Source organism: Selenomonas sp. oral taxon 478 (assembly GCF_001189555.1).
Lineage (GTDB): Bacteria > Bacillota > Negativicutes > Selenomonadales > Selenomonadaceae > Centipeda > Centipeda felix.
The window spans coordinates 288358-402763 of record NZ_CP012071.1; the positions used below are offsets into that span (position 1 = coordinate 288358).

Sequence of the window (114406 nt, forward strand, 5' to 3'; positions counted from 1 at the left end):
CAACAAATCCATATCCATCGGGAACGCATAACAATCAAAAAAACTCGGAGACTCGCCCTCAATCTTAACCGAATTAATATTATCTTTCAGCACAGCGGAAAAATTTCCGGTCGTAATAACAGCAAATCGCTTCGAGGAATGCATCTCAAAAAAACCTTTTTGGAAGTCTACTTCACTCTCTTGATAATACTCTTTCGTTAAAAATTTATCAAATCGAATATACGTCGGCAACGAGGACATCACCAGCTCACGCGCTGCCGCTTTTGCAATAGAAGTATCGGATGGATTTACCATCTTTATGGAAGGAATCATGCGAACCATTGCAAAGTCTTCGAGCGGCATATGTGTGTATCCACATTCTGCCGAGCATGTCCCTGTATTGAGCGCTGCAACAGTAATCGGAATCCTAAGATCGCCCAAGAAATTGCGCAGCTGGTCGTACGCACGCGTCACAGGGAAAGGATTCAGACCAAAAGCAATGACATGCTTCCCACTCAGCGCAAGACCGGTCGCAACCGAGAGGAGGTTCTGCTCTGCAATGCCAACATTGACAAAGCGATGCGGAAATTTACGCCGAAATTCATCCAAACTCGGCGCGCCTAAGTCCGCAGATACAATAACGATGTCTTCTCCCTGCTCCGTCATCCGATAGATTTCAGAAAAGAACGCATCTCTTACACTCGGCAAACTCATCCCCGCCCTTTCAGGAGTGTATGTTCTCCAAATCCGCTGCAACCATCATTTTGACCAGTTCGGCAAATCCAATCTTGCGCTTCCAGCCCAGCTCTCTCTCTGCCTTCGTCGAATCTCCCCAAAGAAGCTCGACCTCTGCCGGACGATAGAACTGCTCTGCCACATCGACAAGAAGCTTTCCCGTTTTGGCATCGTAGCCTTTCTCATTGATGCCCTCACCTTCCCAGCGAATCGAAACGCCCGTCTCAGCAAAAGCTTTCTCAACAAACTCACGCACAGTATGGGTCTCATTCGTGGCAAGTACATAGTCCTCCGGATGCTCCTGCTGAAGTATCCGCCACATCCCCTCTACGTAATCCCCCGCAAAGCCCCAATCGCGCTTCGCCTCAAGATTTCCAAGGGTCAGTTTCTCCTGCAAGCCCTTCGTAATCCGAGCAACTGCAAGCGTAATCTTGCGTGTCACAAACGTCTCCCCGCGACGCGGTGACTCATGGTTGAAAAGGATTCCGTTGCACGCAAACATTCCATAGGACTCGCGGTAGTTCTTTGTAATCCAAAAGGAATAGAGCTTTGCCGCCCCATAAGGACTCTTCGGATAGAATGGAGTTGCCTCGCTCTGAGGCGCCGTCTCGGGCAAGCCCCCAAAAAGTTCTGAAGTCGATGCTTGATAGAAGCGTATCGGCAGCCCGCTCTGGCGTACTGCCTCAAGCAGACGAATCGTACCGACACCTGTTGCCTCTGCCGTATACTCCGGCACCTCAAACGATACTGCCACATGGGACTGCGCCGCAAGATTATAGACTTCATCCGGCCGGATCTCCTGAATCAAGCGGTGTGCATTGCTTGAATCCGTCATATCGCCATAGTGCAGGAAAACGCGATCGGCAAATACCGGATCGCCTAAAATATGATCGATCCGCTCCGTATTCTGACTGCTCTGTCTGCGAATGATACCGTGTACCTCATATCCCTTTTCCAGCAACAGTTCCGTAAGATATGAGCCATCCTGTCCTGTAATTCCTGTAATCAACGCTTTTTTCACTGAGATTTCCTCCCCCGAATTTTACTCATAAGAACTGCCCGTGCTTCGCCTGCGTACACACACATGCTTCGAAACTCCTCACGCCTATGAAACACAAGAATTTGCATTCCAAGCATCAAACCGGCCGCACAGAAACACTTGATCATCAGTCCCATATACGTCGATGAGAAAAAAGGTGCACTTAGTATCTGGTCAATCAACAGAATTTCGAGCAAAACCACGATACTCCACCATGCATGATTCCACCAGTAGGTCTTCATACTTCGTCGAAAGATCACACGAAAGACAAACTGAACGCGACCATATACGATAAACCCTAGCCCTGCAATCGTACCGATCATAACGCCGACAACACCAAGATACTGAGCCAATATCACCGATAGAATCAAATTTGTCACAGCAGACAGAACCATATAGCCGCGATCATTTTCAAAGACACCGTGTGTGCTTCGAAAATTGTATGCATTTTCAAACTGCATACCAAGAAAAACATTTACAGCCAAGGCCATCACATAGGCGTCGTCAAGCAGGAATTCCGTCCCAAAAAACAATGCCACAAAGGGTTGGAGTACAATGAAGTAGATACAGGCAATATACCCCCCCATCAAGAAGTAACCAAAGTCCAACATACGGTAAACACGATAGCTCTTTTCTCGATCATCCGTATAGACCAAATTCGCGACAGAGGGAATAATTCCCTGCAACATCTTATACAAGAGTTTATACACACCATCGCAGAGAAGAACATAGTTCGCTACCAGGCCAGCTGTACGAAGTCCTAGAAAAGACGAAATAATAATGCTGTCCGTGCCGAAATAAACAAGATATGATAGTTTATGGATAAGAAAATTTTTTATATCCACAAAGAATTTTCGCTGCCGTAAATCCTGTATTGTAACCCTCACCGTACGCAAGAATGGATATTCTCGTCCAAGCCGATGTGATATAATCAAGTTCGCCAAAATATTAAACCCAAGCGCGGTGAGGGCATACATCGTATAGCTCTGCCAAACAACAATCGCAGCAAACTTTATAAGATTCGCAGCAAACGAGCAGACGAGGTCAATACGGACACAAATATAGTCCTTCTGATCTGCCGTAAACAGCGTACGCCGATACGCTAGAAAATACGTACTCAGCACAGTACAAATCTGAATCACATAAATGAATTGCACATAGTGCCATTCGACACTGTTATCCCGCACAATCCATGGCAAAAAGAAGAACAGAACAACTCCGATGAGTGCAACCACGGTTCCTATGATGAGATAGATATACCGATAGATACTCATCAGCATATTGACTTCAGCTTCGTTCTTATTGGCAATCTCCCGATAGAGTCCATAGCTGACCACGGTGCTGATCCCTAGCTCCGCAATGGACAAGAGGGCAATTACGTTGGTGAACAGCCCCTCAAGACCAAGAAGTTCGATGGGAAGATTGCGCGTAAACGCCTGCCGGATCAGTATGCCGAGTACAGCCAATACAACATAAAGGAGCATCGCATATATGCTGTTGCGCAATACATTTGCTACTCGCATCGTTTACCTCTCTAAATAGAGTTATTTGTTCAGTACATTAAAATATATCGTTCCCCATAAATAAAAGCAGGCTATTCACTAAACAAGCCAATCCCTAACACTTCCCAAAGAAAACGACATTATTGCGCAGATAATTTATATCATAGTCCACGGTGACACCATCTGCATAGCCTGTTATTACATATATGCGGAACTGCAGATGGATGTTTAAGCCGAAGATACGCATAGTACACAGCCGTAGGAAGAGCCTTAAATATATATTCCAAGCATTTTCCTTTCATAGAAAGAATAGACAATAGTAGGGATAGTGGCATATTATCCTGCATAATTTTTTTTATTCGAGCACACCACCCTTGAGGTGCAGCACCATAATACAGTCTAGGATCCATTTGTAATTTTTCATAAATCGCAGCGGACTCAGTTTCAGTCAAGACTTGATTTGAACTAGCTCCCGACGCTGAAAAAAATGCGGTAAATATGTCGCTGTACTTAATTCTTATCGTTTTATCTAATTGGCACTGCATAGAAAGTTTATAATCACTGATAAATTTTAATTCGCGATCATAGGGATATTTTTCTAGAACATGTCGCCCAATATACGCACCTTCAGTGGGAATGCAAATCAATCCATTTCGTATCCTCTGCGTATTACAAAAAGGATACTGCAACAACGTCTTTTCATCTATATTATATCTATTGCATGACAAAAAATCCGGTTTGTCCTGAAGCTCTCTTACCACAGCATCAATAATACCGGGGTCTAAAAGTGCGTCATCCGAACCGAGTATATTGATATAATCTCCTGTTGCAAGTGCAATTCCTTTTCCCACCGCATCACAAATGCCATTGTCCGGCTCACTAATCCATCGAATTCTATTCCCATATTTTTTTATTATATCAATCGTTCTATCTGTAGATCCTCCATCCACTATAATATACTCAATATTGTGATAGGTCTGATCCAGTATGCTGGATATAGTTTGCTCCAATGTCTTTTCCGAATCAAACGTGGCTGTAATAAACGTAATCTTCGGTTGATACATAGTTTCCCTCACTTTTTTCCATGAATTTCATCTTCCGAATCTATCTTTTCAAGAGAATGTCTCTAAAAGGAATCTTAACGTGCGGAGTGCACAGTCTCAGCGGATCTCAATGACATAAAAAATAAAATAGGAAGAATTATTTTCCCATCAAAGAAAATCCCACCTTGGATACACGAAGCAACAATCCATATCCCGCATACCAAAATCAGCATCACATGGGAGCCTTCTGTATATTTCCATACTGTAAGAATATAGTCTGAAACAAAATTTATAACCACCGCAACAAGCCCAACGATACCAAGCTGATACACGAAAGCTAGAACTTGTAGTTCATATTCCCAGTAGTTAATATCATTCCTGATATTATTCGCTATATATGCTCCCATACCCGCTCCTAAGAAAGGCGTCTCCAAAACTGCATCCATCAGATCATTATATTGTCGTATTCGTTCAAAATTAGATGCATTCGTCCTTTCGTTGATGAATATACTTTGAAAAAAATCAAACAGTTCCTTTTCAAATAAAAGCCCTATAATCACCACAAAAATCATAGTGCATAGCGGGAGTGCAAGGCGCCCCCAATAGCAATCAAGAATACGGTTCATTGTAGTTTTAGCCGCAATCAGCGTAGCTAACACAAAAACTAAAACATCTACTCTCCCATAATCAATCAAAACAAAAACTAACCCCAGGAACCAGACAAAAGGATTCACGCCCTTGTTCTTATATGAATGCAGCAACAAGATAATAAGAGGAACTATATTTAATCCTGTCGACAGCCTTGGCAGCAGTCCCAGAACTCCGTCCGTCCCCTGTAGAATTGCGCCCACTGTATCTATTGACATCCCTCTGTTTTTTACCCATTCGGATAGTGCCGCTATAAGAACACTATCTGGTATAAGACCAAGTACCGCGCCGACTCCTGTGAGTACATAGGCCAAAAACCAAAGTATCATCACGTAATATAAATATTTCTGAATCAACATTACATCCAAGAATTTATTCTTGTACGAAAAAATAACGATTTTCCACGACAGCCACAAGGCAGCAAAAGCAAACATTTCATTAAGTGTATGCTCGTAAAATCCATTATGTATGCCATATAACGTAGAACAAAATAGATATACAAAAAAAACAACGTCATTAACTTTTACTGGAATGAATATCTGCTTTCGAAAGGTAACCAGCACCACCGACAGGAATATAAAAGTCAAATAAAATATGCGGCTGACTATTTTTATATCAGAAGAAAACTGACCTATTGCATACAACAGAAAAAAGATAATCAAACAGGCATTTAGTGTCTTTTTCATGATTTCCCCAATAAAAATGTAAAATCACACGATCACTTCAAACAAAACCATCTAAGCTCAAAACAAATAGTTTAATAGAGCAGCAGAAGATATATCTGGTCTGTTCTCATAGTTCACTTCTTCTTTCCTCCTGACCCACTCCCAATCAATATCTTCAACGTGAGCAAAGGAACGCATATATCGTGCATCATAAAAAGGAATGTTTTTTAAATCCGGATTATTTGACAGCAGCTTTTTATTATAGCAAAGTGCTTCCAAATAGCGGAGCGACTGCGCTTTTTGTCCTTCTGGCAAAATCTCCAAAATACAATTCGTAGCCAGGACATCTGCCAGAACCTTTGCATAGGGTAACGGCTTTCTTAGCATCTCACAGTAATCAACCTTTTTCCAGATACTGTATAGCTTAAAAAGATAATCTACTCCATTATCACTACAGGCTTTATTAATTTCCCTTAGGATTTTTTCGCGTCCTTTTAACGAAGAGATATAGTATAGATCCGATGTTATATGAGAAGGAGCAACATCATCATAGCGAGAGTAATAAGAAAACCCTATATACGTATACCCATATTCAATGCAATCATGGAGATCATACGACATAATCATATCCCATGAGAACTGGTTGATTCTCTTCTTGACTTCCAACATATGTTTTGACTGCCCATGCATCGAGTCGACCATGAGCAGAACAAATTTTACCGTTGGATGATTACGCTTTAATTTTTCCCAAAAAGACAATGTGGGCAGTGACATTGCCATGCTGTTTATAAGTAAATAGCCAACAGAAGGTAACAAGCGCTCAATTTTTTCATAATGAAACCATATATCACGGTAGGGAAGCCATAGATATTCCCCAATTCGCTTATTGGTATGTAATTTATAGACAAAGGATAGGAACGTGTTGTAGGGCGTTGTCATAATATACTTGTTTATTGTCGGTACTTCACATAGATCCTTGAATAGATAATATGCTCCTGAGTCTATGACAAATAAAACCTCTGATGGTTTTGCCATCCAGTCCCGCCCTCCGATCAAAAATCTGTTAGGAATACGATCCCATCATCCGCTCAAACATATCCTGCAAGCCCCAACGCGGCTGCCAGCCGAGCGTTTGAATTTTCTTTGTATCAAGATTCATATAGAGTTCCGGCGGGTAGACGGCTGCACTCTTTTCATCCTCGCGAATAACAACACCTACAGGTGATCCGTATTTTTCCTGAACAATCGGAAGATGCGCTACACATTCTGCCATCTCACGAATCGAGCAGTAGGCGACTTCATTCGCCGCATTATAAGCCTCGCCGTTTTTTCCGCAGAGGAGGACAGAAAGGATAGCGGTGACTGCATCCGCAGTATATAGATACGAGTGCTCCGTACCACCTTTGGTCTTGAGCACAATATCTTCACCGCGTAAGGCAGACCGCATGAACTGTGCAAACACACGATTCTCATTCTGATGCACGCCCGCACCAAACGTCTGTGTAAGCCGTATCACCTTCGCCGGAACACCATACTCCGCAGCATAGGAACAGCAAAGAGACTCGATCATACGCTTTACCTCGGGATAAGAGCTGCGCGGCTGCATTGTATTGACAAAACTCTCGTGCATTTCATCCACTTTTTCTCTGCGGTGAAGCGCACCATAGACCTCCATACTGGACAAAAAAAGAAAGGATTGGATTTGTTTCTCACGCGCCATTTCGAGAAGTGAAACCGCCCCCGTAAGATTTTCACGGATGGTCTCTACCGGATACTCGGCAAAGTAACGGCTTGCTGTCGGGCTTGCTCCATGGATGATATAGTCAACATTTTCCTGAATGGAGGGGATCTTCGTAAGATCTCCATGCAGAAAGAAGAGGGGTGCTCCTGCTTCTAAAAGTTCCTGAAAACGTATTTTGGCACGTTCTTCATCGCGAATCAGGGCTAAAATACGCAGGGGAATCTCTCGATACAGAGCGGCGTAGGAGAGCGCAGAGATGAGATTAAATCCGAGGAGTCCGGTACCACCTGTAATAAGTACAGTCTTCTCCCTCATGTCTTCCCATGGCAAAAAATGGACATTCGCAATATACTCCATATCCTCACGAAATACATCATTTTCTATCCACATAGCAATTCCCTCTCTGGCGAAAAACATTTTTAGAGCCACGGTGATAACTTAGAGTCCGACAATCTGCATATTCTCCTGTGCATCTAAGAGCGCACGGAAGAGATAGAAGTCGGTCGGCGTTGTAATCTTGATATTCTCAACAGGTCCTGTTACCGTGTATAGGCGTGTGCCGTAGTACTGCATCATCATTGCCGAGTCTATAAAATCGTCCCGTCCCTCCGCCTGCGCCTGCAAATGCGCTTGGTAGAGTTCTGTAAGGTAAAAGCACTGTGGCGCGCGCGCCATGGCACAACGGGAACGGTTGAAAATTTGACCGACCATATCCTTCTCATCCTGCACGAAGATCGTTTCAATCGCAGGAGTGGTTGTTACGGCATTTCCATGGAGCGCCACCGATGCCAAACACGAAGTAATCGTTTCCTCATCAATGAGAGGGCGCACGCCATCATGTACTAAAACAATATCTTTTTCACTCTTTGAGATCTCTCGCGCACGACTGAGTCCTTCGAATATCGACTCCTGGCCTGTTGATCCGCCAGGGACTATATCAACGACCTTATTCATGTGATACGCACGAATCAGCTTCTCAGCATAATCAATCCAGGATGTAATACAGACAAGTACGATCGCATCGATCTGAGGGTGATTCTGAAAGTGCTCCAACGTATAGATCAAAACAGGCTTCCCGTGCATTTCTAAAAACTGCTTTGGTAGAGCCCTCGTATTCATGCGCTTGCCCGCACCGCCGGCAAAGATCACTGCAATATTCATAGAAGAAACCTACCTCTACTCCGAGCTATTATTCGTCAAGTAATATATCCCCTTGTATTTTTGATAGGAATTATCCAAGTCAATAAAAACCGTATTATGCTTTGCCACTCTATCTTTCACAGGCGGAAGCTGCATATAATCCCCCCATACTGCACGAAGATAGGGATCATAGCCCTGCATAACCGGCATCATACGATCCTCAAAAGGAACCATTGTCGTATGACTAAACCATTCCTTTGGCAAAACACGCAACATTGATCTTAGCCCCGATGACAATTCAACACAGTAGGCCGATTCAGCATGTTCATACCGTGTCATTTTTTTCTTTGCATAACTCCATATTTTATAACGAAGACTTTTTGATCTACATAGCTTCAGCAAAACAAAGGATAGTCCGCGAAGAATCTTCCCCTGACGATCCGGCAACCTCTGTGCATTAAACAGGGAGTAAAGCATAGCCCAGAATATCTGAATTTTGGATGCAATCCACCCATCCGGTCTTGTATCAATGGGGAGCAAGTCTATTTGGAGTCCATGATGAATATCATCATTCACACTATGGTAGTTGATAAATGTCGTATTATTATCACGAATAGACGCTCCCGTATCGTGATAATTTTCCTTTTCATTTGTCCTACAGTACGAATAGCGTTCTGTATCCGCATATTTATTCCATAGAAAAGGAAGGCGTTCATAATCCTGGCGGAGCATAAAAATATCAACATCATCATCCCACGGAATAAAGCCTTGATGTCTTATCGCTCCGATCAGCGTACCTCCTGCAAGATAAAATTGCAGATTATGTTTATTGCAAAAGTCTTGAAAATAACACAATATTTTATACGATTTTCGTTGAATGCCCCTTATCTCATCTGGAGTTGCTTCTTCCAGTTTTTCGACTTGCATGGACGATATCCCCCACCACACTCTATCACTGCATATATTACAAAACTGCCCGTACAGTCTTCAGCATAAGAAAAAAATCCGTCGCTAAATTAAATTTCTGCAGTGAAAGAAGATTTACTTTCATCTTTTCTGGTAAGACCTTATTGACATATACATCATCTACATTAACCGCACCCTCCAGCAAGCGGCTCTCATCTTTGTAACTGATACTGGCTTCACTCGTAACCCCTGCTGGCATGAGAAGTGTTGCACGCATTTCTTCCGTATACTGCGCAACATACTTTGGAACTTCCGGGCGCGTCCCTACAAAAGTCATATCGCCTTGCAAAATATTGATCAGCTGTGGCAACTCATCAAGCCTCAGATCACGAATTTGCCTTCCGACTTTTGTAATGCGTGCATCATTATCACTTGTAACCTGCGCACCAACACTTTCAGCATTTTGAACCATTGTGCGAAATTTATATATATAAAATTCTTTTCCGTAGCGCGTGATACGCTTCTGCCGAAAAAAAATTTCGCCTGGTGAATCTATTTTGATACAGATAGCCAAAACAAACAATATCGGCAAAAGAAGAATGAGTAAAATCCCCGCAATGATTCGATCCAAAAGGAACTTTAAAAAAAGTTGATATTTCTTCCCATGCAAAACATCATAATATGACCTTATCGAGGGATGTTGCATATCCTGTGGCAGATCACACCAATCTCGCAGAATCATACTCAAAGCTCCGATAAAACTTCACGGAAATTCTGCACAACATAGTCAACATCCTCATCTGTTAACCTGGTATGCAAAGGCAAGGTAATTTCGTTCTGAAACATCTGATAGGCATTGGGATAATTTTCAATGGAGAAGCCCAACTTTTTGTAGGCAGTATGTAAAGGAAGGGGTTTATAGTGGACGTTTGTAGCTATCCCACGTTCTGCCATTCTCACGATACATTGATTGCGCTGTTCTATATCTGCATTCAGAATCCGAACCAAGCAGAGATGTCCGCTGCTTGTGTATTGTGTCCCGTAATGCTCCGCAATCTCTATAGGCTCACCTTTAAGACCTCTGGCATAGGATTCAAGGATCTGTCGACGACGTTTCAGCAAAGCAGGATACCTCTGCATCTGAACCAATCCTATTGCTGCCATAATATCCGTCATATTACACTTATAGTAAGTTCCTTCAATATCGTATTCCCACGCCCCTAGTTGTGTCTTCGCCAATGCATCCTTAGACTGACCATGCAGCGATAGAAGTTGATATTGACGGTAGATTTCCTCATCATCCAGCTGAAGATCTTTCCGCCATACAACAGCACCTCCCTCTGCCGTTGTAAAGTTTTTGACTGCATGGAATGAAAAAGAGGTGAAGTCAGCAATCTCCCCCACCATCTTATTTTGGCGCATTGCACCAAAAGCATGTGCAGCATCTGCAACAACAACAACATGCCCTATTTTTTCTTGAATCGTATTCTTAGGATGAAATATGGGGGTTTTTTCATTAACGATTGAAAAGATGCGTTGATAGTTGCAGGGAATCCCCCCCACATCTACAGGGATAATTGCCTTTGTACGGGATGTAATCGCATCTCTCAGCGCATCATAATCCATCTCATATGAGTCAGATGCCGTATCCACCAGCACTAAACGAGCACCTACATGCTCTACAACACTTGCAGAAGCTGTATAGGTATATGCGGACGTAATTACCTCATCGCCCTCACCAATCCCAAGGACACGCAAGGTGAGCTCCAACGCAGCAGTTGCAGAATTTAAACAAACAGCTTTGGGCGTATGACAAAAATCCGCAATATATCGTTCCAACTGCTTCGTACGCGGTCCCGTCGTAATCCACCCTGAACGCATTGCCTCTGCCACTTCTGCAATCTCTGCTTCCGTAATATCCGGTGGGGAAAAAGATACTGTTCTTTTTTTCATTTCAAATCGCTCTCCTTTGATTTTCGATATCCTCGAGTTGCTTACTTCGGTATGTTGGAATCATCTGCTGTAATGTTTTTATTACAATGATTTGATCTTGTGTATGAGACAAGATCTTTAGGTTTTCCCTAAGAGTCTCTGTGTTCAGAGGTGAGATCCTAGCCTTATAGATTTTTTTATGCTTCGTACTTGTCGTCCCCTCCTCACTCGTGAGGAGCTCCTCATATAATTTTTCTCCGGGTCGCATTCCAGTATAGATGATGTTGACATCCTTGTTTGGTGTCAATCCGTGCAGCCTAATCAGGTCACACGCCATATCATTAATTTTCACAGGTTCTCCCATATCGAACAGGAATACCTCCCCGCCCTCCGCCTGACTGCCCGCCTGCAAGACAAGCTGCACAGCCTCAGGGATGGTCATAAAGAATCGGGTCATCTCCGGATGGGTGACCGTAACAGGCCCGCCCGCTGCAATTTGACGTTCAAAGAGAGGCACGACACTCCCCCGGCTTCCCAGAACATTACCAAATCGGACGGTGACAAATTTCGTCGCACTGTTTTGGTTGATTTCCTGCAAGACAAGCTCTGCTGCACGCTTTGTCGCTCCCATAACACTGGTAGGATTGACTGCCTTATCCGTAGAAATCAGGACAAATATCTCACTGCGGTATGTATCTGCCAGCTCCGCTACGTTTTTTGTGCCAAATACGTTGTTATGAACCGCTTCTTCGGGCTGCATCTCCATCAACGGGACATGCTTATGCGCAGCGGCGTGGAAGACCACTTCAGGATGATATTGCTGAAACACTTCTTCCATGCGGGTTTTCTCCGTGACGTTTGCAATAATTGTGCGATATGACTGCGCCGGAAACTTTACTTTCAGTTCTTGGTAAATTTCATAAATACTATTCTCTCCGCGCCCCAATAAAAGTATTTCTTTTGCACCGACACGGCTGATCTGACGTGCTAATTCCGATCCGATCGAACCACCCGCTCCAGTGATTAAAACAGTCTTTCCCGCTATGTAGTGCGTAATTTTATCAAAATCAAGGTGAATCGGTTCACGCCGCAAGAGATCCTCAAGCCGTATGTCACGAAGCCGCCGCATCCCCGGCTGCATACGCACATTATCCGTCATCTCATACAGTCCCGGCATGATACGCACAGCGCAAGAAGTTCGACGACATATATCGGTGATTCTGCGTATCTTATCCCCACCTGCTGAGGGGATAGCGACGATGAGCATTTCTATATGATGCGTTTGAACAAGTTCAGGAATATCGTCCGTCCCGCCCAGAATGGAAACCCCCGCCAAGCGATTATTTTTTTTCTTTGCATCATCATCAACAAAGCCAATAATTTTAACTGCCGCCGCATCGTTTTGCTCGATTTCCCGCGCAATCATGGCACCTGCGTCACCAGCACCAACAATCAAAAGGTTTTTATACGTCTGCTCTCGTTCTTTTCCTATATTCAGATTTATCTTAAAGGCAAGCCGGCTCAGTCCGACTCCCCCCAACACCAACATCCATGAGATCGGAAAGATGCTTTTGGATATGTTCTCACCTGCATAAAAAAGAAGCAAAAACATACCAGTCTCTGCCAGGGTAACGGCCCCTACAATGGCATAAAGATCGCGCATGCGGGCATAGCGCCACATACGATGATACATGCCGAAAAAATAGAATACGGCAATCCCGAAAGCGATACAGGGAAGCATCCATACACGAAGCACGGTAGCTTCATATGCCGGCAGAACACCATCAAATCGAAGCAAGGATGCAAAAAGGGGCATGACCCCGAGGATAACAGCATCCAATATAATAAGTTTAATTTTATTCCGTATATCCTCTAAAGATGACATGCTCCACCCCGCTATTCTATCTTCCGATAAAGTATCAATCCGTAGCCAAAACTAAGAAGAACACCTATGGCAAAACCAATCGCTGTGATCAGCATCTTACGCGGTGCAGCAGGTCTATCCTCATCCGGCAGATTCGCCGGGTCAATGATCTGGATGTCCATACTCTCCATCGCTGCCTGCAGTCGGTTTTGCTCATACTGCTTGACGAGATTCGCATAGACTTCATTCTTGATTTTTGCTTCACGCGTGAGGCGCATATACTCGGCAACATCGTCGGGGAACGTGCCGAGTTCCTCCTCCCTCTTGCTCCGCTGTGCCTTCAATGCCTGCTCACTCGCCTGTGCCACCGCGAGGTTGACCGATGCGAGGGCGCGCTCCTTGCTCAGTTCGGAGTGTGTCGGATTCAGCGTCGTCGCCCCGGAGTCGACACTCGAGACAACCTCAGCATTGAGGCTCGCACGCAGCTGATCCAGTTCCTTCTGCGCCTTCTGGACGCTCGGATGCAGCTCTGTGTAGTTCTGCTCGAGCCCGGCGAGCTCGACGCGCTTGCTGACAATCTGATCGCGTATTTTCTGTACAGTCGTATTGTCAGAGATGCTGTACGCCTTGCTGCCGCTTTTTTGCTCACCGAGTTTTTCGTTCGCAGCACTGAGCGATGCCTGTGCCGAGGCAGCCTCGACCTCTGCCTTGCCGATCTCCTTGTCATACGCGGCCATCTGCTCGATCACTGCTTTTGCCTGATCAGTAGGGCTGTATACCTTATGCTCACGGCTGAACTGCGCGAGTTTATCCTCAGCTTCTTCCGCCTCCTGCTTCGTTCCGTTGATGCGTTCATCGAGGAACTTCATAAGGAGAGACTGCGTCTGTTGATTCATATCCGTCTGCATGAGGAGGAAGTTGTCGACGACATTCTGCGAGATCTGCTGTGCTTCCTCAGGACTTTTTCCGCGCGCCGTCACCTCGATAAGGTTTGTCCCTTTGGTATTCTTGATATCGAGATGGCTCTTAGCGAAGGACTTTGCGTCGGGCTTTTTCTCTGTACCAAAGTCAATAGAGTCGATAATCGGGTCGAGCACGGTGCGCGACTTCATCAACTCGATATAATTCATCGTTGGAGAGGAGACACTCCCACCTCCCACACCAAGAGCAGTCATAGCAGCGGCAGCACCCGAGATATCCATCTTCGTTGCCGTACGTGTCTGAACGAGGGTCGTAGACTCATACTGCTTGGGCAGGAGAAAGGAGATCACGAGAGCAACCAGCGTACAGACGCCCACGATGCAGAAGATCACAGGCTTGTGGTCGCACATGATCTGAAACAGTCTTGAGAGGTCAATCGAGTCTTCGTTGCGATCCATGCTGTCCTCTTTCTAGTCCGCCAATGCTTTATACATCGTAAATACGTTCAGATACGGCAGGACATCCTCTTGGAACTTGATGCCATTCGAGGTCGGTACGTAGACGATATCTCCGTCCTGCAGTGCCAAATTCTGCGTCAGATCATGCTTCTTGATGTAGTTCTTCAGGTTCACCTGTTTATAGTACATTGTATCGCCGACGACGCGGATCACCTGTACCTGTGTGCTGCGTCCACGATTCGTAAAGCCGCCTGCCGAGGTGATCGCCGCATACGCGTTCAGTGTGTCGGCAGACATCTCCTTGATGCCTGGCTCTCGCACCTCTCCCATGACATAAATGTTCCGTTTTCCGTATGTCTTAACGCCGACGGAGAGCTCCGGAAAGCGCAGGTAGCGGTGCATTCGCTCGGAAATCAAGTCCTGCGCCTCATCAAGTGTAAGTCCTGCCAACCGCAGCGAACCCGCATAGGGGAGCTGGGCGTAGCCATCGGGACCGATCATGACAGAATCAAGAGCCGCTGCCCCATTCCCTAAGGCAGAGTTGAACCCGACGACTTGGACACTGAGCACATCATATTTGCTCAGTCGGTACGTCTCGCCATGGCGATCTCCGATCGTTGTCGCCATCCGGAAGTCTCCTCCTTCGACGACATGATACGGCGCATCCGTGCTTGGTGCAGGCTCGTTTGCCTGTGCTGCCTGCGGCATCCATATAAGCCCTGCGGCAAGTGCCACTGCGCAGACTCCTGCCCGTTTCTTTTTCCACGTCATGGTACAATTCTCCTTTATTTTGATGCAGAATGCTTTAGAACAGCTCCAATGTCTTGAACAAAAATACCCAGCCGAAGATGGTAAAGCAGGAAAGTGCGCTGCTGTAGACGACACTGTTGCCCGCGAGCTCGGCGTCCGCCTGCATCTGCTGTGCCATGGCAAAGCCTGCAACGGCACAGGGCGTGGCAAAGATTGCGGTGAGCGTGACAAGCTCGACGCCGCGAAAGCCGAGTGCAACGGCACAGGCGAGTACGACGGCAGGTACGAGGACAAGGCGCGCAGTGACCGAGAAGATGAGCTGGAGCAGATGCGTGTGATAGCTGCCGCCATGGAATGACGCCCCGAGGATGATGAGTGCGACAGGCGTGGTCGCCGCCGCGATCTGTGCGACGGGCTTCAGGACGGGCGCAGGAATCGGCAGTTCTGCGACGCGGCACAATGCTCCTAGTATCGCGCCGAGAATCATCGGGTTCATAACAACGCCGCGCAGGATATGCGGCAGGTTGAATTGCCTGCCGCGAAATGTCTCAAGAATAAAGACGCTGAGAATGTTGTAGAGGGGAACAATGACGGCGATCATCATGGTCGGGATGGCAATCGCCTCGTCCCCAAAGATGTTGCCGACAAGCGGGACGCCCATGAGGACGTAGTTGCCGCGAAAGCTCGCCTGGATCATCGGGCCGCGCCGTGCATTGTCCTTCTCGATCATGCAGACGATCGCACCGAAGACGAGCGCCGTCAGGATGACGCCGCACGCACCGAAGACCATGAGCATCGGCTGAAACGCCTTCTGCGGGTCAGAGACGTAGATGTTGTAGAACATCATGAAGAAGAAGAACACACGGAACACCATACGGTTCACGTGCTTCAGTTCTTCCTCGGTAAGGAGGCGTACGTGCTTAACGAAAAGCCCGACGGCCATCAAGCAGAATAGCGGGACGACGCCGCCGAGTGCAACAAAAAAATTACTCAACACGACGAATCCCTCCGTCCATTGTCCTATATTATAGCAGGAAAAGAAAAAGAGGGCAATAAATAGCTTCACTCGTCACAAATCTGCATTTTCCGCTCGCGGAAGGTGACGACGGTGAGGTCAAAGGCATGGGCAAGCTCACGCCCACGGTCACAGCGCGCACCGATCGCCTCTGGGACATGGGCATCCGATCCGATGGTGACATAGCGTCCGCCGAGTTCGCGGTAGCGGCGGCAGACGGGCGCCAGTTCCTTGATGCCGCGCGGCGTGCCGAGGCGGCGCGTATTGATCTCGATCACGGTGTCCGTCTCGATGAGCGCACGCAGGACGGCGTCGATGTCGCCTGTGAAGTCGCCATAGCTGATCTCGGGATGAGCGAACGTGGCATTCCTCGCGATGTAGTCGATGTGCGCGAGGGCGTCGATGAAGGGATGCGCGTAGATCTCGTCGCGCATGACGGTAAAGTACTCATGGTACATCTCCGCCTTTTCGCGCCCCGCAAAGGTCTCAGGATAGTAGAGATCCTTGCACTCCAAAAAGTGAATCGAGCCGAGGACAAAGTCAAACGGAACACGCTGCACGAACGCGGCGTTTTTTTTGCGTGCGCTCGCCATCATTCCCATCTCGACACCGAGCGAAAGATTCCCCGCTGCGCGCAGGGGCTCGTACGCCGTCCAATACGCCTCGGGATCAAAGATGAACTGCTCCTTTCCCGCCGACGGGTAGTCATAGTCGAGGTGCTCGGTGAAGACAAGTCCGATTCCCTGCTCCTCTGCACGGGCAAGTGCCTCCTCTGCCCGCATCTCAGAGTCAGCAGAAAATGATGTATGAATATGGCTGTCAAAGAACATGGTCATTCCTCCTCCGGCAAAATCGCGCCCACGGCATCCGACAGGCGGGCGAAGTCCGCGAGGGAGAGCTGCTCGCCGCGCAGCGATTCGGCAATCCCTGCCGCCGCAAGTCCTGCACGGCACAGTTCCTTCGTCAGCCCCGCCCCCGTGAGGGCATTGAGGAGGGTCTTGCGCCGCTGTCCGAAGGCAGCGCGAACGAGACGGAAGAACAGCTTTTCATCCGTTGGACAGACAGAAGGTGTCTCCCGCACACGACAGGCGATCACGGCACTCGTGACCTCAGGGGCAGGCATGAAGGCGCGCGGCGGCACGTCCATCACGATGCGCGCATCCGTATGATACTGCACGGCAACGGAGAGCGCACCGTAGTCCTTCGAGCCGGGGCGCGCGGTCATACGGACGGCGACTTCCTTCTGCACCATGGTCACCATGCGCTCGATAGGCAGATGCTGTTCGAGGAGTGCCATGAGGATCGGGGTGGTGATATAGTAGGGAAGATTCGCAACGACTTTGAACCGCTCTCCCGCACCGAGGTTCAGGATGCGGAGGATGTCCAGCTTCAGGATGTCGCCCGGCACGACGGTCACGTTGTCATAGCCCTTCAGTGTCTCGGCGAGGACGGCAGGAAGTTTTTTGTCCAGTTCGACGGCGACGATGCGCGCACCGCTCTCGGCGAGCCCCTGCGTCAGCGTGCCGATGCCGGGGCCGATCTCGAGGACAGTATCTGAGCGGCTGAGGTCAGCCGCATCCACGATGGCGCGCACCACGCCCGCATCCACGAGGAAGTTCTGCCCGAGCCGCTTGCTCGCGCGCAGGTGAAAGGCGCTCAGGATGTGGCGCGTGACCTTGGGGTCGGCGATCACGGGGATACTTGCGTTCATTCCATGTCCTCCCATGCGGCAGTAAACTCCGCGCGTGTAATGCCATAGGTGTTGAGTCGGCGCAGAAATGTCTTTGCATTCGCAAAGCCGAGCCCAAGACGGCGTCCGAGCTGTGCGCGCCGTTCGGCGGCGTCCCCCGTTCCTGTCAGTCCCGCCTGCATCATATCGCTCATCGAAAACGTCTCCTCCGGTTCTTCCATCGGCGTGCGTACCTTGTCGAGCGCTGCACGGACAGCCGCGGGGGATGCCTGCTCCACGCCGATGTCGCCGTCCCCTGCATTCGTCGCGTCCTCCACAGGGATAAAGGCATGGCGGGCACGCGGAAACATCTCGGTCAGGCGCGCACGGATGCGCTCACCGACTGTATCGGGATCGGTGAGGATGATGATACCGCGCTTTTCATAGGCGGCACGGATATTTTTGATCGCCGCATTGCGCAGGCGAAATCCGTCGGTGATGATGCAGTCCGCATCGACGGCGCGCCGCACCGCCGCAACGTCCATCTTGCCCTCGACGATGATGACTTCTTTGATCACAATCGGCTCTTACACTCCTCATCCTGACACGTCACTGTATTCGCCACTTCCACCGCTCACGCGGTCCCCCTCCCCCGTAAACGGGGGAGGCTTTTTCGTTTACAGGATACTGACTTTCCTATCGTAATACGGAGAGGCTTCATACAGCTTCTTCCAGCGGGTCATTCACCACGGGTGATGCGTAGACCGTAAACGGATCAATATCGATACATTTCGTTTCATCGCGATTGCCGGCGATATCCCATGCAACTGTACCGTTCATCACCGTCAGACGATCCACGAATACCTTACGGTCACGAAGCTGTGCGAGGATGCCCGAGCGCATGACGAGCTCCGACGCATCGTAACGGCGCACCGTGCCATCGTTGAAATACGCATAGACGGTGTAGTTATCCCCTGGGACAACCTGCAGTACTTCGGGGAAAAACCGAGAATCCATCTTCCTCATCTCCTTATCATCGGCGGAATCGGATTAGGCTCTCTGCCAGCCTTGACCAATTCCCAGTCCTGCATGAGTTCATCCTGATAGAGAACACACCATGCCAAGACAAGTTTTAGCTGTCGGTTGGGAAGGTAGCCATTCAAAATACTGGCATTCTGAATATCTATCGTGGCTTTATTCCCTGCATATTCCGCATGGATATGCGGAGGGTTATGGTCGTTGTGGTAAATCGTAATACGGATACCAAAGAATAGGCTAATTTCAGGCATGAGATTCTCTCCCCGTCGTCAAAAACTTCCCCACCTCCGCATACAGCCGTTCATGAATCTCCTCGATGGGGAGCGGTACGCCGTCCGCGCTCGATGGGATGCGCACCCAGCCGCAGCGTGCGGCGAGCAGGACGTAGGCATCGTGGGTACGGCGCAGGTAGTCTGCGTCGCGCTCGTGGATATCGGGCGTCTCTCCCTTCGCCTGCGCACGTGCGGCGATCAGCCGCTCTGCTGCACACGGCTCCATATCGAGGAAGAATACGGCGTCGGGGACGGGCAATCCGAGTTTGTTGAACTCGAAGTCATAAAGCCAGTCGAGAAAGGCATCGCGCTCCGCCGCATCCCCGATCTTCACGGCCTGATGCACCATGTTCGATGTGGTATAGCGGTCGGCGAGGACGATCATCCCCGCCGCATAGTCCTCTCTCCACTTCATCCGATAGGAGGCGTAGCGGTCAACGGCAAAGAAGGTCGAGGCAGCATACGGATTCACTTCGTCCGCCTGCGTGCCGAAGTCACCGCGCAGGTACATCCGCACGGGCATCGACGCATCCGCCGCGTAGTCGGGAAAGGTAACGGCGCGTACGCGATGACCCTCGCGTATGAGCCGCTGCGTGAGAAGGCGCGTCTGCGTTTCCTTGCCCGAGCCGTCGCCCGCTTCGATGATAAAGAGCTTTCCGCGTGCCATACTTATCCTTTCGTAATTACCGTCACCGTATCGAGAGACGCGTCTGCCGCCCCCACGACACGCGCTCCGATCGCGCGCATCGTCTGCAGACAGCGGATGGTCGCCGCATCGATCACGTCGCCGGGTGCGAGGACGGGGATGCCCGGCGGATAGAACACAATCGTCTCTGCCGCTGTACGCCCCACGGCATGCGTCACAGATACGTGCTCCGTGCGCGCAAAATACGCCTCACGCGGCGTGAGTGCTGTCTCCGGCAGCGGGGGCAGCGCGCAGAGCGCCGCCTCCCCCGCTCCGCGCGAGGTGCAGAGCGGCGCACAGGTCTCCGCCATCGTGTGCAGCGCCGCATAGAGCCGCTCCGTCTCCTGTGCGCCATCCGCATAGGAGAGAAGAAAGAGCACGTTGCGCGCATCCGCCAGCTCACAGGCGATCCCTTGCCGCCGCAGCTCCTCCTCTGCCGCAAAGCCCGTCATGCCGAGCCCCATCACCTGCACGGTGAGCTTGGTGCGATCGAGCGCCTCCATCCCGGGCGCCCCCATGTGCTCTGCACCGAAGGCCCACAGTCCCGGAATGTCATTGATGCGCTGCCGCAGATCATCGGCACGGCGAATGAGTGCCCCGAGGTGCTCTGCTCCCTCCTGCTCCATCTGCTCCCGCGCCAGATCGAGGGCCGCGAGAAAGATTTCATTTGGACTGGTCGTCTGGAGTACGCCCGATGCTGCGCGAATCCGCGCGGGCGGCACGCGTCCGCCGCGTGCGAGGAGCATCGAGGTCTGCGTCAGCGAGCCGAGCATCTTGTGCGTGCTCTCCGCCGAGAGATCTGCGCCCGCCGCCATGGCAGACGGCGGCAGCTCCTCCGCAAAGGCAAAATGCGCCCCGTGCGCACTGTCTGTGAGGAGGAGCATCCCGTGCGCGTGAAGGTGCGCGGCAATCGCCGACAGCTCCGAGGTCACTCCGTAGTAGGTCGGATGGATGAGGAGCGCGGCACGCGCCTCGGGATGCTCCCGCACCGCGCGTTCCACCGTCGTATACGATACGCCCATCGCGATCCCGAGCCGTGTGTCAATCTCGGGGGCAAGCCAGACGGGGCGCACGCCCGTGAGGATCATCGCGCCGACGATGGAGCGATGTGCGTTGCGCGGTACGAGGATGGTATCGCCGGGCGCGGCCGCCGCCATCAGCATCGTGTGGACAGCGCCCGTCGTCCCGTTCACCATAAAGTATGCCTCGTCCGCACCGTATGCGCGCGCCGCCAGCTCCTCCGCCGCACGGATGCAGCCCGTCGGCGCATGGAAGTCATCGAGCTCTGCCGAGAGCGAGACATCCGCGCGCAGCCCCTCGTCCGTCAGCAGCCGACGCAGCAGCGGATGTACTCCGCGCCCGCCCTTATGCCCCGGCGTGTGATAGGGGGCAACGCCCAGCCCCGCATAGCGGAGCAAAGCCTCGGCAATCGGTGCGCTCACGCGTCCTCCACCATGCGGTTGCGCACGCGCAGATGCACCTTCGTCCCCTTGCCCGGCTCGGAGAGGATCTGGATCTCGGCGCCGATGAGCTTTGCTCTCTCCTCCATGCCGATCATGCCGAAGTGCCGCCCGCGCCGCCTGCGCTGCGACTCCATATCGAGCGCATCGTCGTCCTCATCGTCTTCTGTTTCATCCACATGGTCAGGAGAGAATCCGATTCCCTCATCCGCGATTAGGAGGGTGAGCGCCTGCGGCGTGTAGTGCATGCGCACGCGCACCTTATCCGTCCGCGCATGCTGAACGACGTTGTTGAGTGCCTCCTGTACGATGCGGAACACAGCGATCTCCACGTGTTTCGGCAGGGCATAGTAGTCGCCCTCCATGCTGAATGTCCCGTGCAGTTTTCCGCGCTCGCCAAAGAGGGCGATCAGCTGCTCCACCGCCTGCGGGAGGCCGAGATCGTCGAGTGCCATCGGCCGCATATCGAAGATGATCTGGCGGACGCTCGTCAGGCATTTGCGAATCTCGCCGCGCAGCTCTTCGAGCGTTTTCTTCGCCTCCGCCATGTCCTGATCCATCAACCGCTCGACAATGGTCGTCGTGAACAGGCTGTTCGCGAGATCCTGCGCGGGGCCGTCGTGGATCTCGCGCGAGATGCGGTAACGCTCCTCCTCGGTCGCCTTGATGATGCGCGCACCGACAAACTTATCCTTCTGTACCGCCTCGATCTGCCAGATCACCCCGCTCACCTGTGTGCTGAGATAGCTGAGTACCGAGCCGATAGAGAGCGCCATCTGCTCCGCACGGGCGACCACATTGCCAAGATAGCGCAGACGTATCTCAAGCTTGTCACGTTCCACACGCATGGACTGCTCTTTCTCGCGCTCAATCGCAAGGTTGATCTGGATGATGGAAACCGCCTCGTACGTCTTGCGGATCTCATCCTCCGTATATTCCGTGAACTTCTCGCTCACCTCGGCGAGACGACGCTTGGCCTGCTGCTCCTCTGCGGTAAGTGCATCTACACGTTCAATGGTCGCAGCGACGTGTTCTTTCAGCTCTAGGAGACGGCGCCGTGCTCCCTCCACTTCCCTGCGCGTATTTTCATAGATGTCAAAGATCTGGGTCTTGTTGTCCTCGATCGTGTTGATCGTATTGGTCAGCAGTTTGCGCAGCTGTCCCTCTTCAACCCCCTCCACGGGCTGATCGTCTGCGGGTGCACTGCTCATCCGCCGTCTGTCTGTTGTGCGCATCATATCCTCCTATCTCTTTGCGCTTTATTGTACCCCATTTATCATGAAAAGTCACGTTCCCTTACTCCTTGCATTTTCTTCTAAAAATCGGTAAAATGTCAAAACGGAGAGAAAAATACAAGAACACGAAACGAAAGCATAGGTGAACCCGATGAGTATTTTTTCACGTTTCCTGCCGAAGCGCAAGCCGCCCGAGCTGAAGAATAACATCCCGAAGGAGAAGGAGAACATCCGCAAGACCTTCGCCGTCTACTGTGCGAAGCATCACAAGCCGAAGAACGGCAAGCTCTGCCCCGCCTGCACGGCGCTGCTCGCGACGGTGTTTACGAAAATGGATCGCTGCCCCTACGGCATCACAAAGCCGATCTGCGACCGCTGCGACCGTCCGTGTTTCGGTGCGAAGGCGACGCAGGATTTTCTCACGATCATGAAGTCCGCACAGCGCGGGATGTTCCTGCGCCACCCCGTCATGGCGATCAAGCACAAGCTCGCGAGCATGGGCGTGGACTACGCAAAGTATCAGCAGGAGAAGAAGACGACGGATAAGGCAAAGGCGAAGGAGAAGGCGGCAAAGGCGCGCGCCAAGGACAAGGAAAAGAAGAAGTAAAGCGATACGCAAAAAGGACGGCAGATGAAGTCACCGCTTCGTCTGCCGTCCTTTTGTATGCACTGCTTATGCGAGGCTCTTGACGTAGTCCCTGAGCTGCTCGGTGGCACGCGTCACCTGCGAGAGGTTTGCCGTAATCTCCTGCGTGGAGGCTGCCTGCTGCTCACTGATGGAGCCCGTCGTCTCGATGGAATGCGAGATGTCCTCGACCGCACGGTTCATCTCCGTCAGCGTCACCTGGATGCGCTCCGTCGCCTCACGCGACTGCTCGGCGAGCTTGCGCACCTCCTCGGCAACGACGGCAAAGCCGCGCCCCTGCTCACCCGCACGCGCCGCCTCGATGGCTGCGTTCAGACCGAGCAGATTCGTCTGTCCCGCGATGTTCGTGATGAAGTCGATGACCTTGATCGTGTCGGCGTTGCGCTCCTGGAGGAATTTCGCCTGCTGGACGGACTCCTGCCCTGCCTTTGCGAGCTCCGTCGCGCTCTTGGCGACCTGCTCGATCGCCTGAAAGACGGTCTGTGTCGACGTCGCGATCTGCTCGATCGACGTCATCAGGCGCTCGTGATCGATCTTCGCGCCTACCGTCTCCGCTGCACCCTTGGTCTCTTTCACTGCTTCTGCCATATCTCTTCCTCCCTGATCCACCCCGAGGATCATGCTCTCTTTCATTGTCACTTATTTATTCCACAGAGATAAAAAAATACCTTCTCATGATAAAGATTTTTTTCCGTTATTCGGGCAGGAGAATGATATTCACGGGCAGATTCGATGCCCCCGGCGGCGAGTAGGCAAAGGTGACGGGATGAACGGCGCTGTACGTCCCAAGATCGGCCAGCTCCGTATACTGCGTGAGGACGAGCAGTCCTTCCGTGCGTGCCTTTGCGATCTGCGGCGGTTCGGGCAGCGTCTGGTCGCCGAAGTACGCCCGTGACGCAGGCGTCTCGATGAGGCGGCTTTGTCCGTCGCTGACAGCCGTCACCGCGCCCGCATAGACGCCGCCGAGCGGGCTGAGGAAGCAGCGCACCTGCCCGCGCCCCATAATGGGCAGTGCAATGTGGTAGAGGATGCCGTAGTTGCCGTAGTTGACAACAGGCGTTCCATCCGTTGCATCCACGCCGCTGCGATAGAGATCGTGAACGTTGTCGCCGATGGGGAAATACGCCGCGCCGTCCCGCATAGGAGCGTAGGCGCGCGGCAGTGTGACGATGCGGTCCATACTCTGAAACGTGCCGCGCAGAGCGACCTCATCGCGCGGCAGGACACGCGCCGTGCGCAGGAAGGAAAACGGATCGACATCCGCCCCGTACATGACAACGGAGACGCGCACGGGGGCATTGGCGTGAAAGTCGTAGACACCGTAGACCAGCTCGCCGGGCGCAAGCACGGTCGTATTCATCACAGGGGAGAGAAGGCGCGGCCGCTCCTTTGCCACGTAGATGCGCTCCTCGTGCTGCACGGGGTCAAAGTAGGCGATCTGCGTTGCCTTGCCGACGCGCAGGTAGTCTGTGCTCGGCGTACTCGTGCCGCCGCGCGTCACGGAGACGATGGCAAGGTCGGCATCCGTCTCGAGAATGACAGCGACCTTCTTCGGCTGTGTCGTGTCGTTCAGATGATAGTAGAGAACGCGTGCATCGCCCTCCACCGTGTCGCGATAGAGGATGCCGCTCTCCTTGACATACTCCGGGCTGTCCGAAAAGAGCAGCGTCCCGCCGATATCCTCCGCCCTCACATCCCAACGTCGCATCATGCGCGAGCTGCCGGAGGCAAATACACGGTTCTGCGGCGGCGTCGTTTCTCCGATGATGCCCGCGACGCGTTCACGGATATTCGTCTTTCCTGCCGTGCGCTCATGGATATTTTGTTCCGCCGCACCGCGCTCGCGTACCACAGTGGTCCCCTCGCTGTGCTGCGGGTCAGCTCCCGCATGCCCCGCGCAAAGAAGGACAGCAGCCATTGCTGCCGCCCATAGTCCCTTGATTCCCTTGTTCATTCCCCTATAGTCCCTTTCCTTATCAATGTCCACGCACCGCGCTGCACAGCTTCTCGATCGGTGCACGCAGTCCCTCGGGCAGCTCTGCCACCCGCACGGCGGCACGCGCCGCGAGGTCTGCCTTCAGCAGCCGCAGGCGGAACTCTGTCAGCCCGAGATGCGGCGCGGGGATGTTGACGCGATGCAGGCGATACGGATTCGTCTCGAACGTATTGAGTCCCGCCTCGCCCGTCACCGCCGTCAGGTAGTTCTCCTCCGCGAGCATGGCCACGACGGTATCGTCATACGCTCCGTTCGGATAGGAAAAGCTGTAGATCGTCTTCATCCCGCGCCACTCGAGGAGCAGCTTGGAGAGCCGCAGCTCGTCGCGCTGCTCTGTCGGCGTGAGCGTTGTGAGCGGGATGTGGTTCGCCGTATGACTGCCGATCTCCATACCGCTGTGCTCGAGATCAAAGAGGTTATCCCACGTCATGTAGCCGGGCTGTCCGATGTCGTTCGTCACGACGTAGAACACCGCCTTCATCCCGCGCTCCTGCAGCATCGGGAACACGACGCGCCAGTTGTCCTCATAGCCATCATCAAAGGAGAGGATCACGGGCTTTGCGGGCAGTTCCTGCTTGCCCTTGCGCGCGCGTGCATAGTCCTGCGGGGTGATGGTCGTATAGCCCTCCTGCGTGAGGTAGTCCAGCTGTGCCGCAAACTCGGCGGGGGGGACGGCGTAGCGCACCTCATCCGGTTTTGCGTCATCCTTCACCATGTGATATTCCAGTATGGGAAAGCCCGACGGCTGTGCCGTCAGCAGCCATGCAGCAGCCGCCAAAATAATGAGCAGCGGCAGCGGCAGTCCATGGGTGAGCCGCCGCGCAATACCTCGAATCAATCTGTTTCCTCCTCTGCCATCATGCGGAGTTTCCGCAGACGATGGCTCATTCCTGATTTGCTGATGTGGCAAAGCTCCGCCAGCTCCGCCATGCTGATCTCCGGATGGGCACGCCGCATCTCTGCTGTTTCGCGCAGCTCCTCCGGCAGGGCAGCAAGCCGCCCCGTCTCCTCCAGTCGCTCAATCGCCGCGAGCTGATCTGCTGCCGCATCCACCGCGCGCTGGAGGTTCGCCGTCTCGACGTTGACGAGGCGGTTCACCTGTGCGCGCACTTCTTTGAGGTTGCGCGCGACCTCGATCTCCTCTGCCGCCTCCTCCGCGCCGATGAGCGAGAGGAAATCCATGACGGCATCGCCCTCCTTGAGATAGACAACGTACATCTCGTGGCGGTCGGTCAGCCCGACAGGGAAGTGCAGGCGACGCAGGAGTGTATGGAGTGCGCGCGCCATCTCCTCGCTCCGCGCCGTGATCTCGAGGTGGCACGCTGCCTCGGGGCGGTTGACGCTGCCGCCGCCGAGAAATGCGCCGCGCAGATAGGCGGCACGACAGCATTTTTTACGAAGCAGGGCGAGATCGCTCGTGCTGCGCAGACTCCCTCCGGCAAAGCCGAGCTGCGCGAGCAGCGGCGTCACCGCTGCGCCGGCGGCAATATTGACGATGTAGGTGCGCCGCCGCAGCTGCGGCATGCGCTCCATCGCAACAGAGGTCTCAATCGCGCCGTCCATCGCGCGCAGCAGACGGATGACGCGGCGCGCCACAGCGGCACTCGCCGCCGTAAAGCGCAGCCCCGCCCCACGCGCACCGTCCGTCTGCACAGAGGCGCCCATGCGCAGGAGTGCCGCGAGCTCTGCCGTCTGGCAGCAGGCACGGTCGACATCCGTGCGCGAGAGCGCATTTTTCACATCCGCAGCAAAGGACGGCATCTCAGTTCACCCGAAAGTCGTAGACCATGCGCATGACGTTGCGGCTGAGCTTGTCGGGATCGTGGCGCACGGCATCCGTCTGACTGATGATGTCCGCCGCGACGAATCCGATGCCGAGGGCGTTGATCGCCTCCTCGTCCACGGCAACGGGGTAGATGTCCTGTGCGGCGTACTGTTTGCGCAGCTCGGCAGAAATCGGCGCGTTATTGACGAGCATGAAGTCGATCGTCCCGCGCCCTGCGTGCTTTAGGATCGCCTCCGCATGCATAGACGCTGTATAGCCGTCAGTCTCACCGGGCTGGGTCATCACGTTGCAGATGTAGATCTTGAGGGCATTGCTTTTGCGCAGTTCCTCGGCGACACCGCTGACGAGGAGGTTCGGCATGATGCTCGTATAGAGACTGCCGGGGCCGAGGATGATCGCATCCGCCGTGCGGATCGCCTCGAGGGCGGAGGGTACGGGCGCGACATTCTGTGGGAACAGGCGCACACGGCGGATGCGTCCCGGCGCCTCGGGGATGCGTGACTCGCCTTCGACGACCGTTCCGTCCTCGAGGATCGCGTCGAGCCGCACGGACTCCTTCGATGCGGGCAGGACACGTCCCTTGACCGCGAGAACCTTCGAGGACTCGCGCAGCGCCGTCTCCATGTCACCCGTGACCTCTGCCATCGCCGCGAGAAAGAGATTGCCGAAGCTGTGTCCCGCGAGGTCGCTTGAGCCCTCAAAGCGGTGCTGAAAGAGTTTTTCCATCAGTGGCTCGGTATCGGCAAGTGCGACAAGACAGTTGCGCAGATCGCCCGGCGGAATGATGCCGAGCTCCTCGCGCAGACGCCCCGAGGAGCCGCCGTCATCCGCCACCGTCACGACGGCGGTCACGTTGCTCGTCAGTTCCTTGATACCGCGCAGGAGCACCGAGAGACCATGTCCGCCGCCAATCACTGTGATGGTTGGGCCGCGGCTGAGCCGCGTTTTTTCATAGACCAGATCAACGAGGCGCGCCGACGTTCCCTCGGGCATCAGAGCCGTGATGACGGAGCGGATGACGTGGCGCGTCGCCACGAGCATGAGTACACTGCCGACAAGAGACGCAAGCACGCCTGCCACAACTGTGAAACCGTAGTCATAGCTGCCCTGCCACGTATAGACAAAGCGGAAGATTGCCTCCTCGATGGAGTCAATGTACTTGTAGTTAAAGATCAGTGCAGCCCCGAGTCCGACAAGGAGCGTTCCGAGCGCAAAGACAAAGAGCCAGCGCTTGAACCCCATGCCGGGATAGAGCCATTTCATCAAATGCATGGATTCGTCATCCCTCGCTCACGTGTTCCCGCACCTCATTCTTCATGAGGTCGCGATGTTCCAGATGCGCCGCATAGTGCTTCTTGATGCGGTCGTAGAGATGCTTTGCGATAAAGACACTGCGGTGCATCCCGCCCGTACAGCCGACGGCGATCACGAGCTGGCTCTTCCCCTCCTTCACATACTGCGGCAGGAGAAAATCGACGAAGTTGTCGAGATGTTCCTCGAACTTCTGCGTCACATCCCATGACTCGATGTAGGACGCGACCTGCGGAACAGTGCCGCTCTTGCTGCGGAGGGAGTCGATGTAGAACGGGTTCGGCAAAAAGCGCACGTCAAAGACGAGATCGGCATCGAGCGGGATGCCGTACTTAAAGCCAAACGACAGGATGTTCACGCTCATCTGCGCATCCGCGCCCGGCGCATCGTAGTGGCGGCGGATGATGTCGCGCAGCTCCGCCTTGCGCAGCTTCGATGTGTCGACGATCTGCGTCGCACGTTCCCGTATGGGCGCGAGGCGGTTCCGCTCGCGCGTCACGCCCTCGGATATGCGCGCATCCGGGGCGAGCGGATGTGGCCGCCGCGTCTCCTTGTAGCGACGGATGATCACATCGTCCGAGGCCTCGATAAAGAGCAGCTCGTAGGGCACGCCGCCCGCATCCAGCTCACCGAGCACGCGCACGAAGTCGTCGAAGAACTCGCGGCTGCGCGTGTCCACCACGATGGCGGCACGGCTGATCTGCCCGTGCGTCTCACGACAGAGATTAATGAACTTTGGAATGAATACCGGCGGGAGGTTGTCCACGCAAAAGTAGCCGAGATCCTCCATATAACGCGCGGCGAGCGACTTTCCGCCCCCCGACAGCCCCGTCACGATCACGGGACGGAATTTCTCTGCGGGATGTTTTATATCCATCATCGTCACCTCCTACAGTACAAATTTTTCCACAGCGGCGGCAATCCCGTTTTCATCGTTGGATGCCGTGACATAGGATGCGTGCTCCTTCGCCACGGGGAGTCCATTCGCCGGGACGACAGAAAATGCGCCCATCGAGAGCATCTCCACATCGTTGTCCGCATCGCCTGCAACCATGACCTCATCGAGTGTCAGCCCCATCGCGTCCGCAAGCGCCTGCACGCCGACCGCCTTGTTGATGCCGGGTGGGTTGATGTCAACGCTCGTGCCCGTATTCTGCTGCGGCACAAGGCGTCCGCCGAAGTGCGCCCGCACCTCGCTGACGTAGGAGTCAACCCCGCTTTTCATCTCGCGCAGGACGAACTGCGGTACGTTCTCCGTGCAGCCGAGATAGTCGCTTCCCACCTCCGTCACCACGAAATTCGCCGTCGTCCGATAGGCGGTGAAATAGTCCTCCCGGTACGTGGGCGCATAGATCTCCGCCCCGCTGTACCAGTTCACATACCAGTCCCGCGCGTAGCAGAACGTCAGGAACTCCCCGACAAATGCGGGGTCAAAATAGCGGGCAAAGAGCGGCGCATCCGCCCCCGTGCCGACGTATGCCCCGTTGCAGCAGACGACGGGCGCACGCGAGCCGAGCAGCCGCGCGAAGTGGAGCGCGGAGCACAGCATCCGCCCCGTCGCAATGGTGACGGTGACGCCGCGTGCCATGGCGCGTGCAAGGATGTCCTTCGTCCGCACCGTAATCGTCTTGTACGAGGTCAGGAGCGTGCCGTCGAGATCGAGTGCGATGAGTTTGATCGCCATGCCTTTATCCTCTCCGCATTGGTACAGGTGCATCCGCACCCATGCCGAGCACATACGTATAGATTGCCGCCGCAAGGCCATTCTCCGTGCAGGACAGCGTCTCGCAGTCTGCCTCCGCCTTGACCTCGGGGAAGGCGTTCCCCATTGCAACACTCGTGCCTGCTGCCTTCAGCATGGGCAGGTCGTTGTACGCATCGCCGATCGCCATTGTCTCCGCAATGGGGATATCCAGCTTTGCCGCGAGTTCCGTGAGTGCCGATGCCTTCGAGACCCCCTTCACAACGATCTCGACCAGCCGATCTGCCGAACGCGTCACGTCGATGTGTGCGCCAAACGCATCCAGGAGCATCTGTGCACGCGCCTCACTCACGGCGCGCCCCTCCGTCACGAGGAGCAGCTTGCAGTTTCCTGTCACGTACGCAAGCATTCCATCTCTCCCGACAGCCTTGCCGGTGATCTTCTGTGAATCCTCGTAAAAACGCGACTCCTCACAGGTGACGGCATAGCGCAGCACACCACCGCTGTAGCTTTGAATGTACCAGCCCCGTGCCTGTGCAAAGGTGATAATGTCCCGTGCAAGCATCGGGTCGAGAGCATACTCCTCATAGACGTGTCCGCTCGGGCTCTTGATGAGCGCCCCGTTATAGGCGATGATCGGCACATCGACGCCGAGCGCCTCAGCGACGGGCAGTGCCGCCTCGAACATGCGCCCCGTCGCAATCGTCACGGTGATCCCCGCGCGCACGGCACACTGCACAGCCGCGATATTCTCTGCTGAAACGACATTGCCGTTTGGCAGCATCGTACCATCCAGATCCGACACAAATAACTTTACCGCCATGATGGCTTCCCCTCCGTATCCATTTCCCAAGCATTCCCCCCTGCACATCCCACGGGAAACTGCTGACAAAATCATTTCCCCTATGCTATAATCATCTCAATCAAGAAAGGAGCGTTCCTGTGCTCAGCATCTTTCGCCAACTGATCGTCGTCGTCGCCCTGCTCCTCATCCTCGTCGGCATCTTCGGGCTCTCGTACACGTACCGTATCGATCATCGCAGTGCGCGCAGTCTCTCTGCGTACGCGACCATTGATTTTCGCGCATCCTATACCGGAGAGGGCCGGCTTGAGGGCGCGACGCTGTCCCTGCTCGACTATCGCTACGACGGTGCGAAGTTTCTGCCCGACGTCATCCTCTACACCGACGGAGCGGCGTGGGAGATGAAGGCGGCGACAAAGTATACACCGCATCCCGTGGAGGGTGCGGACAGCCCCTACAAGAACGAGAACAAGATGTTCCTCGTGTTCCCGCGCGCCAGCCTGCCCGCCATCCGCAAGGCAGTGAGCGTTCGACTGCGCTTCTATTACGACAACGGGCAGACCGTCGACCTCCCGCTGAACGAGTCCGACCTCGCCTATTGGCAGCGCGAGCTCAGTCAGGGGATTTGAGAAAATTGCTGTTTATGGAAGCACTGATACATGCAGTAATTCCTTATTTATTGTACTGTGATAAAAAACATTCGTCAAGGCAGGACTGACCATGAAGAAAAATGACCTCATACTGATCGCTGCGCTGCTCCTCCTCTGCGGGATCGGCGCAATATTTTTTGCGCTGCGCACGGACGGTGCAGCACGTCACGCGGTCATCACGCAGGACGGCACACAGCTCTATGACATCCCGCTCACGGGACACACGGGGACGGAGGACATACCGATTGCGGACGCACACGGCGAGAACACGATCCGCATTGAGGGGGAGAGTATTGCCGTCGTCCATGCGGACTGCCCCGATCAGGTCTGCGTGCGGACGGGACGCGCGGAGAAAAAGGGCGACGTGATCGCCTGCCTCCCGCACAAACTCCTGATCGAAGTGAAATGATATGAGACCACTTCGTCTTACGGTGCGCATCGCCCTCCTCACTGCGCTCTCCCTCATCCTCTTCCTCCTAGAGGGCTTTCTCCCCCTGCCGTTTCCTGTACCGGGCGCGAAACTTGGGCTGGCCGCCATCGTCACCCTCATCGCGCTCCGCATCCTGCCGCGTACGCGCGACGCTGCCGCCGTCCTGCTCCTGCGCATCTTCCTATCCGCCTTCCTTGGCGGCGGATTCGCCCCACTCCTCTACAGCATGGCGGGCGGACTGGCGAGTTTTGCTGCGATGGCCCTCCTCCTGCGGCGCACACAGCTCTCCCTCGTCGGCATCAGCGCCGTCGGCGGACTCCTCCACAATATGGCGCAGCTGCTCGTCGCCGCCGCTGTCATGGAGAGCAGCGCACTCCTCCTCTACGCTCCGCTTCTCGGCGTTGTCGGCATCCTGACCGGCACGGGCATCGGCATCCTCGCGCAATCTACTATGAAAAAAATTAAATACTAGATAAATGTTCTCAATCGCAATATTTTGTGCTATACTGTTCCTGTCGGAATATTGTGGTTCTAAACTGTCCCTGCAATACGTCTAGTGAAGCAAGCGCACGACCACTTGCGCAACGAGGTGTTTGCGCGGCGTATGCAGACGACACACCGCAATATCTATTCTTTCTTGTGACAGGAGGTTCATATCCATGGAGTATCGCATTGAGCATGATTCCCTCGGCGAGGTCAAAGTCCCCGCAGACAAGTATTGGGCGGCGCAGACAGAGCGCAGCTTCGAGAACTTCCCCATTGGCATCGAGAAGATGCCCGCCGAGATCATCCACGCATTCGGCATCCTGAAAAAGTCTGCCGCTATCGCCAACCACACGCTCGGCAAGCTGGATGAGAAGCGGCTCTCCGCCATCTGCAAGGCATGTGATGAGATCCTCGACGGCAAGCTCGCCGCCCACTTCCCGCTCGCCGTATGGCAGACGGGCAGCGGCACGCAGTCCAATATGAACGTCAACGAGGTCATCGCGAACCGCGGCAACGAGATCGCGGGGGAGAAAATCCTCCATCCGAACGACCATGCGAATATGTCGCAGAGCTCGAACGACACCTTCCCGACCGCCATGCACATCGCCGCCGTCATCGCCATCGAGGACGGGCTGTTCCCCGCGATCGACCTCCTCGCCGCAACCTTCCGCCGCCTCATGGCAGAGAACGACGGCATCGTCAAGACGGGACGCACGCATCTGCAGGACGCCGTCCCCATCTCCTTCATGCAGGAAATCAGCGGCTGGCTTGATATGCTTGAGCAGTCGAAGAAACAGCTGCAGGCATCCCTCCCCTTCCTCCACGAGCTCGCCCTCGGCGGCACCGCCGTCGGCACAGGACTCAACGCACCGAAGGGATTTGATGTCGCCGTCGCACGCGCGGCGAGCGAGCTGACGGGCAAGCCCTTCGTCACTGCAGCGAACAAGTTCCACGCGCTCACGAGCAAGGATGCCGTCGTCTTTGCCCACGGCGCACTCAAGGGACTTGCCGCCAACATGATGAAGATTGCAAACGACGTGCGCTGGCTCGCCTCGGGACCGCGCTGCGGACTCGGCGAGATCACCATCCCCGCGAACGAGCCCGGCAGCTCGATCATGCCGGGCAAAGTCAACCCGACCCAGTGCGAGTCCGTCACAATGGTCGCCGTACAGGTCATGGGCAACGATGCTGCTATCGGCTTTGCCGCCTCACAGGGCAATTTCGAGCTCAACGTCTTCATGCCCGTCATCATCTACAACTTCCTGCAGTCGACACGCCTGCTCACCGACTCCCTCAAGTCGTTCAACGACCGCTGCGCCGTCGGCATCAAGGCGAACCGCGAGAAGATGCACGAGAACCTGCACCGCTCGCTCATGCTCGTCACGGCGCTCAATCCGTATATCGGCTACGAGAACGCCGCCAAGACGGCACACAAGGCGTTCGATGAGAACATCAGCCTGAAAGAGGCATGCGTCGCGCTCGGCTTCCTCACCGCAGAGAAGTTCGACGAGGTATTCCATCCCGAGGAGATGGTGTAAGTCTAAGGAATCGCTGATAAAATGAAGTCCGTCAGATTGGCGTAGATTTTTCGTCCGATTGAGGAGGCAAACCGGACGCATAGCCAAAGCTATGTGGAGGATTTGCCGACAAAAAGCGGGCAAAAAAGATGCGCTAAGATGGCGGTGCTGAATTTATCAGTGCTTCCCTAAGTCATACAGATCTGCTCCAGTACATCGGGGCTGCTGCACGAAGCTGCAAACTTCGTACAGCAGTCCCGTTTTTTTCACAATAATTCTCTTTATGGGCTCAAAAAATGCTATAATAACTGCAGTGATACAAAGTTTAACAGAAACGGAGCACCCTATGCAAAATACAACATATCAAAATCTCATCATCGGCTTTGGCAAGGCAGGCAAGACGCTCGCGGGCTTTCTCGCGAAGAAGGGCGAGCGTGTCGCCCTCGTCGAACGGTCAAAGGAGCGCTACGGCGGTACCTGCATCAACGTCGCCTGCATCCCGTCGAAGTCGCTGGAGTACAGCGCGCGTCTCTCGGCGGCGGCGGGCGGCGACTTTGCGGCAAAGGCAGAGCGCTATCGTGCGGCTATTGCAGAGAAACGCCGCCTCACGAAAATGCTGCGCGAAAAGAACTACGCCAAGGTGACGGGCGCGGGTGCTGTCGTCATTGACGGAGAGGCATCGTTTGTCGATGCACACACTGTGCGCATTGTTGGAGCGGACGGAGCGCAGACCGTCACGGCGGAGCGTATTTTCATCAATACGGGCGCGCTTCCCTTTGTCCCACCGATCAAAGGTGCGGCAGAGAGTACGCACGTCTACACAAGCGAGACGATGATGGAGCTGGACGAGCTGCCCGAGAAGCTCGTCATCATCGGGGGCGGCTACATTGGGCTGGAGTTCGCGTCATACTACGCCAACTTCGGGTCGGACGTCACCGTCGTACAGGACGGCACGGCCTTCATCCCGCGTGAGGATGCAGAAATCGCCGCCCGCGTCCTGCAGCATACAAATGATCGCGGCATCCATATCCTGATGGGGGCAAAGGTGCAGCGCATCGAGGACAGCGCGGAGGCTGCGAACGTCGTCGTGCAGACGGCGGACGGAGAGAAGACGCTTGCGGCGAACGCCATCCTCATTGCCACGGGCCGCCGCCCGAACATCGAAGGGCTGAATCTTGCGGCGGCGGGCGTTGCCGTGGCGGAGCGCGGTGCGGTCGCCGTTGACGAGCATCTGCGCACGAACGTCCCGCATATATGGGCGATGGGCGATGTCACGGGCGGCCTGCAGTTCACCTACATCTCTCTCGACGACTTCCGCATTGTAAAGGATCAGCTTGTGGGCAGCGGAACGCGTACAACGGCAAATCGCGGCGCCGTCCCCTACACCGTCTTCCTCGATCCGCCACTCTCGCGCGTCGGCATGACGGAGGCACAGGCGGAGGCGGCAGGCTTTGACGTGCGCGTTCTCCGCCTAGAGGTCGCTGCCATCCCGAAGGCGCAGGTCTACAAGAAGCCCGCCGGCGTGCTCAAGGCCGTGGTTGACGCAAAGACCGACACCGTCCTCGGCGCACATTTCTTCTGTCCCGAGTCGCAGGAGATGATCAACCTCATGAAAATGGCCATCGACCACGGCATTACCGCCGCTGCGCTTGGCTCTGCCATCTACACCCACCCGACCATGACCGAGGCACTGAATGATTTGTTTATCTAAGGAGGCAACGATGACATTTGCACACAAAGCGGCGCGATTCTGCTGCGCCGCCATATTCGCCCCGCTGCTCCTCCTCGTGGCAGAGGCTGAGGCGGCACCAGAGACAGCCCCCATACCAGCGACAAGAACGGCGCCCGTCGAGAACACTCCTATACAGCAGCTCTCGATGGAGTTTCGCCATCCTGTCGCAGACGGCACGCTCATGCGTATGATCTGCCTGATCGACGTCCCCGCGAAAAATGCGCTCTCCGCTGAGGAGCTCGCGGCACGCGGCATCGACGGCGAGCACTTCATCACCTGCCTCGGCGAGTTCGTTGGCAAGGAGTTCTCAGACGGCCGCTTTCAGGATATCGCCGAGCACTACGTCCCATGGACAGAGGCGCGTGAAGCAGACTTTCGTGCGATGCTCGACGCGCACAATCTCGCTGCCGAGAACGACTACGGTGCACGGGCGGAGGCGGTGCAGAATCCCGCCTACAACATCGTCATCGCCTATCAAAGCGGACGCAGCCTGCACATCACCTCCGCAGGAGCGGCGCTGAACGAGCGCGAAAACGCCGTCGAGGACGCTGTCCTCACATGGGTGGATGACGCGTTTGCGGGGAAAAAATAAGGACACACTAAAACACAGGAGATCACGTCAATGCGCGCCGTGATATCCTGTGTTTTGTTGTTCCTATTCATGCCTCTTTGCGGTCAAACGGAACCTGCCCCAGCTCGAGGTCGGGATTGTTCTCGCGGATCCAGCCGAGTGCCCACTCGTTGTTGACGAGGAGGACGGGATTGCCGTTGCGGTCGTGGACGAACATGCCGCGATCTGCGCCGCGCAGATCGGCGGGCTTTATCTCGCGCCCATCGGGGAACGCGAGCCAGCGCGCCGTCTCGAACGGCTGCATCTGCATCGTGATCTCCGTGTTGTACTCGTTCTTCAGACGGTATTCGAGCACCTCGAACTGCAGCGTGCCGACCGTGCCGACGATATAGCTGTCAAGCCCCGCACCGACCTGCTCAAAGAGCTGGATCGCGCCCTCCTGCGTCAGCTGCTCGATGCCCTTGACGAACTGCTTGCGCTTCATCGTATCCTTTGCCGCGACGCGTGCGAAGCGCTCGGGCGGGAACACGGGGAAGTCCTCGAACTTGAACTTGTGCGCGGGGTCGCAGAGCGTATCGCCGATGCCGAATACGCCGGGGTCAAACAGTCCCACGATGTCGCCTGGGTACGCCGTGTCGATGATCTGGCGATCCTGCGCGAGGAATTGCTGCGGCTGAGCGAGCTTGATAAGTTTTCCGCTCGGCGCGTGCCAGACGCTCATATTGCGGTCGAATTTTCCCGAGGTAATGCGGATAAAAGCGAGTCGGTCGCGGTGCGCGGGGTTCATATTCGCCTGAATCTTAAAGACGAATCCCGAGAACTGCTCATCGTCAGGCGCAATCACACCATCCGAGGAATTGCGCGGTGCGGGGGTCGGCGCGAGACGGATATACTCCTCAAGGAAGTTCTGCACGCCGAAATTCGTCATCGCAGAGCCGAAGAACATCGGCGTCAGCTCACCCGCATCAATCGCCGCGCGGTCAAATGCCTCGCCCGCGTCGCGCAGCAGCTCGATGTCATCCGCAAGAGCGGCAGCGGCCTCCGCGCCGACACGCTCCTTCCACGCGGGATCATCCATCTCAAACACCTCGGAGACACGCGTCTCCTGCCCGTGGCTCGTATCCTCGGCAAAGAGCTCGATGCGATTCTTCTCGCGGTCATAGACGCCGCGATACGTGCCGTCCGTTCCGATCGGCCAGTTCATCGGGTAGGAACGGATGCCGAGTACGTTCTCCAGCTCGTCCATGAGATCGAGCGGCGCCTTGCCGAAGCGGTCGAGCTTGTTGACAAAGGTAAAGATGGGGATGCCGCGCTGACGGCAGACGCGGAACAGCTTGCGCGTCTGTGCCTCAACGCCCTTTGCCGCGTCGATGATCATGACGGCACTGTCCACCGCCATCAGCGTGCGGTACGTGTCCTCACTGAAGTCCTGATGCCCCGGCGTATCGAGGATGTTGATCCGATAGCTGTCATAGTCGAACTGCAGCACGGAGGATGTGACCGAGATGCCGCGCTGTTTTTCGATCTCCATCCAGTCAGAGACGGCATGACGCTGCGTCTTGCGTGACTTGATCGAGCCCGCGAGATGGATTGCCCCGCCGTAAAGCAGCAGCTTCTCGGTGAGCGTCGTCTTGCCCGCGTCCGGATGCGAGATGATGGCAAAGGTGCGTCGCTTCGCGATCTCGCGGTCGAGTTCTTCTTTCAGAGCTCCCATAAATCTCCCTTACTTTAGTGTCAGTGATACGGGGCAGTGATCGCTCCCGAATACATCCGCATGGATCTCCGCCGCCGCGATGCGGTCACGCAGCTCCTCGGAGACGAGGAAGTAGTCGATGCGCCACCCTGCATTCGTCTCGCGCGCATGGCGCAGATACGACCACCACGTATACGCCCCCGTGAGGTCGGGATAGAGCGCGCGGAACGTATCGACAAAGCCCGCATTGAGCAGCTCCGTGAACTTGCCGCGCTCCTCGTCTGTAAAGCCCGCGTTGCGGCGGTTGCTCTTCGGGTTCTTGAGGTCGATCTCCGTATGCGCGACGTTGAGGTCGCCGCAGACGACGACAGGTTTTTTCGCACGCAGATCGAGCAGGAATGCGCGGAACGCATCCTCCCATGTCATGCGATAGTCGAGGCGCTCGAGTGCGCGCTTTGCGTTCGGTGTGTAGACCGTGACGAGATAGACGTCATTGAACTCCATCGTGATGACGCGCCCCTCGTGATCGTGCTCGGGGATGCCGATGCCGTACGCCACGGAGAGCGGCTTCACGCGCGTAAAGATCGCCGTGCCCGAGTAGCCCTTTTTCTCTGCGCTGTAAAAATACTGCTCGTAGCCGGGCAGATCGAGGATCGCTTGCCCCTCCTGCATCTTCGTCTCCTGCAGGCAGAAGGCGTCGGCGTCAAGCTCCTTGAACGCCTCCATAAATCCCTTTTTGAGTGCGGCGCGCAGGCCGTTGACATTCCATGATACAAAGCGCATCGCGTCGTCCTCCGTCAGAGCGTCTTATACGCCGAAATCGGCCAGAATACGAGCATCGCCTTCCCCTTGATGAGATCGTACGGAACGAATCCCACGTCGGCAAAGCGGCTGTCCTCAGAGTTGTTGCGGTTGTCGCCCATGACGAAGATATGTCCCTCGGGCACAGTCGCCTTGGGGTACTCGCTCCGCGTCTTTTCGAGGATATAGTCCTCTGTGAGCAGCTGATCGTTGACGAGCACGCGCCCCTCGCGGATCTCGATCGTATCCCCCGGCACGGCGATCACGCGCTTGATGAAGTCACGGCTCGGATCGCGCGGATACTGAAAGACGAGTACGTCCCCCTTCTCGGGCGGATGGAACCGGTAGATGAACTTGTTGACGACAAGGCGCTGCTCTGACTCGAGCGTCGGGCGCATCGACGGCCCGTCAACGACATAGAGCTCGACGATAAAGGTGCGAATGAACATCGCAAGAGCAACGGCGACGACGATGGAGACAATCCAGTCTTTGATCTCGGACGCCGTTGATGTTTCCTGTTCCATAGAGGCCTCCTTCCAGCCATACGGGAAGCACGGATAAAATCTACCTCTTTATTTTATCCCTGATTCCTAAGAAAAAAGATGAAAGAAACGCGAAAAATAGGGACTGCCGCAGCAGTCCCCATCTTCCATCGATCAGCGTTTTTCCCGAATACGAGCTGCCTTGCCCGTGAGACCGCGCAGATAGTAGAGCTTGGCGCGGCGGACGATGCCGCGGCGCGTCACCTCGATCTTTGCGATGCGTGGAGAGTGCACGGGGAAGAGACGCTCGACGCCGACGCCCGATGCGATGCGGCGCACGGTAAAGGTCTCACGGACACCCGTGCCCTGGCGGGCGATGACAACGCCCTCGAACACCTGGATACGCTCACGCGTGCCCTCGACGATACGGGCATGGACGCGTACTGTGTCACCGGGCGCGAACTGCGGGATATCCGAGCGGAGCTGTTCCTTCTCCAGGACTTCGATGATGTTCATACGTTTTCCTCCTTCGATCGGGCGTTCATACGCGACCCTCTGCCGCCCAGCGGACCACCCATACACATACTCAGTGACTATATCATAAGATGGATTTCTGTGCAAGCGTTTTTTAGCGCCACTGCAAATTCATTATATTGCTCTTTGTATGTTCCCCCTGCTTCTCTTTTACCGGGGCCTGTTCCTGTGGGCTGGGCGGCGGCATGCGGGTCTTCCCATCCTTCGGCTCGCAGCTGATGCGGTTGCGCCCCCCCTCCTTCGATGCATAGAGAGCGGTATCTGCACGCTTGACGAGCGCGGCGGCATCGTCGTCCGGACCATGCCAGACACCGATGCCGCCGCTGCATGTCACCTGCTGCGCCGTCAGCAGCCGTGCCTTGGCGACCCCCTCACGGATCTGATTGGCAAATGCCTGCGCCTTTGCACCGTCATAGTGCAGGCAGAGCAGGATGAATTCCTCACCGCCCCAACGAATGAGTATGTGCCGCCGATCGAGGAAGGAACGGATGGTCTGTGCAAAGCCAAAGAGCACCTCATCGCCGGCATCGTGTCCGTACGTGTCGTTGATCGACTTAAAGTGGTCGATGTCGAACATGACGAGGGAGAGCGGCTCACCTGTATCTCGCGCGATCTTTGTGAAGTCGCGCATCGCGGATGGGAATCTGTTCCGATTGTAAACCCCCGTAAGCGGATCGATCTCCATGCGCTTCTTAACTGCCTGCACCTCTCCCTCGAGGGTGTTGGAGCGCTCCATGAGCCGGCGCTCGGACTCCGCACGGTCGAGGATGAGCTGGATGATAAAGAAAGAGATCGTATAGATACTGAACGGTGTAAATGAGGTCTGTGCCTCATACAGCCGATACTGGAATGCAAGCGCATCGATGATGCCGAGCGGCACGATGATGAGCAGGGCGATCAGGAGAGCTACGGCGTGCTTGTTGCCCGCCTTGCTCGACTTCCAGAGTGCGTATGCGACGTAGCTGCCCCAGACGACGAGTCCCGGCACGTAGGGGAACTGCATCATGTAGAGGCCGAACTGCCCCATCATTTCAGCGGTGATGCCGACCACGAGGAGCACGACGAAGATGTTGTTCAACCGCATGATCCACGAGCGATACTGCCGGTTCACGACCTCGACGAGGAGGATGCTGCCCGCAATAGGCAGCAGGAAGGATGAGATCAGCTCTGTGCGCCACCACAAAACCGGCCAGTCCATCCACATGAAGATGAGGTTCGAGGAGCTGAACATCCAGACAAAGAACGTCGTCAAGAGGAGCATGAGACGCAGATAGATGCCGCGCCGTGCCGCATCGACGACAAAGTACACGCCGATCACCATCATTAAGATGACGATGGCCGTCAGCCCCGCAACATAGGGAAAGTCATAAATAAAAAGCCGCTTGACGAGTTCGGACTCCTTATCGATATGCACGCGGTTGAGCTGTGTGAGTACCCACGGATTGTCCGAGGTCACGCGGATGATGAGCTCCCGTCCTGCCGCCCACGCGGGCAGATTGACGAGATGCCACTTGCGCCCGTACTGCTCCAGCTGCGGATCGCTGCTCCCATAGCGGTAGATGGCCGATCCATCCAGATAGACACGGACGGACTGATCAATGGTCGCGAAGAAGAAGCTCTCATCGCCCCGCATATCCGCCGGGACATGGACACGCAGCCATGCGCTGCGCGTTCCCTCGGGAGCAGAGGCCCCCTCACGCGGGTCGAACGGCACCCACGTCCCATCGCTCGAGGAAAAGGAGGGCGGCGCTTTCATCGCCTTGACATTGGTGTCAACGGTATTCTCCTGCCAGTATTCCCACGTCAGCGTTTCATCCTCTGCCGACGCACTGCTCCCAACGCCCAGAACCAGCACAAACAGTGCAAGGGACAGAAAAGACATCACGCTTCGCTTCATACATCCGTCACCTCCTATCTATTGTTTCGTTTCATTGAATGCTTTTCTTAATAGTGGACGGGGGTAAAAAGTCCTAAAATATTTTCGCGAACGATCTCCTCGGGTACGTCGCTGCGCACACATATCCTGCCGATGTCCTCGGCGAGGACCCAGTGAATCCGCCCATCCACAGTCTTTTTGTCATGAAAGAGATCGTCGTACATCGCATCCGGCGACGCTCCCTCGACAGAGCAGGGCAGCCCCATCGCTTCAATCAGCTGCTCGATGCGCGCACACGTCTCCGCAGGGAGGAGTCCCATCGCCGTACTGATGCGCGCCGCGCCGATCATGCCGATGGCGACTGCCTCGCCGTGGCGGTAGCGCGTGTAACCCGTCTCTTTCTCAATCGCATGGGCGATGGTATGTCCGAAGTTCAGGATGCGGCGCAGGCCACCCTCGCGCTCATCCTGACGGACGACGTCTGCCTTGATTTCACAGGAGCGTGCGATCATGTGAGATGCCGCTGTAGGAGTGAGTGCGAGCACATCGTCACGATGCTCCTCCAGCCATGCGAAGAACGCCGCATCCGCGATAACGCCGTACTTGATGATCTCCCCGAGCCCCGTCGCGATCTCGCGCGCAGGCAGCGTCCGCAGGCGGTCGAGATCCATGATGACGGCGTCGGGCTGGTAGAATGCACCGATGAGGTTCTTGCCGAGTGCATGGTTGACGGCGACCTTGCCGCCGACGCTCGAGTCCACCTGTGCAAGGAGGCTCGTCGGCAGCTGCACAAATGGCACGCCGCGCATGTAGGTTGCGGCGATAAAGCCCGCAAGATCGCCGACGACGCCGCCGCCGAGCGCAAAGATCGGCGATTTGCGGTCGAGCCTCAGCTCAATCACACGCGTATAGAGGTCGTTCGCTATGGTAAGGCTCTTCGAGGACTCTCCGGCAGGGACGGTGACGATCGCAGCATCCACGCCGCCGTGTGCGACCTGCTCTGCCGTATGGGCAGCATAGCGCGGGCCGACGTTCGTATCCGTGACGATCATGCCGCGTGCGGAGTATCCTGCCCCACGGACGAACGCCGTGAGCATTTCATCCATCCCGCTGCCGATCTCGATGGCGTAGCTGCGCGCACCAAGCGCGACCTCTACCGTACGTCTCATATCACTTTCTCCATATCCGCGTCGCCTGTACGATGTACTCTGCCACCTCGAGCGGCGAACGACGGCTCGTATCCACTGTAATGTCCGCCCCCGCATAGAGGGTGCGGCGTTCCTCCAGCAGCTGCACAACAGCAGCACGGCGGTCGCCCGCATCGGCGCCGTCAAGCACGGGACGCGCGCCGCGTGCCGCCGTCCGCTGCAGGATGGTATCGACATCGGCAGTCAGCGCAACAAGGACACCGTTTTTGCGCAGAATCGCAGCGTTCTCCGCATCCTTGACCGTCCCGCCGCCCGTTGCGATGACGAGCCCGCTCCGTGCGGCGGCGGCGCGCACGGCTTCCTTCTCCCGTGCGCGAAAGTACGGCTCGCCGTACTGCGCGAATATCTGCGGAATGGAGATGCCGCACGCTTCCTCAATTTTTCTATCGAGATCGTGAAAGGCGCAGCCGAGCCGTCCCGCTAGGAGGCGCCCGACGCTCGTCTTGCCCGTCCCCATAAAGCCAATCAGTACAATGTTCTTCATGGATTCTGCCACACCTCGGCAAGGCGTGTGCGGTAGGCAGCGAGTGACACCTGAAGATCCGTCATGCTGTCCGCACTGAATTGCGAGCATACCGCATCCGCCAGCACAAATGCCGTCATTGCCTCACCAACTACAGACGCAGCAGGGACGGCGCAGGTGTCGCTGCGCTCCTTGCTCGCCGAGACCGCCTCCCCCGTTGCGAGGTCGATGGTCCGCAGCGGCGCCATCAGGGTCGGGATGGGCTTCATCGCCGCGCGCACGATGAGCGGCTCTCCGTTTGTCATGCCGCCCTCAAGGCCGCCCGCGCGGTTGGTCTTGCGATAGGGACGTCCATCTGCGCCCATATAGAGCTCATCGTGGATCTCACTGCCGGGCAGATGCGCGCACGCAAAGCCCGCGCCAATCTCCACGCCCTTGATCGCCTGAATGGACATGAGTGCGCCCGCCAGACGGCCATCGAGCCGCCGATCCCACTGCGTATGCGTACCAAGTCCCGTGGGCAGGCCACGCACGACGATCTCAAAGATGCCGCCGAGCGTATCTCCTGCCTGCTTCGCCGCGTCGATGCGCGCTCTCATACGCGCCCCCGCTGCCGCGTCACAGCAGTTCAAATCGTCGGAGTTGGTCACTCCGATATCGTCGGCACGGATGGCCGCCGCATCGACGGCCACACCACCGATCTCCGTGACGTGGGAGGCAATATCGATACCGAGCGCCGCGAGAAGCTGGCGGCAAACAGCTCCGACCGCGACGCGCATCGTCGTCTCGCGTGCACTCGAGCGCTCGAGGATGTCACGCGCATCCCTGCGGTCGTACTTCAGCACGCCCGCCAGATCGGCATGTCCGGGGCGTACTGCCGTGATCCGCTCCCCCGTCGGTGTGCCGAAGGGATCCATGCGATTCGTCCAGTTCACAAAGTCGCGGTTCACGACCTGCAGGGTAAGCGGTGCGCCGATGGTCTCGCCAAAGCGCAGTCCCGAGAGCACGAGCACGCGATCCGTCTCGATCTTCATGCGCCCGCCGCGTCCATAGCCGCGCTGGCGGCGCGCAAGCTGGGCATCGAGCTCCGCACGCGAGAGCTGCAGCCCCGCCGGCAGACCATCGATGATTGCCGTCAGTGCCGCGCCATGCGATTCTCCCCCCGTGATAAACCGCAGCTGTCCCATGTGAATCCCCCTCTAATCGTCCCACTTCGTTTTTTGTATATATATGTATATATTTGTAATAATTTCGATATATTAAGTACTTTTCCTGCCAACGAACAATTAAAAGTTCATGTACCCCTCTACTCGTGCGCCGCCAGTGCCGCTGTCTCAAGTGTAATCACTGCATGGAGCATCGTGCCGTCCGCTGTCAGACTTAGCGCCTTGAACACGGCTGTGCGTTCCCCGCTTTCCACCTCGCGCAGAAAGGAGATCAGCGCAAAATAATCGCCGCTCACGTGAACCTCAGCACACTGCCGCACGATCTCCCCATCCGAAACGGCGGGTTGCGGAACCATGCGGACAAGCGTCACCCCCGCATGGCGGGCACTGCGCTCCACGGACGAAAAGAAAGCCCCCTGTGCATGTTCCTCAGGCAGAGCCGCCGCAAGGCGTGTCTCACGCAGACGCAGCTTGTCCTCCGCCTGCGCATCCGCGTGAACCGTGCGCTGATACACCTCTGTTCGCGCGAGGACAGCACGCGCCGCATCACGCTCCGCCCGTGCGGCCTCCCGCTCCGCAGAAAAATACGGCAACAGCAGTCCCGCGTATAAAAGGGCAAGGAAACACACCCAGATCAGTGCCGCCGTCATCCGCTGACGCACCGTCTCCCGCCGCATCACAGTCCCACACCATCCGTGCGCAGAACGAAGCGGATGTGTCCATCCTCCCGCGATGCCTCTGCCAAGACCGGCGGGGCACGGAAAAATCCATCCTCTGCGATGTGCTCCGTCATTGTCGCGAGAGCCTCGTAACTCTCCGCCTCTCCCTCAATCTCCAGCATCTGTCCCACGCGCAGCGCGGTGAGCTGAATGCCTTTGATCGGCAGCGTACCGAGGTGTACGAGGAGCGCACGCAGGGGCAGGGACTCCGCCTGTACTTCCGCCAGCACACGCTCACGCTCTGCTACAGCGGCACGCCGCATCGCATAGTCCTCCATGCGACGTACATCTGCATCATGAAGGCGCAGCTCCTCCTGCACCGTCTCTGTCGCTGTGCGCTCCGCCATAAGGCCGGCCGCATCCGCCGACACGGCTGCGGCAAAGAAGAGCGTCGCCGCTCCCGCAGTCAGCTCCGGCGCGCGGCGGCGCAGACGCGGAAAGATGCAATGCTCTGCCTGCCAAGAGAGGGAGGAGGAAGGCTTAGGAACGAGCAGCCCCGCATAGATTGCCGTGCACTCTCCCGGGTGCTCCTCCAGCTCCTCCCACGGCATCTGCGGTTCCCGTGCCGCCGCAATCAAGGGGGCAAGAGTGCCGCCGTCGGGCGGGCAGATCGTCAGCCGACGCAGACGGAGGCCGCGCGCAGAGAACGCCGAAAAGTATGCCTGCACACGGGGCTCCTCCATGGCTGCCGTCCAATAGCGGTGTGTGTTGGCATCCGTCTCCATAGGCGCACAGCAGAGCCGCAGATCGGCGGGCAGTGTGCTCCCCTCTCTATCCGCCTCCGCTCGCATCGCCCAGAGGAGTGCCGCCTGCAGCTCTGCCCCCGTCAGTGCGGCGGGAAGTTCCCGCTCCGCCGTCATGGCAAGCTCCGCAGGCAGCGCAAGACCGAGCGGCAGGTGCATCCATCCGAGCGAATCCAGCGCTGCGCAGGTGGCAGCAGCGAGAGAAGCGATATCTGCTCCGTCACAGGAACACGCCGCTCCCGATGATGCAGTGACCGTCCACACACCATCCCTCTTCTCCGGTGCAGCAAGGCGGACGAGCCGCAGCCCCTCCGCCGTCATGCTGATGCCCACCGCCTCGCGCGGGCGCAGACTAAAACCATCGACGCCAAACATAGTGCCCATCCTTCTTTTCCATCTGCGCACGGACGATCTTCGCCCGCGTCCAGTGCTCACCATCCGATACATTCGTATCATGCCGCTGATCTATAGCAGCAGCCGTGACCCAGATCGTTCCGTCCGTCTGCGGCTCGATCACGACGTGCAGGTCGATGTCCGCCGCCATGGGGATATCGTGCACGGCGACGCTCCGCCGTCCCCCTGCGGGCAGTTTCCCGGCGGCGGGTGAATGCCGTTCCAGCGTGTCTGCTGCCGTCAGTACACCACTCTCCGCCGCAAGGCGCAGCTGCATCTCACGCTCATACTCCGCCGCGACAGTTCCGCCGCTGCGCGTCAGGGACGCGGCGGCCATCGCGATGAGGATAAGCAGTGCAAGGATACACAGTCCGAGCGCCGAGGCGAAACCATCCTGCCCGTACCGAAATGTTTTACCGCCCACCTTGATCCTCCCGCAGATAGACGGAGGTTGCAGTAGTGCAGCTTCTGCCCGTCGCCACGCTCTCGCCCGTCATCTCGATGTGATAGAGGCGCGGGCATTGTGCGTCCAGCCGTATGGAAAACGACGAGATGTGTACGCCTGCGCCTGCATAGCCGCCTGTCAGCGGCGCAGCGGACGTCTGATACACCAGTCTGCCGCCGGTGAGCCAATAGGAATCCAGCGGCGTCCCCACATGCTTTTCCTCCATGCTGTGCCGCATCCGATAGATGCCCTGCGTGTCCTGTGCAACGTATGACGAAGAGAGCACGGACTCCGTAATGCGTGCCATGGCGAGCTGCATCTCCTGCCGCAGCTCAGCATCGGCGGCCGTACGCTGATAGCTGCGCCAGCCCCACACGAGGGCAAAGACAAGAAAGGTCAGCAGGAGCGCGAAAATCGGCAGACTGACGGCGAGCTCTGTCAGCACGACGCCGCGCTCCCCACATGCTCTACGGTGCTGCCTGCGTATCATATCGCTTCATCCTCCGCACGTAGTCTGCCGTCTCCGCGCACCCCAAGACGCGCCATGAGAGGTGCAGGGTCACATCATAAAAATCTCCCTGCCGCACAACATCTGCACGCAGGGTATAGGTCACATCGTTCACGCGAACCGAGGGCGCGCTGACCGTCGGAAACGCCCCATGCTCAAGTCCCGCCTCCATTCCAGAGAGCTCCTGCCGCGCCAAGAACGCCGCATCCATACGCGCGGCGGACTGCTCTGCGAGCAGCGCACTGCGGGCAAAGATCCCGAGCACGGCGGCGGCGGAAAGCACAATGCAGCCGAGGATCACTGCCTCCATGAGTACCCAGCCGCGCGCGTCATTCCTCATCGCGGCCTCCGCGCTGGAGTCGGATGCGTGCCGCGCTGTCGATGATGACGTTCAGCGCATCCCGCGCATATCCCTCTGCCTCGATGCGAATGGTCATATTATTGCTCCCCTGCCCGATGCCGCCATTGCGGTCGAATGACATAGGTTTCCCGTCCGCGGTCACCTGTGTGACCCGCACGAGCGGAAGCATCCGATGAACGTGCCCTGCCCCGCCGTGCGGCACGATTTCATAGCTGCCGCCCTGCACATAGAGCTGCGGCTCGCGCGACCCTGCCGCCGTCCCTCCAAGCATGTAGAGCGGCATCGCCGTCGTGCGGCTGACTGCCTGGATGCGGCGCAGCTCGCCGATGAGATGCACCGCCTCATACTCCACTGCCGCCCGCACATAAAGAGCGCGCGCACGCGGGAGTGCAGCGGCGGCAAGTACAGCCATGATCGACGCGGCGAGCAGGACGTGGAGGAGCATCATGCCGCGTGCATCCCTCCGCATCACGGCAACCCCCAGTAGAGCTGCCAGAGCTGCCGCCCCGCAAGATAGCCCACATAGCCACCGACGGCGAGAAATGGACCAAACGGGATCCCATCATGCCGGCTCTTGCGCCCCGTGAGGAGAAGAAACGCCGCCGCCGCGCCGCCGAGCAGGAACGCCGTCCAGACGGCGACAATCGCTGCCTCCCAGCCGAGCCAAAGACCAAGTCCAGCAGCGAGCTTTACATCACCGCCGCCAAGTCCGCCGCGCGCGGCAATGTACAGGCAATAAAATAAGACGCCGCAAAGCGTCCCGCCCAAAAGTGCATCTGAAATTGAGTCCAGTCCTGAGGCCATCAGTCCGAGGACGGCAAATGGCATTGTGATGCAGTCATAGAGCATCCCATCACGCAGATCGAGATAGGAGAGCCAGAGCAGCACCGCCGTAAAGAGCACGCCGCATCCGCCGTGCAGTCCCACACCGTAGGTCGAGAGAACGCCGAGACTGCCCGCACACCAAAGCAGGAGAAGGGCTGATGCAGCACAGCGCGACGGACAAAACGTGTGCGCTGTCTCCTGCATCACGCCATCCTCCTCCAAAACATCATGGGCACATGTCTAATTTCGTGTATGATACTCCTCCGCCGTGCGCCCTGCACAGGTTGCACGCCAGACACCATCCTTTTTCTCTACCTGATAGGAGACGTTCTCCGTGGAGAGTTCCTGTGCGCCGGCGCGTATCGTCCCCGCAGGCGGCTTCAGATGCTTCAGATCCGTCACGTAGTCCGTGAGATCATCAACGCCTGCGGGGTTTTTCCCCTTTGCCGTTTGATAGAGCACAATCGCCGTATCGAGTGCCGTCAGATCCGCCTGCACCTTGACCGTATTTGCCGTCGCGAGCGCTGAGGAAAAGCGCGGCACGGCAATCGCAAGGATCACGGCTAGAATCATCACGGCAAGGAGTGTCGAGAGCAGCGAAAAGCCACGCTCGCTGCGCGTCCGCCGTTCATTTGTGATCGGCAATTCCATCGCACACACCGTCCCTTCACCATGGGCTACACGAAACTGCGGCACACATCCATCACGATCACACGCGGATGTGTGCGATCCTCCAGTGCCTTGCTGAGTGCCGCCGCAAACTCGTCCTGCGTCGACACGCGCACGGCCTTGATGCCAAAACTCTCCGCGTATTTTACATAGTCCATCTCGTGGTCCAACTCGCAGGCGATATAGTGCTCCTTATAGAGCTTCTTCTGGAGCTGGCGGATCATTCCGAGGCTGCGGTTGTTCGAGAGAATCGTGATCACAGGCAGGCCGAGGCGCGCAATGGTGTAGAACTCATTGCCCGTCATCTTGAGACTGCCGTCGCCCGTGATATGGATCACGCGGCGCTCGTCGCCCCACGCAGCCTGTGCTCCCATCGCCGCCGGCAGACCATAGCCCATCGTTCCGAGCCCGCCTGAGGTCAGCCACGTCCGCGGTTCCTCCACGTGCAGGTGAAGTGCCGCCCACATCTGATGCTGTCCCACATCCGTCACATAGGCGTAGGGCTTCCCTGCCGTCATGCGCGCGACCTGATGGAGCGCCCAGGGGACGGTCAGAGAGTCGACGTGGTAATCATCCTCAAACTTCTCCTGCCACATATGGATCTGCTGCCACCATGCCGTGTGGTCACGTTTGGGCTCTTTGCGCATGAGCAGGTTCAGCACAACGCGCATATCCCCCGCAAGCCCGATGCTGCTGCCGACAATCTTGTCGATCTCTGCAGGGTCGATGTCGATGTGGATAAACCTGCGGTTCGCCGTAAACTTGCTGAGATTGCCCGTCAGGCGGTCGGCAAAGCGACTGCCGAGTGCAATGACAAGATCGGCGGCACCGACAGCGTAGTTCGCCGCCTTTGCTCCGTGCATACCGATAAAGCCAAGCATCTGCGGATGCGTGCTGGGAACAGCGCCCATCCCCATCAGGGTATGAACTACGGGGAGCTGGTATTTCTCGATGAATGCGACCGTCTCCGCCGATGCCCCGGCGGAGATCACACCGCCGCCCACGATGACAAGCGGGCGTTCCGCATTCACGATCTCCGCTGCCGCCTCCGCTGCGCAGATAATGAAATCCGCGTCAGGCTTTCCGGGCTGATGCTCCGCCCGCTTCTGCTCCGTATAGGCGACCTCCTCGAGAAAGAGGTTACGCGGCACATCGATGAGCACGGGCCCCGGGCGCCCTCTGCGCGCGAGTGCAAACGCCTCGCGAATCGTCGGTACGAGATCGGCAGCGTTCTTAATCTTGTAGTTATGCTTTGTCACGGGCATCGTCACATCGAGGATATCCGTCTCCTGGAACGCATCGCGGCCGAGCATCTCCAGATCGACCTGTCCCGTGATAGCCACCATCGGGATCGAGTCCATGTACGCCGTTGCGATGCCCGTCACGAGATTGGTCGCGCCGGGCCCCGAGGTCGCAATACAGACGCCGACGCGCCCCGTCGCACGCGCATAACCGTCGGCGGCATGCGCCGCGTTCTGCTCATGCGTCACGAGGATCTGACGGATCTCCGTCTGTCCATAGAGTGCATCGTAGAGCGGCAGAATCATGCCGCCGGGGTATCCAAACACCGTATCCACGTCCTGCTCTCGCAGACACGCAAGAACCGCCTCCGCGCCTCTCATTTCATCCGACACCCCTTTGTTGACAGATTAGTCACACACATTATAGCATACGCAACATTCTCAGAGCAAGTGGTGCATCTGCCCGATCTCACGAATTTTTTCGAGTGACATCTCTGACACACGCGCAATCATCTCAAGCGGGAGTTTTTCCTTCAGCATGCCAAGCACAGCAGAAACACGTCCCTGCTCAAGACCTTGTTCCAGCCCCTGTTCAAACGCCGCCTCTCTGAACAGCTCCTCATTCCACTCAAAGTTAACCATATCCACCACCTCGCGTTCATGTTCAAGTAAAATACTGACGCCCGCGCTCTGCGTTCATAGGTTCTCCTTTACGGTATTCGTTGATAGAATTATTATAACATAATTTCAACGCAGGACAAAATATTTCTGACATCACCTATGATAAACAAGTCTAATTTTCTTTTGCACTTCCTCCGCGTTTACAGTATAATTTCCATATATCATTTCATCAATACCGTTTTCATCGCGTCAGTGCATCTACCACATTGACATTGTGCGTCTAAAAGGGAGGACGCACGGGGTGGAGGCGGGGAGAAAGGGGAAATACCATGAAAGATGAAATCTTTAGTGTGCTCCAACGCGTCGGACGCAGCTTTATGCTGCCGGTCGCGATTCTGCCGATCGCGGGCATTCTGCTCGGCATCGGCGCGTCGTTCACGAACCCGACGACCATTGCGACATACGGTCTCGGTGGAGTGCTCGGCACAGGAACACCGCTGCATATGCTGCTCTCGATCATGTCGAGCGCAGGCAGCACGATCTTCGGCAATCTGCCGATCATCTTCGCGGTCGGCGTCGCCATCGGCATGACAAAGGAGGAAAGAGAGGTAGCCGCACTCTCGGCGATGATTGCCTTCTTCGTCATGCATACGTCCTGCAACGCCATGCTGAAAATCGGCGGACAGATCCTCGCCGACGGCACGGTCGCACCAGGCGTCCTCGACGGCACGATCGCGCCCTCCTGCGGCATCATGTCCTTCCAGATGGGTGTCTTCGGCGGCATCATCGTCGGCATCGGCGTGGCACTCCTACACAACCGATACCATAAGATTATCCTGCCGAATGCACTCTCCTTCTTCGGCGGTTCGCGCTTCATTCCCATCATCTCGACCATCGTCTTTCTCTTCGTCGGGATTGCTATGTACTTTGTCTGGCCGCTTGCACAGCAGGGCATCTTCGCCCTCGGCGGCCTTGTCACGGGCACGGGCTACATCGGCACGCTGATCTTCGGTATCATCAAGCGTGCACTCATCCCCTTTGGACTGCATCACGTCTTCTACCTGCCATTCTGGCAGACGGGCGTCGGCGGCTCAATGATGATCGACGGACAACTCATCCAAGGCGGTCAGAACATCTTCTTCGCGCAGCTCGCCTCGCCGGATGTCGCACATTTCAGTGCGGATGCAACGCGCTACTTCTCCGGTGAGTTCATCTTTATGATCTTCGGCCTGCCGGGTGCGGCTCTCGCGATGTACCACTGCGCACGACCCGAAAAGAAAAAGGTTGCGGGCGGACTGCTCCTCTCGGCGGCACTCACCTGCATGCTCACGGGCATCACGGAGCCAATCGAATTCTCGTTCCTCTTCGTCGCCCCCGCGCTCTTCGCCGTGCAGGTCGTACTCGCGGGTGCGGCATACATGATTGCGCACATGCTGAACATCGCCGTGGGTCTTACCTTCTCGGGCGGGCTTCTCGACTTCTTCATCTTCGGTATCCTTCAGGGCGAGGCAAAGACGAGCTGGATGTACGTCATCCCCGTCGGCGTGATCTACTTCTTCCTCTACTACTTCATCTTCCGCTGGATGATTCAGCACTTCGGCTTCAAGACGCCGGGGCGCGAGGACGATGACGAGGAGACAAAGCTCTATACCAAGGCGGACTACAAGGCACGCGAAGGAGCCGGCAGCTCTGCTGACGGTGATGCAGGTTTCGATGCCAAGAGTGCAGCGATTGCCAAGGGACTCGGCAGCAAGCGCAACATCACGTCCGTGGACTGCTGTGCGACACGCCTGCGGTGCTCGGTCGCAGATTCCTCTCTTGTAAATGAAAAGCTGCTCAAGGCGACGGGCGCGGTCGGCGTGATTGTGAAGGGCACGGGCGTGCAGGTCATCTACGGCCCGCAGGTCGCCGTCATCAAATCGAACCTTGAGACCTATCTCGAGACAGCACCCGAGGTCGAGCCGGAGGACGATGCGCCTTCCGCAGCCCCCGTCGAGGAGCATTCCGCCGCCGCAGAAGCACCAGCAGCGGCTTCCACAAGCGAAAAGCATACGCTTTGCAGCCCCGTCACGGGCACGGTGCATCCGATCACGGAGGCACCGGATGATGCGTTTGCGAGCAAGATGATGGGCGACGGCTTCTTCGTCTACCCGACGGTTGGTGAGGTACTCGCCCCCGCCGATGGTGAGGTTGTCTTCGTCTTTGACACGAAACACGCCATCGGCATGAAGAGCGCGGACGGCACGGAGTACCTGCTCCACATCGGCGTCGACACCGTCGCACTCGGCGGCAAGGGCTTCAACGTCTTTGTCAAGGCAGGACAGCAGGTAAAGAAAGGCGACAAGCTGATGGAGTTCGACATCGACTACATCCGCGCCAACGCGACATCGGACGCCTGCCTTGTGATCTTCACAGGACTGCCCGAGGGCACAAGCGTCGAAATGACTGCCACGGGCGAGGTCAAGGCCCTTGATCCCGTTGCCAGAATCTGACCCCCGTGTCATAGAAAAAGCAGTTTGTCGATGAGCAGACTGCTTTTTCTGTACCATTTGTTACTCGCATAGATATGAATGTCTGTGGTATAATGACATTGTTTCAATCGTACATCGTACATCAGGGGGAAATGACAATGAACCATACAAAAACAAAAGCACCATTTCGCTATGACATTGTGGGGAGCTTTCTGCGCCCCGCCGCACTCATGAAGATGCGTGAGGCATACGCCGCAGGAAATGCAGGCGCAGAGGAACTGCGTGCAGCGGAGGATGCGGCAATCCGTGGCCTCGTCGCAAAGGAGAAGGAGGTTGGGCTGCGCGCGGTCACGGACGGCGAGTTCCGCCGCCGTTACTGGCATCTGGACTTTCTTGCAGCACTGGGCGGCGTCGAAGAGGTCGGTGCATCGCATTGGTCCGTCACATTCAAGGGAGCACAGCCAAAGGCGTCGACAGTAAAAATTGTGGACAAGGTGGACTTCGGAGCGCATCCGTTTCTCGGTCACTTCCGTTTCCTAAACGATCTCGCAGGGGATGCCCTCGCAAAGATGACGATCCCCTCCCCCAGCATGCTGCACCTCATCTGCTGCGTGCGTGCGACGGACTACGCGCCGATTCCGCGTTACGAGAACGAGGATGCGCTCTTTGAGGACATCGCCCTCGCCTATCAGAAGGCCATTCGTGCATTCTATGAGGCAGGCTGCCGCTATCTGCAGCTCGACGACACGTCCTGGGGCGAGCTCTGTGATCCGGAGAAGCGTGCAGCGTACGAGGCGCGCGGCTTCGACCTCGACCGCATCGAGCGTGCCTACGTCGCGATGATCAACCGTGCATTGGAGGCAAAGCCTGCGGACATGACGATCACCATGCACATCTGCCGCGGGAATTTCCGCTCGACATGGTTCTCCTCGGGCGGCTATGAGCCCGTCGCGGAGATTCTCTTCGGCGGCTGCCATGTTGACGGCTTCTTCCTCGAATACGATTCCGACCGTGCAGGCGGTTTTGCCCCCCTCGACTATATCAAGGATCAGCGCGTCGTTCTCGGACTGGTCACCTCAAAATCGGGCACGCTCGAAAAGAAGGAGGATATTGTCGCCCGCATCCACGAGGCGGCAAAGCACGTCCCGCTCGATCAGCTCTGCCTCAGCCCGCAGTGCGGCTTCTCCTCAACCGAGGAGGGAAACCTCCTGACGGAGGAGGAGCAGTGGAACAAACTGCGCTTTATCAAGGAGATCGCGGAATCCGTCTGGAAGTGAGCACGTGTGATACAGCAACGGCGGCACATCAGTCATTCGTACCGATGTGCCGCCGTTTTCTTTGCATGTTTATTTGATAAACCCAACTTGCTTACAAATTTCTTCGCACGCCTTTTCCTTACGTTTGTTGAAGATCACCTTGTTTTCCTCAAATAGATTGCGCCCGTGGCTGTCGATGGAGACAATGAGCGGACCAAACTCCTTCACCTTGCACGTCCAGAGCGTTTCGGGCATCCCAAGGTCGAGCCAGTTCGCGTCCACGATCTCCTCGACACAGGTTGCGGCGACGACGGCGCAGCCAGCCGGAAAGACGCAGTGGAGCGCCTTATGGTCACGACAGCCACGCATTGTACCGTCCTTCATGCCGCCCTTGCCGATGATGAGCCGTACACCCGTCTCAGCAATAAACGCCTCCTCGAATTTCTCCATGCGCATACTGGTCGTTGGTCCGACCGTAACCATCTCATATTTTCCCTCACCGCGTTTACGGATGATGGGGCCTGCATGGAGAATTGCACCGTTCTTCACATCGACGGGAAGCTTCCTCCCCTCCTCGATGACGCGGCGATGCGCCACGTCACGGCAGGTTGTGAGATACCCGGTGAGGTAGATCACATCACCAACGTTGATGTCCGCGAGATCTTCGGGCTGAATCGGGGTCGTCAGAACTTTCTTCTCCATCAGAAATCCACCTCCGCATGCGAGAGAATCTTATAGTCAAGATTCTTGTCAAAGATGATGTGTCCGCGCCGATGCGACCAGCAGCCGACGTTTACGGCGACGCCGATTACGGACGGATGGCGCGCGCTGTTCTCAATGTTGACGCCGAGGACGGAGTGCTTGCCCATGAGTCCCTGCGGACCGAGGCCGATGGCGTTGATGCCGTCCTCAAGCAGCTGCTCCATCTTAGCGGCGCGCGGATTTGGATTGTGTGACCCAATGGGGCGCATGAGTGCCTTCTTTGAGTGGAGCGCCGCAACCTCGACCGACGTGCCGACACCAACGCCAACGAGCAGCGGCGGGCAGGCATTCAGCCCATAGCTCGTCATAACATCGAGCACAAAGCGTGTCACGCCTTCGTAGCCCTCGCCCGGCATCAGCACCATTGCCTTGCCCGGCAGCGTGCAGCCGCCGCCCGCCATATAGGTATGGATCTCGATATCGTCACGGTCAGGCACGATCTCCCAAAAAATCGACGGAATCTCTTTACCGACGTTCTTGCCCGTGTTAAACTCGTCAAACGTCTCCACGGCGTTGTGTCTGAGAGGCGCGTCCGCCGTCGCCTGTACGACAGCCGCGTGCAGGATCTCCTCCATCGCACCCATATATGGGAAGTTCGCCCCGCATTTCAGGAAGAACTGCGCCGCGCCCGTGTCCTGACAGCTCGGGCGGTTCAGCTTCATCGCAAGTTCCTGATTCTTCTCCATCGTCTCATAGATTGACTTCGCCAAAGGAGCATCCTCCTCACCAGCGAGTTCGGCGATCTTGGCCCGCACATCATCCGGCAAGCGCTTCCCCGTGTACGCTACGAACTTCGCGAGCACATCCGTCATGCGCGCAGAGGCTTCCGCTTTCGTCATAGAAATCTCTCCTTTATATAAATACACAGAGTTACCGAACACAACGTTACCAAATACCGAGGATCTTCCACCAGACGGGGCCGATGCCGATCCATATAAGGACGTTGATGACGGAGCAGAGGAAGCCCATCCTCCACCACTGTTCCTGCGTCACATAGCCCGCACCGAAGTAGATGGGAGCCGACCCCGTGGAGTAATGTGTCAGCCCCGCCATAAGATTCGAGAGAAAAGCCAGTCCGAGCGCGGCGAGATAGGGCGGTGCGCCTGCAGCCACGGCGACGGCGAGGAACGCCGCATACATCGCTGTTGCATGCCCCGAGAGGCTCGCAAAACCATAGTGACTGTAGAGGTAGACCAGAAAGAGAATGCCGAGCGTCAGTCCCCATGAAATCCCTGTCATCGCCCCCGTGACGCTGGCGGCGAACCATGGAATAAAGCCAATCTTATTCAGTGCACCCGCAAGGCTGACGACGCCGCCCATCCACATCATGCCATCCCATGCGCCCTTTTCCTTCAGCACATCCTCCCATGTGAGGACGCCTGTGAGGAGCATTGCCGTCACACCGAGCAGAGCGGCAATGGTTGCATTCACGCCCGTATAGCCCGATGTACTCCAAAGGAGAAGCGCACCGACAAAGATGCCGCAGATGATTTTCTCATCGCGTGTCATCCGGCCCATCTCCGCAAGTTTTTCACGCGCGAGCGACTGCGCCTCGGGCGTTTCCCGAATCTCGGGAGGATAGAACTTATAGAGGACATAGGGCAAAACAATCATCGAAAGCAGGACGGGCACGATGCCCGCCGTCGCCCAAAGTCCCCACGAGAGTTCGATCCCCGCCGTGTCGCGCGCCAGCTCCGCCATCAGGGGGTTCGGTGCGCACGCCGTCAAAAACGCAGCGGCAATCGGCGCATCCACCTGGAAGGATACAACGAGCAGGAACGCACCGATTCTGCGCGCTGTCGCGCCCGGCTCCGACCCAAAAACCGAGGCGAGACTGCGTACAATCGGAAAGAGAATACCGCCCGAACGTGCGGTGTTCGACGGCGTTGCGGGCGCAATGATGAAGTCGCTGAGAACAAGCGTATAGGCTAGTTTCAGGCTGCTCGATCCAAATTTCAGAATGAGACAGTAGGCGATCCGCCGCCCGAGTCCCGTCTTGATGAAGCCCTGTGCGAAGAGGAATGCCGACACAATCAGCCAAATGACCGTATTGCTGAATCCCGCGAGTGCCTCCGCCGGCTTGATCGTATTGGTCAGCGCCGCAAATGTAATCGCCGCAAGTGCGACCGTTCCAAGCGGGAATGGCTGCAAAATGAACCCCAGAATCGTACCCGCGAAGATCGCAAACAGATGCCATGCCGCAGGAGTCAGCCCATCGGGTATCGGCATGAACCAGAGGACGGCAATCAGTCCTGCCGTCAGAAAGCATCGTACTCCCTTACTCAAAAGAGTCCCCTCCCTTAATGATATATAATACACAGTGGACGGTTTTGTTCGCCCATTCCTCCGAGAGCATCTGCACAGACTCTTTACTTATATTTGATTATACGTTATTCTTTCCTATAAGTCGAATACGTAAAATCCTATTTTATTGATAAGAAAAATCTTATATCGAGGTGCATCATGGAGTTCCGACAGTTCCGCTATATCTTAAAAATTGCCGAGGAGGGCACACTCTCAAGTGCAGCGAAAAAACTCTACGTCTCACAGCCATCGCTCTCACAGATGCTTGCCGCCCAGGAAAAGAAGATCGGGGCACCGCTTTTCGACCGCGGCGGCACATGCCTCACACCAACCGCCGTCGGCAGGCTGTATCTTGAAACAGCGCGCAGCATCATCGCACTCGACGAAGCGTTCCATCAGCAGGTGGACGACTGCATGCGCGGCGCAGCAGGTAATGTGACGGTTGGGCTGACGCAGTTCCGCAGTACACATCTTCTCGCGCCCATGCTGCCCGCCTTTCGTGCAAAATATCCAAAGATCATGCTGCATCTTCGCGAGGACACGACCTACCGACTCGAGGAGCTTGCCGAGGCGGGGGAGACGGACTGCATCATTTCGCTGCTGCCCGTAAGCGAGCATCGTTTCGACTACGATGTGCTCTTCAAGGAGCGGCTTCTGCTCGCACTGCCTCCCGCGCATCCCATAAGCACGGCTCTCGGACTGTTGCCCGGTGACCGTACAGCACCGCCAATCGTTCCGCTTACCGCACTTCGCGACACACCGTTCCTCCTGATGCACCGCGAGCAGAAACTCCACGATACGCTCTTCATGTTCTGTAAGGCGGCAGGCTTCCTCCCGCAGGTTACGCTTGAGACGCGCAGCATGAACACGGCACATGCGCTTGCGGGCGCAGGACTCGGTGCCGCGATTCTCCCCGAAACACTCATTGTCGCTGCACCGCCCGCCAATCCGCCCTGCTACGCTGCCATCGAGGGCGACCCGCATCGCACAATCATCCTCGCCCGCGCAAAGAACCGCTACCTCCCCCGCGCCGTTGATATTTTTCGAAAGGAACTGCAGGCGTTTTGTGCAAAGCGAGGATAAAAAAGCTGCTGTACGAAGCTAAAAGATCTTCATACAGCAGCCCTGCTCTAATTTTCCAGGAATCCATCACCAACAAGAGAAGCCTTCAGACCCGGTGTGATTTTTTCGTCCGATCATGGTGAAAAACCGGACACGCGGCAAAGTCTATGTGGGGAATTTCCCGCCGAGATGCGGAAAAAAAGATGCGTCAAGACAGCGCGGCTGAATTTATCAGTGCTTCCCTTACTTCACAACATCCCCATGCCAGTTGTTGATTCCGCCCATCTCCACAATATGCGTATAGCCCATGTTCGCGAGCTTTTGCGCCGCCTGCTGACTGCGTGCACCGCTGCGGCAGTAGACAAAGATCATCTGATCCTTATCGGGGAGCTCCTTTGGCGGCACCGTAGTAATGGATTCGTTCGGTACATTGATGGCATGCGGAATATGTCCGCCTGCATATTCCCCTGCGGTCCGCACGTCCAAAATAATATAGTTCGTATTCTCCGCCATCATCTGCTGCGCCTCATCGGATGCGACGCGCTGAAATGCTGCCATCGCCTCTTCCTTTCCCTCCGATGCCGCTGACGACTGTGCTCCGCCGCAGCCGGAGACAGACAGCATCAGCATAACGACGAACATCAATACCATCCATATTCTCATCGTATCACTCCTTCAAAATAGACTTGTTCTTTTATTATAACAGTTATCCGTATTTTTTGCAAACGGTATACGAAAAAACCGCCGCACCAGAATGATGCAGCGGCGAAAAAATCAATTAACGTTTCATACTAATGAGCGTTTCAAGCATCTCATCGGCAACAGTGATGATCTTCGAGTTGGACTGGAATCCACGCTGAGTAACAATCATATCCGAAAATTGGTCGGCAAGGTCAACATTGGACATCTCAAGTGCTGACGGTGTAATCGTACAGCCGAGATCCGATGCGGTTTTAACATTTGCTGCGCCTGAGTTGTTCGACTGCTGGAAGAAGTTCCCTCCGGCACGCGTCAGCCCTGACGGATTATTGAACTGCGCGATGGCAAGCTGTGCCTCCGCCTTGATCTTGCCATTCGAATAAACGCCCGTGATCGTTCCCGTACTGTCGATTGTCACATTCTTCAGAACGCCTTCGGCATTGCCATCCGACTCTGCCTTGATCGTGCTGCTGCCGCTGTACTGCGTGAGCGCACCAAGGCTGACAGTCACTTTATGCGGCTTTGGCTCCTCTGCACCTTCCCGTTTATAAGACAAAGATACAGTTGCGTCCCCGCTCACATAATGCCCGGTCTGGCTGAACTTCAATCGAGTCTTTGTCAGTTGCGCAGAGACCTCTGTTCCATTATCTTCTTTGTAGCTATAGGTGTCATCGGCGCCGAGGCTCATATCCCACTCATTTGCCCCCACTTTGCGGAATACGAGAGGAATGCTGTGCGCCCCGCCAAGACTGTCATAAACTGTAAACGTCGTCACGGATGGTGGGTAATACATATTGCCAACCGTATACTCCCCATTGATCGCGCCAGAAAATACCTGCCCGTCCTTCGTAGTTAGCGTAACTTCTGTAGGCTCCTTCGCCTTTCGTGCAATCGACTTAATCGTGCCTTCGCTGCCATCGACGCGTCCCTTATAGATATAGCGCTGATTCTTCTCTGTAACCGTAAATGGCGACGTCGCATTCGGTGCTTCATTCGTATCCAATACGGTTCCATCACTGTATGTATGTGGGGTATGGATTTTCGCTCCTGCATCAGCTTCAATCTTTTTTGTCACGAGAGAGAACGTCACATTTTGTCCATCAGAATAAACAAAATCTTTCGGGTTTGGGACAGTAATCTTCACATTTGTGAACGTTTGTCCTCCAATTGTCGCGGTCGACAAGGTGAGTTCCGTTGCTCCCATGGTCGAGGCCGAGGTTGTAACGCCGCCAGGCGTCTTGATCGTTCCCGTTATCGTCGACAAATCTCCGATAGTAAATGTTCCTGCAGTATGTGTAACAGTAATTGGACTGCCCGAACTATCGACGATACCAAAGACCGAAGACTTATCTCCCTCATAAGTAACTTTGACGTTTGCACCATTGGCTTCAATTGAATCGACCGTTGTCGAAAAAAGAGGTTTCCCCGTGACGGGAGTTCCCGTAATCGTAACAGGATTATTCGTCGTAAAGGGATATCCCGCCACCCCATCCTCCAAGGGAATTGATTTCGTGGTACCAGTCATACCGAGGGACATTTCCCCCACAGAGCTTTGCGTATACGTCCCGAGTGACTTCTGCGTCCCATCTTTATACTTTGCAACGATGCTCGCGATCTCATAGCCCTTCGTGTTGGCGTTTAAATTGTTCAAATAGGTAGCAGCCCCTGTCATCTCCGGCTGCATGCTCTTTCCTGCCTTGATCGTGATATTACCAGGCTGCTCCGTAGTTACCAATTCACCGTTCTCACGTGCCATCCATCCCTGCACAAACAAACCGTTGCCAGGTAAGACATAGTTGCCCTGCGCATCGAACTCGAAAGCTCCATCACGTGTATAATACGTTCCCGACCCATTCTTTACGATAAAGAGGCCATTCCCCGAAAGAGCAACATCGGTGTTCTTTCCTGTTCCCTGCGCACTGGCATCGCCAAAGATCGTATCGATAGAGGCGACGTTCATCCCAAGACCAATCTGCTTCGGATTGATACCACCAAGGTTCCCCGTGGGTGCAGATGCTCCTGAGCTTGTCTGATACAGTGTATCGGCAAAAGTGACACGACTTGCCTTGTACCCCACGGTATTCACATTTGCAATATTATGCCCGACGACATCCATACGGGTCTGATGTCCTTTAAGCCCTGACACCCCCGAAAACATCGAACGCATCATAATAAATCTCTCCCCTCACATATTACAAAATGGCAGCACTGTCGATGTTGGTAAAGATGTTTTCCTTCGCACTCGCGTCATCGAGTGCCGTGATCACCGTGCGATTTTTTACGCTGACGACCATGGCAAGCCCATGACTCATGTAAATGAGCGCATCGCGCACGCCCTTTGCCGCCATACGATCAACCGCATCATCAATCCGTGCGAGATCATCTGCCGTGAGATCGACGCCGCGCTGTTCGATCCGCGCCTTTGCGTGCGCCGAGAAACGCGTACGGCTCTCCGCCTGATTGAGCAGTGCCTGAAAAGCATCCATGGGTAGAGACGCTCCCTGTCCCCTGCCGACGCGTGCGCTTCCCTGCTCGGCGCCCCCTTGTACAGCAGGATTTACTTTCATTTTTCACCTACACTTTATAACATATTTTATAACATAATTTTTCAATCACTATATCGTATATATTTCATATTTACTTAAGCATTTTATAGATATGTTTTACAACAATATATCAATCATATATTTTATAACCACTCATATATAAACTAACCATGAGGTGATATATATGACCACAAAACTAGTAATCACAAAGAAAAAACGCGGAGAGGATGGGCATAAAACCCTATCCATCCGCGTACGGGAAGATATTATTGACCGTCTGGACGACCTCGCTGGTCAGACGGGGCGCTCACGCAACGAATTGATCGGACTATTGCTCAATTTCGCGCTGAACAACAGTGAAGTCGTCGCTGAGCGGTAAGTAATCGCTGATAGATTCAACCTGTTTTTCACATCGAAATCTTGCTCTGATGGCAAGAGCGGAGGGGATCCGTCTGAATCAGTTGGCTGCCGCGCTAATTGCCGGTGGGCTCAAAGGCGTTACAAATACATACGAAAAGAGCCGTGATACGGCATAATTTCCGTATCACGGCTCTTTTCGTTCCATGACAAATCATTCTATATCACTTCTGCAGCAACACCGTCAGTGAAACAGAATCATAATCGCACCGCCGATGGTCGGCAGGGCAACAATCCAAAAGCGCAAAACAGGCAGCGGCGCTAGGTGCGTCAGCTTTGCCCCAGCATACGAGCCGAGCGAGAGCGCGACGAGCGTCTGGATGAACAGCCACGGCTCCAGCTGTCCATAGAGGAGATAGCCGATGCCGCCGCTGATCGAGATGGGCACGATGATCATCATCGTTGTTCCGATGGCCTGCAGGAGCGACACACCGAACACGACCATGAGGGCGATCTGTATATAGGCCGCAGAGCCGATGCCGAACGCGCCAGAGAGGACGCCGCAGAGAAAGCCGATGGGCAGTCCATAGAGATAGAGCCGCCGCCCCGTCAAGAGCTCCTCACGTACGTGGATATGCGCCGAGAGCCACACGGCACGGTAAATGCGCAGATAGAGGAGGAAGGCGCTCGACAGGAGCATGACGCCCGTAAAGAGGCTGAGATTTGGTGCCTCCATGTGGTTGGAAATCACCGCACCGAGGAGCGCCCCGAGAAGGCCGCCCGCGCCAAGTACCGCCCCTGTCAGGGGCACGACTTCACGCTCGCGGTAGTGACTGACTGCCCCCGACAGTGTCGTAAATGCCATAGATCCGAGGGCGACGGCAAGCGCCTGATGGATGGGCACGCCGAATCCGACGACGAGCAAAGTGATGATCACGCCGCTGCCGCCCGCCCCGACAAAACCGATAATTCCGCCCATGAGAAGCATCGATAAGAAGAGCATACCTGCCCCGCCCCCATTTTTTCATTACGATAGAAAACAAAAAAGAAGCCGTAAACGGCTCCTATCCATTTCGATGGTGACGCCTATGGGATTCGAACCCATGAACCCGCCGTGAGAGGGCGGTGTCTTAACCACTTGACGAAGGCGCCGAATTTGGTGACGCCTATGGGATTCGAACCCATGAACCCGCCGTGAGAGGGCGGTGTCTTAACCACTTGACGAAGGCGCCACATATGTCAACGGAAGTTACTATATCATAGGGGGGGAGAAAAATCAAGGAAATTTTTTGAATCACTTTTTTGGGCGTACAGCCAAAGCCAAAGATGAGTACGGCAAGGGAGACGCCGCTCGACATGCCGAGAAAGATGCCGCCAACATGTGCACCGACGAGAAGCATCCCAAACACAACAATGAGTTCAAGCCAAAACATACATTACATCCTTACATCTCAATTGCTCAAAAGTGCCCCCCACGCCTGCATCGTGGGGGGCATTGTATTTTAGGAAGCTCAGCAATTCCTTTACTTCAGCGCGTACCCGTTGCCATACATCTTGTCCTGTTCTTTACGCACCTGATAGAGCTGCGTGGACGTATCGAGGTCGACCATGTCGAGTGTGAGGAGTGTGCCCTTTTTGACATCGCATTTCATGCGTGCGTTTTTGTTGACGAGGGGGTAGACGACGTAGCCGTTTCGGTACGTCTCCTCGGCTGTCGCAATCGAGGCGTAGGTCGTGTAGCCGCCGATGCCATCAAGGCTTTCCCCCGCCTTCAGGTCGCGCTTGGCGACGGTGATGCACTCGCTGACCGGGCCGTCAAGCGGGATGATGGTCGGTTCGCCGTCGATGACGATTTTCGCCACGCTGAGCGGCGTCTCGAGGTTGCAGAGATGATAGGGGCGATAGAGGGTCCAGAGGGGGCCATGCCCCATCTGGAGATAGTCCATCACGTAGGCAGCATCCTCATTCGGACATGCGACGGTGACAAAGACGCCGGGCGCAATGCCATTGACATACTCCACGACGCCGTGCCGATTCAGGATACCGCCATCCTTCTTGAGCTTAAAGAGTTCGTTGAGATCGGCGCAGCAATGCTGCGGCGAGCCCGCGGGACCGTGAGCACCGATCACGTCGGGGACAAAGCCTGTGGCGTTCGACATCGCCGTCATCTCGACCATGGTCTTCGTGCCGTCCTTGAACGAGGTGAGCATGCGCGGGTTCATCTTGCGGCGGACTGCTTCCTCGTACACGGTATCGGGATTGCAGTCATAGTCGATCTTGTTGTTCTTGCCCTTGCCAATGACCTTGACATCCAGCCCCATCGCACACGCAAAGGAGTAGAGCTCCATGACCGCACCCGGCTCGTCGCCTGCCGAGCCGGTATAGATGACGCCGTTCTTGTCGCCGAGCTTCTTGAGATAGCTGCCGATGACCACATCGGTCTCAACGTCCATCATGACGACGTGCTTTTTGTTGTTCAGTGCGTCGATCGCGATCCGCACGCCGACTTCGGGCACGCCTGTCACATCAATGGCGACCTCGACGAGGTTCGCGTGCGAGATAAATGTGTCGTTCTCTGTCGCAACGTACTTGCCCTGCTCCATGTAGCGATTTGCCTCATCGATGGTCTTTGCGACGGCGATATCCTCGTCACGGACACCCGCGGTATGAAAGGCCTTGATGACCTTATCCAGTGTATGATCGGCAACAATGGCAGGCATAATGCCCTTCATGAGCACCATCTGCGAAACCAGTCCGCGCCCCATCTGCCCCACACCCACGATGCCTGTGCGGATGATCTTGCCCTCTGCCTCGCGTTTCGCGAGTTTCTTATCTATATTCAGCATGCGAAACTCCTTTTGCTCCTCTGTCGATGGAGCTCTATTATCTTCATGCTCTGTAGTATAGCACTGTATCTGTATTTTAACAATCCGTCGATATAGATTGTAAAACAAAAAGAAGCATGCTCCACTGATAGGAAACATGCTTCTTCGCTATTTCACGATATGATCGAGGGCAACTGCCTTACATCATGCCGCCCATACCGCCCATGCCGGGTGCACCTGCAGGTGCCGGAGCCTCAGGCTCGGGCTTGTCCGTGACGAGCGTCTCGGTCGTGAGCACCATGGCAGCGATAGATGCCGCATTCTGCAGGGCAGAGCGCGTGACCTTCGCCGGGTCGACAATGCCCGCGCCGATCATGTCGACGTAGGTGTTCTCGAGTGCATTGAAGCCAACGCCATCGCCCGCCTTCTTCACGCTGTCGACGACAACCGAGCCCTCAAGGCCTGCATTCTCAGCGATCTGGCGCACCGGAGCCTCGACCGCACGGCGCACGATCTCGACGCCGACCTTGACGTCGCCCTCGACGTTCAGCTTGTCGAGTGCCGGGAGGATGTCGATGAACGTCGTGCCGCCGCCGGCAACGATGCCCTCTTCGACTGCCGCACGCGTTGCATTGAGTGCATCCTCAACACGGTACTTCTTGTCCTTCATCTCGACTTCTGTCGCTGCACCGATCTCGACCACAGCAACACCGCCGGCGAGCTTTGCCAGACGCTCCTGCAGCTTCTCACGGTCAAAGTCGGACGTGGTCTCTGCGATCTGCTTCTTGAGCTGTGCCACGCGTGCGGAGATCTGTGCCTTGTCTCCTGCACCGTCGACAATCGTCGTCTCCTCCTTGGAGGAACGCACCTGACGTGCACGGCCGAGATCCTCGATCGTGACGCTGTCGAGCTTGCGGCCGACCTCTTCGCTGATGACCGTGCCGCCCGTGAGGATAGCGATATCCTCGAGCATCGCCTTGCGGCGGTCGCCAAAACCCGGTGCCTTGACCGCGAGTGCCTTGAACGTGCCGCGCAGCTTGTTGACCACGATGGTCGCAAGAGCCTCACCGTCAAGGTCCTCTGCGATAATGACGATCTGCTTGCCCTGCTTCACGACCTGCTCCAGAACGGGCAGGATATCCGCGACCGAGGAGATCTTGCGGTCGGTGATGAGCACATAGGGATCATCCATGACGGCTTCCATCTTGTCCGTATCCGTCACCATGTACGGCGAGATATAGCCGCGATCGAACTGCATGCCCTCAACAACGGAGAGGTTCGTGTCCATGGTCTTGGACTCCTCAACCGTGATGACGCCGTCCTTGCCGACCTTCTCCATCGCCTCTGCGATGAGCTCGCCGACCTCGGAGTCTGCCGAGGAGATCGACGCGACCTGCGCGATCTTTGCCTTCGTCTCGACCTTCTGTGCCTTGCTCTTGATCTCCTCGACCAGCGTCTTGACCGCCATGTCGATGCCCTTCTTGACGATCATCGGGTTCGCGCCCGCCACGACGTTGCGCATGCCCTCCTGGATCATCGCCTGTGCGAGGAGCGTCGCCGTCGTCGTGCCATCGCCCGCGATGTCGTTCGTCTTCGTCGCAACTTCCTTCACGAGCTGTGCGCCCATGTTCTCGAACGGATCCTCGAGCTCGATGTCACGTGCAATCGTCACGCCGTCATTCGTGATCGTCGGTGCGCCGTACTTCTTATCGAGGACAACGTTGCGTCCCTTCGGGCCAAGCGTTACCTTGACCGCATTTGCCAGTGCATCAACGCCGCGGCCAAGAGCGCGGCGTGCCTCTTCGTCAAACAGAATCTGCTTTGCCATTTATATTGCCTCCACGTTTCGTCTATCTAAGGTAACACTGATAAAATGAGGTCTGCCAAATTGGCGTAGATTTTTTGTCCGAACAAGGTGGAAAACCAGACGCAGAGTGGGGCTCTGTGGAGGATTTTCCGCCGAAGTACGGGCGAAAAAGATGCGTCAAGATGGTAGTGCCGAATTTATCAGTACTTCCCTAATTACAGGATTGCCAGAATGTCGCTCTCGCGAACAATGAGGTAGTCCTTGTCGTCAACCTTGATCTCAGAGCCCGAGTACTTCGAGAAAACGACGCTGTCGCCTTCCTTGACCTCAAGGCCTGCACGCTGTCCGTTCTCGAGGAGCTTGCCCGTACCGACCGCAACGACCTTGCCCTTCTGCGGCTTTTCCTTTGCCGTATCGGGGAGCACAATGCCGCTCGCCGTCGTGACATCGCTCTCTGCGACTTCAATGACAACACGTTCGCCCAATGGCTTAATCATGGTATCTTCCTCCTAGTTTATCCCAAATCTTTTTGTCGTGTTAGCACTCTCATTGACTGAGTGCTAACTTACGTTGTCTATAGTAAATGTTTTTAGTCAAAAAGTCAATAGGTATTTTGTAAAAAAGTCAAAAAAACAACAAAGAGCCATAAAAGGCTCTCTGCATAACATGTAAATTTTTCGTGCGAATGGGCGATGCCTCTAAGCGAACCCTAGTGGAACAAACGAGAAAAGTGTGCGGTATGCCCAGCAGCATTACTCCTTGAACGCCGCCACGAGGTTCTTGAGGCGCGCCGTCCCTTCCTTGAAGGTCTGGATCTTTGCAAGGATATTCTCGTACTCTGCCGCCATGGAGACGACTCTCTCCGCGATGCGCGTGTTGCCCTCCGCACCCTCGTGTGTCGCGTTGCGAATCCCCTCCATCGCCGCATTCATCTCGCTGACGGAGCCCAGCAGTTCCTGTGACCGCGACGTTGTCGCCTCTGCAGTTTTGCGGAAGAACTCCGCATCTGCCTTGTACTGCACTGCTGTTTTGTCCATCAGGTCATAATCGCCGCGGATGTTTTCATCAATGAAGGTGAGCAGCCTATGCGTACCGTCAGAGAGAGCCTGCACCGAGCCCGTAACCTGCCCCGTGAGGCCCTTGATCTTCTCTGCCGTTCCGCGCGACTGCTCGGCGAGCTTTCCGACCTCGCCCGCGACCACGGCAAAGCCGCGTCCCTGCTCACCTGCACGCGCTGCCTCGATGCTTGCGTTCAGAGCGAGGAGGTTCGTCTGTTCGGCGATCTCGGAGATCTCCAGCGTGAGCTGTCCGATCTGGTCGACGACCTTCGAGGACTCGATCGCCTCTGCCACAGAGTCCTTCGTCGAGCCGTAGATCTGACGCGTATTGAGACGCGACTGCTCCATCGTCGTCTGGAGATCGGCGGCACGCTGTGCAACCTCGCGCGTATACTCCTCGCTCTCGCGTGCTGCGTCCGCTGCCCCCTTGATCCCATCGTTCAGCTCCCCGCTGAGATGCTGGACACTGGATGTAGATGCTGCTGTCTCCTCCATGCCTGCGGACATCTCCTCGGTCACGGCAGACATGTCCTGCGTGTCATTGTTGAGCCCGTGCAGCATTTCCTCAAGCTCGGCAACCATCGCATCGGTCTGCTCTGCCTCCTCGTGCACCTGCTTCATAAAGCCCTGCATCTTGCCGAGTGCCTTGACCACCGTACCGATTTCATCCGCACGGTCAGAGAGTTCGCGCGGGATCTCACGCGAGAGGTCGCCGGACGCGACGGCACTCAGATGTCCGATGGAGGAAGCGAGCGGATCGGAGATGTTATCTGCAATACGGCGCGACACAAGAACACCAAACCCCACCGCAATGACGATGATGATGGCAAAGCTATAGACTGTACGGTCATAGCGCGCATTGTTCGCCTCAAAGAGCTGCTTTCCCTGGAACACGTTATCGGGTGTAAGCACCGCCATATTGCTTGAGATGACGGTGAGCGAGGCGAGATTGTCAAAGATCGCGACGCGATCCTCGGGGGTCGTCCCCATATTGTTGACCGCGCCGACCTTGTCCGCCGCGACGGTCAGATTTTTTTCCAGTTCGGCAATCGTCGCCTGTGCCCGCTCGCTCGTGTCGATCTTCTTGAGCTCCTCCATGTCGTGATGGAGCGCGTTCAGATTACCGAGCACATCGTCCACGAGAATCTTGCGGTTGTCCGCTGTGATTCCCTCCTGTAAGATGTACGGCACATTGACGCTGATTTTCCGCAGACGCGTATTGGCATCGTTCAGATACTGTGTCGACATGAGATTATGGTGATACATATCGTCAAGCGACTGCTTTGCCTGATCGTTCGAGTAGATACCGACGACGGCGACAACGAGGATGGCTGCCAAGAGGAATACGGACAGGATGAACACCTTTGTCCGCACGGCATAGTCCTTCATTGCCTCCGCAGAGATGAACGGCAGATTCATGGCACTCCCCTCCTCACTTCGCCTGCGCGAGATTGTCCGCAGTTATGGACGTAAACGGAATCGCAAGATCCCCACTCGGCGGATTCCCCTTGAGGAAGCCCTCTGCTAGTGTGAGTGCCCCCTCACCCTGCGCTTTTGCATCCTGCTTGACCGTCTGCGCCATCTCGCCCACCTCGACAGCGGCAAGTCCCGCAGGGGTGGCATCGACCGCAGAGACAAGGCATCCACTGAGGCGGTTTGCCCCCTTGAGTGCGGCAATCGCACCGAGTGCCATCTCATCATTTCCTGCAACGACACCGTTGATCTCGGGGAACATATTCATCCAGAGCATCATGGTCTTCAAGGCCTCGGCCTTGCTCCATCCGGCATCCACGAACGAGAGCAGCTGAACGTCGGAACGCTTGTCCAGACACGCTGCCTTGAACCCCTCCCAACGGCCGACGGCACTGCTCTGCGTCTCATCGCCCTGCAAATACACGATCTTCGCGTTCGGCGGCAGATGCGCTGCCATGTACTCGCCCTGCATACGCCCCGCCTCCACATCGTCGGAATAGGCGCGGAGCACCTGTCCGCCCGCAACGCTGCGGTTGACTGTGATGACGGGAATGCCCGCATCGTTTGCCTTTTCAATGGTCTTAACGATGCTGGAACCATCGGCAGCAAGCAGGATGATCGCCCCCGCGCCGCTGCCAATCGCCTCGTTCAGCTGGTCGATCTGCATATTTCCGTCGTTCTTCGCGTCGAGGAATTCGACCTCAATGCCGTCCGCCTTTGCCTTTGCGGCAAACGCGTCCTTGATCTGCGCGCAGAATCCGTCACTGTCATCGTAGTTTGCGTAGATGACCCGATCCGAACTCGCCCCCGGCAGCCCGCAGCCCGCCAGCGAAAGGCATGCAGCAGGCAGGAGCAGAAGCCCCCATGCCCTGAGATTCATGTCAAAACACTCCTTCCCTACCGAAAAAAACTACATCTGCTTGACGGGCACAGGTCCACGCGAGAGCGCAATCGCCCCCGTTCGTGCGATCTCGATGATGCCGTAGTCGGACAGCAGCTCCGAGAGGGCATCGATCTTCTTCGCGTCGCCCGTCAGCTCAATGACGACATTCTCCACGCCGACATCTACGATGCGCGCACGGAAAATGTTCACCACGTCGATGATCTCCGCACGGTTCTCCTTCGTTGCGTGCACCTTGATGAGCACAAGTTCACGCGTGATCGACTCGAACTGCGTGAGGTTGACGATCTTCACCACGTCGATGAGCTTGGAGAGCTGCGTCACGACCTGCCGCAGTTCGTTCTCCGAAGCGACCGAGACAACGATATTGATGCGCGTGACCGAGGTTTCCTCTGTATAGCCGGCAGAGATGCTCTCGATGTTGAAGGCACGGCGGCTGATGAGCCCTGCGATATGGGTCAGGACGCCCGGTTTGTTGTCGACGAGGACGGCAAGCAAATATTTGTCCATCTTATCTTCCTCCCAACACCATCTGATCGAGACGCTTTCCGCCCGGCACCATCGGCACGACATCCGCCTCCTCGGGCACGATGACGTCGATGAGGCGTGCTCCTTTTTCGCGGAGCACGCGCGGCAGAACTTCTGCGAACTCCGCCCGCGTTTCGATGCGACATCCCGCGACGCCCATCGCCGCAGCGAGCTTGACGAAGTCCGTCTTGCCCTTGAGCTCCGATGCGGAGTAATGATGATTGTAGAACAGACGCTGCCACTGACCAACCATGCCGAGGATGGAGTTATGTACGATGACAACCTTCACATCAATATCGTTGTCCGCGATGGTCGCAAACTCTTGGCAGTTCATCATGATGCTGCCGTCGCCCGTAATCAGCACAACTTCCTTGTTGGGACGCGCGAGCTTTGCCCCGATCGCCGCAGGAAGCCCGTAGCCCATCGTGCCGAGTCCGCCCGAGGTGAGGAAGCGGCGCGGCTCCGTACACGCATAGTACTGTGCTGCCCACATCTGATGCTGCCCCACATCCGTGACGCAGATGGTATCGGGGCCGACGATTTCGCGCACGCGGTGCAGGAGTTCCTCGGGGCGGATCGACTCACACTCCTTCCATCCGAGCGGATGCTTTTCCTCCATGGTGCGGACACTCGCCTGCCACGCCGGCATACGGGATGCCACATCTGCCGCCGCAGGACGCAGGGCATCGAGGAAGGCGGGCAGACTCTCGCGCAGCTCTCCGAGGACAGGGATGTCGGCGCGTACGTTCTTGTTGAACTCGGCGGGGTCAATGTCAAAGTGGACAATGCGTGCCTTCGGGGCAAACTCTGCCGCTGCGCCCGTCACGCGGTCGCTGAAGCGCGTGCCGACGGCGAGCAGCAGATCACAGTCCTGGATCGCCATATTGGAGGCATAGGTGCCATGCATCCCCGCCATCCCCGTATAGCCCGGCGTATCGGCGGGAACGCCGCCGAGCCCCATCAATGTCGAGACGGCAGGCATCCCCGTCAGCGTGAGGAGCTCCCGCACGTACGCAGATGTATCCGAGAGGATGACGCCGCCGCCGACAAAGAGCAGTGGCCGCTCCGCCGTACGGAGGGCGTCCGCTGCAGCGCATACGGCATCGACATCCAGAGAGACACTGCCGCTGTATCCGCGCAGTGCAGCGGCAGCAGGAGGGGCAAAGTCGATCTTCGCATCAAATACGTCCTTTGCCACGTCGATGACGACGACACCGGGACGCCCCGTCCGTGCAATGAAAAAGGCCTCCTTGACCACGCGCGGCAGATCGTGCACGTCCTTGACGAGGTAGTTGTGTTTCGTGATCGGTGTCGTAACGCCGACAATGTCCGCCTCCTGAAAGGAGTCCTTGCCGATGTAGGGATTGGCGACCTGCCCGGTGATGCAGACCATCGGAACAGAGTCCATATTCGCCGTTGCAATCCCTGTCACGAGGTTCGTCGCGCCCGGTCCAGAGGTCGCAAAGACCACGCCAACCTTGCCCGAGGCGCGCGCGTAGCCGTCTGCCGCATGTGCAGCACCCTGCTCATGGCGCGTAAGAATATGCGGAAATTTCATCTTATATACTTCATCGTACAGCGTGAGGACGGCGCCGCCGGGATAGCCAAAAACGACCTCCACACCCTCCTGCCTAAGGCTCTCCAAGAGAGCCCGCGCTCCATTCATCACCAAAGTAACTCCCCCTTTATCATAGAGTGAATTATAGAGCATTTCTGTCCATTTGACAAGGAAGGACTCAGCGATGTTCCCCCGCGAGTGCAATTGCATAGACACGCCGTGCTCCACCGTGCCGCAGAACGCGTGCACACTCCGTCAGCGTTGCCCCCGTCGTCATGATATCATCCACGAGCAGGAGATCTTTCCCCTGCACATCTGCGCCATCCACGAGAGCGAACGCGCCGCGCAGTTCCTGTCGCCGCTCCGTACGCGTCATCTCATAGAGTGGCATCGTCTCACGCGTGCGGACAAGAATAGGTTCAAAAGGGATGCCATACGACGCAAACCACGGAGCAAAGATCTCCTCTGTCTGGTTAAAGCCGCGCTCTTTCTGCCGCTGCATTGCAAGAGGGACGGGAATGGCGAGAAGGGACGGCGGCAGCTCCTCCAGTACCTCCTCCCCCGCAGCGAGAATCGTACGCAGATCGTCAAGCACTGCCATCTTTCGGCGATATTTCAGCGCGCGCAAAAGATCACGGATGCCGTCACGATAGTGCGCTAGGACCCAGACGCCCGTCAGATCTTCCGCCATCGCGCCCATCTCCATCATGCGGCGCATGCCGATGAGCTGCCGCGCACACGCCGGGCAGAATCCCTGCCGCTCTACACAGGCGTGACAGGATGGACAGCGCGGCGGGAAGAGGAAATCGAGAAGTGCAGAAAGCAATTGCATCCCCTCCATCACAAAGAGCCCACTGAGCAATTCTATCTACATGAATTATACATCAATTCAGACCTTTCCGCATTGTTTTCCTTGTAAAAATCTATTGCATTTCCAGTCTATTTATGATATGATAAATTCAGAAAAGAGATATATCTCCTTGGTCATAAATGCTGGAAAGGAGAATGTCTATTGACACAAATTCTTCGGCAGGGCGGTATCGTCTCCTGAGCAGTATGCATCTTTGAAGAAGAACTGAGCCTGCATCGGCAGGTGCTCCGTTGGCATCATCTCATGAGAACCGTCTAGGTCCGGTCGTCCGCGGGTAGTGTGAGCAGACGACAATCGTGTTACTGTACGATTCATTTTTCGAAAACCACGCGCGCAACTTGGATGATACAGAGATCTCCAAAACGGTTTCAGCTGAACGTACAATATGCGGCTGTGCAGACACACGCGGTGATCTGTGCGGCAAAAAGCAAACACAACTGAATAAGGACGTGGAAACACATTTATGATTGCCAAATGACCGGCAGCTTGCTCGAAACAGAGCGGCTGTCGGTTCTTTCGTTTCTCTGCCGCCAACGCTGTGATGGCGACACTTTCTTTATTCAGCGGCTTCCCGTTCAAACATAGATGATGTTGCCCCCGCTTGCCTTGCGCAGACGGTTCATGATCGCAATCCCGAGTCCGACTGAACCTGTCCCCTCCGCCAGAAGCGAGGTGGCATCCGTATCGTCAAAATGGCGCAGTGCATCATAGAGGCAGGCGGCAAGCGTACTCTGATTGCCACGCGCGCCGCAGTAGTAGGTATACGCCGCGGGCAGGAGTCCACTGAGGGCCATGATGGTATCGTTGCTCGCGATCAGCGCAGGCCGCTCGCCTGCCGCCATACGGCTCTCGATCTCTATCTGCAGTGCCCTGACGACATCCGTCCCCGCCCCTGCAAAGACCGTGAGCGGCACGCGCGGCGCGTAGTGTGTGTACTTCATGCCGGGGGCACGCGGCGCGGTATCCGCCGAAACGAGGGCCGCATCCATGCGGACGGTGAGATGCGGCAGCTCGGCGGAGATCATCTCAGGGGTCACCGCACCGGGGCGGAGGATGGTGATGCAGCCCTCCTCCGTGCAGTCGACGATGGTGGACTCTACCCCCCAAGAACAGCTGCCGCCATCGAGGATGAGCGGAATCCGCCCCATCATATCTGCCGCCGTCATCGCTGCCGTCGTCGGGCTCGGACGCCCCGAGATGTTCGCCGAGGGTGCAGCAATCGGCACCCCCGCCGCGCGGATGAGTCGACGTGCCACATCATGCGCAGGACAACGCACGCCGACCGTTGCCAGCCCGCCCGTGACCAGCGATGGAATATGTGCGGCTTTCGGCACGATGACGGTGATGGGGCCCGGCGCGAATGCCGTAAGCAAATGTGCTGCGGCGGGCGGCACATCCTCTGCCGCCTCGTGCAGCATGGAGAGATCGGCGATATGGAGGATGAGCGGATTATCGGAGGGACGTCCCTTCGCCTCGTAGATCCGCGCACACGCCGCCGCATCGAGCCCATTGGCGCCGAGTCCATAGACCGTCTCCGTGGGGAATGCGACCAGCTGTCCGTCGCGGATCAACGCTGCGGCACGCGCAAAATCCTCCGTGGATGTGGGGCGAAGAATCTCCGTCTTCACGTTTTCCCTCCTTCAACAGATCATATACTGCCTACCGGCGAATCCTCCGCTATCGACAGAATCAAATGGTCTCTCCAACGACCACGCGCTCAATCCCCGCCAGATCGCGGAGTGTCTTTGTCCGCACGATGCGCGGATGCGCCGCCATGAGTGCCGCAACGTCCGTTGCCTCATGTACGCCCACCTCAACGGCGAGGACGCCGCCCTCCGTCAGGAGGTCAGGCGCATCCCGCAGGAGGCGACGATAGACGGCGAGCCCGTCTGCTCCACCGTCAAGTGCGAGATGCGGCTCATACGCCTGCACATCCTCCATCAGGGTTTTTACATCAGCAGATGGGATATACGGCGGATTGGACAGGATCATAGCATAGCTGCGTCCGAGGAGCGACGCCGTGAGGTCACCCGTCAGTACCTCGATGCGCTCCGTCAGTCCCAGCGTTGCCGCGTTCTCTGCGGCAACTGCCGCGGCAGCGGGAGAGATGTCCACGGCATCTGCGCGCGTCCCCTCCGTATGGTGCAGGACGGAGAGCGCGATTGCCCCCGTCCCCGTGCCGATATCGGCAAAGCGCAGCTCCCCCGCCCCTGCCTCTGCTCGTGCACGCAGGGTATCCACGGCGAACTGCGCCAGAATCTCCGTATCGGGACGCGGGATGAGCGTATCGCGCGTGACGCGGAAGGCCAGCCCCATGAACTCGCGTCTGCCGAGTATGTAGGCAATCGGCACGTGCGCCCCGCGCTCCTTCACATAGCTGCGAAACGTTGCCAGTTCCGCAGGCTCGAGAGGCTCGTCAAAATGCACATAGAGATACATGCGATCCCGACCGAGCACGGCAGCGAGCAGCACCTCGGCATCGAGGCGCGATGTCTCTATGCCGCGCGTGCGGAAAAAATCCGTTGTCCACGTCAGCAGTTCCTGTATTGTCCATACACGCTGCGCCATCAGTTCACCTGTTTCAGACGTTCTGCCTGATCGGCCGTAATCAGCCCCGCCAGCAGCTCATCCAGCTCGCCGTCCATCACTGCATCAATTTTATAGAGCGTCAGTCCGATACGGTGATCGGTCACGCGTCCCTGCGGGAAATTGTAGGTGCGGATGCGTTCGCTGCGGTCGCCCGAGCCCACCTGGCTGCGGCGGTCGGCCGCAACGGCATCTGCCTGCTCCTGCTGTGCACGGTCGTAGAGACGCGCCCGCAGTACCTTCATCGCCTTCTCGCGATTTTTCAGCTGGGATTTCTCGTCCTGACACTGAACGACGATACCCGTCGGGATATGCGTGATGCGGATCGCCGTCTCCGTACGGTTGACATACTGCCCGCCCGCACCCGACGCACAGTAGGTGTCGATGCGCAGATCGTTCGGATCGATGGTCACCTCGACCTCCTCTGCCTCGGGCAGGACGGCGACGGTCACCGCCGAGGTGTGGATGCGCCCGCCGGACTCCGTGACAGGAATGCGCTGGACGCGATGCGTCCCGCTCTCATACTTGAGTTTGCTGTATGCGCCGGCACCGCTGACGAGAAAGGTAATCTCCTTGAATCCGCCGATCTCCGTCGGATTGCTGCTGAGCACCTCGGTACGCCATCCCTGTCGCTCGGCATAGCGTGCATACATGCGAAAGAGGCTCGCGGCAAAGAGCGCCGCCTCCTCGCCGCCCACGCCGCCGCGAATCTCGACGATGACATTCTTATCGTCGTTCGGGTCGCGCGGCAGGAGGAGAATCGGCAGCTCGGCGGCGAGACGATCGCGCTCTGCCTCCGCCTCTGCGATCTCCTCCGTGAGCATCGCCTTCATCTCGGCATCGGCCTCGGCGAGCATCTCCTTATCCTCATCAATGGTGGCCAGCGCCCGTCGGTAGAATTGGTACGCCTCGACGATCGGCGTGAGCGCCGCGTGCTCGCGTGTGTAACGCTGCCACACCGCCATATCCGCCATCACGGACGGATCGCTCAGCAGTGTCTCAAGCTCACGGTATTTATCTTCTACTGCAGCAAGTTTGCTTAGCACGTTGTCTCCTTATGCTCATTCCGATAATTTCCGCTGCCCGCGGGGATATCCTCTGCCGGCAGCACAGCCTTCAGCGACTCGATCGCCACCTCGACCATCTCATCGGCGGGCGGGCGCGTCGTCAGGTACTGCAGCCACAGTCCAGGCGTGATGAGAATGTGCACGAGGTGATTCTCACTGCGTCCCGCAAAGCGGATGATCTCATAGGAGACACCCGCTACGACAGGCAGAATCGCAAGGCGGCTCAGGATGCGCAGCCAGAGATCGGGCCAGCCGAAGAATACGTGAAAGACGATGGCGACCACCATGACGATGAGCAGGAAATTCGTTCCGCAGCGCGGATGCAGACGCGGAAATTTCTGCACGTTCTCCACGGTCAGTGCCTCTCCTGCCTCGTAGCAGTGGATCGTCTTGTGCTCCGCACCGTGGTATTGGAACACGCGGCGAATGCCGCCCATAAAGGAAATCCCCCAGATATAGAGGAGGAACACCAGAAGGCGGATACCTCCCTCAATGAGGTTGAACACGATGGGGTCATCCGTATATGCTGCCGCGAGGTGTGCCGCTCCGGTCGGGATAACGATAAAGAGGATGCTCGCAAGGACGAGGGCAAAGAGGATTGTCATCGCGATTTCCTTCTTCGTCATCTGCTCGTTCTCCTCACCCGCCGCCTGTGCTGAAAAGGAGAGTGCACGCATTCCGATGATGAGCGACTCCACCATGATGACCGAGCCGCGCACGAGCGGCAGGTTGAGGATGGGATAACGGTCGCGGATAGAGGAAACGGTACGCGTCTCGACATCGATGTCACCGCTTGGCAGGCGCACGGCGGTCGCTGTCTTTGATGCATTGCGCATCATTACCCCCTCAATGACCGCCTGACCCCCGACGGCAAGATCTGTCATTTTCTTTGGCATAGTTTTCCTTTGTCACATAAAAAAGACCATTGCACGATCTCTCGTACAATGGCCTCTTCCTAGTTTTCGTGCGGTGAAGAGGCAAGGTGCAGTGCACCTCACCGCCGTCACTATTTCTTTGCATAGCGCTTCTGGAACTTCTCGATGCGTCCGCCCGCCTGAACGTCACGCTGACGCCCCGTGAAGAACGGATGGCACTTCGAGCAGACATCGATACGCAGATCCTTCTTCGTCGAACCGGTCGTGAACGTATTGCCGCAGCCACACGTCACCGTCGCCTCGAAGTACTCGGGATGAATGCCTTCTTTCATGTTAATACACCTCGTTTCTTTTGCCGGATACAAGCACCCTTATGTGCGCTTGGTTGAACTCGACTGTCTCGCCGAGAACGGGTGAAGGAAGCACAAACCCATACGAAGCCCATTTGAGCGGCTTTACGGATCCGTGATTTCTTACGTATGGAAACAAACGCCCTGCGTTCATTACCGCGCAAGTATAGCATAAAATATTAATATGCGCAAGTCCTACTCCAGCTTGCTGTGAATGATGCGGGCAAGACGCGTGCCGAAAAAGAAGTTCCAGATCCACTTGATAGAAACGGTAAAGTCTGCATATTTTCCAGCAAGTCGGATGAGATGGACAAGCATCCACGCAAACCACGCAAAGAAGCCGCTTGCCTTGAGATTGAATCCAAGTACGGGCATTGGTCCGTTCATGACCGCCTCGCCCCTGCCGATGGTCGCCATCGCGCCAAGGTCATGGTAGACAAACTTGCCGAGCTGGTCGGGCATCTTCCCACTGATGAGTGCCATGATGTTCGCCTTGACCTGCATTGCCTCCTGCGTCGCCACGGGGGCGACTGTCGGGAGCGGACGCTCTGTTCCGTGCTGGAAGTTCGCGCAGTCGCCGATCGCGAAGACACAGTCGCTGCCCTTTACGAGAAGGTTCTCCTCGACAATGATGCGCCCCGCGCGGTCAACCTCGCCGCCGCAGTCCTTGATAAAGTCCTGCGCACGCACGCCTGCCGCCCAGATCACTGTCTTCGTTGAAATGATCTCTCCATCCTTGAGGACGAGATCGTTGCCGTCATACGCCGTCACCGCTGTGTTGAGACGTACATCAACGCCCTTCTTGCGCAGGACGTCGATGGTGTGCTGCTGCAGATCGGGCGGCACCATCGGCAGGACGGAGCCCATCGCTTCAAGCAGCGTAACGTGCACCTCGGAGAAGTCGATGTTATGGAACTCTTTCTTGAATACACCGATGAGCTCCATGATGGCGCCTGCCATCTCGATGCCCGTCGCTCCGCCGCCGACAATGACAAAGTTGAGGTGGCGAAGGCGCTCTTCCGTATGAGAGGGATCGGTCTTCTTCGAGGCACGCTCGAACTCATGCACAATGTGTCCGCGCAGGGCAATCGCCTCCTGCAGCGTTTTCATGCCGTAGGAGTTGCGCGCAACACTCTCATTCCCGAAGAAGTTCGTCGTGCCGCCCGCCGCAAGAACGAGATAATCGTAAGAGATCTCGCCGTGATCCGTCAGCAGGACGCGCCGTCCCTGATCCACGCCCGTCGCTTTTGCCATAAAGAAATTAACATTGTTGTTGTTCCGGAAAAACGCACGCGTCGGATAGGCAATCTCAGATGCAGAGAGCACCGCCGTACTCACCTGATAGAGCAGCGGCTGAAACAGATGGTAGTTGTGACGGTCAACGAGCGTAATGCGCACGTTCTCCTTTGCCAACTCCTTGGCAAGGTGCACTCCGCCAAACCCCGCACCAACGATGACAACATGCTTCTGATCTGCCATGACAAATCCCCTTCTCATAAAGTGAAAAAAATCACACAGCTATGTCACATCAATCCTACGAAGAGATTATATACCGAATCCCCCGTTCCATTGGCATTATCATACCATATTTCAGGGTAAATTCAATAGGATTTTTTCACAGAGCACAGCCTTTATGACTGCTCGGCCTGCATCGTTCTGCGCATCCGCTGCTCGATGATGCGCAGGCGGATCATGAGGAGCACCGCGCCGACGACGATCCCGCCGATCAGCCCCGCCCAGTAGCCATACGGACCGAGATTGGTATACAGCGCGAGCAGATACCCACTCGGCAGTCCGATCCCCCAGAAGGACAGAATGGCGAGCCAGAACGTCACCGTCACGTCCTTGTACCCGCGCAGCGCCCCCTGCAGCGGCGCATTGACACAGTCGCTGAACTGCATGAGGAGCGCGTAGAGAAGAAACACCTGCAGCAGCTCCTGTACGGCGGGATCCGTCGTGTAGAGCGCGGCGACCGTATCGCGCATGGCTGCGAGGACGAGTGCAACGACACCGACGAAGAGCAGCGTGAGTACGCGGCTGAGGCGGATGTAGGCGCGCGCACCGCTCTCGCGGCCGCCGCCGATCTCATAGCCGACGAGAATCGTAATCGCCATGGAGACGGAGAGCGGCAGCATATAGACGATGGTGGTGAAATTCATCGCCGCCTGATGCGCCGCAAGCACCGTCGTCCCGTACGCCGCCATCAAAAGGCCGACCGCGCCAAAGATGCTCTGCTCACAAAATACCGTCAGCCCGATGGGGACGCAGATGGCAAGCAGTGCTTGCCATGTTCCGAGTGCAGGGCGCGGCAGATGCGAAAAGACGCGATAGCGGCGGAACTGCGCCATACGCAGCGTGACGACGATGTTGAGGATGAGATTGACACAGTAGCTGAGCGCCGCCCCCAGTCCTGCACCTGCTCCGCCGAAGGCAGGGACGCCGCACGCGCCGTACATGAAGATGTAATTGAGTACGATGTTGAGCGGCACGGTCGTCATGGTGATGAGCATGGTTAATCGCGTCCGCCCATGCGCATCGATGAGGTTGCGCAGGACGCTCGCCACGGCAATGGGGATGACCCCCCAACCAATGTAGGAGAGATAGCGCAGGGTGATCCCCTCCACCACGGGCTCGAGCGCGAGTGCGTGCACGAGATGAGGAACGGTGAGTGCACCGATTGCATAGAGCAGTACAGCAAGGAGCGTCGCCCAGCAGAAACTCTGCTGAACGACGCTCCGAATCTCACGCGTGTGCCCTGCCCCGTAGTGCTGTGCAATGATAGGAGTGAGTCCCGAAATCAGTCCGATGAATGCACCGAATACGGGGAAGAAGATGCTCGCGCCGACGGCAACACCCGCGAGATCCTCCTTGCTGATGTGTCCCGCCATGACCGTATTGAAGAATCCCGGTGCCATGAGGGAAATCTGCGTGATCAGTATGGGAAAGAGCACGATAAAGAACTGCCGTGCACGTGCCGGATAGCCGTGAACCTCCTTCAAGGTCTCCCTCCCCTCTCGTCAATCATCCAAAATAGTCTGCAATCCCGTCCGCAATGCCGCGCGCGATATTTTTGACGCCCTCCTCACTGTTCATCATACGCTCCTCATCTGCGTTCGAGATGAAGGAGATCTCCACGAGTGTGGCGGGCATATCCGTATGCTTCACGACGTAGAAATTGCAGGTCTGCGTGCCGCGGTCGAGTGTCCCGATGGCGTCAATGAGCGCCAGACGCACGCAGTCGGCAAGGCGTTTGGATTTCTCCGATGCCTTTGCATAGTAGTACGCTGTCGTCCCCTTGACCTCGCGATTGGTAAACGCATCAGCATGAATCGAAAGGAAGATATCCGCATTCGCGCGATTTGCGATCTCGCAGCGCGCCTCCAGTTCCTCGACTGCCGTGGCATTTGCCCCCTTGTCAGAGACCTCCGTATCCGTCGTACGTGTGAGCACAACCGTCGCACCCTCTGCCTCGAGGAGGCGCTTCAACTCACGGCTGACACGCATCGTCACATTCTTCTCCATGATGCCCGTCGGCCCGATTGCGCCCGAGTCGCTGCCCCCGTGCCCGGGGTCAATGGCAATCTTCTTTCCCTTGAGGCCGATGATGTCGGAGATATCATGGCCGACATCGTCGCCTGTATGGTCGCCATCCCGTTGATCTGAGGGAGGCGTCGTCTTGGGCGGAGCAGGCTTTACAGGTTTTGTTGGCTGCTGCGCTGGGGCAGGCTTTGCCGGTGGTGCCTTCGGCCCCGCCGTGACCTTCGGCGTACGGCCAAAGTCTAGGACGATGCGCGGCTTTCCACCATCGAGGGAGAACACCTTCCAGCCGTCCTTCCCGACGGTCGTATCCACCACGATGCGCACCGTTTTCTCATCGAACTGTGCGGCGCGGACCCCCGAAACGAGGGGCGAATTCACCGAAACGTTTTTCTTTGCCTCTGGCATGATCCACGCATTTTGAACGTCCAGTACAACGCGTGTCGGGTTCGCTAGGACAAACTGCCGATAGGTGACGGAATGATCAGAGTCCACCACGATGCGGACATTCCCCTCGGTGCGTCCAATGCGGATGCCCGTGATCTTCGCCATATCCTTTGTCCGGTCGCTGAACGCGGCATCTGCTGTCCCTGCGGGAAGGAGGACGCCGAGCATCCCGATGAGAAGTGCGGCGGCCAGTAAAAATATGCGGCGCAAGCGTATACCCCCTAACGGAAGTTTGACCATGCCCACGGACAGACTTCCAAAAAGCCTGCGAAGAGCTTGGGCAGCACCGCTCGATTCAGCGATTCCTTCCAGCAGCTTCACAGGCTCTCCCATTGACCCTCTGCGGCAGTGTCGATTCACTCAGCACTGCATCTTCATCAGTGTATTATTGTTCTGGCGGTGCGCTCTGCGCTTCTCCGGGGACAGCACTTTCCTCTGCCTCACCCGGCACAGGAGCATTGCGACGTGTCGTCGCACGGCGCGGTGCGCCCTCATACATGATCTGTGTGATCTGCGCCGCACGGTCAGGCTCGAACTCCGTCAGCACCTTCGCCGCATTTCCTTCGTCCATACGCTGGAGAATGGCAATGCAGAGATTGATGTCGAGCGACTCCATGACCTTGGCAGCATCCGCCGGTTTCATATCGTTGTAGAGGCGTGCGAGCTTCGTGATTCGCTTCTTCTCTGCCGTCTCGCGTTCCTTCTGCTGCTTTTCGATTTCCTCTTTGGTGATCTTGACGCTCTCCGGTACCTTCTTTTGCTTCGTTGCCGTGCTCGTCGTCGAAGACGATGCGGACGAGGACTGCGAACTCTCTTCCTCGCTCTCCGCCGGCGGCACAAAGTACTCACCGACCACAGGCAGCTCATGGAGTTTATACTCCTCGTTGAGCTCCTTCGTATCAAAGAGACGGAGATAGACGCCGAGAGCAAATCCGCCTACAATCAGCACGAGGATTAAGATCAGCACCAATAGGATCTTCAGTTTTTTCCGCATGGATTTCCTGCCCTCTTTCTCTTCCCCTTATCCTGCCCATCTCATCCGATTAGCGGTATATATCGAGAACGCGATTCACGTAATCCTGCGTCTCCGCATAGGGAGGTACGCCGCCGTATGCCTTTACCGCATTGGGTCCTGCGTTGTAGGCAGCAACCGCCTTTTTCACATCGCCGCCGAAGGTGTTCATCAGCTCGCTCAGATACTTCGCGCCGCCCTCAACATTGCCCTCCGCACTGTACGGGTCAACCCCAAGCCCGGCGGCAGTCTCCGGCATGAGCTGCATGACGCCGACCGCGCCCGCAGGAGAGACGGCATCCTGATGTCCGCCCGACTCGACCTCGGCGACGGCCGAAACGAGTTTTGGGTCGACGTGGTACTTCTGTGCCGCCTGATGAATCATCTGCGTGAGGTCGGGATTGGCCAGGTCCGCCTTTCCTGCCTTCTCCGCGTGCGTCGGTGATGCAACGGGCTTTGTCCCGTCAACACGCTGCGCAGCCTGTGCTTTGGACGCCGCCGCAGCCGTGTTCTTATCGATCTCCTGCTGGAGTTTTGAAGCGAAATCCAACCCCGGGAGATTCTGCTGTTTGAGGTTGAATTCTCCCTCGATCTCGGCGATGCGCGCCTGAATCTGCTGAATGCCCGAAAGATCTATCATACGGCTTCCTCCCATTCCCTATTGCGCATGGTCAGCTGCAGGCCGATCTCATCAAGCATCTTCTGCTCTTCCCGCAGTGCCTCCGCCTTGTACTCGGCAAGGCGTTTTTCCCTTAGTTTCTCAATGCTCTTGAGCGCGCTCATCTGCTCCATCAATACTTTCAGTGCTTTCTGGCGCACGGCGTTCGCCCGCAGGATCACCTGTTGCTGATCTTCGATCTGCTGCCGTTTCCATCCAAAGAATTGGTTAAAACTCATGAGCCGACCGATCTTGATGTGCGTGCCCTCCTTGGAGATCTTCTCGTAGTCACGCTGTCCCTGTGCCATCTCCTCGAGCAGCTGCCGCTGATAGGCACGTTCCTCCTCCAGAGCTCGCACGGCTTTGGCAAAGGCGACCTCCGCCTCTTCCTTCTTCATGCGCGTCACCTTGAGCAAGGTCTCGAGCTGAAAGCGAAATTTTTTCATGATGCCGCCTCATTTGCGGACGTTTCTTTCCCTGTCAGACCGATGAGCTGCTGCTCCGTCTCCGCGTAGGAAGTCACCTCGTAGATGCCCTGACAGAGGAAGTCGTTGATGCCGTCGATCTTCTGGATTGCGGCGTCGATCTTCGGGCTGGAGCCCTTGACGTACGCACCGATGTGGATGAGATCCTCCGCTTCCTGATAGACGGCCATGAGTTGACGCATTTCCTGCGCCGCCTCGAGATGATTCTTCGCAACGACCTCATACATGACACGACTGACGCTGCTGAGTACGTCGATGGCAGGAAAATGGTTCTGCGCGGCGATCCGCCGCGAGAGCACGATATGCCCGTCTAGGATCGAACGCACCGCATCAGCGATCGGCTCATTCATATCGTCGCCGTCAACCAGCACGGTATAGATGCCCGTAATGGATCCCTTTTCGCTCGTGCCCGCGCGCTCTAGGAGACGCGGCAGCATGGCGAAAACCGATGGGGTATAGCCGCGTGTCGCAGGCGGCTCGCCGATGGTGAGCCCGACCTCACGCTGCGCCATCGCAAAACGTGTTACGGAGTCCATCATGAGCACTACCTTGCGCCCCTGATCGCGGAAGTACTCCGCAATCGCCGTTCCCGTCATAGCTCCCTTGATGCGGACAAGTGCCGGCTGGTCAGAGGTGGCAACCACGACAACGGAGCGTTTCAGCCCCTCCTCGCCGAGATCGCGCTCGATGAAATCGCGCACCTCACGTCCGCGCTCTCCGACGAGCGTGATGACACTGATGTCCGCCTCTGTATTGCGTGCAATCATGGAGAGCAGCGTGGACTTGCCAACGCCGGAGCCCGCCATGATGCCGATGCGCTGTCCGTCCCCCATCGTGATGAGCCCGTCGATCGCGCGCACACCGACGTAGAGGTTGTCATGGATGCGCGGCCGCGTCAACGGAGGCGGCGGCGGCGCCTGCAGGGGATACTCCTCCTTGGCGAGGATGGGGCCCTTGCCGTCGATTGGATTGCCGAGTCCGTCAAGCACACGGCCGAGCAGCTCCATACCAACCTTCACGCGGAGCTGGCGCCCCGTTGCGACAACCTCGCAGCCAGGGCCGATGCCCTGCATCTCGCCGACCGGCATGAGGAGAACGCTCCCCTCGCGAAATCCGACGACCTCCGCCGGCACGGGCGGCATCCCTGCAAAGTGAGAGCTCACATAGCAGAGCTCACCGACCGTCACCGTCGGCCCCTGCGACTCGATGACCAACCCGATGATCTGCGTCACCTTACCCGTCAGCTTCATCGGTGAAGCAGCGCGGAGTGCATCCTGGAACTTATGGATATTTATGGAAAATGGGGGATTGCCCCCCGTCTCACTTGTATTCATAGCATAACTTCCCGCACCGCCTTCTTCAGCTGTTCAATCTGTGTCTGCAGGCGTGCATCGACACTGCCGTTAGGCGTCTCCACAAGGCAGTCGCCCGGCTTCAGGCTCTCATCGGATGTAATCGAGAGACTGCTGTCCCCCGCTGTCACAATGCCACGCAGTTCATCGCGTGCCATCAGCACAAAGTCATAGCTGTCCGGTGGAACGTGGACGACAATCTCTTTCTGATCCTTGACGCGCTCGATGGCATCGCGCACAATGGGCAGAACCATCTGCGGCACATCGATGAAATGCTGCGGAAGAACGCGCTCCACGGCAGTCATCGCAATAGATACGATGACCTCCTCCGCCTGCATGAGGTAGTCACGCATCGCGTCGTGTGCATCGCGCAGGGTCTTCTCCGCCTTCGCGTTGGTCTGGCGGATGAAATCCTCCATCTCCTCGCGTACGGCGGCCTCGCCCGCCTCTCTGCCAGCAGCAAAGCCTTCGTCGTGCCCCGCTTGACGCGCCTCCTCACGATCCTTTTCGATCTGCTCTTTCGCCTCGCTGAGAAGCTTCTCCCGCTCCTGTTCGATTTCACCGCGGCGTACGGCGATCTCCATGTCCAGCTCTTTACTGCGGACATCAATTGCGTGTTCACGCTCCTCGATGCGCGAGAGCAGGAACTGGACGGTCTCCTCGCTGACACCATCCTCCATGCCATCTGCGGACGGCGGAACGGAGGGGGCGGGGACGTCGATGAGATGCGGGTTCTCCTCCCAGATGGCGGCCTTGATAACTCTAGACAATCATCTCGTCTCCCTTGCCGCGCGAAATCACAATCTCGCCCTTGTCCTCGAGTACGCGAATGACGGCGACAACCTTCTGCTGTGCCTCCTCCACGTCGCGAATCTTGACCGGGCCCATGAACTCGATCTCCTCGCGCAGCATATCTGCCGCACGCGTCGACATATTCTTGTAGACTTTCTCTGCAACTTCCTGCGGCGTTGCCTTGAGCGCGAGGGAGAGATCCTTGGTCTCGACCTGACGCAGGACAAGCTGCAGGGAGCGGTCGTCGATCTGGACGATGTCCTCGAACACGAACATGAGCTTTTTGATCTCTTCGGCAAGCTCGGGGCTGTCGACCTCGAGGGTTTCGACAATCGCCTTCTCCGTCGTACGGTCGACGCGGTTGAGCACCTCGACAATCGCCTTGATGCCACCTGCCGATGTAAAGTCCTGTGTTACCATGGACGACAGCTTCCGTTCCAGCACACGCTCGACCTCGCGGATGGAGTCCGGCGAGGTGCGATCCATGGTCGCGATACGCTTCGTGACCTCGACCTGAGACTCCGGAGGCAATGCTCCGAGAACAACTGCTGCCTGATCTGGCTCCAGATACGCCATGATAAGGGCGATGGTCTGGGGATGCTCGTTCTGGATAAAGTTGATAAGCTGTGCTGGGTCGGTCTTGCGCAGGAAGTCGAACGGACGCACCTGCAGACTCGTCGTGAGACGGTTGATGATCTCGAGCGCCTTGTCCGGACCGAGGGCCTTTTCCAGGACGTTCTGTGCATACTGCAAACCACCCGAGGAGATGTAGTCCTGTGCCATGCACATGGAATAAAACTCCGAGATGACCTCCGCCTTGAGAGCGGACGAGACCTGCTTCTGGTTGGCGATCTCAAGCGTCAGCTGCTCGATCTCGTCGTCATCCATGTGCTGAAACAGCTTTGCGGAGTACTCAGGACCAATGGCGATAAAGAGGATCGCCGCCTTCTGCTGGTTGGTCAGATCACCGCTGCCATATAGATCCGGCATGGTTACTCCTCCTCCGTAAGCCAAGTCTTGACTAGGAGCGCAACCTCCTCAGGCTTGCTGTCGATGAGCGCAAGAAGCGCGAGTTTCTCGTTCATCTGCTGCTGCTCCTCCTCAGAGAGATCCTCTTCCTCGACCTCGCCGGCAGCGATTGCGGCGGCACGCTCCTCGGCAAGGCGCTCTTCTTCGAGACGCTTTGCCTCCTCGGCAGCCTCGCGCTCGAGACGCTTCTTGCGGCGATACATGAGAATCGCGGCAACGATGAGTGCAATGATGAGAAGAACGGCGCCAACCTGCATGTAGAAGATGCGGTCCTGACGATCCTTCTCTGCCTGCAGCTCTGCCGCACGGCGGTCTGCCGCCTCCGTGCTGAACGGCAGCGGCTCAACGGAGATCGTATCGCCGCGCGTCTGATTGATGCCTGCCGCGCTGCTCACCGTGCGCAGGATGCTCTCCTGCTGCGGCTGCGTCACGTCGTCATTGACAAGCACAGCAACCGTCATACGGCGGATCGAGCCCGGGGAGGCGATTACATGCTGACGTTCCTCGTTGATCTCATAGTTCTTCGTGGATTCTTTTTTCTCGTAGGCAGCGTTCGCGTTTGACTCCTGCTCAACATAGCCCGGGACGTTACTCTGGACGCCCGCAGGGCCGCCGGGATTCGTCGAACTGCCGTTGTAGCTCTCGGAGATGTCCTGCTGGCTGCGGATGATGCCTGCATCATCTACCACAGGGGTAAAGGTCTGACGATCTGTCAAGCGGTCGTCAAAATCCAGCTCCACACTGACGCGGGCAAATGCACGCCCTTCCCCGAGCGTCTGATCGAGCAGGGTCTGCACCTTTTTCTCGATGTTGTCCTGCACCTTGCGCGTCATCTCAAGCTGGGTGATGGTCTTTGCGCCAAGCCCCTTCTCATCCTGATCGTCTGGATCATTCAGGATCTTGCCCGTATCGTCGACGATGGTGATGTTCTCCGGCGTCAGCCCCTTGATGCTGTGTGCTGCGAGATTGACAATACCTTTAATTTCCTTTTTCGTCAGCTCTGCATGCGGCTTCAAGCGCAGCATAATGGAAGCCGTCGCCGGCTTCTCCTCTTTTTTGTAAAGGCTGTCCTCGGGCAGCACGATGTGAACACGTGCCTTATCGACTGCCTCGATCTGCTCGATGGTACGCGTCAGCTCGCCCTGCAGTGCCTGCAGATAGTTGACACGGTTCTGGAACTCGGTCACGCCGAGTTTGCTGTCGTCGAAGATCTCAAAGCCCTTGTTCCCGTGCGGAAGTCCCTGCACGGCAAGGTTGAGGCGAGCCTCATGCACATTCGCCGTCGGAACGAGAATCGTCGTGCCCGACTTATTCTCCTGTATTTCGTAGCTGATCTTCGATTCACGCAGCTGATTCGCGACCTCGCCCGCATCTTTGGTCTCCATGTCGGTAAACAGCGGAACCATATCGGGCTTGCTGCCGTACCAGAAACTAAGGCCGAAGACCAGTACGAGAATTGCGAGTGCCGAGCCGAGCATGATGTAGCGCTGCCGCTTGTCAAAGCGTTTCCACAAGGCAAGGCTGCGCTCTTTCCACTCTCCCATAATCTCTTTCCCTTCAAGTCACCGCGGTTGTGCTTCCCCGCGAGGGTGCAAACAGAACGGCAGTTTCAGTTATACCTGCATCCGCATGATTTCCTGATAGGCAGAAACGGCACGATTGCGCATCTGCAAGGTAAGCTGCAGGGCAATTTCAGCCTTCTGCCCTGCCACGATAACCTGAGAAACATCTTCCACCTCACCCGCAGCGAGCAGCTTCGTCTGCTCCTCTGATGCAAGCTGAAGATGATTGACTTCGGAGAGGGCATCTTTTAGGTAGGTGCCGAAATCTTTGCGTTGGGATTTGTCGATGGTCTCGCCCAAATGGCTGGGTGCACGCATCGTTACAGGAGTCATTTGCAGTGCTTGTACTTCCATAATGGATCCCCCTTACAATGTGTGCATCAGTTTCCGCCGCCGATGCGGAGTGCCGCATTGACCATGGACTTCGCTGCATTGATCGTCGTCGTATTCGCCTCGTAGCCGCGCGACGCCGAGATCATGTCGACCATCTCAGCGACGATGTTGACGTTTGGGCGCTCCACGTAGCCGTCTGCGTTTGCATCCGGATGCCCTGGCTCATAGACCAGAGGTCCCTGCGTGTTGTCTGCGCGAATGCCGACAGCACGTACGCCGTCACCGGGGCGCATGCGGTTCGACGCACGTGCCAGGAAGGACTCAAAGCCGATGCCATGTCCCTTCTCACGCGGCTGAAACACGACATAGCGGCGGTGATAGGCACCCCCGCCCTGCGTCCGCGTCGTATTCGCATTCGCGATATTGTTGGAGATCACGTCCATGCGAAGGCGTTCCGCTGTAAGCCCGGAGGCCGCCGTATCAATTCCCAAAAACATTCCCATATCATGCCCTCCGATCAGACCTGACCACTGGTGATGACACTCTTCATCCTACTGATGTGTCCCCCCAGCTGATTGGCAAGTACATTGTAATAAAGTTGGTTCTTTGCGACCTCTGCCATCTCAACGTCAATGTCGACATTGTTGCCATCCAGGCGCATATTGGTCGTATTCTCCTGCTCGATGACACCGTGTGCCTTTCCGCGATACGCCAGCGGAAGGTGGCGGTCATGCGTACGCACGACCGGCATCAGCGGATCGTCCTCCAGCCCCAATTCCTTCTTCAGCAGATCCTCAAAGCGGACATGACTCCGCTTGAAGTTCGGTGTATTCACGTTGGCGATGTTGTTGCTGAGCACCTCATGGCGAAGTGTCGATGCTGCCATGGCACGGCTGCTGACATCTATCACCGAGGTATTGACCACCTGCTCCAGCATGAAACGTCACATTCCTTTCCTCGATATTTTTACGCACACAAAAATCGACATACGTAATAGATATATATTTAGTTCTACGTCCCCATAAAAAATCCTTTTGATTCTGCCTTTTTTTCTTAAAAAATGATAAGGCTTTTCGTCACCGCGTTATCCTTCGGCACGCAGAGAGGGCTGCGCGTCGACATAGAGGCTCTTGACCAGGATATCGACCTCGTGAACGACCATCCCCGTCATGCGCTCGATCTCCGTCTGCAGACGATGGCGCAAGGCGACCATGGTCTCCTTGATCGCATGTCCATAGGCGAAGACAACCTCCAATGAGACCGTGATGCCGAGATCGTCGTCCCCGTTCACGATGTGGCGGACGCGCGTCCCACCGACACGGTATACGTTCTCGAACTTCTCGGCGGCAATGCGCACGATGTTCTTGATAACTGAGTCGTCGATGATGAGTTTTCCATAGTAGCTGAATACAGGGCGTACGATGGAGCGCTCCCCGAGCTTGCGGCGCTTCGACGAGGAGGTCTTGAAAAAGCTCTTGATCGGGTCAATGAGATAGCCCGAGAAATGCGGCTTTAGCTCAATGCTCGGTACGGGAATGATGTGCTCGCCACGCTTCAGGCGGTGATACTGGGCAATCTCCATATCCTTCTTGGAGGCAACATCCTCAATGCGGATGATCTTTCCGACTGGGCCGATGCCAAGTGCCTTCGCGATCTTCTGCACCATATTCTCCGAGGTGCCGAGGATCAGGATGCGGCGCGGCGCACACTCTTCAATCGCGCGCCGTACCTCGGCGGCATGTCCCGGAAGGACGAAAATCGCACGCCGTACCGCCATGATGCGGTTCTTTTCCTTCTTTGCTGATGTGCCGCCGACCACTTTCCCATCTTTGATGAGGATGCCGTCATCAATGATGGCATCTGCGCCATTTTTTCGGGCGACCCACAGTGCGCGGTGACTTTTTCCCGTTCCGCTCGGGCCGACAAGGGCAATTACGTCCATTGTGTCCCTCCTCTTTTCACGGTATCCTCACGTATGCTGCGGCGGGCGATAAAAATTTTCCGCATAGACATCCTCGATCGTGAACTGCCCGATCTTCTCTGTTCCGCGTCCGGGAAAGCCACGGTAATCCGAGCCGCCCGATACGAGAAGTCCATACTTCTGCGCCACATCCAGGTAGTGCTGCGTATCCTGCCTGTCGTAGGTGGGATAAAATGCCTCAACCCCCTGAAGTCCCTGCCCGACGAGCGTCATGATGATCGTCTCATCGCCGACAGACTTGGGATTTGCGAGGACGGGGATCCCGCCCGCCCCGCGGATGAGGCTGATGAGCTCTTCGGCAGAGACGCGGAAATGCGGCACATAGGCAGGCTGCCCACGCTTCAGCAGCTGGTCGAAGCAAGCGCGGACGGAGTCGAAGTAACCTTTTTTCACCAGCACACGTGCAACGTGAGAGCGACCGATTGCCTTGCACATTCCCTCGTCCGTCAGCACCTCAGTCTCACCAATCTCATAACCGAGGCCGCGCAGGAGCTCCACGATCTTCGTGAAGCGCGTCCACCGTGCCTCGCTGATCTCCTCGAGTTTTTCCTGCAGCCCCGCATCGTAGATGTCGATGTTGTAGCCTAGGATATGGACGTCGTGCCCGCCATCGCCCGTGCTGAATCCCACCCCGGGGATCACCCGCAGGCTGCCGGAGGAAATGTGTCCGCTCTCATACAGCTCCGTCACGCCCTCAACCGAGTCGTGATCCGTAATGGAGATGTAGCGCAGCCCCGCAGCCTTTGCCGCTTCCATGATCTCCTCCGGCGTATTCCTGCCGTCGGAGAAGGTCGTATGGATATGCAAATCGCTTGGCATATATCTTCTCCTTGACTCCCTATTCCGCTTCGCGCAGCAAAAGCGGTTCAATCGTTGCAGGGCGCTGCCCCGCGGGATCAATATCCACGATGACCGCCGCGTATTCCGCAGGACCTTCTGCCATATCAAACCGCACAGGCATCCCCGTACGGAACTTCTGAATGACGAGATCCGTGCGCACGCCGAGCACCGAATTCTGTGCCCCGACCATGCCGAGATCGGTGATGTACGCCGTCCCGCCCGGCAGGATACGCGCATCTGCTGTCTGGACATGTGTATGCGTGCCGACAACGATGTCCGCACGGCCGTCCAGATAATGTGCCATCGCGAGTTTCTCCGACGTGGTCTCCGCGTGAAAATCCAGTACGATGAGATCCGCCTGACCCTCCAGCACGGCAAGAATCTCATCTGCCTTCTGGAAGGGACAGTCCATCGGCGGCATAAACGACCGCCCCGAGAGATTCATCACGCCGATGCTCGCCGTCTTGGCGGGAAAGACGCAGAATCCTTTTCCTGGCGCCCCCTCAGGATAGTTGGCAGGACGAATGAGAAACGGCTCATCATCCACGAAGGAGAAAACCTCCTTTTTATCCCAGACGTGATTGCCCGAGGTGACAATATCGGCTCCGCCTGCATAGAGCTCATCGAGCGCCTTGCGCGTATAGCCCTTGCCGCCAGCCGAATTCTCTCCATTGACGATGACGACATCAATGCCACGCTCCGCGCGCAGACGCGGCGTAAGAGCACGAAAGGCACGCCGTCCCGCGTGTCCGACGACATCACCGACGATCAATATGCGCACGGCGTCCCCTCCTCTCTTACTCCATCAGCGGTTATAAACCACAACCTGGTCGCGCTCCCGAATCCCAACGAGACGATCGTGCAGCGGCATCTCGCGTACGGCGGTCAGCATGCGATCGAGTGTCTCATGCTGCATCTGTCGGAATTCCGCATCGGGCAGGTCCGCCCCATGTACGTCCACGAGCAGCGCATCGCCGAAGCGATCGGTCAGAAGCTGTACCGTAAGCCCAATCTCCCGCTCCGTCACCTCATCCATCCGCCGTGCGAGATGCAGCATCATGAGCCCATCATGCCGCTCATAGGAGAAGTCCATCGCCGTCACAACACTCCCCTCGATCGCATGAAAGCTCTCAATGCTCTCACCAAGAAACGCGGTAAACGCCTCCGCCTCTGCGGGTGACAGCTGTGCGCGAGCGAAAAAAACCATCGTCAGCATTCCCTCGCATGGATCGTAGGAAACCGCCGCAATCTCAGGAAAGCAGACGAGCACGGAAGCGAGCAGCTGCACACCCGGACGTGCCTGTTCACGAGACGTTCGAACCGATCTTTGCCCTAAAAACATACTGCGAAAAGAATCCCACATGTTGCGCCCCCCTTTCCATGACCGACTATTCCTCACTGCTCACACGCCCAAAGCCGAGCGCATATACCACATTGCGTCCTGCCTTCTTCGCCTGATAAAGTGCTTCGTCAGCATTCTTGAATAGCTGGAGCTCATTATCCTGCTCCGGATCAAAGGCAGCTACGCCGACACTGATCGTGACATTGTGGTGAAACGGCATTTTCGCCTCCTCCACCCTGCGGCGAATACGCTCCCCGACTCTGCCCGCAACTGCGAGCGGCGCCCCCTGAAGAATAATGAAGAACTCGTCCCCACCCCAGCGGCAGCCCGCATCTGAGCCACGGATCGTGTGGGAGATTGCATCCGACACCGTAAGAAGTACCTTGTCCCCCATATCATGTCCATAGGTATCGTTGACGCCCTTGAAGTTGTCGATGTCCATAAGGATGACCGAGAGTGGTGTCTTTTGCGTCTGTGAGACTGACACCGCCTCCTTCAGGAGGCGCTCCATCTCGCGGCGGTTCAGCAGATTCGTCAGCGTGTCGCGAATGGCGAGCTGCGTGAGCTGCTGATTCACCGTATGCAGCTCCTCCTCCGAAACACGGATGAAGTGCGACATGAATGCAAGCATTTTCCGATCGTAGGACAGCGGTGCCACGCGCTTTGGCTCCAGCTTTGCGGCCTTGACGTAATTGGATTTCTCCTTCATGCCTACGAGCAGGACATTCAAATTTGCCGGAACAATGCGTCGCCCAACGCGCCGAACCTCCCCGAATACAAATACAGTCGACGATGGGAGCCCAGCGCAGGGGGACATTTCCGTCACGACATCTTCGCCAAGCAGGAGATAGTGCCCGATGCACGCCACACCGAAAATTGCCTGCGGTGAGAACGCAGACATATCACGTGCGTTTTCCGCCGCCTTCGTGAGAATGCCGTAGGGGTCGCCGTAAGCAAGGCGAAACTTCGTCCCCGCCTGCATGGGCAGGCCGAAGGTGAGTTCTCCCGATCCCTCCTCTATCTTAAGAGGGACACGCGCGGAGACCGAGCCATCCTCCTCCTCGAAGCAGAGCGGGAAGAGTGCCGCATCCGAACTGAAGTCGCCATTCCCCTTGATGCCGAAATAGCGCTCATAGATATGCAGCGGTATGCCGCCGTCCAACTCCTTGACCGTGCAGCCGTCTACACGTGTCGCAACAATCTCACGGCCGAGTTCATTCCAGCCGAAGTTGCGTACTGCATGCGCATCCAGCGTCTCGCCGTGGAACACAATGGCGGCCATTCCAAGCCGCAGCTCCGCATCGTCCGCAATCAGATAGCCGTGCACTCCCATAGGCGGCGAATCAACAAAGGCTCCAAACACTGCGATGCGTTCGTCCATCGCAGTGCCCTCCTCAAGCAGTGCACCGAGCTGATCCATAAGGCCGACCACAAGGATTTCGACTGCCTTGGTATGCGGACGTGTGCCGATAAAGCGGGCAATACGATCCTTTGCCTCTGATATCGGCGTATTTCCTTTGACCGTGACAAATTCCACCCGCGATGACTCAAACGCCGTAAAGGTCAGCATGGCCCCTTCCGTATCAAGGCACAGATCCGCCATCTTGAGGGCACAGGTATGCGCCAGGATCCGCGCATGCGGGAACAGCTCCCGCACAGCATTCACCATGCTCCCTGCCTTCTCAGCCGGCATATCACAGGGGGCGGCAATCGTAATGAGCAGAGACTCCACATGCGGAATCCGATCCAGTTTTTCCTTTGCCTGTTCCGCCTTGCGCTGCGCATCGGCAGTCCCGGAAACAATATAGGTCAGCTGCTGCATGATGCACTCCTTGTTGAACGTCGGGCAGTTCCGCTTTTTCACCGCGGATATTGTCCATCCTCCATATTTCCCATAAATAAAGGGCAGATGTCCCCTATTTATATGTTTCTTGCCTCACTTCGCATAATCGACAACGCGCGTCTCACGGATCACCGTTGCCTTGATCTGCCCCGGATACTCGAGATCGCCCTCGATCTTCTTTACAATATCATGAACGAGAACTGCCGCTCCCGCATCATCCACCTTGTCCGGCTTTACCATCACGCGGATCTCACGCCCCGCCTGAATGGCAAAGCAGCGCTCTACGCCGTCAAATGACTCCGCGATCTCCTCGAGCGCCTTCAGTCGCTTGATATAGGACTCAAGGCTCTCTCGCCGTGCGCCGGGACGTGCTGCAGAGACAGCATCCGCCGCCGCGACGAGCACGGCCTCCACCGTTGTCGCCTCCTCATCACCGTGATGTGAAGCAATGATATTGATGACCTCCTTCGACTCACGGTACTTGCGTGCGAGTTCGGCGCCCACTGTGACATGCGGGCCCTCGATCTCATGGCTGACTGCCTTGCCGATGTCGTGGAGGAGGCCGCCGCGCTTGGCGAGCATGACATCGCAGTCCAGCTCCGCCGCCATCAGCCCCGCGAGATGCGCGACCTCGATGGAGTGCGCCAGCACGTTCTGTCCGTAGCTCGTGCGATAGCGCATCCGCCCCAACAGACGCACCAGCTCGGGATGGATGCCGTGCACGCCCGTCTCGAACGTCGCCTGCTCCCCTGCTTCCTTGATGCGCTGGTCGACCTCACGGCGCGCCTTCTCGATCATCTCTTCGATGCGTGCGGGATGGATACGACCGTCCTGAATCAGCTTTTCGAGCGCAATACGCGCCACCTCACGGCGTACGGGATCAAAGCCCGAAAGAATGACCGCCTCGGGCGTATCGTCGATGATGAGGTCGATGCCCGTCAGCGTCTCCAATGTGCGGATGTTGCGCCCCTCGCGCCCGATGATGCGCCCCTTCATCTCATCGTTCGGCAGAGCAACGACCGAGACCGTCGTCTCCGCTACGTGATCGGCAGCACAGCGCTGGATGGCGACGCTCAGGATCTCACGTGCTGCCTTGTCCGCCTCGTCCTTCGTCTGCTGGACATATTCCTTGATCTTGCGTGCCTTTTCATGCTTCAGCTCTTCCTCTGCCTCTGCCATGAGCACGGTGCGTGCCTCCTCGGAGGAGAGCCCAGAGATGCGCTCGAGCTCCTGCCGCTGACTCTCATAGAGCGCGCTGACCTCTGCCTGCGTCTTGTCGATGCGTGCTTCCTTACGTGCGAGACCTTCCTCCTTTTTCTCGATGGATTCCAGCTTGCGGTCGAGATTCTCCTCCTTCTGGATCGTACGACGCTCCATGCGCTGCAGTTCACTGCGGCGTTCCTTCGTGTCACGCTCAAAGTCCTGCCGCTGCCGCTGGATCTCCTCCTTGGCCTCGAGCAGTGCTTCCTTCCGCTTCGTCTCCGCCGCCTTCCCGGCCTCGTCGACAATGCGTTTTGCTTCACTTTCGGCTGATCCTATCTGTGCCTCTGCCGCACGCTTGCGTGCCGTATAGCCGGCTGCAGCGCCAACGCCAATGGCGATAATTATCATGAGTATTTCCGTAAAGATAACGGCCACCTCCTCGTTCATAAATAAGCGCATATTCTTATATATTCTAATGTTTTTTGTGGATGGTGTCAAGAATAGCGCCCCCTCTGCACACGCAGAAGAAAAAAGTCCTACTCTCCTAAAACCTGCTCCGCACTTACAGCGACACGCTTCTTTCCCTCTGTACTGGACAGAAATATTTTCATCCGATATAATATGTTCATCGGTTCATATGTTAGGAGGAATTATGAATAAGAAAAAATTGATGCGAAGTGGTGTCGCACTTGCTCTCTCCATCTCCATGGCGGGTGGCATTACCCTCAGTACCCCAGCCGTGGCCGAGGCAAGCACGGGCAACATCATCGGTGCGATCGTCGGCGGTATTGCAGCGTCCGCTGAGATGAACAAGGAGATTAAGTACTACAACACAACCGAGGAAGGTCGTCAGGCGCTGAACAATCAGCTGCGCGAAAAGTACGGGGTCAATGACGACTACGCGCTCAACAATCAGCTCGACCGCATCTTCACCAATCTGACGGCAGCGATCGGTTCGCAGGACGCGACCATCTACGACCGTCCATACCTCTATTTCATCAACAATGAGGACAGCTTCAACGCATTCTGTACGCTCGGACATAATATGAGCGTCAATACGGGGCTTTACAACTACCTCAATAACGAGGACGAGATCGCCGTCGTCCTCGCCCATGAGATGGGGCACGGGCAGAAGGATCACCCTGCAAGGGGCATGAAGCGTTCGCTTGGGCCTGCGATTCTTGCGAGTGCGACGGGTACGGTGCTCGGTGCAATCGCCGCCAATATATGGAGCGGACAGGGACTCACCAAGCCGATGGAGTGGGAGGCAGATAACCTCGCCTTTGACTACATCTCGCGCTCTCCGTACAACCCAGGAGCAACGGCAGCGGTATGGCAGCGTGTCATCGATATGGACGGCAACAACTCCGCCAATGTTGTCTCCATCATGTCCGGTGCCGCCGATCATCCGTCGAATGCCTCGCGCCGTGACAACTACGCCAAGAAGCTGACTGAGATGAGCGGCGGCAAGGTCACAGTGAACAACGGCACCGTCTATATCAACAAAAAGGAGTTCATGACGCCCGCCCCTGCCAATGGTATGACCTCGGCGGAGCGCGCCTACTTCGTTATGGGCAACCTTGCGGCAGCCTATAAGAATGGGCACGCCGCTGCGGATGCGTACGCGGACGGCTCCACGGTCATGCTCGGCGCACAGCCCATCATCACAGCGGTGGAGGGTGACCGCAGTGCGGCAGACATGGCAGATCAGCTGAATAAGATCAAATAAGAGAATCACAAAAAAACGAGGATTGCCGATGTGGCAATCCTCGTTTTTCTTTGCTATCGCTGCGGAAAGCGGCGCAGAGCGCGTGGCTTCCCCAAGATCTCCGCCATCACGACCGCCTGCTGCATCGTCTGCGGCGTCCACTGCGGCAGCCCTTGCATCGCAGGAGATGCTGCAGCAGACAGTATCTCAGTGCGCCGTTCCTGCGCGGCGCGTTGCTTCTCCGCATGCTGGTGGGCCGCCGCCGCTTTCTCGGTGGCTCTGCGCTCCGTCTCCCACTTTTCGCGCAGGGCGCGCTCCGCCTCCGTCGGATCGACGGTTCCGATCTCGATGCGGCTGGGGATGCCGCGCATCGGCGGGATCTCGAACGCACCGCCTTTCTGTCCCCCGCGCCTCTGACGGGGAATCTCCTGCGGCACGGTCGGCGGCGGAACTTTTTTCTTTCCGCGCACACGGTCATCGAGCACGCTGATCGCGATCAGGATACCGACTACGACGAGAAATTCCATGGTGCATTCCTCACTTTACGGGGACAGACGGATGCTTGTCATCCTGCTTCCCCGATGCGCTGATCGCATGGCGCATATCCGTATCCGACTGGATGTTGTTCAGCTGATAATAGTCCATGACACCGAGCTTGCCCTCGCGCAGCGCCTGTGCCATAGCGTGCGGCACCTCTGCCTGCGCCTCGACCACCTTGGCCTCCATCTCCTGCGTGTACGCCTTCATCTCCTGCTCACGAGCAACTGCCATCGCGCGGCGTTCCTCCGCCTTTGCCTGTGCGATGCGCTTATCCGCCTCCGCCTGATCGGTCTGCAGCTCTGCACCGATGTTCCGCCCGACATCGACATCGGCAATATCAATGGAAAGAATCTCAAATGCCGTTCCTGCGTCGAGGCCTTTGCCAAGCACAGTCTTCGAGATGTCGTCCGGATTGGCAAGCACGTCATTGTGACTCTGCGAGGAGCCGACCGTCGTCACGATGCCTTCGCCAACACGTGCAATGATCGTCGGTTCCCCTGCACCGCCAACGAGGCGATCGATGTTCGCACGCACCGTAACGCGCGCCTTGATTTTCAGCTCGATGCCGTTCGCTGCCACAGCGGAGACAATCGGCGTCTCGATGACCTTTGGATTGACACTCATCTGCACCGCGTCGAGCACATCGCGCCCCGCGAGGTCAATTGCCGCTGCGCGCTCGAATGGGAGGGCGATCTGCGCGCGATGCGACGCGATCAGCGCATCCACCACCTTGTCCACATTACCGCCTGCGAGATAGTGTGCCTCGAGCTGGTTGACGCTCACATCCAGCCCTGCCTTATTCGCCTTGATGAGCGGCAGAACAATGCGGCTCGGCGGAACGCGGCGCAGGCGCATCCCGACCAGCGAGACAATGCCGACCGAGACATTTGCCGAGATCGCCGAGACCCACAGCCCGAGCGGAACAAAATGCAGAAAGATCGAAACCGCCAGGATAACGATGACAACGAGGAATGCTCCTCCGAATAGTGTACCCATGAAAACCTCCTAGATGTATGTTCATCCATCCGAAATATTATGCCTCACGTACTACCACACGGCTGCCGCTCACAGACAGGACGACAACGCGCGTCCCCTTTTCAATAAATGCGCCCTCCGAGACGACATCAACAGGGCGGCCGTCAATCTGTACCGTTCCCGCAGGCCGCAGCTCCGTGAGCACCTTGCCCATCTTCCCAATGAGATCAACTGACCCAACGGCACTGACATAGCCCTCCTCCGTGCGCGAGCTATTGTGAAGGACCAGCTTGTTCCACAGCCGGCTCGATGGCAGACGGGCAACGACGAGCAGAAATACCGCCACAGAGATGGCAAGCGCGATGCCGAGCGCAGCGAGTGCGCCGATGTCGCCGCCGAGCGCGAGCACTATGCTGTAGAGCATCGCTGCAACGCCCAGCCCCGCGAGCAGTCCGACCGTTGGCAGCAAGATCTCCACAATGATCATCAGCACACCGACAAGAAACACCGCGATGTGATAGAACTCCACCAGACCGCGCGTATACTGGCTGCCCCAGAACACCGCTGCCGCGACAATCCCGAGCAGGACACCGACGCCCAGCCCGCCCGTCTTGATCTCTACCATAATGGATAGAAACATCACGGCGAGCAGCAGCACCTGCAGCACGCCACGATCTACGATAACATCCATACCTGCCCTCCTTCGACAGATGCCGCATACGCCATCCGTCCGATCACGCTGCAAAAGAAAAACCGCCCCTACGTCCCAAACGTGAGCGGTGTATTTCATAGCCATGTGAAGAAGCAGCCGCCAGAGAGGGGTCCTCCTTTTCTGTCTTTATGATAACAGATTCACACAGCGTTCGCAAGATGTTTGTATAGATTCTGTCAATAGCAGCAAGACCATGTACCAACTTTTCATCCAAATCGTTGCTGCTTGCACTTTCCGAAAAGCATTTGTATAATGCCTGAAGAGAACCACTAAAGGCAAAGGCGGCTAACTTCTTCACCTCTCCAACTCTATAAGCGGGAGGTGGTGCACTATGGGTTATTACGAGTTTATCTTAGTGATTGTACTCGTCACTAGCTTGATCGTTGCTATAAAAAAAGAGATAACCGCCCTGTCCTTCAAAACGTGAGCGGTTAATCCGTAATTCGTGAAGAGGTGACGCCTTGCGGTGTCTCTCTTTTTGTATCTTTATCTTAGCAGATTTGTCCTCTGTTTTCAAGTCACCTCAACGCTGATTCTGAAAAACGGCATCGCTCAATCCTACACGTACGCTTACCCATAATAAAAAGAGTACTCAGCATCACATACTGAATACTCCAGCAATGTTCAAAAGAATGGTCGGAACGACAAGATTTGAACTTGCGGCCTCTTCCACCCCAAGGAAGCGCTCTACCAAGCTGAGCTACGTCCCGAACAGTGGCTATTATACCGACCTTTTCGCATCTTGTCAAGGAATCGCCGATAAAAATGAAGTCCGTCAAGTGTCGGATTTGTTTCTTTCTCAATCCTTTTGCGTCATCTGCTTCATCAGGCGAAGCGCACCGATCTCGACACCGGTCTCACGCGCAACCTGTTCGATGGTGCGTCCGGCGCGCAGGAGGGCGCGTGCCTTGCCCATGGACTCATCTTCCTGCGCGGCGGGCTGCATCTCTTCCTCCGGCATACCGTCCTCTTCCCGTGGTGCGGGAACCGGCGTCTGCTGCGGCACAGGTGGCGGAGGCGCAACGGGACGTGCCTGTGGCTGTACCTGCATCGCAGGTTGCATGGTTTGCTGCGGATGCGGTGCAGCGGGCATCGCTGCGGGAGCGGTACTGCGCATCTGCTCGCGCAGGATGGACTGATGCAGGACGGCGGCAAAGGCATCGCCGTCCGTGCGCTGCGCCTCCGTCAGCTGAACCGAAGGCGGCATCGGAGGAACAGTGCCCGCGCGTGATGCGGTATAGGCCGCAGGGGGCACGGTTCCGCCGAGGTCGCGAAGACGGCGTTCGAGTTCTTCGATACGTTGCTGGAGTGCCCACTCGAGGCGCTGTGCATCCGCCACACGCGTTTCCAGCTGCGTGCACCGCTGATCTGCCTCACGCAGGAGTCCTTCGAGTTTTGTCACGTGGGTGCCTAGGCGCTTGATGATGGTGTCCGCCGACTGTCGGAGCTCTTTTTTTAGTTTCTCGATGGATTCTGCCAGTTCCTCATCATCTTCCTCGCTGCGCTGGCGGCGATGGATAATGTAGCGCACGATGAGGAGCAGTACAGCTCCCAGTATGATGAGTGCGCCTAGGATTTCGGTGATGGAAATAATAACAGGCCGCCTCCCTACAAGCTAATATCAAGATGCACACCACGATTGGGGTCAGCAGCAAGCCGCTGAAGGAGTTCTGCACCATGATCCTCCCGCTGCTCTCGTCCGCCCTGTCCCCTTCCACGCTGTCCCTGACGGCGTTCTCGTTCCGGATCGTCCTTGACACGCGCGTCGTCACTCGCCTTTTCCTTCGCACGCACCTGCTGACGTGCGAGCTCCGCATCCTGTTTCTGGCGCAGGGATTCAAAGGTCTGCTGAACATTGACCTGGTTCTGCATATTGCTTTGAACATTCCCCGCCTCATTGGACTGCGGGATCATCATCTGCATGCTGATTGGCGTGACGTTCATGGTACTGTCTCCTTTTCTACAGAATGCCTGTGACGACTTCCCCTTCAAGAACCCGCAGCTTAGCATGGCGCAGTTCGCTGTCCACGGTCTTTTTCACCCCACTGATGATGATGTTGACCCCCGGGAAAATGGTATCCGACGCCTCGACGGAGCCGTTTTTCATCTGCTCCAACTCCTCGCGCATCTCCTCCAGCTCCTCCTTCATCCGCTTGATCTTGGTCGCCAGCGGGAATTGCACATGGGTCAGTTCGGCAAGCTGCTCTCGACGGCGTTCCGACAGACTCATGAGCGGTTGTTTTTTCAGTGTCTCAAGGGCAAGCCGCACTTGGGTCAGCTGTTTATCCGCCGCCTGATATTCTTTCAGCAGGTTGTCGTATTTGTGCTTGAGATTCGGATCGATGCCGACATTGATGTTGGTCTGCACATAGAAGTTATTCCCAAGGATTTTTGCGCGTATGGACTCCCCTGCCCCAACGGAGCCGCCCGTAATAAATCCGCGCTGCCCCTCAACAGTGACATGGTGCCCTGCGCGCATCACCGAGTGAAGCACGACATCATTGACGAAGATATCGCGCTCTGCTGTGATGTTCGCATTCTCAACGAAGGCAATGCTCACATCCTCGCGCGCATGGATCTTCCCTACGTTCATGCCGCGGATGCCGCCGTGTACGATGACGTTGCGCCCCTCGACCTCCGCACCGCCGATCATGCCCTTGATCTCAACATCGCCCGCTGCCTTGACGGAGAAGCCGCTCTCGACGTCACCGCGTATCTCCACACTGCCGGCAAAGTCAATATTGCCCGTGCCCACATCGACACTGCTGTCGATGACAAGATGTGGGTCGACACTGACCTTCTTCCCGTCATCGACGATCTGCCCATCGATGACGGCGACCAGCTCGTCGTTGTTGACCACCTTGGTATTCTTTCCCTGTGGAAGATTGATCGGCTTTCCGGGTCTCGACGCAACCTCCTCGCCGAATACATTCTTCCCCGGGATGCCCTGTGTCTCCGGGATACGGACGACAAGGACATCACCGATTGCCGCCCGAAGAAAGATGTTCATGTCCTTGTAGTCGACGCGGTCAAAGGCTCGCTCTGCGGGACGCCCCTTGACGCCCATGTCGAATTTCTTTTCGAGCCGTGCATCTTCGCCTGCGACGGGTGCTGTCCCGCGCGCCGCCATAAAGGGAGTGAGACGCGCAACGCCGCGCCCAATCGCTGCGCGGTCAATGCCGTAGACGACCTTCTTCTCCTTCAGCGCATCCAATACATCCGCGACGGACGGCGGCAGATTTCCCTTCTTATCGTCGAAGCGTACTGCTGCCGACATTGCATCGTTCGGGATCTCGATGGTAAAGGGGATGGTGAGGTTATCCTCCCCATTCTCAGCGGCAGCGTTAAGTTTTTCCTCAACCCCCTCCGCCGCACGCACGAGATGCGCGAGCTGGAGGACATCGTAGTCCGTAACGCCCGCTGCCTCGATCTTCTCACGCAAAGCGGACAGGTCAACGACGTCCGCATCCGGCTCCTCCGGATAAACGGTAAGGTAGGCTCCATCCTCACGCAGGGCAAGCTGAAAGCCCTCTTTTCTTCCCCCAACGATACGTTCCATAAGTCCCACTCCAGATCCTTCATAATTGCGCTTCGATTACAACGATTTTCGTCGGGGCGATGCGCAGGTTAACCAACATCATTCATCCGTGCCAGAGAGCCCCGCATACGGAAGATTGCCTTCGTATGCAGCTGGGAAATGCGCGCCTCCGACAGGTGGAGAACAGCCGCAATCTCCTTTAGTGTCATTTCGTCATAATAGTAGAGCGCCACGACCGTCCGCTCCTTCTCGGGGAGTTTTTCAATCGCAGCAGCAAGCGTTTCCTTGATCTCCGTCCACTCTGCATGCTCCACAGGACCATCCTCGAGGGATGCCTGAGCATCGGTGCGGAGATACTCCTCAAGGGGGATCACGGTCGCTGCACTGACCTGGCTCTCAAGACGATGTAATTCCTCTATGCTGAGATCCATTTCCTCCGCCAGCTCCTGATCTGTCGCCGTACGCCCAAGAGTCCCTTCCAGATGAGCTACAGCTTTTTCATAGCGCTTGATGTTCTGACGTACGCTGACGGGAATCCAGTCCTTTGCACGCAGGTGGTCAAGGATCGCGCCGCGTACGCGTACGCCCGCATAGGTCTCAAATTTATTGCCGCGTGTGAGCTCGTATCGCTCGATCGCATCGAGCAGGCCAAAGAACCCACTGCTCAGAAGATCCTCCCGATCGACGTGCTGTGGCAGGCTGATGGCGATGCGTCCGGCAACCAGGCGTACGAGAGGGAGATAGTGTTCGGCAATACGGTTTCGCACCTCAACGGTCCTTTCCGTCTCATACGCCTTCCACAGAGCCTCAATATCCTCTTCTATCGGCTCCGCCATCTGCATCATCTCCTCTCCGCGCATCCGCCGGCTCTACGCCGGGGCCACTGCTGTGGGTTCCTCACCCGTCGACGTCTCATCCACCGGCGGCTCATGCACCTCATCCGGTGACGTCATGTGCGTCAGCGTCTCCGCCGACAGCGGACGGAAATCCTTGGGCTCAGCAAAGGCAATTGCATCCTCTGCGCCGTCGTCCTCTGCGTCAAAGTCGATGTCATCGGCATCATAAACGATCTTCTTCATATCTTCCATGCGCTCGTCCGGCATCTTGTCGTACGCTGTCCAACCTTTTGCCTCGAGAATGAAGGTGACAAGATAGGTAAATGCACCGGCACAGACGAACGCGATGAGGCTGCGCAGAAATGCTGTGCCAATACGCGCATCGGTAAAGAGCCCCGTCAAAAAAACGACGAGAGCAGCGATCACCGAAAATGCGAGCGCCATCCCCACTTTGAACAAGAAATCACCTTCCCCCTAGATGGTTTTATCCCCTTTGCTGACGGTCTTGACGGTATACGTACCGTCATTCAAGTCGATGGATACGGTGCGTCCATAGTTGAGCCCCGTATCCTCGGCGATGAGGCGGATGCCATGTGCCGCCAGAAGATCCTTTGCCGCCTGTGCATTTCGCTCGCCGACGCGCATGACGCTCGTCGAGTTGGAGAACGCAAACATCTGCGCTCCGCCCGCGATCTTTGCAACGAGACGGGACTTTACCCCCCCAAGTTTCAGAACGTCCGCCAGCATGAGCGGAAATCCCGTATCGATGAACTTCGCCGGTGTATCGGAGGGGCGTGCCTGCTTACTGTCCGGCAGCATATAGTGGAGCAGGCCGCCCACTTTTTCCTTAGGGTCATATAGTGAAAGGCCGATGCAGGAACCAAGCCCATAGCTGATGAGTGTGGCGGGAGCCGCACCGACCTTGTAGTCGGCCATGCCGACTTTGATCAAATTCGGCATATCATCCAACTCCTACCGCATTCATAATGCTGCCCAATGAGCCCGGATCGGGGACAAGGAAAAAATGCCCCTTGATGCTGCGGTCATCCGCGACAAAATTCGTCTCTATGAGGAGTGCATGATCCCCCATTTCTCCAAGCTGAACCAGAACAACATTGAGAATCGCCCCCGCCATGTCCACGGCAAGTGCCGGCACGGACGGGAGCATGCTGATCCCCGTGAAACTATAGAACGCATTGAGGTATGAGCCAGCAAGAATGTTTCCGACCTCCATCAATGCGGATTCATCCATCGGGCTGAGCTCTGTCGTCGTTGTTCCGACCTCACGCCCGCACATCGTATCCGCGAGAGCAAACGCGCTGTCACGCGGAATGAGAAAAAGGATGTTGCTCGGTGCTTTTCCGTAAACGCGCAGGAAAATACCGACGACCACGAGTTCCGGTCCGCCGACAAATTCCGGTACATCTTCAATTGGAACCAGTGCCACCTGCGGCACATTCATCTCGATGCGATGCTGGATCAGACGGGAAAGTGCCGTCGCGGAATTACCCGCGCCGACATTTCCGATCTCCTGCAGCACATCGAGCTGCATATCCGACAGAGCTGTCAGGTCTTCCCCTTCTACAGTCATCGACTCAATCCTTTTCTCATGCGGTGCAATTCCTCAAGGATTCACTGCACACTCCTGTGTTATTTTGCCTCCTTGAGGCCGACGATCTCCTCCAGATTGAGCAGAATGATCAGTCGTCCTCTGATATTTCCGATGCTGCTGATAAACTTGCTGCTCTCGCGCGCATTGGTTGCCTTCTTCGTATCGATAGGCGCGTTTTCGAGACTCAGCACCTCTGTCACTGCATCGACGAGCATGCCGACGTGCACATCCTCGACAGATACCGTAACAATACGCGTGCGGTCGGTATACGGCGTCTCCGCGAGACCAAGGCGCTGTTTGAGATCAATGACCGGAAGAACAGCACCACGCAGATTGATGACACCCTTGATGAAGTCCGCCGAATAGGGGACACGGGTGATATCGGTGAGATTGCGGATCTCCTGCACGTTCAGAATGCTGACACCATATTCTTCATCACGCAGGTTGAATGCCACGTACTGGTTGTTCTGCGGCGCGCCGCCCCGATTCATATCCTCTGCCATCTTCTTTTCCCTCCCCTGCTCACTGCTGAATCATCGTTGCGACATCGAGAATGAGTGCAACTCTACCGTCGCCAAGCACCGTTGCTCCGCCGAAGAGCTTGAGTCCGGCGAAGAGGTTCCCCAGTGTCTTGATCACGATTTCCTGCTGACCGATGAGGTTGTCCACCACGATGCCTGCCTTCGCCTCGCCGGCATGGACAACGACGACAAAGAGCTCCTCGGAGTCCTTCACATGCGGAACCTGCAGTGCCTCCTCCATGCGGACAATCGGGATGATCTCACCGCGCAGGACGATGACCTCCTTGTTCTGGATGGTCTGGATATCCGTCGGCTCGATGTTGACCGTGCTGTCGATGGAGGTGAGCGGAATGGCGTACATCTCTTCCTGTACGCGGACAAGCATCGCCTGGATGATCGCGAGCGTCAGCGGGAGCTTGATCTTAAAGATGGATCCCTCGTCGATATGCGTCTCTACATCGACGTGCCCGGAGAGTGCCTCGATCTTGCTGCGCACAACGTCCATGCCGACGCCGCGACCCGAGATATCGGTGATCTGCTCCGCCGTGGAGAATCCTGGCAGGAAGATGAGGCGGACGGCATCTGTATCGTCGAGGCGGTCTGCCTCATCCTGCGTGATCATGCCCTTTTCGACCGCTTTGCGGCGAATCTTATTGGCGTCAATGCCCGCACCGTCATCCGTAATCATGATGACGACGTTATTGCCTTCGTGACGCGCAATCAGCCCGACCTCACCGACGCGCGGCTTGCCCTTTGCCTCACGCGCATCAGGGCTCTCAACGCCATGGTCGAGGGAGTTGCGCAGAAGATGCATGATCGGATCGCCGATCTCGTCGATAACAGTACGATCAAGCTCCGTCTCTTCGCCCTCGATGGTGAGGTTGATCTCCTTTCCCAGTTCCTTCGATACGTCGCGCACCATGCGCGGGAAGCGGTTGAACACGGCACTGACTGGAACCATGCGGACCTTCATGACGATGTTCTGCAGATCACCCGTCACACGATCCATCTGTTCGAGTGTCTCCATGAGGTCACTCATGCGATGGGTCTGTCCGATCTGTTCAAGACGTACCTTGTTGATAACCAGCTCGCCCATGAGGTTCATGAGCGTATCGAGCTTTTCGATGTCGACACGAACGCTCTGGCTCTGGTGCTGCTTCTTCGGAGCCGCCGCCTTTGCGCCTTCCTTCTTTGCCGGAGGTGCCGCCTTCTTTGCCGCAGGTGCTGCCGCAGCTGCCGGAGCGGCAGGAGCTGGCTCAATCTGCTTGCCAAGTGCATCGGGATCGAGTTCCTCTACACCGATATCCTCGATCTCTGAGACCGTATCAACGGCGTTCTTCACCGCCTCCGTGTCAGCACTTGTGGCAATCACCACGTCGAAGCTGCGCTCAAATTTCTCCTGCTCGAGATCCTCCGCCGGGGGAACGCTCTTGATGACATCACCAATCTCATCCAATGCATGCATGACCATGACAGAACGCGCTGCCTTGAGCACACAGCTCTCCATCAGTGTAACCTTGACATGGAAGACGTTCATCCCAGCGTCCTTCGCCTTTTTCATGACATCGAGGTCAATGTCATCAATGCCGAGATCGCTCCCCGCTCCGCCAGATGCATCACCCGCCGCAGGGGCAGCCGAAGCTCCCCCTGCAGCAGGAGCTGCAGCCGGAGGAGGCGTTCCCTTGGAGATAGAGCTGAGCTTAGCGACGAGGTCGGAGACATCGACGACATCCTCCGCCTCACCGTTGCCGACGCTATCCACCATCTGCTCCAGTGAGTCAAGACACTTGAAGAGCGTGTCTATGATGTCCTCGTTGAGCTTCAGCTCTTCCTTGCGGACAAGGTCAAGGACGTCTTCCATCTCATGCGTCAGCTCCGCGATCTTCGCGAAGCCCATCGTCGCAGACATGCCCTTCAGCGTGTGAGCGTTGCGGAAGATGTCGTTGACGGCACTGATCTCCTCCATGTTCTCTTCGAGGCGCAAAAGCCCTTCATTCAGGGACTGCAGATGCTCATGCGACTCATCCAGGAACATATCCATATACTGGTTATCCATTGATATTCCCCCTACTTCCTATCTTCTCACAGCCGCCTGAATCGCTCCCGCGATCTTGGGCAATGGGCATATCTCATCGGCCAGCCCCGCATCGACCACAGATTTTGGCATTCCGTAGACGACACAGGTCGCTTCATCCTGCGCAATGCAGTAGCCGCCATTTTGCTTGATCCGGCGCATCCCTTCCCTGCCGTCGCAGCCCATCCCCGTAAGGATGACGGCGATGACATCGTTTCCTAGATGCGCCACAGAGTCGTACATGACATTCACCGCAGGACGGTGGTTCCCAACGGGTGGCTCATCGCTGAGTGCGATACGCCGCCCCCCCGCCTCCTGCCGAACGCGCAGCTGCCGGTTCCCCGGCGCGATATAGACGCAGCCGGGCCGCAGCACATCGCCGTCGCAGGCCTCCCGAACCTCAACACGGGCAACTCCGTTCAGACGCTCCGCCAGTGCTCCTGTGAATCCTGCCGGCATGTGCTGAACGATGACGACGGGACAGGGGAAATGCTCCGGCAGCCCCGTAATGACCGTCTGCAGGGCCTGCGGCCCACCTGTCGATGAGCCGATGGCGACGATCCGACGGTTCTGTGGGGCTCCGCGGACATGGGTCTCATAATGCTGTAAATCAGTCATTCTTCACGCGCTCCACTTGAGCACGCTGCACTTGGAAGAGATAGCGGACAATCTTATCCCTCATGCTGCGTGACAATGCCAGAAACTGGATGCCGATGTGATAGACCGGCGTATCGTCCTCACGCTCCACGCGCGTTACGCGCATCACCTTCGACATCATCTCAATCGTCCCAATGCCGGGAATATCATTGATATCGAGTGCCACGCCGGTATCGATGGGCAGGCGCTGCGGCCAAATAAACGAAAGTCCGCTGCCGCTGAGATCAACGATCGGCACATTCGTCGGCGCATCAATCGTCCCCTCGGCGTCGATGTGGCGGATCGTCGCCGTAAGATTTACCTTGGTACGGAATAGCCCACGCTTCTGGAAGCGCTCGACAAACTCAGGGATGGAAATGCGCAGCGTCGGAATGCGCCCATCATGACGTCCATGCCCGCGGTGTACGCTAAAGAAGCGATAGTGACAGCCATCGCCCCCTGCAAGTACATACAGATTCTCGCCGACACGGGGGATGATCGGAACGAGCCGCTCATCCACGGGCATCGCGACGACGAGCTCATCGCCGACAATGTCCTCTATGCGGCTGGTATATCCGGAAGTCCCCTCCTCGGTATTTTCAAAGAATATTTCCAATCGCTGTCCGATGAATAAAATACTCCTTGCCTCTACCAATTCGCCCGCCATCTAAAATTTCCTCCTTGGCTAAGCCGAAAAGTTAAAAATTTGTTGCAAAAAACCTTTCCAGCCTCTTTTTACTTTCATTTCTTCCCCGGTGATAATCGCCTCTGCCAGTGCATCAATGCAGCGCGCCGCCGCAGATGTGGGTGCCGCCTTGATGAGCGGCTGCTGACGCCGTACTGCCCTCGTCACGGATGCGTCCTCAAAGACATAGCCGAGGCAGTCCACGGGCATGTGCAGGAACTTCTCTGCGGCCCGTTGGAGTTTCAGTGCAACCTCACGGCTCTCCTTCGGCTCATAGACACGATTGATGACGAGGCGGAGATTTTTCTGTACGGCGTAGATGCTGTACGCCTTCATGACGGCGTACGCATCTGTCAGCGAGGTCGGCTCCGGCGTTGTCACGAGGATCACCTCGTCCGCCGCGAGAATAAAGTCCATCACGTTGCGCCCCAGCCCCGCGCCTGTGTCAACGAGGATCACATCGGCACGCGCGGCACAGTCGGCGAGCTTCTGCTGCAGGAGCAGCTTCTCCGCACGATCATATTCCAGAGCCTTCTCAATGCCCGAGCCGCCCGAGATGTACTGAACACCATGCGGCGACTCAACGATCACATCGTCCAGTTTGATCTCCGGCCGCAGGAGATCGAGCAGATGGCGCCGCGACGAGGTGCCGAGCATCACGTCGACATTCGCCATTCCGAGGTCGGCGTCGATGACGAGCACGCGATACCCCTTATCGCGCATTGCAATCGCCAGATTGACGGCGATGTTGGTCTTTCCGACACCGCCCTTCCCGCTGGTGATCGCAACGACGCGTACATCTGCCCATGCCTTCGCCTGAGCAGACGAGAGCATCGGCCGTTCCGGCACTGTCTGCTGCGCAGGGGGAGGCGGCTGCGCCTCCGTGGGGGCAGGCTCTCCCTCGGCACCGACCATCTGTCGCAGCCGCGTTGCCTGATCTGTCATATCATTCCCTCAAAAGCAGTTCCGCCAGCCGCTCCGCTGTCGCCGGAATGATGTCGTCCGGCACGCTCTGTCCGTTGGAGAGAAACGAAAGAGGCAGTCCGCGGTTGGCAAGAAGATTGAGCACCATCCCGAACGTCTGCGTCTCATCCATTTTCGTAAAGATGATGCAGTCGGGTTTGCACGGAGCAAAGCGTTCAATGATCTGCACGGCATCCTGCTCCTTCGTCGTCGCGCTGACGACGAGGTGCTTCTCCATCCGCGCATACGCGGCAAGCAGCGAGGTCAGCTCCTCCATCTGGAATTCGTTGTACTGGCTGCGCCCCGCCGTATCCACGAGGACAAAATCCTTGCTGCGGTGACGCGCAATCGCCTTTTTGAGATCTGCTGCCGAGTAGACGACCTCGACGGGAAGCCCCAGAATCTCCGCATATTTTTTGAGCTGCTCCACCGCCGAGATGCGATAGGTATCTGCCGTGATAAGCGCTCCCTTGAGATTCTGCTCCAGCACAAAATGCGCGGCGATTTTTGCGAGTGTCGTTGTCTTACCGACGCCCGTCGTGCCGATGAAGGCATAGACACGCGCGCCGTGCGTCCCTGGTTTCAGTCCATCGGTGAACTGCATCACCTGTGACAGGTAGCCCGCCAAAACACCTGCAGCGCGGGGGTCAAGGCTGTCGAGATTCGCATCGGCGATGGGAATCTTCCCCGCCATATCCTCGCACAGTTCCTCACGGACATCCTGCTTGACGAGCGCATCACGGATGGAGACCATTTCTTTGGGTTTGTTTGCCGCCATCATGGAGGCGAGCATCGTCTTCATCTGCGCAAGCTCATCCTCGAGCATGCGGATGCGCTCTGCCGAGCGGTCCTCATCTGCCACAGGCGTGGGCTGAGGCACCGTCTCATAGGCGGGTGCCTGCGCCGGAGCAGCGACAGGGGGCTGTGCCGGCGGAACATAGCCATCCTGCGGATAGGCGGGTGCCGGGGGTACCGGTGGTTCCACCGGTGCAGCAGGCGGCACCGCATAGGGCAGCTGCACCACGTCGGGGGCGTAGACATCGTACACGGGCCCCGCCTGAGGGGCGGCTCCTCCCTCTGAACCTGCCGTTTCATTCATCCGATATCGGTTCACCACATTGGTCGGCAGGATCGGCGATGCCGGGGGAACATAGGCCGGAGACGGCTGCGGCGCCCGCTGCTGTGATTCATCCACCGCAGCAGTCACCTCGATCATCTCCGCGCCGCCAAGAACACCCCCCTCACGATATTTCTTCGTGTGGAGGAGCACGGCATTACTGCCGAGTTCGTCCTTGATCTGCTCCATGGCCTCCTTGACCGAGGATGCGCGTACCGTTTTAACCTGCACTTAGATCTTCACCACCCCAAGGATTTGAATTTCAACATTCTGTTCGATTTCCGCGTGCGAGAGAACAATGAGGCCCGCGATCGAGCGCTCAACTAAATTACGGAAATACGGACGCACCGTCGGACTCGTGAGCACAATCGGCTGATAGCCCTGATCAGTCAGCTTATGGAGCTGTTCCTGCAGCGCCGTAAGGAGTTTCTGCATCGTATCAGGGTCGAGGCTGACATAGGAGCCATGCTCGGTCCGCTGTACGCTGCCCGCGATCTTGTTCTCGATGGCAGGATCAAGCGTAATGCAGGGGAGCACCCCGTTCTGGACGTTCTGCTGCGTGATCTGCCGCGCCATGGCGTGACGGACATACTCCGTCAGGACGTCCGTATCCTTCGTTGCTGGCGCGTAGTCGGCAAGCACCTCCAGAATCGTGCTCATATCGCGGATCGAGATGCGCTCGCTCAAGAGATTGGCGAGCACCTTCTCCACTTCGCCCACGGTGAGCAGATTCGGAACGACCTCCTCGACGAGAGCCGCGTTGGTCTTCTGGAGATTGTCGAGCAGGTTCTGCGTCTCCTGACGCCCGAGGATCTCCGCCGCATGCTCCTTGATGATCTCCGTCAGGTGGGTGGCGAGCACGGAGACCGCATCCACGACCGTGTAGCCGTTCAGCTCCGCCTGCTCGCGTTCGTTCTCCGAGATCCAGAGTGCGGGGAGACCGAACGCCGGCTCCGTCGTCTCGATGCCCGGCACCTCCTCAAAGACGGTTCCCGAGTTCATCGCGAGATAGTGGTCGAGCATCAGCTCGCCGCGCGCAATCTCCACGCCCTTCAGCTTGATGATGTAGGCATTGGGTTTGATCTGGATATTGTCGCGGATGCGGATGGTCGGCACGACGAGTCCGAGCTCCAGTGCACATTGGCGGCGAATCATGACGATGCGGTCGAGGAGATCGCCGCCCTGCCCCGTATCGACGAGCGGGATAAGGCTGTAGCCGATCTCGAGCTCCATCGGATCAACCTGCAGGAGCGAGACGATATTTTCGGGCGTCGTTGCTTCCTTCTTTGCCTTGGCCTTCTGCTCGACCTGCTGGACTTCCTGCTCCACCGCCTGACCACGATGGAGATTCCATGCGATGAAGCCGCAGAGTGCCGCGAGGGTAAAGAACGGAATGCCCGGCAGTCCCGGCATGATGGCGAGGAAAAGGAGCACACCCGTGAGAATCATAAAGATGCGCGCGTTGCGGAAGAGCTGCTTGACGAGATCGCCGCCGAGGTTCCCCTCTGCCGCCGAGCGCGTGACGATGATACCGGTTGCCGTCGATATGAGGAGCGCAGGGATCTGTGCGACGAGCCCCTCACCAACAGTCAGCAGCGTATAGGTCTGGAGTGCCTGCGCCGCATCCATATCGCGCTGGAGCA

General features: G+C 56.6%; 119 protein-coding genes, 3 tRNA genes and 1 pseudogene (2 of these 123 running past the window's edge). 13 read left to right on the forward strand and 110 right to left on the reverse strand.

All coding sequences use genetic code 11. From position 1 onward, the window contains the following. From ADJ74_RS01370 to ADJ74_RS01480, 23 genes are all read right to left on the reverse strand, one after another. Window positions 1–693: the 5' portion of a hypothetical protein gene (locus ADJ74_RS01370; protein WP_050341334.1), read on the reverse strand. Its footprint begins 258 nt before the window's first position; the window shows 693 of its 951 coding nt (coding positions 1–693); it begins with the start codon at window positions 691–693; its stop codon lies off the left edge, out of view. Window positions 694–703: 10 nt separating this feature from the next. Continuing rightward, complete coding sequence (gene gmd / locus ADJ74_RS01375) at window positions 704–1735, reverse strand: GDP-mannose 4,6-dehydratase (RefSeq protein WP_050341336.1); 1032 nt, start codon at window positions 1733–1735, stop codon at window positions 704–706. Then, window positions 1732–3276 (reverse strand): lipopolysaccharide biosynthesis protein, encoded by a 1545-nt coding sequence (locus ADJ74_RS01380; RefSeq protein ID WP_050341338.1) that lies wholly within the window; start codon window positions 3274–3276, stop codon window positions 1732–1734. Before ADJ74_RS01380 ends, gmd begins: the two co-directional genes overlap by 4 nt. Before the next feature lie 140 nt (window positions 3277–3416). Beyond that, window positions 3417–4319: a glycosyltransferase family 2 protein gene (locus tag ADJ74_RS01385; RefSeq protein WP_050341340.1), complete on the reverse strand. Its 903-nt coding sequence runs from the start codon at window positions 4317–4319 to the stop codon at window positions 3417–3419. Window positions 4320–4393: 74 nt separating this feature from the next. Beyond that, window positions 4394–5632: a hypothetical protein gene (locus ADJ74_RS01390; RefSeq protein ID WP_050341342.1), complete on the reverse strand. Its 1239-nt coding sequence runs from the start codon at window positions 5630–5632 to the stop codon at window positions 4394–4396. Window positions 5633–5689: 57 nt separating this feature from the next. Next, window positions 5690–6646 (reverse strand): hypothetical protein, encoded by a 957-nt coding sequence (locus ADJ74_RS01395; RefSeq protein WP_050341344.1) that lies wholly within the window; start codon window positions 6644–6646, stop codon window positions 5690–5692. Window positions 6647–6674: 28 nt separating this feature from the next. After that, window positions 6675–7742 carry an NAD(P)-dependent oxidoreductase gene (locus tag ADJ74_RS01400; RefSeq protein WP_050341346.1) on the reverse strand — a complete coding sequence of 356 codons (1068 nt, stop codon included), beginning with the start codon at window positions 7740–7742 and terminating at the stop codon, window positions 6675–6677. 48 nt (window positions 7743–7790) lie between these two features. Next, the gene (locus ADJ74_RS01405; protein WP_050341348.1) at window positions 7791–8513 is read right to left on the reverse strand and encodes a 2-C-methyl-D-erythritol 4-phosphate cytidylyltransferase; all 723 of its coding nucleotides are present in this window, start codon (window positions 8511–8513) and stop codon (window positions 7791–7793) included. 15 nt (window positions 8514–8528) lie between these two features. Next, window positions 8529–9419, reverse strand: coding sequence for a phosphorylcholine transferase LicD (locus ADJ74_RS01410; protein ID WP_050341350.1), 891 nt, complete (start codon window positions 9417–9419; stop codon window positions 8529–8531). Window positions 9420–9456: 37 nt separating this feature from the next. Then, window positions 9457–10140 carry a sugar transferase gene (locus tag ADJ74_RS01415; RefSeq protein WP_050341352.1) on the reverse strand — a complete coding sequence of 228 codons (684 nt, stop codon included), beginning with the start codon at window positions 10138–10140 and terminating at the stop codon, window positions 9457–9459. Between the two features lie 2 nt (window positions 10141–10142). After that, window positions 10143–11351 carry a DegT/DnrJ/EryC1/StrS aminotransferase family protein gene (locus ADJ74_RS01420; protein ID WP_050341354.1) on the reverse strand — a complete coding sequence of 403 codons (1209 nt, stop codon included), beginning with the start codon at window positions 11349–11351 and terminating at the stop codon, window positions 10143–10145. A 1-nt stretch (window position 11352) separates the two neighbouring features. Continuing rightward, the gene (locus tag ADJ74_RS01425; RefSeq protein WP_071844279.1) at window positions 11353–13215 is read right to left on the reverse strand and encodes a nucleoside-diphosphate sugar epimerase/dehydratase; all 1863 of its coding nucleotides are present in this window, start codon (window positions 13213–13215) and stop codon (window positions 11353–11355) included. An 11-nt stretch (window positions 13216–13226) separates the two neighbouring features. Then, a complete protein-coding gene (locus ADJ74_RS01430; RefSeq protein WP_050341356.1) occupies window positions 13227–14573 on the reverse strand; it encodes a GumC family protein in 1347 nt (448 codons plus the stop codon). Between the two features lie 12 nt (window positions 14574–14585). Beyond that, the gene (locus ADJ74_RS01435; RefSeq protein WP_009754049.1) at window positions 14586–15344 is read right to left on the reverse strand and encodes a polysaccharide biosynthesis/export family protein; all 759 of its coding nucleotides are present in this window, start codon (window positions 15342–15344) and stop codon (window positions 14586–14588) included. Window positions 15345–15378: 34 nt separating this feature from the next. Continuing rightward, the gene (locus tag ADJ74_RS01440; protein WP_050341358.1) at window positions 15379–16320 is read right to left on the reverse strand and encodes an AEC family transporter; all 942 of its coding nucleotides are present in this window, start codon (window positions 16318–16320) and stop codon (window positions 15379–15381) included. A 65-nt stretch (window positions 16321–16385) separates the two neighbouring features. Then, window positions 16386–17174 (reverse strand): PHP domain-containing protein, encoded by a 789-nt coding sequence (locus ADJ74_RS01445; RefSeq protein WP_050341359.1) that lies wholly within the window; start codon window positions 17172–17174, stop codon window positions 16386–16388. Then, window positions 17171–18049 (reverse strand): 16S rRNA (adenine(1518)-N(6)/adenine(1519)-N(6))-dimethyltransferase RsmA, encoded by an 879-nt coding sequence (gene rsmA / locus ADJ74_RS01450; RefSeq protein ID WP_050341361.1) that lies wholly within the window; start codon window positions 18047–18049, stop codon window positions 17171–17173. Before rsmA ends, ADJ74_RS01445 begins: the two co-directional genes overlap by 4 nt. After that, entirely contained in the window at window positions 18046–18585 is a 540-nt protein-coding gene (rnmV, locus tag ADJ74_RS01455; RefSeq protein WP_050341363.1) for a ribonuclease M5, read from the reverse strand. Before rnmV ends, rsmA begins: the two co-directional genes overlap by 4 nt. 139 nt (window positions 18586–18724) lie before the next feature. Next, window positions 18725–19024: a DUF2442 domain-containing protein gene (locus ADJ74_RS01460; protein WP_050341365.1), complete on the reverse strand. Its 300-nt coding sequence runs from the start codon at window positions 19022–19024 to the stop codon at window positions 18725–18727. Window positions 19025–19029: 5 nt separating this feature from the next. Beyond that, window positions 19030–19296, reverse strand: a complete 267-nt coding sequence (locus ADJ74_RS01465) for a DUF4160 domain-containing protein (protein ID WP_006691089.1) — start codon at window positions 19294–19296, stop codon at window positions 19030–19032. Then, window positions 19289–19984, reverse strand: a complete 696-nt coding sequence (locus ADJ74_RS01470) for a thymidylate kinase (protein ID WP_050341368.1) — start codon at window positions 19982–19984, stop codon at window positions 19289–19291. Before ADJ74_RS01470 ends, ADJ74_RS01465 begins: the two co-directional genes overlap by 8 nt. A 2-nt stretch (window positions 19985–19986) precedes the next feature. Beyond that, window positions 19987–21444 carry an aminotransferase class I/II-fold pyridoxal phosphate-dependent enzyme gene (locus ADJ74_RS01475; RefSeq protein WP_050341370.1) on the reverse strand — a complete coding sequence of 486 codons (1458 nt, stop codon included), beginning with the start codon at window positions 21442–21444 and terminating at the stop codon, window positions 19987–19989. After that, the gene (locus ADJ74_RS01480) at window positions 21441–22697 is read right to left on the reverse strand and encodes a sensor histidine kinase (RefSeq protein WP_157040575.1); all 1257 of its coding nucleotides are present in this window, start codon (window positions 22695–22697) and stop codon (window positions 21441–21443) included. Before ADJ74_RS01480 ends, ADJ74_RS01475 begins: the two co-directional genes overlap by 4 nt. 151 nt (window positions 22698–22848) lie before the next feature. Here ADJ74_RS01480 and ADJ74_RS01485 point away from each other — a divergent pair, with 151 nt between their 5' ends. Beyond that, window positions 22849–23304, forward strand: coding sequence for a nitrous oxide-stimulated promoter family protein (locus ADJ74_RS01485; protein WP_009754038.1), 456 nt, complete (start codon window positions 22849–22851; stop codon window positions 23302–23304). Window positions 23305–23370: 66 nt separating this feature from the next. Here ADJ74_RS01485 and ADJ74_RS01490 read toward each other — a convergent pair whose 3' ends face one another. The 8 genes from ADJ74_RS01490 to ADJ74_RS01525 all read right to left on the reverse strand — a co-directional run bounded on the left by ADJ74_RS01490 (window position 23371) and on the right by ADJ74_RS01525 (window position 30961). Next, window positions 23371–23931: a methyl-accepting chemotaxis protein gene (locus tag ADJ74_RS01490; RefSeq protein WP_039981396.1), complete on the reverse strand. Its 561-nt coding sequence runs from the start codon at window positions 23929–23931 to the stop codon at window positions 23371–23373. Between the two features lie 106 nt (window positions 23932–24037). Continuing rightward, the gene (locus ADJ74_RS01495; RefSeq protein WP_050341375.1) at window positions 24038–25297 is read right to left on the reverse strand and encodes a hypothetical protein; all 1260 of its coding nucleotides are present in this window, start codon (window positions 25295–25297) and stop codon (window positions 24038–24040) included. Window positions 25298–25319: 22 nt separating this feature from the next. Continuing rightward, window positions 25320–26177, reverse strand: a complete 858-nt coding sequence (locus ADJ74_RS01500) for a polysaccharide deacetylase family protein (protein ID WP_050341377.1) — start codon at window positions 26175–26177, stop codon at window positions 25320–25322. After that, window positions 26174–27100 carry a DNA-binding protein WhiA gene (gene whiA, locus ADJ74_RS01505; RefSeq protein WP_050341379.1) on the reverse strand — a complete coding sequence of 309 codons (927 nt, stop codon included), beginning with the start codon at window positions 27098–27100 and terminating at the stop codon, window positions 26174–26176. Before whiA ends, ADJ74_RS01500 begins: the two co-directional genes overlap by 4 nt. Window position 27101: 1 nt before the next feature. After that, window positions 27102–28397, reverse strand: a complete 1296-nt coding sequence (gene yvcK, locus ADJ74_RS01510) for a YvcK family protein (protein WP_050341381.1) — start codon at window positions 28395–28397, stop codon at window positions 27102–27104. 7 nt (window positions 28398–28404) lie between these two features. After that, window positions 28405–29316, reverse strand: coding sequence for an RNase adapter RapZ (rapZ, locus tag ADJ74_RS01515; RefSeq protein WP_009754032.1), 912 nt, complete (start codon window positions 29314–29316; stop codon window positions 28405–28407). 9 nt (window positions 29317–29325) lie between these two features. Then, the gene (locus tag ADJ74_RS01520) at window positions 29326–30120 is read right to left on the reverse strand and encodes a Cof-type HAD-IIB family hydrolase (RefSeq protein WP_050341383.1); all 795 of its coding nucleotides are present in this window, start codon (window positions 30118–30120) and stop codon (window positions 29326–29328) included. 4 nt (window positions 30121–30124) lie between these two features. Then, window positions 30125–30961, reverse strand: coding sequence for a Cof-type HAD-IIB family hydrolase (locus ADJ74_RS01525; RefSeq protein ID WP_050341385.1), 837 nt, complete (start codon window positions 30959–30961; stop codon window positions 30125–30127). A gap of 119 nt (window positions 30962–31080) precedes the next feature. Between ADJ74_RS01525 and ADJ74_RS01530 the strand changes: the two genes are divergently transcribed. From ADJ74_RS01530 to ADJ74_RS01555, 7 genes are all read left to right on the forward strand, one after another. Further along, window positions 31081–31569 carry a hypothetical protein gene (locus tag ADJ74_RS01530; protein ID WP_050341388.1) on the forward strand — a complete coding sequence of 163 codons (489 nt, stop codon included), beginning with the start codon at window positions 31081–31083 and terminating at the stop codon, window positions 31567–31569. Between the two features lie 91 nt (window positions 31570–31660). Further along, entirely contained in the window at window positions 31661–31999 is a 339-nt protein-coding gene (locus ADJ74_RS01535) for a NusG domain II-containing protein (protein WP_050341390.1), read from the forward strand. A 1-nt stretch (window position 32000) separates the two neighbouring features. Continuing rightward, a complete protein-coding gene (locus ADJ74_RS01540) occupies window positions 32001–32492 on the forward strand; it encodes a Gx transporter family protein (protein WP_050341393.1) in 492 nt (163 codons plus the stop codon). A 187-nt stretch (window positions 32493–32679) separates the two neighbouring features. Beyond that, the gene (gene fumC, locus ADJ74_RS01545) at window positions 32680–34044 is read left to right on the forward strand and encodes a class II fumarate hydratase (protein ID WP_009754026.1); all 1365 of its coding nucleotides are present in this window, start codon (window positions 32680–32682) and stop codon (window positions 34042–34044) included. Between the two features lie 45 nt (window positions 34045–34089). Continuing rightward, the gene (locus ADJ74_RS11445; protein ID WP_071586095.1) at window positions 34090–34215 is read left to right on the forward strand and encodes a secretion protein HlyD; all 126 of its coding nucleotides are present in this window, start codon (window positions 34090–34092) and stop codon (window positions 34213–34215) included. Window positions 34216–34369: 154 nt separating this feature from the next. Further along, window positions 34370–35734, forward strand: coding sequence for an FAD-dependent oxidoreductase (locus ADJ74_RS01550; protein ID WP_050341395.1), 1365 nt, complete (start codon window positions 34370–34372; stop codon window positions 35732–35734). Between the two features lie 10 nt (window positions 35735–35744). Further along, on the forward strand, window positions 35745–36347 hold the full coding sequence (locus ADJ74_RS01555) for a hypothetical protein (protein WP_050341397.1): 603 nt from the start codon (window positions 35745–35747) through the stop codon (window positions 36345–36347). Window positions 36348–36414: 67 nt separating this feature from the next. On the opposite strand, the gene ADJ74_RS01560 is transcribed toward ADJ74_RS01555, so the two are convergent. From ADJ74_RS01560 to ADJ74_RS01645, 18 genes are all read right to left on the reverse strand, one after another. Further along, on the reverse strand, window positions 36415–38040 hold the full coding sequence (locus tag ADJ74_RS01560; protein WP_050341399.1) for a peptide chain release factor 3: 1626 nt from the start codon (window positions 38038–38040) through the stop codon (window positions 36415–36417). A 9-nt stretch (window positions 38041–38049) separates the two neighbouring features. Continuing rightward, entirely contained in the window at window positions 38050–38802 is a 753-nt protein-coding gene (locus ADJ74_RS01565) for an exodeoxyribonuclease III (protein WP_009754022.1), read from the reverse strand. 14 nt (window positions 38803–38816) lie between these two features. Then, complete coding sequence (gene lepB, locus ADJ74_RS01570; RefSeq protein WP_009754021.1) at window positions 38817–39344, reverse strand: signal peptidase I; 528 nt, start codon at window positions 39342–39344, stop codon at window positions 38817–38819. A 132-nt stretch (window positions 39345–39476) separates the two neighbouring features. Further along, window positions 39477–39818 carry a 50S ribosomal protein L19 gene (gene rplS / locus ADJ74_RS01575; RefSeq protein ID WP_009754020.1) on the reverse strand — a complete coding sequence of 114 codons (342 nt, stop codon included), beginning with the start codon at window positions 39816–39818 and terminating at the stop codon, window positions 39477–39479. Window positions 39819–39930: 112 nt separating this feature from the next. Further along, entirely contained in the window at window positions 39931–41733 is a 1803-nt protein-coding gene (locus ADJ74_RS01580; protein ID WP_050341401.1) for a GGDEF domain-containing protein, read from the reverse strand. Between the two features lie 47 nt (window positions 41734–41780). Beyond that, entirely contained in the window at window positions 41781–42881 is a 1101-nt protein-coding gene (gene aroB / locus ADJ74_RS01585) for a 3-dehydroquinate synthase (RefSeq protein ID WP_050341403.1), read from the reverse strand. 1 nt (window position 42882) lies between these two features. Further along, on the reverse strand, window positions 42883–43404 hold the full coding sequence (locus tag ADJ74_RS01590) for a shikimate kinase (protein ID WP_050341405.1): 522 nt from the start codon (window positions 43402–43404) through the stop codon (window positions 42883–42885). Then, complete coding sequence (gene aroC / locus ADJ74_RS01595; protein ID WP_050341406.1) at window positions 43401–44570, reverse strand: chorismate synthase; 1170 nt, start codon at window positions 44568–44570, stop codon at window positions 43401–43403. The genes ADJ74_RS01590 and aroC overlap by 4 nt, the downstream gene beginning before the upstream one ends. 119 nt (window positions 44571–44689) lie before the next feature. Continuing rightward, window positions 44690–45226, reverse strand: a complete 537-nt coding sequence (gene pilO, locus ADJ74_RS01600; RefSeq protein ID WP_050344156.1) for a type 4a pilus biogenesis protein PilO — start codon at window positions 45224–45226, stop codon at window positions 44690–44692. Next, window positions 45226–46386 (reverse strand): PilN domain-containing protein, encoded by a 1161-nt coding sequence (locus tag ADJ74_RS01605; protein WP_050341408.1) that lies wholly within the window; start codon window positions 46384–46386, stop codon window positions 45226–45228. Before ADJ74_RS01605 ends, pilO begins: the two co-directional genes overlap by 1 nt. After that, window positions 46364–46828, reverse strand: a complete 465-nt coding sequence (locus ADJ74_RS01610) for a hypothetical protein (protein ID WP_050341410.1) — start codon at window positions 46826–46828, stop codon at window positions 46364–46366. Before ADJ74_RS01610 ends, ADJ74_RS01605 begins: the two co-directional genes overlap by 23 nt. After that, complete coding sequence (locus ADJ74_RS01615; protein ID WP_050341412.1) at window positions 46818–47339, reverse strand: type II secretion system protein J; 522 nt, start codon at window positions 47337–47339, stop codon at window positions 46818–46820. Before ADJ74_RS01615 ends, ADJ74_RS01610 begins: the two co-directional genes overlap by 11 nt. Then, entirely contained in the window at window positions 47317–47697 is a 381-nt protein-coding gene (locus ADJ74_RS01620) for a hypothetical protein (RefSeq protein ID WP_050341414.1), read from the reverse strand. The genes ADJ74_RS01615 and ADJ74_RS01620 overlap by 23 nt, the downstream gene beginning before the upstream one ends. After that, entirely contained in the window at window positions 47687–48187 is a 501-nt protein-coding gene (locus tag ADJ74_RS01625) for a hypothetical protein (protein WP_050341416.1), read from the reverse strand. Before ADJ74_RS01625 ends, ADJ74_RS01620 begins: the two co-directional genes overlap by 11 nt. Beyond that, entirely contained in the window at window positions 48187–48747 is a 561-nt protein-coding gene (locus ADJ74_RS01630; protein WP_050341418.1) for an A24 family peptidase, read from the reverse strand. Before ADJ74_RS01630 ends, ADJ74_RS01625 begins: the two co-directional genes overlap by 1 nt. 36 nt (window positions 48748–48783) lie before the next feature. Further along, on the reverse strand, window positions 48784–49194 hold the full coding sequence (locus tag ADJ74_RS01635) for a competence type IV pilus major pilin ComGC (protein WP_050341420.1): 411 nt from the start codon (window positions 49192–49194) through the stop codon (window positions 48784–48786). 26 nt (window positions 49195–49220) lie between these two features. After that, window positions 49221–50834, reverse strand: a complete 1614-nt coding sequence (gene ilvB / locus ADJ74_RS01640) for a biosynthetic-type acetolactate synthase large subunit (protein ID WP_050341422.1) — start codon at window positions 50832–50834, stop codon at window positions 49221–49223. 60 nt (window positions 50835–50894) lie between these two features. Further along, window positions 50895–51095, reverse strand: coding sequence for a hypothetical protein (locus ADJ74_RS01645; protein ID WP_050341424.1), 201 nt, complete (start codon window positions 51093–51095; stop codon window positions 50895–50897). 308 nt (window positions 51096–51403) lie between these two features. On the opposite strand from ADJ74_RS01645, the gene ADJ74_RS01650 reads away from it, so the two are divergent. Further along, a complete protein-coding gene (locus ADJ74_RS01650) occupies window positions 51404–53566 on the forward strand; it encodes a PTS transporter subunit IIABC (RefSeq protein WP_071844280.1) in 2163 nt (720 codons plus the stop codon). Window positions 53567–53703: 137 nt separating this feature from the next. Further along, window positions 53704–54822: a 5-methyltetrahydropteroyltriglutamate--homocysteine S-methyltransferase gene (locus ADJ74_RS01655; RefSeq protein WP_050341425.1), complete on the forward strand. Its 1119-nt coding sequence runs from the start codon at window positions 53704–53706 to the stop codon at window positions 54820–54822. Between the two features lie 69 nt (window positions 54823–54891). Here ADJ74_RS01655 and ttdB read toward each other — a convergent pair whose 3' ends face one another. From ttdB to ADJ74_RS01670, 3 genes are read right to left on the reverse strand one after another with little or no spacing between them, the layout of a single operon-like run. Continuing rightward, complete coding sequence (ttdB, locus tag ADJ74_RS01660; protein ID WP_050341427.1) at window positions 54892–55503, reverse strand: L(+)-tartrate dehydratase subunit beta; 612 nt, start codon at window positions 55501–55503, stop codon at window positions 54892–54894. Continuing rightward, window positions 55503–56402: a L(+)-tartrate dehydratase subunit alpha gene (gene ttdA, locus ADJ74_RS01665; RefSeq protein ID WP_009754003.1), complete on the reverse strand. Its 900-nt coding sequence runs from the start codon at window positions 56400–56402 to the stop codon at window positions 55503–55505. Before ttdA ends, ttdB begins: the two co-directional genes overlap by 1 nt. A gap of 46 nt (window positions 56403–56448) precedes the next feature. After that, window positions 56449–57849 (reverse strand): anion permease, encoded by a 1401-nt coding sequence (locus tag ADJ74_RS01670; RefSeq protein ID WP_050341429.1) that lies wholly within the window; start codon window positions 57847–57849, stop codon window positions 56449–56451. 177 nt (window positions 57850–58026) lie between these two features. Here ADJ74_RS01670 and ADJ74_RS01675 point away from each other — a divergent pair, with 177 nt between their 5' ends. After that, complete coding sequence (locus ADJ74_RS01675) at window positions 58027–58950, forward strand: LysR family transcriptional regulator (RefSeq protein ID WP_050341433.1); 924 nt, start codon at window positions 58027–58029, stop codon at window positions 58948–58950. A gap of 222 nt (window positions 58951–59172) precedes the next feature. On the opposite strand, the gene ADJ74_RS01680 is transcribed toward ADJ74_RS01675, so the two are convergent. From ADJ74_RS01680 to ADJ74_RS01690, 3 genes are all read right to left on the reverse strand, one after another. Continuing rightward, window positions 59173–59592, reverse strand: a complete 420-nt coding sequence (locus ADJ74_RS01680) for a rhodanese-like domain-containing protein (RefSeq protein ID WP_050341435.1) — start codon at window positions 59590–59592, stop codon at window positions 59173–59175. A 115-nt stretch (window positions 59593–59707) separates the two neighbouring features. Continuing rightward, window positions 59708–61798 carry a flagellar hook-basal body complex protein gene (locus ADJ74_RS01685; protein WP_050341437.1) on the reverse strand — a complete coding sequence of 697 codons (2091 nt, stop codon included), beginning with the start codon at window positions 61796–61798 and terminating at the stop codon, window positions 59708–59710. 22 nt (window positions 61799–61820) lie between these two features. Further along, the gene (locus ADJ74_RS01690; protein ID WP_232294868.1) at window positions 61821–62114 is read right to left on the reverse strand and encodes a TIGR02530 family flagellar biosynthesis protein; all 294 of its coding nucleotides are present in this window, start codon (window positions 62112–62114) and stop codon (window positions 61821–61823) included. A gap of 244 nt (window positions 62115–62358) precedes the next feature. Between ADJ74_RS01690 and ADJ74_RS01695 the strand changes: the two genes are divergently transcribed. Next, window positions 62359–62553: a ribbon-helix-helix protein, CopG family gene (locus ADJ74_RS01695; RefSeq protein WP_009753998.1), complete on the forward strand. Its 195-nt coding sequence runs from the start codon at window positions 62359–62361 to the stop codon at window positions 62551–62553. A 222-nt stretch (window positions 62554–62775) separates the two neighbouring features. On the opposite strand, the gene ADJ74_RS01700 is transcribed toward ADJ74_RS01695, so the two are convergent. From ADJ74_RS01700 to rny, 36 genes and pseudogenes are all read right to left on the reverse strand, one after another. Next, window positions 62776–63534 carry a sulfite exporter TauE/SafE family protein gene (locus ADJ74_RS01700; protein WP_050341439.1) on the reverse strand — a complete coding sequence of 253 codons (759 nt, stop codon included), beginning with the start codon at window positions 63532–63534 and terminating at the stop codon, window positions 62776–62778. Window positions 63535–63608: 74 nt separating this feature from the next. Further along, window positions 63609–63683: transfer RNA gene (locus tag ADJ74_RS01705), tRNA-Glu, on the reverse strand. 5 nt (window positions 63684–63688) lie between these two features. Then, a tRNA-Glu gene (locus tag ADJ74_RS01710) sits at window positions 63689–63763 on the reverse strand. 51 nt (window positions 63764–63814) lie between these two features. Next, a pseudogene (locus ADJ74_RS11655) lies at window positions 63815–63964 on the reverse strand (anaerobic C4-dicarboxylate transporter family protein); the annotation flags it as partial. A gap of 90 nt (window positions 63965–64054) precedes the next feature. Then, complete coding sequence (locus ADJ74_RS01715; RefSeq protein WP_050341441.1) at window positions 64055–65377, reverse strand: NAD(P)H-dependent oxidoreductase; 1323 nt, start codon at window positions 65375–65377, stop codon at window positions 64055–64057. Between the two features lie 178 nt (window positions 65378–65555). Then, complete coding sequence (groL, locus tag ADJ74_RS01720; RefSeq protein WP_009753995.1) at window positions 65556–67184, reverse strand: chaperonin GroEL; 1629 nt, start codon at window positions 67182–67184, stop codon at window positions 65556–65558. A gap of 194 nt (window positions 67185–67378) precedes the next feature. After that, on the reverse strand, window positions 67379–67660 hold the full coding sequence (groES, locus tag ADJ74_RS01725) for a co-chaperone GroES (protein ID WP_009753994.1): 282 nt from the start codon (window positions 67658–67660) through the stop codon (window positions 67379–67381). Between the two features lie 255 nt (window positions 67661–67915). After that, window positions 67916–69640, reverse strand: a complete 1725-nt coding sequence (locus ADJ74_RS01730) for a methyl-accepting chemotaxis protein (RefSeq protein ID WP_050341443.1) — start codon at window positions 69638–69640, stop codon at window positions 67916–67918. 13 nt (window positions 69641–69653) lie between these two features. Continuing rightward, window positions 69654–70574, reverse strand: a complete 921-nt coding sequence (locus tag ADJ74_RS01735) for a sugar ABC transporter substrate-binding protein (RefSeq protein WP_050341445.1) — start codon at window positions 70572–70574, stop codon at window positions 69654–69656. 30 nt (window positions 70575–70604) lie between these two features. Then, a complete protein-coding gene (ilvN, locus tag ADJ74_RS01740) occupies window positions 70605–71105 on the reverse strand; it encodes an acetolactate synthase small subunit (RefSeq protein ID WP_009753991.1) in 501 nt (166 codons plus the stop codon). A 1-nt stretch (window position 71106) separates the two neighbouring features. Further along, window positions 71107–72789, reverse strand: coding sequence for a biosynthetic-type acetolactate synthase large subunit (gene ilvB, locus ADJ74_RS01745; RefSeq protein WP_050344160.1), 1683 nt, complete (start codon window positions 72787–72789; stop codon window positions 71107–71109). Window positions 72790–72859: 70 nt separating this feature from the next. Then, window positions 72860–73507, reverse strand: a complete 648-nt coding sequence (locus tag ADJ74_RS01750) for a ComF family protein (RefSeq protein WP_050341447.1) — start codon at window positions 73505–73507, stop codon at window positions 72860–72862. Between the two features lie 620 nt (window positions 73508–74127). Continuing rightward, complete coding sequence (locus ADJ74_RS01755) at window positions 74128–75180, reverse strand: L-threonylcarbamoyladenylate synthase (protein WP_050341449.1); 1053 nt, start codon at window positions 75178–75180, stop codon at window positions 74128–74130. 61 nt (window positions 75181–75241) lie between these two features. Beyond that, entirely contained in the window at window positions 75242–76120 is an 879-nt protein-coding gene (gene prmC, locus ADJ74_RS01760) for a peptide chain release factor N(5)-glutamine methyltransferase (RefSeq protein ID WP_050341451.1), read from the reverse strand. Beyond that, window positions 76120–77184, reverse strand: coding sequence for a peptide chain release factor 1 (gene prfA, locus ADJ74_RS01765; protein WP_050341453.1), 1065 nt, complete (start codon window positions 77182–77184; stop codon window positions 76120–76122). Before prfA ends, prmC begins: the two co-directional genes overlap by 1 nt. After that, window positions 77178–78101 (reverse strand): DUF1385 domain-containing protein, encoded by a 924-nt coding sequence (locus tag ADJ74_RS01770; RefSeq protein ID WP_050341455.1) that lies wholly within the window; start codon window positions 78099–78101, stop codon window positions 77178–77180. The genes prfA and ADJ74_RS01770 overlap by 7 nt, the downstream gene beginning before the upstream one ends. A 110-nt stretch (window positions 78102–78211) precedes the next feature. After that, window positions 78212–78412 (reverse strand): 50S ribosomal protein L31, encoded by a 201-nt coding sequence (gene rpmE, locus ADJ74_RS01775; protein WP_009753984.1) that lies wholly within the window; start codon window positions 78410–78412, stop codon window positions 78212–78214. A 213-nt stretch (window positions 78413–78625) separates the two neighbouring features. Further along, window positions 78626–79909, reverse strand: coding sequence for an NAD(P)/FAD-dependent oxidoreductase (locus ADJ74_RS01780; protein WP_050341457.1), 1284 nt, complete (start codon window positions 79907–79909; stop codon window positions 78626–78628). A gap of 152 nt (window positions 79910–80061) precedes the next feature. Further along, on the reverse strand, window positions 80062–81429 hold the full coding sequence (locus tag ADJ74_RS01785) for an MATE family efflux transporter (RefSeq protein ID WP_050341460.1): 1368 nt from the start codon (window positions 81427–81429) through the stop codon (window positions 80062–80064). A gap of 22 nt (window positions 81430–81451) precedes the next feature. Next, window positions 81452–82624: an N-acetylmuramoyl-L-alanine amidase gene (locus ADJ74_RS01790; RefSeq protein ID WP_050341463.1), complete on the reverse strand. Its 1173-nt coding sequence runs from the start codon at window positions 82622–82624 to the stop codon at window positions 81452–81454. A 175-nt stretch (window positions 82625–82799) separates the two neighbouring features. Beyond that, window positions 82800–83408 (reverse strand): MotE family protein, encoded by a 609-nt coding sequence (locus ADJ74_RS01795; RefSeq protein ID WP_009753979.1) that lies wholly within the window; start codon window positions 83406–83408, stop codon window positions 82800–82802. 49 nt (window positions 83409–83457) lie between these two features. Then, a complete protein-coding gene (locus ADJ74_RS01800) occupies window positions 83458–84066 on the reverse strand; it encodes a lytic transglycosylase domain-containing protein (RefSeq protein WP_009753978.1) in 609 nt (202 codons plus the stop codon). Then, a complete protein-coding gene (gene fliJ, locus ADJ74_RS01805) occupies window positions 84063–84530 on the reverse strand; it encodes a flagellar export protein FliJ (protein ID WP_009753977.1) in 468 nt (155 codons plus the stop codon). The genes ADJ74_RS01800 and fliJ overlap by 4 nt, the downstream gene beginning before the upstream one ends. Continuing rightward, window positions 84527–85903, reverse strand: coding sequence for a flagellar protein export ATPase FliI (gene fliI, locus ADJ74_RS01810; protein ID WP_009753976.1), 1377 nt, complete (start codon window positions 85901–85903; stop codon window positions 84527–84529). The genes fliJ and fliI overlap by 4 nt, the downstream gene beginning before the upstream one ends. Further along, window positions 85900–86691, reverse strand: a complete 792-nt coding sequence (locus ADJ74_RS01815) for a FliH/SctL family protein (protein WP_009753975.1) — start codon at window positions 86689–86691, stop codon at window positions 85900–85902. Before ADJ74_RS01815 ends, fliI begins: the two co-directional genes overlap by 4 nt. Beyond that, window positions 86684–87703, reverse strand: coding sequence for a flagellar motor switch protein FliG (gene fliG, locus ADJ74_RS01820; RefSeq protein WP_050341465.1), 1020 nt, complete (start codon window positions 87701–87703; stop codon window positions 86684–86686). Before fliG ends, ADJ74_RS01815 begins: the two co-directional genes overlap by 8 nt. Before the next feature lie 2 nt (window positions 87704–87705). Beyond that, entirely contained in the window at window positions 87706–89286 is a 1581-nt protein-coding gene (gene fliF, locus ADJ74_RS01825; protein WP_009753973.1) for a flagellar basal-body MS-ring/collar protein FliF, read from the reverse strand. Window positions 89287–89355: 69 nt separating this feature from the next. Next, window positions 89356–89658, reverse strand: coding sequence for a flagellar hook-basal body complex protein FliE (fliE, locus tag ADJ74_RS01830; RefSeq protein ID WP_009753972.1), 303 nt, complete (start codon window positions 89656–89658; stop codon window positions 89356–89358). A gap of 26 nt (window positions 89659–89684) precedes the next feature. Beyond that, entirely contained in the window at window positions 89685–90140 is a 456-nt protein-coding gene (gene flgC / locus ADJ74_RS01835) for a flagellar basal body rod protein FlgC (protein ID WP_050341467.1), read from the reverse strand. A 14-nt stretch (window positions 90141–90154) separates the two neighbouring features. After that, window positions 90155–90574 (reverse strand): flagellar basal body rod protein FlgB, encoded by a 420-nt coding sequence (flgB, locus tag ADJ74_RS01840; protein WP_050341469.1) that lies wholly within the window; start codon window positions 90572–90574, stop codon window positions 90155–90157. Between the two features lie 147 nt (window positions 90575–90721). Then, entirely contained in the window at window positions 90722–91579 is an 858-nt protein-coding gene (locus ADJ74_RS01845; protein WP_050341471.1) for an Asp23/Gls24 family envelope stress response protein, read from the reverse strand. A gap of 27 nt (window positions 91580–91606) precedes the next feature. Further along, window positions 91607–92437: a PHP domain-containing protein gene (locus ADJ74_RS01850; RefSeq protein WP_050341473.1), complete on the reverse strand. Its 831-nt coding sequence runs from the start codon at window positions 92435–92437 to the stop codon at window positions 91607–91609. A gap of 19 nt (window positions 92438–92456) precedes the next feature. Further along, window positions 92457–93239, reverse strand: a complete 783-nt coding sequence (locus ADJ74_RS01855) for a TIGR00282 family metallophosphoesterase (protein ID WP_009753967.1) — start codon at window positions 93237–93239, stop codon at window positions 92457–92459. Window positions 93240–93263: 24 nt separating this feature from the next. Further along, entirely contained in the window at window positions 93264–93821 is a 558-nt protein-coding gene (locus ADJ74_RS01860) for a hypothetical protein (RefSeq protein WP_050341475.1), read from the reverse strand. 25 nt (window positions 93822–93846) lie between these two features. Next, window positions 93847–95622, reverse strand: coding sequence for a diguanylate cyclase (locus ADJ74_RS01865; protein ID WP_050344162.1), 1776 nt, complete (start codon window positions 95620–95622; stop codon window positions 93847–93849). A gap of 114 nt (window positions 95623–95736) precedes the next feature. Next, a complete protein-coding gene (gene rny, locus ADJ74_RS01870; RefSeq protein ID WP_170950782.1) occupies window positions 95737–97293 on the reverse strand; it encodes a ribonuclease Y in 1557 nt (518 codons plus the stop codon). A gap of 205 nt (window positions 97294–97498) precedes the next feature. Here rny and ADJ74_RS01875 point away from each other — a divergent pair, with 205 nt between their 5' ends. Further along, window positions 97499–98575: a M48 family metalloprotease gene (locus ADJ74_RS01875; protein ID WP_050341478.1), complete on the forward strand. Its 1077-nt coding sequence runs from the start codon at window positions 97499–97501 to the stop codon at window positions 98573–98575. A 53-nt stretch (window positions 98576–98628) separates the two neighbouring features. Here ADJ74_RS01875 and ADJ74_RS01880 read toward each other — a convergent pair whose 3' ends face one another. From ADJ74_RS01880 to flhA, 19 genes are all read right to left on the reverse strand, one after another. After that, a complete protein-coding gene (locus tag ADJ74_RS01880) occupies window positions 98629–99081 on the reverse strand; it encodes a hypothetical protein (RefSeq protein WP_050341480.1) in 453 nt (150 codons plus the stop codon). 10 nt (window positions 99082–99091) lie between these two features. Beyond that, window positions 99092–100090, reverse strand: coding sequence for a flotillin-like protein FloA (gene floA / locus ADJ74_RS01885; RefSeq protein ID WP_009753961.1), 999 nt, complete (start codon window positions 100088–100090; stop codon window positions 99092–99094). A gap of 37 nt (window positions 100091–100127) precedes the next feature. After that, on the reverse strand, window positions 100128–100760 hold the full coding sequence (locus ADJ74_RS01890; protein ID WP_050341482.1) for an NfeD family protein: 633 nt from the start codon (window positions 100758–100760) through the stop codon (window positions 100128–100130). Between the two features lie 43 nt (window positions 100761–100803). Next, window positions 100804–101079, reverse strand: coding sequence for a hypothetical protein (locus ADJ74_RS11195; protein WP_138774477.1), 276 nt, complete (start codon window positions 101077–101079; stop codon window positions 100804–100806). Between the two features lie 335 nt (window positions 101080–101414). Beyond that, window positions 101415–101491 (reverse strand) — tRNA-Pro (locus ADJ74_RS01895). Window positions 101492–101580: 89 nt separating this feature from the next. Next, entirely contained in the window at window positions 101581–102312 is a 732-nt protein-coding gene (locus ADJ74_RS01900; RefSeq protein ID WP_170950783.1) for a hypothetical protein, read from the reverse strand. Between the two features lie 77 nt (window positions 102313–102389). Beyond that, on the reverse strand, window positions 102390–102725 hold the full coding sequence (locus tag ADJ74_RS01905) for a hypothetical protein (protein WP_009753957.1): 336 nt from the start codon (window positions 102723–102725) through the stop codon (window positions 102390–102392). A 16-nt stretch (window positions 102726–102741) separates the two neighbouring features. Then, window positions 102742–104340 (reverse strand): DUF342 domain-containing protein, encoded by a 1599-nt coding sequence (locus ADJ74_RS01910; RefSeq protein WP_050341486.1) that lies wholly within the window; start codon window positions 104338–104340, stop codon window positions 102742–102744. A gap of 68 nt (window positions 104341–104408) precedes the next feature. After that, the gene (locus ADJ74_RS01915; RefSeq protein WP_170950799.1) at window positions 104409–105164 is read right to left on the reverse strand and encodes a FliA/WhiG family RNA polymerase sigma factor; all 756 of its coding nucleotides are present in this window, start codon (window positions 105162–105164) and stop codon (window positions 104409–104411) included. A gap of 24 nt (window positions 105165–105188) precedes the next feature. Further along, a complete protein-coding gene (locus ADJ74_RS01920) occupies window positions 105189–105614 on the reverse strand; it encodes a hypothetical protein (RefSeq protein WP_050341488.1) in 426 nt (141 codons plus the stop codon). A gap of 15 nt (window positions 105615–105629) precedes the next feature. Continuing rightward, window positions 105630–106115, reverse strand: a complete 486-nt coding sequence (locus ADJ74_RS01925) for a chemotaxis protein CheD (RefSeq protein ID WP_009753953.1) — start codon at window positions 106113–106115, stop codon at window positions 105630–105632. Between the two features lies 1 nt (window position 106116). Next, window positions 106117–106746 carry a chemotaxis protein CheC gene (locus tag ADJ74_RS01930; RefSeq protein WP_050341490.1) on the reverse strand — a complete coding sequence of 210 codons (630 nt, stop codon included), beginning with the start codon at window positions 106744–106746 and terminating at the stop codon, window positions 106117–106119. A 59-nt stretch (window positions 106747–106805) separates the two neighbouring features. Further along, entirely contained in the window at window positions 106806–107270 is a 465-nt protein-coding gene (locus tag ADJ74_RS01935) for a chemotaxis protein CheW (RefSeq protein WP_050341492.1), read from the reverse strand. Window positions 107271–107289: 19 nt separating this feature from the next. Continuing rightward, a complete protein-coding gene (locus tag ADJ74_RS01940) occupies window positions 107290–109344 on the reverse strand; it encodes a chemotaxis protein CheA (protein WP_050341494.1) in 2055 nt (684 codons plus the stop codon). A gap of 18 nt (window positions 109345–109362) precedes the next feature. Next, window positions 109363–109980, reverse strand: coding sequence for a CheB methylesterase domain-containing protein (locus ADJ74_RS01945; RefSeq protein ID WP_050341496.1), 618 nt, complete (start codon window positions 109978–109980; stop codon window positions 109363–109365). Beyond that, window positions 109973–110665: a flagellar brake protein gene (locus ADJ74_RS01950; RefSeq protein ID WP_050341498.1), complete on the reverse strand. Its 693-nt coding sequence runs from the start codon at window positions 110663–110665 to the stop codon at window positions 109973–109975. Before ADJ74_RS01950 ends, ADJ74_RS01945 begins: the two co-directional genes overlap by 8 nt. 18 nt (window positions 110666–110683) lie before the next feature. Next, entirely contained in the window at window positions 110684–111628 is a 945-nt protein-coding gene (locus tag ADJ74_RS01955; RefSeq protein WP_050341500.1) for a MinD/ParA family protein, read from the reverse strand. A gap of 1 nt (window position 111629) precedes the next feature. Continuing rightward, window positions 111630–112994, reverse strand: coding sequence for a flagellar biosynthesis protein FlhF (flhF, locus tag ADJ74_RS01960; protein ID WP_050341502.1), 1365 nt, complete (start codon window positions 112992–112994; stop codon window positions 111630–111632). Continuing rightward, window positions 112995–114406: the 3' portion of a flagellar biosynthesis protein FlhA gene (gene flhA / locus ADJ74_RS01965; protein ID WP_050341504.1), read on the reverse strand. 673 nt of this gene lie beyond the right edge of the window; only the last 1412 of its 2085 coding nucleotides appear in the window; its start codon lies off the right edge, out of view; its stop codon occupies window positions 112995–112997.

Excerpts from the sequence above, each read along its gene's own strand:
- ADJ74_RS01380 (WP_050341338.1), bottom strand. The coding sequence starts at position 3,276 with ATGCGAGTAGCAAATGTATTGCGCAACAGCATATATGCGATGCTCCTT.
- ADJ74_RS01385 (WP_050341340.1), bottom strand. The coding sequence starts at position 4,319 with ATGTATCAACCGAAGATTACGTTTATTACAGCCACGTTTGATTCGGAA.
- ADJ74_RS01390 (WP_050341342.1), bottom strand. The coding sequence starts at position 5,632 with ATGAAAAAGACACTAAATGCCTGTTTGATTATCTTTTTTCTGTTGTAT.
- ADJ74_RS01395 (WP_050341344.1), bottom strand. The coding sequence starts at position 6,646 with ATGGCAAAACCATCAGAGGTTTTATTTGTCATAGACTCAGGAGCATAT.
- ADJ74_RS01400 (WP_050341346.1), bottom strand. The coding sequence starts at position 7,742 with ATGTGGATAGAAAATGATGTATTTCGTGAGGATATGGAGTATATTGCG.
- ADJ74_RS01405 (WP_050341348.1), bottom strand. The coding sequence starts at position 8,513 with ATGAATATTGCAGTGATCTTTGCCGGCGGTGCGGGCAAGCGCATGAAT.
- ADJ74_RS01410 (WP_050341350.1), bottom strand. The coding sequence starts at position 9,419 with ATGCAAGTCGAAAAACTGGAAGAAGCAACTCCAGATGAGATAAGGGGC.
- ADJ74_RS01415 (WP_050341352.1), bottom strand. The coding sequence starts at position 10,140 with ATGATTCTGCGAGATTGGTGTGATCTGCCACAGGATATGCAACATCCC.
- ADJ74_RS01420 (WP_050341354.1), bottom strand. The coding sequence starts at position 11,351 with ATGAAAAAAAGAACAGTATCTTTTTCCCCACCGGATATTACGGAAGCA.
- ADJ74_RS01425 (WP_071844279.1), bottom strand. The coding sequence starts at position 13,215 with ATGTCATCTTTAGAGGATATACGGAATAAAATTAAACTTATTATATTG.
- ADJ74_RS01430 (WP_050341356.1), bottom strand. The coding sequence starts at position 14,573 with ATGGATCGCAACGAAGACTCGATTGACCTCTCAAGACTGTTTCAGATC.
- ADJ74_RS01435 (WP_009754049.1), bottom strand. The coding sequence starts at position 15,344 with ATGACGTGGAAAAAGAAACGGGCAGGAGTCTGCGCAGTGGCACTTGCC.
- ADJ74_RS01445 (WP_050341359.1), bottom strand. The coding sequence starts at position 17,174 with ATGACCATGTTCTTTGACAGCCATATTCATACATCATTTTCTGCTGAC.
- rsmA (WP_050341361.1), bottom strand. The coding sequence starts at position 18,049 with ATGAACGCAAGTATCCCCGTGATCGCCGACCCCAAGGTCACGCGCCAC.
- ADJ74_RS01460 (WP_050341365.1), bottom strand. The coding sequence starts at position 19,024 with ATGGATTCTCGGTTTTTCCCCGAAGTACTGCAGGTTGTCCCAGGGGAT.
- ADJ74_RS01465 (WP_006691089.1), bottom strand. The coding sequence starts at position 19,296 with ATGCCTGAAATTAGCCTATTCTTTGGTATCCGTATTACGATTTACCAC.
- ADJ74_RS01470 (WP_050341368.1), bottom strand. The coding sequence starts at position 19,984 with ATGGCACGCGGAAAGCTCTTTATCATCGAAGCGGGCGACGGCTCGGGC.
- ADJ74_RS01480 (WP_157040575.1), bottom strand. The coding sequence starts at position 22,697 with ATGCGCACAACAGACAGACGGCGGATGAGCAGTGCACCCGCAGACGAT.
- ADJ74_RS01485 (WP_009754038.1), top strand. The coding sequence starts at position 22,849 with ATGAGTATTTTTTCACGTTTCCTGCCGAAGCGCAAGCCGCCCGAGCTG.
- ADJ74_RS01490 (WP_039981396.1), bottom strand. The coding sequence starts at position 23,931 with ATGGCAGAAGCAGTGAAAGAGACCAAGGGTGCAGCGGAGACGGTAGGC.
- ADJ74_RS01495 (WP_050341375.1), bottom strand. The coding sequence starts at position 25,297 with ATGAACAAGGGAATCAAGGGACTATGGGCGGCAGCAATGGCTGCTGTC.
- whiA (WP_050341379.1), bottom strand. The coding sequence starts at position 27,100 with ATGCCGTCCTTTGCTGCGGATGTGAAAAATGCGCTCTCGCGCACGGAT.
- yvcK (WP_050341381.1), bottom strand. The coding sequence starts at position 28,397 with ATGCATTTGATGAAATGGCTCTATCCCGGCATGGGGTTCAAGCGCTGG.
- rapZ (WP_009754032.1), bottom strand. The coding sequence starts at position 29,316 with ATGATGGATATAAAACATCCCGCAGAGAAATTCCGTCCCGTGATCGTG.
- ADJ74_RS01520 (WP_050341383.1), bottom strand. The coding sequence starts at position 30,120 with ATGGCGATCAAACTCATCGCACTCGATCTCGACGGCACGCTCCTGACC.
- ADJ74_RS01525 (WP_050341385.1), bottom strand. The coding sequence starts at position 30,961 with ATGGCGGTAAAGTTATTTGTGTCGGATCTGGATGGTACGATGCTGCCA.
- ADJ74_RS01535 (WP_050341390.1), top strand. The coding sequence starts at position 31,661 with ATGAAGAAAAATGACCTCATACTGATCGCTGCGCTGCTCCTCCTCTGC.
- ADJ74_RS01540 (WP_050341393.1), top strand. The coding sequence starts at position 32,001 with ATGAGACCACTTCGTCTTACGGTGCGCATCGCCCTCCTCACTGCGCTC.
- fumC (WP_009754026.1), top strand. The coding sequence starts at position 32,680 with ATGGAGTATCGCATTGAGCATGATTCCCTCGGCGAGGTCAAAGTCCCC.
- ADJ74_RS01550 (WP_050341395.1), top strand. The coding sequence starts at position 34,370 with ATGCAAAATACAACATATCAAAATCTCATCATCGGCTTTGGCAAGGCA.
- ADJ74_RS01555 (WP_050341397.1), top strand. The coding sequence starts at position 35,745 with ATGACATTTGCACACAAAGCGGCGCGATTCTGCTGCGCCGCCATATTC.
- ADJ74_RS01560 (WP_050341399.1), bottom strand. The coding sequence starts at position 38,040 with ATGGGAGCTCTGAAAGAAGAACTCGACCGCGAGATCGCGAAGCGACGC.
- ADJ74_RS01565 (WP_009754022.1), bottom strand. The coding sequence starts at position 38,802 with ATGCGCTTTGTATCATGGAATGTCAACGGCCTGCGCGCCGCACTCAAA.
- lepB (WP_009754021.1), bottom strand. The coding sequence starts at position 39,344 with ATGGAACAGGAAACATCAACGGCGTCCGAGATCAAAGACTGGATTGTC.
- rplS (WP_009754020.1), bottom strand. The coding sequence starts at position 39,818 with ATGAACATCATCGAAGTCCTGGAGAAGGAACAGCTCCGCTCGGATATC.
- ADJ74_RS01580 (WP_050341401.1), bottom strand. The coding sequence starts at position 41,733 with ATGAAGCGAAGCGTGATGTCTTTTCTGTCCCTTGCACTGTTTGTGCTG.
- aroB (WP_050341403.1), bottom strand. The coding sequence starts at position 42,881 with ATGAGACGTACGGTAGAGGTCGCGCTTGGTGCGCGCAGCTACGCCATC.
- ADJ74_RS01590 (WP_050341405.1), bottom strand. The coding sequence starts at position 43,404 with ATGAAGAACATTGTACTGATTGGCTTTATGGGGACGGGCAAGACGAGC.
- aroC (WP_050341406.1), bottom strand. The coding sequence starts at position 44,570 with ATGGGACAGCTGCGGTTTATCACGGGGGGAGAATCGCATGGCGCGGCA.
- pilO (WP_050344156.1), bottom strand. The coding sequence starts at position 45,226 with ATGCGGCGGGAGACGGTGCGTCAGCGGATGACGGCGGCACTGATCTGG.
- ADJ74_RS01605 (WP_050341408.1), bottom strand. The coding sequence starts at position 46,386 with ATGTTTGGCGTCGATGGTTTTAGTCTGCGCCCGCGCGAGGCGGTGGGC.
- ADJ74_RS01615 (WP_050341412.1), bottom strand. The coding sequence starts at position 47,339 with ATGATACGCAGGCAGCACCGTAGAGCATGTGGGGAGCGCGGCGTCGTG.
- ADJ74_RS01620 (WP_050341414.1), bottom strand. The coding sequence starts at position 47,697 with ATGAGGAATGACGCGCGCGGCTGGGTACTCATGGAGGCAGTGATCCTC.
- ADJ74_RS01625 (WP_050341416.1), bottom strand. The coding sequence starts at position 48,187 with ATGCGGAGGGATGCACGCGGCATGATGCTCCTCCACGTCCTGCTCGCC.
- ADJ74_RS01630 (WP_050341418.1), bottom strand. The coding sequence starts at position 48,747 with ATGCAGGAGACAGCGCACACGTTTTGTCCGTCGCGCTGTGCTGCATCA.
- ADJ74_RS01635 (WP_050341420.1), bottom strand. The coding sequence starts at position 49,194 with ATGGAATTGCCGATCACAAATGAACGGCGGACGCGCAGCGAGCGTGGC.
- ilvB (WP_050341422.1), bottom strand. The coding sequence starts at position 50,834 with ATGAGAGGCGCGGAGGCGGTTCTTGCGTGTCTGCGAGAGCAGGACGTG.
- ADJ74_RS01645 (WP_050341424.1), bottom strand. The coding sequence starts at position 51,095 with ATGGTTAACTTTGAGTGGAATGAGGAGCTGTTCAGAGAGGCGGCGTTT.
- ADJ74_RS01650 (WP_071844280.1), top strand. The coding sequence starts at position 51,404 with ATGAAAGATGAAATCTTTAGTGTGCTCCAACGCGTCGGACGCAGCTTT.
- ADJ74_RS01655 (WP_050341425.1), top strand. The coding sequence starts at position 53,704 with ATGAACCATACAAAAACAAAAGCACCATTTCGCTATGACATTGTGGGG.
- ttdB (WP_050341427.1), bottom strand. The coding sequence starts at position 55,503 with ATGGAGAAGAAAGTTCTGACGACCCCGATTCAGCCCGAAGATCTCGCG.
- ttdA (WP_009754003.1), bottom strand. The coding sequence starts at position 56,402 with ATGACGAAAGCGGAAGCCTCTGCGCGCATGACGGATGTGCTCGCGAAG.
- ADJ74_RS01675 (WP_050341433.1), top strand. The coding sequence starts at position 58,027 with ATGGAGTTCCGACAGTTCCGCTATATCTTAAAAATTGCCGAGGAGGGC.
- ADJ74_RS01680 (WP_050341435.1), bottom strand. The coding sequence starts at position 59,592 with ATGAGAATATGGATGGTATTGATGTTCGTCGTTATGCTGATGCTGTCT.
- ADJ74_RS01685 (WP_050341437.1), bottom strand. The coding sequence starts at position 61,798 with ATGATGCGTTCGATGTTTTCGGGGGTGTCAGGGCTTAAAGGACATCAG.
- ADJ74_RS01690 (WP_232294868.1), bottom strand. The coding sequence starts at position 62,114 with ATGGATGCTTTTCAGGCACTGCTCAATCAGGCGGAGAGCCGTACGCGT.
- ADJ74_RS01695 (WP_009753998.1), top strand. The coding sequence starts at position 62,359 with ATGACCACAAAACTAGTAATCACAAAGAAAAAACGCGGAGAGGATGGG.
- ADJ74_RS01700 (WP_050341439.1), bottom strand. The coding sequence starts at position 63,534 with ATGCTCTTCTTATCGATGCTTCTCATGGGCGGAATTATCGGTTTTGTC.
- ADJ74_RS01715 (WP_050341441.1), bottom strand. The coding sequence starts at position 65,377 with ATGCTGAATATAGATAAGAAACTCGCGAAACGCGAGGCAGAGGGCAAG.
- groL (WP_009753995.1), bottom strand. The coding sequence starts at position 67,184 with ATGGCAAAGCAGATTCTGTTTGACGAAGAGGCACGCCGCGCTCTTGGC.
- groES (WP_009753994.1), bottom strand. The coding sequence starts at position 67,660 with ATGATTAAGCCATTGGGCGAACGTGTTGTCATTGAAGTCGCAGAGAGC.
- ADJ74_RS01730 (WP_050341443.1), bottom strand. The coding sequence starts at position 69,640 with ATGAATCTGCCGTTCATCTCTGCGGAGGCAATGAAGGACTATGCCGTG.
- ADJ74_RS01735 (WP_050341445.1), bottom strand. The coding sequence starts at position 70,574 with ATGAATCTCAGGGCATGGGGGCTTCTGCTCCTGCCTGCTGCATGCCTT.
- ilvN (WP_009753991.1), bottom strand. The coding sequence starts at position 71,105 with ATGGACAAATATTTGCTTGCCGTCCTCGTCGACAACAAACCGGGCGTC.
- ilvB (WP_050344160.1), bottom strand. The coding sequence starts at position 72,789 with ATGAATGGAGCGCGGGCTCTCTTGGAGAGCCTTAGGCAGGAGGGTGTG.
- prmC (WP_050341451.1), bottom strand. The coding sequence starts at position 76,120 with ATGGCGCAGCGTGTATGGACAATACAGGAACTGCTGACGTGGACAACG.
- ADJ74_RS01770 (WP_050341455.1), bottom strand. The coding sequence starts at position 78,101 with ATGCCAAAGAAAATGACAGATCTTGCCGTCGGGGGTCAGGCGGTCATT.
- rpmE (WP_009753984.1), bottom strand. The coding sequence starts at position 78,412 with ATGAAAGAAGGCATTCATCCCGAGTACTTCGAGGCGACGGTGACGTGT.
- ADJ74_RS01780 (WP_050341457.1), bottom strand. The coding sequence starts at position 79,909 with ATGGCAGATCAGAAGCATGTTGTCATCGTTGGTGCGGGGTTTGGCGGA.
- ADJ74_RS01795 (WP_009753979.1), bottom strand. The coding sequence starts at position 83,408 with ATGCGGAAAAAACTGAAGATCCTATTGGTGCTGATCTTAATCCTCGTG.
- ADJ74_RS01800 (WP_009753978.1), bottom strand. The coding sequence starts at position 84,066 with ATGATAGATCTTTCGGGCATTCAGCAGATTCAGGCGCGCATCGCCGAG.
- fliJ (WP_009753977.1), bottom strand. The coding sequence starts at position 84,530 with ATGAAAAAATTTCGCTTTCAGCTCGAGACCTTGCTCAAGGTGACGCGC.
- fliI (WP_009753976.1), bottom strand. The coding sequence starts at position 85,903 with ATGAATACAAGTGAGACGGGGGGCAATCCCCCATTTTCCATAAATATC.
- fliG (WP_050341465.1), bottom strand. The coding sequence starts at position 87,703 with ATGCCGGATCTATATGGCAGCGGTGATCTGACCAACCAGCAGAAGGCG.
- fliF (WP_009753973.1), bottom strand. The coding sequence starts at position 89,286 with ATGGGAGAGTGGAAAGAGCGCAGCCTTGCCTTGTGGAAACGCTTTGAC.
- fliE (WP_009753972.1), bottom strand. The coding sequence starts at position 89,658 with ATGGAAGTACAAGCACTGCAAATGACTCCTGTAACGATGCGTGCACCC.
- flgC (WP_050341467.1), bottom strand. The coding sequence starts at position 90,140 with ATGGGAATGTTTTTGGGAATTGATACGGCGGCCTCCGGGCTTACAGCG.
- flgB (WP_050341469.1), bottom strand. The coding sequence starts at position 90,574 with ATGCTGGAGCAGGTGGTCAATACCTCGGTGATAGATGTCAGCAGCCGT.
- ADJ74_RS01845 (WP_050341471.1), bottom strand. The coding sequence starts at position 91,579 with ATGGACGTAATTGCCCTTGTCGGCCCGAGCGGAACGGGAAAAAGTCAC.
- ADJ74_RS01850 (WP_050341473.1), bottom strand. The coding sequence starts at position 92,437 with ATGCCAAGCGATTTGCATATCCATACGACCTTCTCCGACGGCAGGAAT.
- ADJ74_RS01860 (WP_050341475.1), bottom strand. The coding sequence starts at position 93,821 with ATGTGGGATTCTTTTCGCAGTATGTTTTTAGGGCAAAGATCGGTTCGA.
- ADJ74_RS01865 (WP_050344162.1), bottom strand. The coding sequence starts at position 95,622 with ATGCAGCAGCTGACCTATATTGTTTCCGGGACTGCCGATGCGCAGCGC.
- rny (WP_170950782.1), bottom strand. The coding sequence starts at position 97,293 with ATGAACGAGGAGGTGGCCGTTATCTTTACGGAAATACTCATGATAATT.
- ADJ74_RS01875 (WP_050341478.1), top strand. The coding sequence starts at position 97,499 with ATGAATAAGAAAAAATTGATGCGAAGTGGTGTCGCACTTGCTCTCTCC.
- ADJ74_RS01880 (WP_050341480.1), bottom strand. The coding sequence starts at position 99,081 with ATGGAATTTCTCGTCGTAGTCGGTATCCTGATCGCGATCAGCGTGCTC.
- floA (WP_009753961.1), bottom strand. The coding sequence starts at position 100,090 with ATGGGTACACTATTCGGAGGAGCATTCCTCGTTGTCATCGTTATCCTG.
- ADJ74_RS01890 (WP_050341482.1), bottom strand. The coding sequence starts at position 100,760 with ATGGATGTTATCGTAGATCGTGGCGTGCTGCAGGTGCTGCTGCTCGCC.
- ADJ74_RS01905 (WP_009753957.1), bottom strand. The coding sequence starts at position 102,725 with ATGAACGTCACGCCAATCAGCATGCAGATGATGATCCCGCAGTCCAAT.
- ADJ74_RS01910 (WP_050341486.1), bottom strand. The coding sequence starts at position 104,340 with ATGGAACGTATCGTTGGGGGAAGAAAAGAGGGCTTTCAGCTTGCCCTG.
- ADJ74_RS01915 (WP_170950799.1), bottom strand. The coding sequence starts at position 105,164 with ATGATGCAGATGGCGGAGCCGATAGAAGAGGATATTGAGGCTCTGTGG.
- ADJ74_RS01925 (WP_009753953.1), bottom strand. The coding sequence starts at position 106,115 with ATGCCGAATTTGATCAAAGTCGGCATGGCCGACTACAAGGTCGGTGCG.
- ADJ74_RS01930 (WP_050341490.1), bottom strand. The coding sequence starts at position 106,746 with ATGACTGTAGAAGGGGAAGACCTGACAGCTCTGTCGGATATGCAGCTC.
- ADJ74_RS01935 (WP_050341492.1), bottom strand. The coding sequence starts at position 107,270 with ATGGCAGAGGATATGAATCGGGGCGGCGCGCCGCAGAACAACCAGTAC.
- ADJ74_RS01940 (WP_050341494.1), bottom strand. The coding sequence starts at position 109,344 with ATGGATAACCAGTATATGGATATGTTCCTGGATGAGTCGCATGAGCAT.
- ADJ74_RS01945 (WP_050341496.1), bottom strand. The coding sequence starts at position 109,980 with ATGACTGATTTACAGCATTATGAGACCCATGTCCGCGGAGCCCCACAG.
- ADJ74_RS01950 (WP_050341498.1), bottom strand. The coding sequence starts at position 110,665 with ATGGCGGGCGAATTGGTAGAGGCAAGGAGTATTTTATTCATCGGACAG.
- ADJ74_RS01955 (WP_050341500.1), bottom strand. The coding sequence starts at position 111,628 with ATGACAGATCAGGCAACGCGGCTGCGACAGATGGTCGGTGCCGAGGGA.